This is a genomic window from Rhodohalobacter barkolensis, from assembly GCF_002834295.1.
In the GTDB taxonomy this organism is placed as follows: Bacteria; Bacteroidota; Rhodothermia; order Balneolales; family Balneolaceae; genus Rhodohalobacter; species Rhodohalobacter barkolensis.
Map to the genome: position 1 here is coordinate 1,557,129 of NZ_PISP01000001.1, position 115,343 is coordinate 1,672,471.

Genomic DNA, 115,343 nt, shown 5'->3' on the forward strand with positions numbered 1-115,343 from the left:
GTAAATGTAAAAGTTAGCCGTAGATTCATCTTGGAAAGCTAACAACTTATCATTTACCTGCAAATCACATATTCATGTGAATAGCTCTTAAAACAGAAAAAGCCCCGAATCCGGAGCTTTTCTGATCTAAATTTTCTTTTAAAAGAGAATTGATTATCCGAGATATGCCCTTAACGCAGCACTTCGGTTATGATGACGCAGTTTACGCAGCGCTTTCTCTTTAATTTGGCGCACACGTTCCCGCGTCAGGTCAAATCGCTCACCTATCTCTTCGAGAGTTAATGAGTGTTCACGACCAATACCGAAATAGAGACGAATAACTTCTGCCTCACGCTTCGTCAGTTTTGAAAGTGCCCGTTCAATTTCAACCTTCAGGGATTCACCCATCAGATCGTTATCGGGATTTGGAATTTCTTCGTTCTCAAGTACATCCAACAGACGGTTGTCTTCACCCTGAGCAAACGGTGCGTCCATTGAAAGATGGCGACCTGAAATTTTCAGGGTATCAGCCACTTCAGAAACAGTCATTTCCAGGCTTTCAGCAAGTTCTGCAGCAGAAGGTACTCGTTCGTACTCCTGTTCCAGCTTTGATAATTCTTTACCAATTTTGTTTAATGCACCAACACGGTTCAGTGGCAATCGAACGATACGACTCTGCTCGGCAAGTGCCTGAAGAATAGATTGTCGAATCCACCATACAGCATAGGAGATAAATTTAAAACCACGGGTTTCATCAAAACGCTTTGCAGCCTTAATCAAACCGAGGTTACCTTCGTTAATCAAATCTCCGAGTGATAATCCTTGATTCTGATACTGTTTTGCAACGGAAACAACAAAACGTAGGTTGGCTTTGGTAAGCTCTTCGAGTGCTCTCTGTGATCCTTTTTGAATCTCTTTGGCCAAACGAACTTCATCGTCGGGGGTAATGAGCTTCTCTTTTCCTATTTCGTGTAAGTATCGATCTAAAGATTCAGATTCGCGGGTAGAAATTCCTGAACTTTTTGCCACGTTATAAATAGATTTCTTTAAAGTTGTGCTTGCGCCTGTATGATCTGATAATGCAACGAGCAGCGATGAATAATGTTGTTAATCACCCTAAACTCGAACTGCTTAAGATACAAACAAAATGTATTCTTTTGAAATTCGATTTACAGGTTTAAGCAAATGAATTGACTATAAAACCCCATTCAGAAAAGAAGTTCCCGGCAGCGGATTTTCAATTTCAAAAAAATCCAGTACAGAAGCTGAAACATCCGAAAAAGTTTCTCTGATACCTAAATCCTTACCCGGCTTTTTTGATCCGGCTACAGCTATCAATGGGACAAATTCACGGGTATGATCAGTACTGTAATCGGTGGGGTCATTTCCATGATCTCCCAAAAATATCAGTACATCTCCTTCTTCAAGTTTTTGAATCATCGCCGGTACAGCACGATCTATCTCCTCAAGCGCCGACGCAAATCCATCCGGATCCTGTCGATGTCCATATTTTTGATCGGTATCGATTAAATTCACAAATACAAAACTGTTCTCAATTTTGGCACTCATCAGGCTGAGTGTTTGAGATATTCCTTCCGCATTACTCTTTGTGCGTCGGTATTGATCAAATCCCTCTTCAGCAAACAAATCAACAATTTTGCCAATAGAATAGGTTTTGACACCTTTTTCTTGCAATAACGAAAGTAAATTGGGTTTTGGCGGATTCAGAGAGTAATCGTGTCGGTCATCCGATAAGCGTTCAAAGTTTCCCACTTCACCATGAAATGGCCGCGCAATCACACGCCCTACCCCATGCTCTCCAACCATTACTTCCTGTCTGGCAAATTCACACCAACTGTAAAGTTTATCCAATGGAGTTACATCTACATGACAAGCTACTTGAAACACACTGTCTGCAGAAGTATATACGATAGGCTTCCCGGTTTTCATGTGCTCTTCACCGTAATCCCGGATTACATCTGTTCCCGAATATGGAAGATTAGCAAGAACTCCGTCGGTTCCTGTATTTTCACAGAATTTTTGAATCACTTCCTCCGGAAATCCTTCCGGGTATGTTGGAAAAGGCTGGTCTAAATGAATTCCGGCAATCTCCCAATGTCCTGTCGTAGAATCTTTCCCGGCAGATAACTCTCTCATTTTCCCATAACTTCCCAATGGCTCACTGTATTCATCGACAGAAGAGAGCGGTTCGATATTTCCCAACCCAAGGCGCTCCAAGTTTGGCAATTTTGCACCTGTATGTTTTAAAACATGAGCCAGAGTGTTGGTCCCTTCATCTCCATATTGAGCAGCATCTTCCTGAGCACCAATACCAAGGCCATCAATAACTACAGCGAAAAATCGTGGCATTCTTTATCGTCTATTTTTTTAAAAATTACTCGCTGAACGAGTTTCTCTTTCCTGCATTGTGTCCGACAACGCTTTTTTTGCCTTTCTGATCTGTTCAAAAACATCCCCACCGTCCGGTTCCACCTCAATCATTCCATAGGTTAATGAAAGATCGATCTTCTGACCGCCCAGTAGTTCCACGGGCTTTTCAAGTTTTGAATCAACGGCAGATATCCATTTTGCACATGTTTGTTCATCCTTGCCGGTAATAATTGCAGAAAAAATATAGTCTGAATTAAAACCAATAAATCCTGTAGACCCGCAACGCCCCGGATTTAAAATATTGACTATAGAACGCTGCAGACGTTTTAAATCTTCAAGTCTGAAACGGGATCGCAGCTCAGGCAGATTATCAATCGTAACAAATCCAAACCAGGTTTTCTCATCCGTTTTCCCCGCTCGTTTAATTTGAGTAGCCAATGTCTGCTCCCAAACCTCCGGGATAAAACTGCCGTACTCACTGGTTAAAATATCTTTGTCTACATCTACCTTGCCTTGATTAATCTGGATGGACAAAGACGCCGTCCGAACCAGGTTCTTCAACTTATGTTTTGTTGAATCTTTGAATGTAAGTGGGTTCTTATCGTATGCAATTACAACAGCATGACGACGGTCTTGAATCATAATTGGGATTGCGTACGTTACCCCATCGGTTCCGTTCTCTCTGCTTGAAATTCGTTTCGGATTTTGATTGAAGTGAATCGAAAAAACATCTCTGCCTTTTTGAAGTGCATCATAAGCAACACTTTTTTCTTCCATCAACAGACCAAGCGCAGGGAAATCTGGAGATTGAACGGATCTGAAGATACTGCACCAGCTGTCCATTCCCCGGGCAACGACAGTAACTCCTCCGGATCTGAGCAGTTTTTGCATCTCTGAAACCATCACTTCAAAAATCTCAGCTTTATGCATTTTTGGAGTGATTTTCTCTAATGCCTCATCGTATCTGGTCCACTCTTTTTCGTTTTCGTAAAGATCTGTAAGCTCCAGGTAGGTATTCAGCAAGTTAACCAGCGCATTTCTGTAAGAAGAAAGTACATCTTCATAGTCAGTCAGATTGATCTGGAACTCCGTCTCAATGACAGTTACGGCAACCGTTTCCCGGTTATTGATAAATGGGACGAGTGTTAAAAAACGAACCGGCACATGATCGTGGTAATGTGACAGATCGGGTACAGAAACTTCCTCTTCCACCTTGAGCTGAATAATCTGATCAATCTCTTTAAAATCATCGAGGAAATACTCATCAAAATCGACCCTGTCTTTAAACATCACATTGGGCAGAATGGTGGAGCTTGTTTCCAGTACAAACTGCTTGCGTGTCCGGTTCACCCAATACATATACACCGTATCAGCTTCAGTCGATTTACGCAGCAACTGCATGATGTCTTCAACGGCGTGCTTAAATTCGAAAAGTGCTTTTTCTTCTCGCTTATTATCCATTAAAATATGTTGTTTTATAGGGTATCTGCCAGTTCTTCTGCCTGCTCAACCATAGATTCAAACAGATCTAATCCGCGGTTCCAAAAATCGGCGCTTTTAATATCGATATCCATTTTACTCACAATATTGTGAGGCCAATCTGAACCTCCAGCTTCCAGGAGATCAATATATCGATCTGCAAATCCATTTTTTTGGTTTTTATAAGCGTCATATAACGCCAGCACCAATAACTCCCCAAATGCGTAAGCATAGACATAGCCCGGCGTATGTAAAAAGTGAGGAATATAACACCACCACAATTTGTATTCGTCTGTGATTGTTACCGAATCCCCATAAAGATCTTTCTGTGTTTCCAGCCAGTGGTTTGAAAATTCTTCTGTTGTAAGTTCACCCTTTTCACGACGTGTGGTGTGAATTTTGTCCTCAAATCTATTCATCGAAACCTGCCTGAAAACCGTTGCAATGGTATCATCGATTTTACTGATTAACAGTGCCAGCTTCTCTTTTGGATCATCAATACTCTCCATCAACTTATTGAAAACCAGCATTTCTCCAAAAACGGATGCCGTTTCTGCTGTAGTCAATGGTGTTGAGGACTGTAATTCTCCCTGTTTTCTTGAAAGATATTGATGCACTCCATGACCCAGCTCATGCGCAAGGGTTTGCACATCCCGTAACTGGCCATCAAAATTCATAAAAACATAAGGGTGTACGTTGGTAACCGTACTCGCCGAATATGCACCTCCTCTTTTACCGGGCCTGATCGCCGCATCAATCCATTTCTTATCAAAAAATTCTGATGCAATCGATTTCATTTGAGGATGGAAATCGCCATACGCTTCCAATACCATCGATTTAGCCTGATCCCATTTTACAGTCTCACGATTTTTTGCAATCGGAGCATATCGATCGTAGTCGAACATTTCATCAACTCCAAGCAGATTCCGCTTTAGCTTGTAATAGCGCTGAACCAGTTCATACCGGCCGGTAACCGCAGATATCAGCGCATCTACCGTTTCGTTATCTGTTTGATTGGAGAGGTTTCTGGATGAGATCCAGCTCTCATATCCACGAAGTTTATCATTGGTGTGCTTATCCGCCAGAAGTGTGTTAAAAATAAATGTAAGTGATCGGGATAGCTGTGTAAAGGTTTTTGTAAGAGACTCGTGTGCTCTTTTTCTCAGTTCCCGATCCGGATTATGAAGTTTACTTAAAACCTGCTGTTCCGTCATCTCCTCACCGTCAAGCTCAAAGCGTGCTGCTCCAAGAGTCTCATCAAAATATCGGTTCCAGGCAGAACGACCCGTTACAGATTTCGCACTCATCACCTGTTCTGCATCTTCAGATAGCGTGTGATCTTTGTACATCCTTGAAACGCAAAGATAATGTTTCCAGGAAGCCAGCTCTTTAGAGTTGATCAATTCCTGGGCTCTCTCATCCTCAACTTTCATCCACTCCACGTCAAAGAAAACCAACTTCTGACTCAGCTCAGACCCCAATTCATTGGCTTCCTGCAGTAATTTCCCAAGTTTGGCATCTTCTGTGTTGGTAGACCAGATCAAATGTGCGTAGGATCCAATTTTACCTGCGCGCTGAATCAATTTTTCGTACGCTCTCAGTGCATCGGCAAATTCTGCCGCCGAAAGCATCTCAATCTTGCTGTGGTATTTATCTGAAAAATCATCCGCTTCTTTGAGAAGCTGTTTTTTATCTTCCGCCAGCTTAGGGTCTTCCGGCGAGTTGTAAAGATCCGAAAGATCCCATGCTACATTCTCTGCCCCTGTTTCTGTTTTATTTTTACTGCTCATAGATCAAGCCAATTATTAAAAATTCGGTATTTATTTTTGCATGAATATAACGAATGAAATGCCTTTGATGAACTAGGATTTAAGATCTGGTTCTCGTCATAAAAGTAACCGATATTCATCGTATTTTAATAGTTAAATGGTTAATTTAGACACTTATGAGCTTTTTAAGCTTAAGGCGTCTTAAAATGATTACATCCGTTTTTGTAAGTCGATTTTATTTCTCGAATTTAAAGACGAGTAAGCGTTTAAATTATTACAACAAAGAAGAGATTGTGAGTTAACAATCTGCCATACATTTTAAAAACCCAATTAAAGACCAATTTGCTGTTTTGAAATCACTTGAATCTGTATTTGGACCCAACTCAGCTCTGGTAGAAGAGCTATACGAACAATATCAGTCTAACCCTGACTCTGTTCCCAATCACTGGCGTAAGTACTTCGACCAGATTGACGGCAATGAAATTCCAGCACCTGAGCAGACTACAAAGAAACCTGCACCATCAGAGAGAAAGAAAGAGACCGAAACTAAAAAAGAGCCATCCAAGCCTAAACCTTCCAAGCCTAAAAAAGAGACTCAGGAACCAACCATTCCGGAAGGCGCTGAATTGGAGAAGATCAAAGGGGTTGCCTCCAAGATTGTTGAAAACATGGATGAAAGTGTTGAGGTGCCCACAGCTACCTCATTGCGTGTTCTTCCGGTTAAGATGCTTACCGAAGATCGCTCTATTGTAAATACTCATCTGCTGAAACGAGGTGAACCGAAAGCCTCTTTTACGCATTTTATCGCTTGGGCTGTAATCCGTGCACTCAAGGATTTCCCGAGCATTAACGCCTACTACGCTCAAAAAGATGGAGCTCACTATCGAGTGAATCCGGGTCAGATTAATCTGGGAATTGCCGTTGACCTGGAAAGCAGAGACGGATCCAGAAATCTGGTTGTTCCGAATATTAAGGGCGTTGACAAGATGAACTTTAAAGAGTTCCTGTATGCCTACGCAGAAATAATTGATAAGGCCAGAAACGGCAACCTTGAAGTTTCAGATTTCCAAAACACTACAATCAGTGTTACCAACCCGGGTACCATCGGCACAGTATCTTCAGTTCCACGACTTATGAAAGGTCAAGGTGCCATTATTGCTACCGGTGCCATTAATTACCCCGCCGAATTCCAGTCGATGGCGCAAGATGTGCTCAATCAACTGGGTGTGAGTAAAGTAATGACGGTGACTTGCACGTATGATCACAGAATCATCCAGGGTGCGGAATCCGGTATGTTTTTGCAGAAAGTTCATCAGCTGCTAAACGGTGAAGAAGATTTTTATGATACCATTTTCCGTGACCTTGAAATACCGTATCAGCCTTTACCGTACGGAGAAGATAAATATGAAGGTCAGCTGAGCGGAAAGGCCAATACATTAGAACAAGACCGACGAGCTATTGCGGTATGGAGACTCATCAACATGTATCGCATGCGCGGCCATGTACTTGCCGATCTCGATCCGCTTGGTTCAGGACCGGGTCAAAGCCCGGAGCTCGATCTCGAGTATTACGGCCTCACTCTTTGGGACCTGGACCGGGAGTTTTTCTGTGATGGACTGGGAGGCAAGAAAACTGCCAAACTCAGAGACATTATTCAGCTTCTGAGAAGTACGTATTGTGGAAAAATTGGGGCAGAATACAAGCATCTCCTTGACCTTAATGAGAGGAAATGGCTGCGTGAGACCATGGAGTCTACCACAAACAAGCCAAACCTTTCTAAAGAACAGAAAGAGGATATTCTGCATAAGCTCAATCAGGCGATGGCATTTGAGCAATTTCTGCATAAAAAATATATAGGGCATAAAAGATTCTCCCTTGAGGGTGCTGAAACCCTAATCCCGATGATGCACTTTCTGATGGAGAAGGCGGGTGAAAAAGACATTGAGAAGTTTTTCCTCGGTATGGCTCATCGAGGTCGATTGAATATTCTTGTGAATATCATGAACAAGCCCTATCGCAAGGTATTTGCCGATTTTGAAGGGAATATCGATCCGGATACAATACAGGGTTCCGGTGACGTGAAATATCACCTGGGATCAAAAGGTTCTTACGAAACCAAGAGCGGCAAAGCCATTGAGCTTGAACTCCTGCCGAACCCAAGTCACCTTGAAGCTGTAAACCCGGTGGTTGAGGGTGCTACTCGTGCCAACCAGGATCACTACGAAGGTGAAGATGATGCCAGTAAGAAAATAGTTCCTGTATTGATGCACGGAGATGCTGCATTTGCAGGTCAGGGCGTTGTAGCCGAGACACTCAATATGTCGCAACTTCGCGGGTATGAAACGGGCGGCACAATACATGTTATCATCAATAATCAGATTGGATTTACCACTCTGCCAGAAGATGCCCGTTCTACTGAATACGCATCCGATCTGGCGAAAATGATTCTAGCACCGATATTCCATGTAAATGGTGATGATCCGGAAGCCGCTGTTCATGCGATGAATTTAGCTATCGAGTATCGTCAGAAATTTGGAAAGGATGTGGTTATCGACCTGATCTGCTACCGTAAGCATGGCCATAACGAGGGTGATGAACCTGCGTTCACACAACCGGGTATGTATAAAGAGATTGACAATCATGATCCGGTGCGCGACATCTATGTAAAAGAGCTGCTTAGAAAAGGAGAATTCAGCGAAGAGGAAATTCAGGCTATTTTTGATGAATTTGATGAATTACTGAATGAGGCATTTGAAGATGCAAAAAGCTCTCCTGCTCTCGAAGTTACAGACAAAATGCTCGACCGGACCGAAGAGCAACAGAAAGAGAGAGACACATTCCCGGATACGACGTACTCTATTGAGGAACTAAAAGAGATTGCAGTTAAACTCAATACTGTTCCTAAAAACTTCGATGCGAATCCTAAACTTCTTCGTCAGCTTGCCAAGCGGGCTGATGCAGCGAAGAAGAATGAGAAGAAAATTGATTGGGGTTTTGCTGAAGCACTCGCATTTGGGTCTCTGTTAAAAAGCGGCAGAACGATCCGCTTGACCGGTCAGGATGTTGAACGAGGCACATTTTCTCACAGACATGTTGTACTTCACGGAACGGAGACAGCTCAGCGTTTTATCCCGTTAAATAATCTCGAAGAAGATCAGGGGGCTTTTTTCCCTTTCAACAGTCTTTTGAGTGAATTTTCCGCTTTGGGATATGAGTTTGGGTACTCCGCTGCCAAACCGGATGCACTGGTCATCTGGGAAGCTCAGTTCGGTGACTTCGTGAATGGTGCTCAGGTCATCATCGATCAGTTCATTTCTGCTTCTGAAGCGAAATGGGGGCAAAAATCGGCGTTGGTCATGACACTTCCACACGGATATGAGGGTCAGGGACCGGAGCACTCTTCTGCCCGATTGGAAAGATTCCTACAGCTTTGTGCTGAAGATAATATGCAGATTGCCAATCTGACCACACCAACCCAATATTTCCACGCTCTTCGTAAGCAGACCTTGCAAGAGAATAAAAAGCCAATGATCATTATGTCTCCAAAAAGCTTATTGAGACATCCGTTGGCGGTTTGTAATGTAGAAGAGTTGGCAAATGGTAAATTCATGCCATTCATAAAAGATCAGGAAGTTGAAGATCCAAAATCTATAGACCGGATTGTTATCTGTTCCGGTAAAGTCTACTACGATCTTTATAAAGAGCGTGAAGAACGAGGTCTTGATAATGTAGCTTTGGCAAGACTGGAGCAATTTTATCCATTCCCGGATAAAGATATTTCAGGCTATCTGGAAGAGATGAAACATGTGAAAGATATTGTTTGGTGCCAGGAAGAACCTAAAAATATGGGAGCCTGGAACTTCGCTGCAACCCGTTTTATGGAAGTTCTGAAGAAAGGACAAAATCTAACCTATGCCGGGCGACAAGCATCTGCTTCACCTGCAGCCGGACAGAAGAAGATCCATGAAGTTGAACAGCGGAACCTGATAGAAAAAGCACTCAACGCGTAGTCAATCACATCTATCTCTGAAAAATTCAATAAAAAAGGCGACTGAGTAATTAGTCGCCTTTTTTGTATGGGGAATATCAGAGAAGCCGGTGGCAGATTATCTCAATCCGTTCGGCACACCTTTGCAAATTCTACTCACTGCATCGTGGCTGTGTAAGCTTTCGAGGTGAGCACATCGAACTACAAAGTCTCGGATTCGCTCGTCTGTATTTAGTTCGTCATAAAGAAGACGTGCTGCGTCTTCTACAAATTTCTGATAAGCTCCGTTTAACTCTGCGAAGGCCTGTTCATCTTCTCGCTTAACCATCACCTGAGTTTCAGTTTTTAGAGCTTCACGGCAAGCCATTACCAAATCGTCAATCATCATTTCGCTGTTCAGCTGAACGGTGATATTGGCAACACTGCGCTGGCTATGAGGAATCGTAGCAACATCACGGGTTTCCCGGGCATGCTCTGCCAGTTCAAATGAACAGGGACATGCGCTGCTGTATTCAAAATCAATATGAACAAAGCGTGTAAATTTGCCCTGTTCATCCAGCTTACCTTCAATGGCTACATTGTAGTACTGATATCCACTCATACCCGATCGGAGGCTTTCCTGAATCATCGGATAGCTAAATGATAGTTTCAGGAATGCGGAACGGGATTCCAGATCTTCCTGATACTGCTCTAAAATATCTCTCAGCTTGTCAGGATGAAAAATTTCATCCTTAAACTTATAAAACGTTCTCATGATCCGGCTCATGTTAATGCCTTTCTTTCCGGCATCAAGTCCTACATAACCATCCACGGATGTTTCAAGTGTAATAACATCACCCGAAGGAGTTGGATATTTTAACGGTAGCTTGAAGTTAGAAATACCAACTTGTTGAATAGGTACATTTGCACCTTCTATCAATGAAGCCGGTCCATTTTGTAAATCGGGCAAACTCTCTTTGTACTGATCGGTTACCACAAATGTTGGGTCGTAGAATCTCTTTAGGTTTGTTGAAATCATAATTCAATCTGTTTCAAAATTTTTAAACTGCCCGATAAGGACAATATTCTGCAATATTTCGTTCAGTCTCGAACAGCTTTACAGAATAAAGCTTCGATTTTCCATAGGCTGCGTCTGTCACGTCATGCTCCAGTTCATCAAAAAATGCTTTAACCAGATTTTCTGATGTTGGGATAATATTATCTAAGAAAGGAACCTCAATATTCAGATTTTTATGATCACATGGATCAAGAATTCGTTCTTGAATGATTGATTTTAGCTTTCCTAAATCTATGACGTAACCTGTTTCGGGGTCAGGTTCACCTGCCACAGTAACTTCCAGAACATAGTTATGTCCGTGCCAGTTGGGGTTATTACATTTCCCAAAAGTTTTCTGATTCCATTCGTCAGACTTACCGGGGTTATGTAATCTGTGAGAAGCGTTAAAATGCGCCTTTCTTGTTACAAAAATCAAAGCTATGGGGTTTGGTCATTTTTATTTTACACCTGTAGAACACCGCATGATTGATTACGGTTCCCGATCACAAATTTATAAAATGACTGAACAACGAACCCAATAAAAAAAGGCCCAATCGAAATCATTCGAGTGAGCCTTTCCGTAAGAATTCAGCTTGAAAAGAGAGTTGGCTTAGTTAATTCGGTAGGTAAAACTGAGCTTAAATGTTCTGCCCGGATTCAAAGCACTATTGGTGAAATAGGTTCCGGCATCCTCCTGATACTGAACCACACTGTAGTCTAATAAATTACTCACACTCAGTGAAGCAGACATTCTGTTCAAGAAGCTTTTTTGAACTCTGAAACTCATATCCGGCATCGGGCGTGAACTCGAGAGCCTGCCTTCTTCATTTAACTTGCCATTCACTTCATAGATATCAGGTGCTGCCCCGGAGCCATTTGCAGCAAGTCTTGCACCGGCAAAATTTGCATAGAGTGCCGCATCCCAACCGGTCTGACTATTTTCGTACATCAGCATCATATTAACCAGATAAGGCGACTGAAATGGAAATGGCCTGAATGACTTAATAGACGGGTCCAGATTGCGTCGTGTTTCCAACTCGCTCTCACCCAAATCTACTCTTGAATTGGTATATGTAAAGTTTGTTGAGAACTTGAAGTTGTTCAGAGCATCAGCAATAAAACCCAACTCTTTTCTGAACTCCATTTCAAACCCGAAAAGTCGGCCATTGTTTGTATTCACAAATTGATACTGTGGCTGATCGGATGCAACGTCTAACTCCCTTACAATTGGATTGGTAAAGTCTTTGTAAAATGCACTCACAGCAAGCATTTCTCCGGCATTTGGAAAAATTTCGTACCGCATATCCAGATTAATCACATTGGTTCGATCAATATCAGGATTACCAACTACCGGAAATCCACCCAGCAGGTCAAAAGAAGCAAACGGGGCAAGCTCTCTCATATTTGGCCTTGCAAGTGTCTGGCTTCCGCTAAACCTCAGGTTCGATTCTTCATTGAGAGCATAGATGACATTCATGGATGGTAAAATATCCACTTCATTAATACCACCTTCAGTTACAGACTCTCCCCTGGAACCCGGAGTGATTGAAAAGTCTGTATGTTCAATACGTGCTCCACCAAATACTTTTAGTTTATCTGTGATATCCCAAACGCCCATCAGGTAACCCGCTGTAACTTGTTCCGAACCTTCATAGCTATTTTCCGGGCGGGTTTGGTCGCGATAAGTTAATCCAAGAATGAGATCACCATTTTCGTCTCTACCCAATATACCGGTATTATTTCGAGAAAAATAGTTAACAAAATCTCCCGATGCTTCACGGTAACTTAAAAAGTTTGGGCTTGAGGGATCTGTTCCATTGTTCTCCAGCTGAAAGCGAAATTCGTTGAAATTGCGATCTTTCTTAGTGAAGAATCCCCCTGATTTTACACTAAACTTATTTGAAAATTTATATTCAAGGTCCAGTTTTCCATTGTACTGTGTGTCATTCAAATCTCTGAAAAAATGGAATGGCAGCTGAACTTCCCGAACAAAGAAGTACTGTCCCTGTTCGTCTACCGGAGAACCGATAAATCGCGTATTGGGCTCGTACTGACTCGATTTCACATAGTTACCTGACCATCGAACTTCCAGATTGTTAACGTTATGGCGACCCTTCAGTTGATTATTAAACAGTTCTCGCTGTACAAATGAAATTACCCGGTTGTTATACGTGCCGGATGACAACGCTCCCGGGTAGGCACCGTTCCGCATATCCAATACAGATTCCGTCGCATTATTGTTATAGATGGTGGTAAATGTGATCTCATTTTTTTCATTAAACTGCAGAGTGGTTGACCCTATCAAGCCATTATTTATCTCATCTATGCTTTCACTGCCGTTGTTGAGTTGAAAATCCTGCATACGGCTGCTATTTCCATCCGGTATTCGTGCCGTGTAATTGTTGATCTCACGTTCATCGTATTGAGAAAATGATTTACTGTAATTGATTCCAACATTATACCCAATTTGTGTTTCCCCGAAATAGTGACGATTACCAAAAGAAACATTCAGACTATGATCCAAACCCGGTGTCTCCTGCTGTACATTGAAAGGCCTGTCAGAAAAAGATTGCATTGTTGAATTGAAAGCCGATATATCCTGATCACTCATCTGATTATTCTGAATTTGTATCAAATACAGGTTCAGTCTATTTAAATATTCATTATCAGACCAATCAGATTTTTTCTTTCTTGAACCATCATCAAAGCCCAATCTGCTTAAACTATTATTGATCGGATCACCTAAAAAATTCTCGTTAAAGGTAGTTTGATCGTTAAAACTCACCGATGAGCTTAGTCTGAGGTAATATCGGTCCGGTAGCGACTTGGTCGTAATATCAACGGCACCGCCTGTAAAATTACCGGGAAGATCAGGTGAGAATGTTTTTTTCACAACGATGTTATCCACCATACTGGATGGTATGAGGTCTAAACTTGCGCTGTTTCTGTAGGGATTTGTAGTTGGCAGCACAATGCCATCCATGCTTGAAATACTATAGCGGTCTCCCAATCCGCGCATTACAATAAATTTTCCTCCTTCCACAGAGGCTCCGGTTACCTGTCGCATTGATTCAGCCGAATTACTAAATCCTATTCTGCTAATTTCTTCTGATGATATCCCATCCTGAACCGGAAGTGATCGTTTTTGTAACCGAAGCAGCGAAACTTCATTATTGTCTATTCTTCTGGCTGAAACTACTACTTCATCCAGTTCCTGATTTGATTGAGACATGGTAATATCGAGCTGCGTTACCTCACCCTCTCGTACTTCAACATCTTCCACAATTTTTTTCTGATGGGTGATGTATGAAAATTCAACAGTGTAGGTACCGGGGGTTAAACGAATATTGTACTTCCCATTTACATCTGTTACGCCCCCACCCGAGGTGCTGGGAATAAAAACATTCACTCCGATCATCTCTTCTCCGGTCTGCTCGTCAACAACAACCCCGGTTAATGTTCCTTCTTGAGCCAGTGCTGGTACGGCTAACAGCAGGCTGATTATTATTGAGAAAAAGTATTTCATTGAGTTATCAAATAATGGTTGGTTTTAATTGTAGGTAAAATTAACCGTCAAATGCTTCCTCAGCGTTACTTGTTTGTTAAGCTTGTGTAAACAAAAAAAGGGGAGCCTCATCAGCTCCCCTTTTTTATCTTTGATCTCTTGAAGATTAGTCAGCAAGATATCCGTATCGCGCAAGGGTAGTCCAGCCTGAAATCCAGGTAGTCTGGCCGGGCTCAAAAGCACCCACATAAGTTGTCTGATCTACATTTGAGTCTGCAACGTTAGCAGCAATCGAATTTACTGAAGTAGACGCAGGAAGTGGGTCCAACACACCGCATCCTTGAATTCGGCAAATACCACCCAGTTCAGGATCTTCAAAAACATTGTCCCGATCATTAAGCCATGCTGCAGTCAGTGAACCGTCGGCATCTCTGGAACTTTCACCGGTAACACTAATCATGGTTTCAATACTTGAAGCGTTGCCTGTATACCAGATATTACCTGCAATGGAAGCGTCATCGCCGTTTACATTATTGATTGTTTTGTCATAGGAATCTTCCGACTCATCTTTATCCTCAACCTGAATTCCTAGGCCGTTGAAATCTGTCACAATTGAGTTGTACAATGAGTAGGCTGAACCGTCCCGCATCATTACTGCAGGTGCGTCTTCACTTCGTTCTGTGCTGTTAAGCCCTTGTCCAATAAATGTAGCATTATATAGACGAGCAGTAGAGTAAGATGAATTATTGTCTGGTTTCGCACCATCCCATTCACCGCCGTGGTCGGCTCCGTTACCGCCCTGAATTGCAAACATATACTGCCCAGTTCCCGACCATCCGAGGTCGAAATCAAAGGAATCATCTTCTGCAAATGCAACCGAAATATTTCGGATATCTACAGTACCGCCGAATATCTCAATACCATCATCAGCCGAGACAAAGATGTCGATATATTCAATCGTTGTTCCTCTGCCTACACCGCCAAGAGTCAATCCCTGAATCTCATCACCCGGTCCGATCTCGGCACCTGAGAATCGAATAGACACATATTTCAAAATACCCGAGCTGTGTTCCGGATCGTCACCGCCATATAGTGCTCTGGCTTCCCCATCCGGGATACCTTCTATCTGAACTTCGTCAGCACCTTCAGAATCAATCGGTGCCTTGCCAAGTACAATCAAACCGGCCCAGAGTTTAGAATTGTTCTGGTTCAGTATAATTGACTCACCAAATGGCTCCTCATCCAACTCTGAGGTAAAGATAATTGGTTCCTCGGGAGTACCCTCAGCGTCGATTTGTGCATCCCGGGTAATAATTAGTGAGGATTCGTTTCCTTCAGCAACTTCAGAAGGTTCCTCAAACGCCATGATTACCGTTCCTGGCTCAATCTCCAATGTTCCACTTTCTACGAAAATATAACCGTCGATGTAGTAAACGGAATCAGCGCTAAGTGTACGGTCGCCTTCAATCGGCTCAGACAAAATTACGCCGTTTTCGACGATATCATCAGCATAAGGGTGTTGTTCTTCAGGTTCAGGTTCCGGCTCAGGTTCAGGACCTACCGGGTTATCATCATCACTGCATGAAACGAATAATCCCATTGCAAGAGATGCAATAAGAAGTGGTTTTAGTAAAAATTTGATATCCATAATATTTGGAAGAAGTTGTTTTTTTGTTTCTGTTTGTTTCAACAGTTACAACTTATCCCTGCTACATTATGAACTCGTTACTGATATGTTATCAAAATAATAAGAAGTGGAATCTGCTTAATAATAACTTAAAATAAAACAGGCTACTCGCAATGAATAGCCTGAAATTTCTATTGATAAGAAGTAAACGTTCTAAGACGCATCCTTATCTTTATCCGTATTGTCATCAGAAAGTTCCGGTTCTTCTGATGCACTGCCTTTCTTCTTTTCATCACTCTTGTCATCCAAACCTTCCTCTTGATCTTCATCATTCGAAGCAGAACCGTTTGTAGCAGCCCTTTTAGAATCTTCGTGATCAAATATTCCCTCAGGATAATTACCACTCGGTCGGTCACCCAGCATGTCTCTTAAATCGACATGATTTAAAACCTCTTTGTCGAGCAGGGTTTCTGCCATCTCTTCCAGTTTGTCTTTATGCTTGTTAAGCAGATCCACTGTTCTCTGGTAGTTCTTCTGAATGATGTTTCGGATGGCACCATCGATCTTCTGAGCTGTATTTTCAGAATATTTTTTATTGAAGCCATAGCTGTCATTCGGACTATTGGAATCCTTAAGAGAAATATATCCAAGCTCCTCACTCATACCGTACTCCGCAACCATAGCAAATGCCATGTTGGTAATGCGCTCAAGATCATTCTGAGCCCCGGTCGATATTTTACCAAATACTAATTCTTCGGCAACACGGCCTCCAAGAAGAGCACATATTTTATCTTCAAGTTCCTCAGTAGTCATTAAAAAACGATCCTCGAGAGGAGTTTGAAGTGTATAGCCGAGTGCAGCAAATCCGCGTGGAACGATGCTTACTTTAAGAACAGGATCGGTATGCTCAAGAAACCAACCTACAATGGCATGACCCGCTTCGTGATAGGCTACAATTTTACGCTCGTCCTTGCTAATCAGTTTATTCTTCTTTTCCAATCCGGCCACAACTCGCTCAATTGCGTCCTGGAAGTCGATCATTTCAACCTGTTTCTTGTCTCTTCTGGCAGCCATCAAAGCAGCTTCATTACATAGATTAGCAAGATCCGCTCCGGCAAAACCAGGTGTTTGAGATGCCAATACTTTCAGATCAATTTGATCGGAAAGCTTAAGTTTTTTAGAGTGAACGTCAAGTATTTGCATTCTTCCATTCAGATCCGGCTTATCGATCATGATTTGACGGTCAAATCGTCCCGGTCTCAACAGAGCCGAGTCCAGAATATCCGGCCGGTTTGTAGCCGCCATAATGATCACACCTTTATCACTATTAAAACCGTCCATTTCACTAAGCAGCTGGTTCAATGTATTTTCACGCTCATCATTTGAACTCATCTGCATTCCTCGACCCCGTGTTCGGCCGATGGAATCAATTTCATCAATAAAGACTATACATGGTGCTTTCTCTTTAGCCTGCTTAAAAAGGTCCCGAACCCTGGCAGCACCTACACCTACAAACATCTCTACAAAATCGGATCCACTTAGAGAAAAGAATGGCACATCAGCTTCACCTGCAGTTGCTTTAGCCAGTAATGTTTTACCGGTTCCGGGAGGGCCAACTAGCAGAACACCTTTGGGCAGTGTACCTCCAAGATTTGTAAATTTTTGCGGATTGCTCAAAAACTCAACGACTTCTTCCACTTCAGCTTTTGCTTCCTGCAGTCCGGCTACATCTTTAAACGATACTTTACTTTCAGTCTGTTTATCATAAAGGCTCGCTTTATTTTTCCCGATATTCAGCACCTGCTGTCCGGGATTCATTCTTTTGAAAATAAATACCCAGAATGCAATAATCAGAGCTATTGGAATCAACCAGATCAAAATACCGCTGAACCAACTCTCTTCAATTCTTACATCGTAAACAACTTCATATTCATCCAGTTCTGCACGGATATCATCCCCTTCCAGCATGGTTGTTGTAAACTTATCTCCGGCTGATTCAGAGCGATCCCAGCGGTTCTCTGATGGTTGTGGGCGTTCCGCAATCCCCTCTTCAAAAGCTTTTTCTGAATACTCACCCTGAATATTTCTACCATTTGTAATCAGAATTTCATCTACATAGCCATTCTGTACGTATTCAAGAAATTCACTGTATTTAATCCGCTCAGAACTTTCTCCCGGGATGAAATAGAAATTAAATGCGATTAAGACTAAAAAGAGAACGATATAGATCCAGTTTGGAAACTTAGGAGCTTTCTTCGAATCTTTTGAATCGGAGTCTGATGAACCTTTTTTAAAATTGTTTTTCTTTGCCATTAAATCAGATTTGGTAAAACTAAAAGAGCCCTAAATATAACTCTTTTTCTATAAAATTACGCAGTACACTTCACAATCAACCGTCTGTATACTGTACTTGGAGACAACGTTTGGCAGAGGCGTTTCATACTTATGACTCTATTTCAATTTGATAGTTGTGTTCCTCTCCGGTATTTACTGTTAACTGCTTCTCTGCCTCAGTAATTCTGCCTATTACAATAAAATCATCAAATTCTGCTTTAAATTTTTCAACCAAAGGCTCCGGTAACGTAAATAACATTTCAAAATCTTCACCTCCGTAGAAAGCGTACTTGTCTACATCCTCATTCATTTCGTCTGCAACATTTCTTGCTTCCAAACTGATTGGAACTGCCGGAGAGTAGATCTCAGCACCCACACCCGACTGTTTCAAAACATCGCTGAGGTCGGCTACCAGACCTTGTGTAAGGTCTATCAAACAGTGTGGTTTAACTTCAGAATCTTTAAGAGCATTAAAAAGATCAATTCTGGCTTTGGGTATTAACTGCCTTTGCACTACATGCTCATAAGGTTGCAGATCCGGCTTGAATTGTTGCTCAGGATTATCCTGCCACGCTCTTTTTTCTCTTAATAGTATTCTGAGTCCGGCTAATGCACTTCCCAGTTCACCTGTAACACAAATGATGTCTCCCTCTTTGGCTCCTTTTCGATAGATGATATCATCTTTCTCTGCAACACCTATACAAACAACAGAGGCTGCTAAAAATTGGTGTGATGCCGTAGTATCTCCTCCTGTCACTTGCACTTTATAGTCGTGTGCGGCAGCATCTATTCCCTTATAGAGCTGTTCAATCATTTGAACTGAATATTTATTGGGAATCGCTATATCAATCAGTATCTGTTCGGGTTCTGCATTCATAGCCAAAATATCGCTTACCGCAGCTGTTACAAGCTTATATCCCAAGTGCTGGAATGGAGTATAGGTAAGGTCAAAATGGACTCCTTCAACAAAAACCTCTGAACTGGTACAAGAAACTTTACCGTCACTTTGCATGGATACAGAGGCGTCATCTCCTATCCCCTTTAAAATATTATCTCTTTTGAATCCTGTATATTTTTTAAAGGACTCAATAAGTGATTTAAAACCGATATCTTGTATCTGTTGAAATTCTTTCTTTGCCATAGTTTACAAATAAAAAAAGGCAGTTATCCCTGATTAGGGACAAATGCCTTTTGTAATAATTAATTGTACAGTTTAATTAAATCTCTCGTCGTGTAGAGTAATTAATCCTCAACGTTCCTGCATGACGAAGCTCCTGCTGTACATCGGTGATAGTACCAAATTCTGAGTCTTCATCAACCCGAAGTGATACAATCAAGCGTGGTTCTTCCATCAATTTATCATACATGATATTTCTGATAGAACCCATGTCATCGATTAGTGAGTCATCAATCTGAACTTTAGTTTCACCCAATCTATTCCCTGATAATCTTTCAGGTCCGATATAGATGTAACTAACCAAACGTTTTTGCTCAATCTTTTCGATGTTTTCAGCATCCGCATAATTCACCTGTACCTGAAGTTCAACTTCCCTCAATACGGTTGTAACCATAAAGAAAATAAGAAGCATGAATACAACATCAGGCATCGCAGATGTCGGAATACTTTGCTTTGTACCGGCTTGTTTCTTTTTAAAATGTGCCATACTTCCTACCCCTCATCAGGTTCTGCGATTGATATTTTCTTAGGATACATATCCCTTATCTCATCATATTGCTCGCTGTTCTGCTCGAGTGAAGTAAAAGGCACTCCAAACCGATCCATCGAGGCCTGATGTCTGAGTTCTGCATACGCACCCATAACTTCATCAAGCATGTCGATGTAAATATTATAGGGTGTGCGCCTGTCAGTTTTAATCGATACGATTGCATCATCAGGAGATTCAGACAGATTAGGATCAGCTCCATTATTATCAACAAAAGTTTTGATACGATCTCTAACGTTGTTGAGTGAAGCCGGTTCATCGTCAATAAGAATCATTCCTTGAGCGTTCACCAGAATGTTGAGCAAGTTACGCTCCCTTACCGGCGGGGGTTCAATGTCGTCAGGTATGGGTGGTAATACCAAACCGATACCTGTATCAACATCAATAGTAGTTACAACAAGAAAGAAGATCAGCAAAAGAAAGGCAATATCCGCCAGGGACGACCCATCAATTTCTCCACTTTCCTTATCTCGCTTTTTCTTAAGCATACATTTAAAATTTAAATGTTCCGCGTGTTCCTGTTACGACAATGCCGAGTATCATTGCTACTATCATAAACATCATAGTGGCAACGCCCGCCTGGTTAGCTGAACCTAAGGTAGCATAAGAGATTACGAATACTACAACGGGAACTCCCATTGCACCTACGCGTTTGATATCTGATTTTCCGTTAACCACATTTTTGATTCCGGAAACAAGTATACCAAGAACTCCTATACCGATCAGGCCTAAGACTAACCCTATTGCTAAATTTTCAATCATAATAATTTCCTTAGATTGGATTTGGGTTTAAGTTAGTTCTTAGGCTTCGTCTGTGTCGGTGTTTTCAGGAACAATTTGTTTTCCTTCTTTCAACAGAACAATTGAATCGATCAATGTAATAGATCCTTCTTCCATATCTGAGATAATTCTGTCAATTTTGGATACACAGTAGTTGTAACCGATTTGAAGAATAATACCCGCAAGAAGACCACCAGCTGTTGTCAAAAGCGCAATTTTAATACCACGTGCTACAAGACTTGGTGAAATATCAGCTGCAGCTTCAATAGCATCGAACGCCTCAATCATACCAACAACCGTTCCAAGGAATCCGAGGAGTGGTGCAATTGAAATGAAGAGTGAAAGCCAAACAAGTCCTCTTTCAAGGAAGCTCATTTCAATAGAACCGTAAGTTGTAATGGCTTTTTCTGCTGCTTCGATACCTTCATCAGCACGCATTAATCCAGCCTGAAATACTGATGCAACAGGACCGCGTGTCTGGGCACAAAGTTCCTGAGCCGCAGGGATACCGCCTTCTTGTAATGCTTCCTGCACTTCAAGGATAAATTTTCTGGTGTTAATGTCAGCTAAGTTGAGTGTGATGATGCGCTCTAAAAAGATAGCCAATCCAAGAATCAGGGCTATCAGAACAGGCCACATGAATTCACCACCTTCATTAAATTTTTCGACGATTACGTTAAAAAAGCCAGCATCAGCTCCAGCTTGAAGAAAAATGAGAGCTAAAGATGAAGTCATACTATTACTCCGCGTTAAGTTTTGGTTAAGAGCTAAATTTGAAGGAAAATGATAGATCATTTGCACTTCAATGTCAAAGTCAGATTTTTAATTTAATAAACAGAAAATATTAAAAATCTGCCATTGACAATGTTTTAATGTTCGTATCGTGGAATATATTAGATCATATCCCTAACTACCAAACAGATTCCTTAATTATTTTTCAAAATGCTTAAATGAGCCGTTTTTTTTGTAAAAATTCGTTTATGAAGGGGAAATGGTCTTATTTCAAAAATTTATTTAACAAATTTTTTACAGATCAGGAGCGTAATTGTTGATACCGCTCAATTCCACGGCTCAAAAACTCTTCAAAATCCTGAGCTCGGGTAAATCCAATGAGCTGATCCAGCACTTTTCCGGAGTGAGGATCTACTATTGCATATGTAGGAAGAGCGAGTGTTCCGGTTAAATCAAATTGAAATTGCTGGTTTTCTTCTGCACTATTTCCCCCATCCGTATACAGTTTAACCTTCTCCATTTGTGAAAACTTTTCCTGAATGTTGTCTAGTGGAAATACAGTGGCTTCCATCGCCCTGCAATTTGTGCACGTGTAACCGGTAAAATCAACAAAGATTGGAACATTATCTGCGATTGCCGTTTCTACAGATGCGTCGTAGTTATCAGACCACTCCGATTCAACGGCACTGCTTCCACCTGCGGCGCTGATGGAGCGAACAACACTGACATCTGTAGACTTAGCTGCGGGCAACCATGCATCCCAGATTCCAAGCGAGGCCCCCATTAATCCCGGTATCAGGTAAAAACTGAAAAGTAGAAACGGCATAGCCAGCAGCAATCTGCCTGTTGTAATGGATTTGGGTTTCTCCTCTCCATGAAGAGCAAAAAATCCAAGAATGTATAACCCGGCCAGGAAAAAGAAAGTAATCCAGGCGGCAATTCCGAGCGGACGCGTTATAACACCCCATTCAAAAATAATATCGGCGTTTGCTAAAAACTTTATTGATGCTGCCAGAATTACAAAACCTAAAATCACTTTGACAACATTCATCCAGGAGCCACTTTTGGGCAGAGACTCCAGGTAACGGGGAAAGAGAGCCAGCAGTACGAATGGCGCCGCAAAGGCTGTCGAAAATGCAAGCATGCCTACAATGGGATAGAACCACTCCCCTCCTGCTGTAGCCGCAAGTATGGCGCCCACAAATGGAGCCGTACATGAAAATGAGACCGCACTAATCGTGAATCCCATAAAGAGGGTTCCGGTAATCCCCCCGGCTTCATTACTTTTACGATTCAGCCAGTTCGTAAGTTGATAAGGAAGTCGCAACTCAAATAAACCAAGCAGACTTACGCCAAAGAAAATAAAGAGCACACCTATGAACAGATTCACCCATGGGTTGGAGGCAAACTGACTCACCCCACTCACTCCTAAAATCACGGAAAGTATAGCACCCAAACCTGTAAAAATAAGGATAATGGAGAGCCCAAAAATTAGAGCCTGACCCCAATTTGTCTTTTTCTTTTCTCCTCCCTGATTGGAAAAATAGGAAACTGTAAGTGGTATTAATGGAAATACGCAAGGGGTTAACAAAGCTGCCAATCCTGCTGTGAGAGCCAACCAGATATATGTCCAAATATCATCGAGCGGTACACCCGCAGAACTGGTTAACTCAAATTCCACCTCTTCTTCAGTAACTTCTTCAAAATCCTCATAGGGCGTTTCAGAAACCCCATCCAGTATAATACTCGTTTCTATCTCTTTTGTTTTAGGAGGAAGGCAGGACACATCATCACAAACCTGATAAAGCACCTCCAGGCTGATAAGCTGTTCACCCTGTAACTCCGATCGAAAAGCGACCGGAATGGTAAACTCTGCCTGTTTTGAATGCCAGCCAAGTTCTGTATTAAAATTTGGATCAAAGGCGATTACCGCTTCACTCTCTTCAACATCACCCGCAACAGCCATTTGATTGCTGCCTGAGGAAAACTTTGTCGGATATGGACCTGCGTCCGGATCATTCAGTATAGAATAGAGGTGCCATTCACCTTCTATTGCTGCTTCTACTGTTACTGTGAATATCTCACCGGCAGCTACCGAATCAGGTGAATCAACAATCTTGTAGTCTACAGGATCTAATAACTGTCCATATACAAAAAATGGGGATAACGCCATTAAGACGATCCCCATCAAAAATCCAATTTTATTCATTATTGAATATTATTAAAGAGTTTAAACTCTTAGAAAGTGGTTTTTTAGTCTTCTTTTACAACCCAAACCTTAACTTGAGGTTTCAGGTCTCCAAGAACATTTACTGTGGCTGTGTATTCGCCAAGTGATTTAATATCCTGATCGAGCGTAATATTACGTCTGTCTACCAAAATACCTCTTTCCTCAAGGGCTTCTGCAACCTGAATATTAGTAACCGTTCCGTGAATTTTATCATCTTCACCAACAGTTACAGGAATAGTAACGGAGGTTGTTTCGAGTTGTTGCGACAATTCTTTGGCCGCTTCAACTGAAAGTTCAGCTCTTAATGCTGCTTCACGTTTCAAGTGCTCATACTGCCTGATTGCTCCCTGAGTTGCCAAAACAGCTTTGCCCTGTGGGATCAAATAATTTCGTCCAAAACCGGGCTTCACGTCAACAAGATCACCGGCAGAACCTAATTTTTCTACGTCTTCTTTTAAAATAAGCTTCATAATCAAATATCTGTGTCTTATCGCATGTTTTCGGTTACATATGGAATAAGAGCCAAAAATCTAGCTCTTTTAACTGCTCTTGAGAGCATTCTTTGGTGCTTGGCACTGGTTCCAGTTACTCGTCTGGGCAGAATTTTACCCTGATCGTTCATGAAGCGTTCCAATAAATCGGTCTGCTTATAGTCTATATACTCAACACCGGCTTTCGTAAACTTGCACTCTTTACTTTTCAGGTGTCCTTTTTTCGGATGCGAAGGATTGTTAATCATAATCTTAACCTATATTTCTTGATTTAATCGTCGTCGTTTTCATCATTTTCTTCATCTACTTCATCAAAAACAACGGGAAGGTCCCCTTTCTTTCTGAGTTCGTAGTAACGAGTCATTTTAGGGTCGTACTTCAATGTGAGGTATCTCAGAATATCATCATTGATTCTCATATTGCGTTCAACCACACCAATCGCATCAGCGGGAGCATTAAAGTACAAGTTCACATAGTAACCGGTACTTTTCTTGTCAATATCGTAGGCGAGTTTGCGAACTCCCCATTCGTCAACTTCAGCGACTTCGCCGCCATTGTCTTCAATCAGTTTGTTCACATAACTTACGAGTTCTGAAAACTTCTCATCATCGAGAACGGGATTCAGAATGTAAGTCATTTCATAAAAATCTTTTTTCATTCTATATATATGTTTTCTTTGGTTGTTTTCTGTTTGTGAAAACAGTCGTCGTACGTTACGCCGACAACAGAGCCTGTAAAGATAAGCATTGAAATTGAGATCTACAATCAAAGAAAACCGTATTAAACCGGTCTTTCTGTTTTCTCTGACAACTAAAAAAGGCGCTCAAAAAGCGCCTTTTAGATACTTAATGCTATTGAAAAATCTTTTTATACGTAGCTGAATGAGGAAAGCAATTCAAACAATCCTGAAGTTGGAAGCACAGGTTCTACACCATAATAGATAGTGAGAACGGCGAGTAAAATTAACACCAGCTTAAACAGCGTTCCCGGTGATTTTAAACTGTACTCCCTGTGTGCATCTTTGAAATACATGAATACCATCACCCTCAGGTAGTAATACACACTTGCGGCACTTGCCAACACACCAATTACTGCAAGAGCAATCAAGTCTGCCTGAACTGCTGCTGCAAATACATAATACTTACCAATAAAGCCTACAAATGGAGGAATACCGGCCAGTGAAAACAGGAAGATGGATAACATGACTCCCATTACAGGAACTTTAAAACCTAACCCTGCATAACTGTCAATTTCAGTGAAGTCGAGAGCTTTGTTTTTTTCGTAATATGCAATTACACCAAAGGCACCAATATTCATTAAGGTATAGGCAAACAGATAATAAAGAACACCGCTGTAACCCGCGGCTGTACCGGCAGCAAGACCTACCATCAAATAACCGGCGTGGGCAATACTTGAGTATGCAAGCATTCTTTTCACATTATCCTGTGCTAATGCAATCAGGTTACCCACGATCATGGTTAGTATTGCAATCACTTGAATAACGTGACTCCACTCTCCCGTTTCAGAACCTGAGAGCATTTGTGTCAGCACTAAAATAAATGCAACGAACGCCGCTGCTTTACCGGCAGTAGCCATGAAACCGGTAAGAGTGGTAGGAGTTCCCTGGTACACGTCCGGCGTCCACATATGGAAAGGCACTGCTGATATTTTGAAAAAGAGCCCAACAAAAAGTAATGCAACACCCGCCGTAAACATTACTGTTGCGTCAGCCGCAGCAGCAATTTCAATCAAGTTAGTATGACCTGTTGCTCCATAAATCAGTGCTATACCATAAAGTAAAAATCCGGTCGAAAATGCACCCAAAAGGAAATATTTCAGGGAAGCTTCGGCGCCTGTTTTTCTTGAATACCAAAGTCCGGCAAGTACATAAAGACTGATAGACATTGTTTCAAGACTTACAAACAGGCTGATCAGATCATTTGAAACAGCAAGCCCTGCCATACCGGTAGTTGCAAAAAGCATCATTCCATAAACTTCACCCGATTCAAGATGAATGTCGCGCAGATAGTCTCTGGATAAAATCAGCGATAAAAATGCACCAATAAGAACAACCACAGTACCAAACGCTGCCGGTCCGCCGTAAACAATCATTCCTGAAAATGCCGTACCTGCTTCACCAAATAGTGATTGAATAGCAAGTACCAAGGCAACTGCCAAACCAACTATTGATACGTAATAAACTGACCCGGTTCCTTTTCTAAATACGGTAATTAAAATAGCTGCCAATCCTGTTACGGCTACTACTATACCCGGCAAGAAGGATTGTATATCGTGCAAATAGTTCATTTCAGTTATTTTTGTAAATCTTATCTATCGCCTTAGCGAGTTGAATATCTTTCTTAGTTACCTTGTTGTCTGCATCGTGAGTATTCAGCTTGATTGATACAGAATTATAGACGTTACTCCAATTTGGATGGTGCCCCAGATCTTCAGCCTCAAAGCCTACCTTCACCATAAAAGCGAGGGCCTCTTTAAAATTATCAAAACTGAAATCTTTCTTGATCTGATTATCCTCAAAATTCCAATTATCTAACTCTTTTAATTGCGACTCGACTTCTTCTGTTGTGAGAGGCTTCATAATATTAGTCCGTTTTATTTACAAAAAATTGAGATTCCATCTGGTGCTCTTCTACACTATAAATTTTTGCTGTCCAATTTGGCAGCTCGTTCATATCAGCCTGATCCAGAACGGCAACACTTTTTTCTTCTGATGAGGTGATATAGGTTTCAACCCACCCTTCAGAGTATTGAGTAAAATCAATCGGACGGATTCCAATCCATACCATAAAAAGTACCAAGGGAATCAGCAATCCGATTTCCCGCATGTTCAAATCTGTGAGCTTTTCATTCTCTTCATTGGTAATAGGACCAAACAGCACACGCTGGAACATCCATAGCATGTATACAGCTGCCAAGATCACACCGGTGGCGCCAAGTATTGCAAAGGTTTTATTCGCGTAGAGTTCTGAACTGAATGATCCGTTCAAAATTAAAAACTCACCAATAAATCCATTTAAACCCGGAAGACCGATCGAAGCCAACGTTGCAATCATAAACATAACAGCAAATACAGGAACTACTTTGGCAATACCGCCATAGTCGGAAATCATTCTTGTGTGTCGACGATCATAAATCATTCCAACGATAAGGAATAGCGCTCCTGTAGCCAATCCGTGATTAATCATCTGAATAATCGCGCCCTGCATGGCTATATCGTTCAAGGCAAAAATACCCAGAACTACAAAACCCATGTGACTCACAGATGAGTACGCAACCAATTTCTTCACATCCTTTTGAACCATCGCAACCAGCGCACCATAGATAATTCCAATGACAGCTAGTATTGCCATGTAAGGTGCGAACTCCATAAACGCATTAGGAAAAGCCGGAAGGACAACACGAATCAAACCGTAAGTACCCATTTTCAACATAATCGCCGCCAACACAACTGAACCCGCTGTGGGTGCTTCTGTGTGAGCATAAGGTAACCAGGTATGAAATGGGAATAGCGGCACTTTAATACAGAAAGCAAGTGCAAAAGCCAGGAATAACCAGGTTTGCTCAACCAGTCCGATGGTATACTCCGGACTGGATATAAACCTCCAGTCGGCCGTAAAATCTACACCGCCCATCGCTGCCCCTGCATGATAACCGAGGTAGAGAAGTGCAACAAGCATGATCAAAGATCCTACCAGCGTATAAATGAAAAACTTAATAGTTGCCCGGATTTTATCACTTCCACCCCAGATACCAATTAAGAAGTACATTGGAATTAAGGAAAGCTCAAAAAAGACGTAAAATACGACCAGGTCAAGTGCTGCAAACACGCCCAATGATGCAGTCTGAAGCAGAAGCAACATCGAATAGTAACCTTTCAAACTCTTGGAAACCGAGTTCCATGACGAAAGAATAACGATCGGCCCCATTAACGTGGTCAGCATAAACAGCAACAAACTCAGTCCGTCCAGGCCAACCAGGTATTTAACATCCATACCTGCAAAAATAGCAGCGCCTTCTGTTAAATATTGAGGAGTAGCGGAGGCATCCACATTAAAATTAAACAGTAGCGGAAGTGAAAGAAAAAATGTAGCAGTTGTAACAATTAAACTGCTCCACTTCACCGCTGTATCATTTTTCATCAGCAGTATAGCCGCAATACCCAGGAGCGGCAGATAGATCGTAAAATTTAGTAGGATCTCCATATCTAACTATTCTTCAAAAACTTTTAAAAGAGTATCATTGAAAGAACCAAAATCACACCCAACATCAGGAAGAGTGCATAATTGGTTGTAATTCCTGTTTGTATATATCGGATCAAGCTCCCCGTAAGCCTCACAACTCCGGCTACTGCATTCACTACACCGTCTACAACCTTCATATCAAATACAGCCAATACCTTCTCTGAAAAGCGAACAGTAGGGTGAACAATCACGCCTTCGTAAGCTTCATCCAGATTGTATTTCTGTTTCCAGATTTGATAAAGTGAACCGAATCGATTTGCAATTTTTGCGTCCGATTCCTCTTGCTGATCGTTTCCATACATCTTAAATGCGAGGAACACAGAACCAACCGCAACTACGATGGCAAAGATCATTAATACCCATTCTGCAGCAATTGAAAGTGTTAACGGGATATCTGCAGCAATTGGCAGCATCCAGTCGTGCAGCCAGTTGATATGCCCATCACCGCCAAATGTTTTCGATATGAAATTCGGAATACCGATAAATCCACCTACGATTGAAAGTCCTGCAAGCGCCCAGAGCGGAATCGTCATTGTAGAAGGACTTTCATGCAGATACTCCTCAGCACCTTCAGCTCCCTGAACTTTTTGAGGGAGTTTAAATGAACCGTGAAATGTGGTTAGTGTTAAACGGAACATGTAAAAAGCAGTAAGGAAAGCCGTAATGGTTGCCACACCCCACAAAATGAAGTACATGGCGCCGGCAAATTCACCAAAACCCATGTTAAAAGCGTGCATTACAATTTCATCTTTAGAGAAAAACCCTGCCAGTGGAGGGATACCGGCTATGGCAACCGTAGCAATTAAAAATGTTTTATATGTAGAAGGCATAAACTTTCTGAGACCACCCATAAACCGAATATCCTGCGGATCAAAATCCACGTGTTTTCCGGCATCGTGCAATTTATGCTTCACATGATCCATTGTATGAATGACTGATCCTGAACCCAGGAAGAGACAGGCTTTAAAGAAGGCATGTGTAACGACATGAAAAAGAGCGGCCGTAAATGCACCTGAACCAAGAGCCAGGAACATAAAACCGAGTTGCGATACGGTTGAGTAAGCCAGAACCCCTTTAATGTCATTTTGTGTGATGGCAATTGTTGCCGCCACAATAGCTGTAAGTGCACCAGTCACTGCAATAATCATCATTACCTCCGGACTCATCACATACATTGGTGAAAGTCGTGTAATCAGATAGATCCCTGAAGTTACCATTGTAGCTGCGTGAATAAGTGCAGACACAGAGGTTGGACCTGCCATCGCATCCGGCAGCCACACGAAGAGTGGAATCTGAGCACTTTTACCGGTTGCCCCGATAAACATCAGGAACGGCACCCAGAATGTCCAGCTGGCTGAAAATGCATCCAGGTTGGCCAGGATAACGTCAAATTTTAAACTGCCAACAGCTTCAAAAATGGCAAAAATAGCAATCAGAAAAGCAAAATCACCAACTCTGTTATATAAGAAAGCTTTCTTAGCGGCATCAGATTTTGCCATATCTGTATACCAGAAACCAATCAGCAGATAAGAACAGAGTCCTACTCCCTCCCAGCCGAGGAAAAGAAGCAGCAGGTTATCGGCCATAACCAGATTCAGCATAGCAAAGATAAACAGGTTCAGGAAAGCAAAAAACTTCCAGAACCCAGGATCGTGCGCCATGTATCCTATAGAATAAAAGTGGATCAGAGAACCCACACCGGTTACAACCAACATCATAATCAGTGAGAGCTGATCGATCTGATAGGCAATATCCACGCTAAAACTTCCGGCTTCTATCCAGGTAAATAACTTAGCCTGGATAGCCCCTGCCTCAGGATTAAAGTTTATGAAAAAGTAGAGAGAGATTAGAAACGGAATAAAGACTGCAAAATTAGATAGAGCCCCTATGATGCTCTTCTTATTCCGGTATGAATCTGATGAAAGGCCCAGAATCCCGTTTATTAAAAAACCGAGAAGCGGTAAACCAACAATAAGACTTACAAGCGCTGTAGGTGATTCCATTCAAACAGGTTAATTATAATGTTGCGCATTTAATGAATGTGAAACTGCATTTTTTGCAGCCTTGTTTTAGGTGGCAAAGATACAAAAATCTGCCCCAAGTTAAACCTCCGGAAGAGGAAAACTAAAGATCCCCATTAAATAACTTTTTAATTTCAGGTTCTAAATTTAAGAAACATTTTAGTGAAGGCTATAATCAATCTTCACTTTTTTGAAATTTGTAAACAAATCCTAAACCGTCCGATTTTTATTGCGGTTAATATCACCTTTTTGATAGTTTATAGGCTTAAATCCAAGACGTCATCAAATTCATGCTAACTAATGAATAAGCTTTCGCTCTACAGTTTATCGCTCTCTTTTATCTCGCTCATGCTGTTTTGGGTTGTGATGAGTGGTTTTTTTGATGCCGTTCATTTAACCATGGGGGTTCTCTCGGTAGCCGGTGTAATGGCAATCAACCACAAACTTAAAGTGCACCGTTTTTTCAGTGACGACATGAACGACCTGAAAGAACTCCGATACTTCAGAGCTGTTTACTATTTTTTCTGGATGATTTACCAGATTGTAGTGGCCGGTTTTCATGTAGTTAAAGTGATTTTCAGCCCCAAGTTACCCACTAAATTGAGTATTGTGCGTTTTAAAGTTGACCTGCCGAGCTCACATGCCAAAATGATATTGGGTAACTCCATTACTCTCACTCCCGGAACACTAACTGTAGATATTGAGGGAGATTATTTTCTTGTTCATGCTCTTGATGATTCATCTTATAAGGGAATAATTTCGGATGAAATGCCCAGGGAAGTTCTTAAGCTTTTTCAAAAAGAGGAGCGTCCTGTAATCAGTGATGTTAAAATCACGACCAAAGAATATATACATACCTAAATGGATCAATTTTTTCTCTATAGCGCTGTGGTTCTTACCATCATTATCGCTGTTCCGCTTATCCGGGTAGTGAAAGGACCGACGCTTTTTGACCGATTGCTGGCCACCAATGCCATTGCCACAAAAACGATCGTTTTGATATGCCTGATCGGTTTTTTGTTTGGACGCATTGACATGTTTATAGATATCACCCTGGCCTATGCTATTCTCGGCTTCATCGGAGTACTGGCAATTGCAAAATACATTACATCTCCAAAAACACGGCGAAATGCTTGAAATACAATCAATCTTTAGCATTCTGTTTGTAACAACCGGCATTATTTTCATGTTGATGGGGAGCATCGGCATCTTGAGACTGCCGGATTTTTACTCCCGAACCCACGCTGTCAGTAAAAGTGATACTCTTGGTGTGTTTTTCGTGATCATTGGTTTGATCATCTACGAAGGATTTACGCTCAGCAGCGGCAAACTCTTTTTGATCGTTTTGTTTATTGCACTTTCCAACCCTATTGGAACTCATGCCCTGGCCCGTGCCGCCCTCAAGAAAGGGATCAGACCTCTCCTTCACGACGATAAAAAAGGAGGGCCCTCATCATGATTTGGGAATTAGAACTGGTTATCTACATTTTCCTTCTGCTGTCTGCTATTGTTGCACTGGAATCTAAAGATCTGCTGGTCGCTGTTGTCATGACCACCGTATTCAGTTTTTTGATGGCGCTACTGTTTGTAACCATGGGGGCCATTGATGTAGGATTCACAGAGGCTGTAATCGGCGCCGGTGTATCCGGTATTCTATATGTTGTAGTAATCCATCAAACCACAAGACATTCAAAAGATTGAAAGCACTAAAAATCATCATACTGATTTTATTTGCGTCTGTTATGATTTACGCAGCCAGTGACCTGCCTTACCGCGGAGATCCGGACAACCTGATGCATGCCGAGGAGAGTATTACCGGAACTAAAGTAGTGGGCAGCTATGTAATTCAGGAAGCCTATAACGATGCAAAAACTCCCAATATCGTAACTGTTATTCTTGGCGACTACAGAAGTGTGGATACGTTTGGTGAACAGGTTGTAGTCTTTACGGCCGGACTAATTACGATTTTGATTCTTCGAAACCGCAGGAGGCTGACATGAGACGACAAGAGGAAAGCCCGATCATTCTGCTCGGTTCCAGATTGCTGAGTCCATATATCATGTTATTTGGACTCTATGTGATCTTTTTCGGGCACTACAGTCCCGGCGGCGGATTCCAGGGAGGAACTCTTCTGGCCGCATCTATACTTTTAATACGGCTTTCAGGCGGAAGGCGCGTATCCCGACTTCAAATTCAGGAATTTGCCACTACTCCACTGGCGGTAACTGGAGTTATCATCTATTTCCTTACCGGTTTGGCTGCTATGGCAACAGGTGGATATTTTCTGGATTATGAACAACTCCCATTCCTGACTATGGAACCTGCTTACATGCGCTATTGGGGTATTCTTATCATCGAGGTGGGAATAGGGCTCGCAGTGATGGCTATCCTTGTGATGATTTATGATAATATGGTAAAAGGAGAAGATTATGCTTGATTTTTTTCTGGGTCACTATGCCTATTGGTTTGTTGTTATTCTGATGTGTGTTGGCCTTTACGGAATACTTTTTAAAAAGAACTTGGTTAAAAAAACAATCGGGCTGGCCATCTTTCAGGTCTCTGTTGTTCTCTATTTTGTTTCAATTGCATCAAAATGGGATGCCACAGTTCCGGTCAGAGATTCAAACATACCTGTTGAGCAGGTTGCCAACTATTTGAATCCGCTGCCGCACACTTTAATGCTGACCGCTATTGTGGTAGGAGTTGCTACACTCGGGGTCGCCTTTACTCTGCTGATGGCCATTTACAACCGATACGGGACCCTTGACGAACAGGAACTGTTAGAAGAAATTCAATGATTGAGTCGCATCTACCGGCACTAATTGCTCTTACATTTGTACTATTTGCCATTCTGATTCCGGCATTCGGGCTGTGGAAACCCTCCACTTCACAACCACTTGCGGTTGTAGGATCGGGTATCGCTTCCGTCCTGTCTCTCTACGGTTTTTTATCGTATCTGCAAACCGGGAGTATCCGCTACTTCTTTGGTGGCTGGGAACCACCCGTTGGTATTGAATTTGTCTACGATGGGTTATCCGGATTTTTCATCCTGGTTATCAATACCGTTGCATTTTTTGTTTTAATTCATTCGCGACATGTTGCCCGGACGGAGTATCCCGGTAAAGAGATGCCCTACTTTGCACTGGCCATGCTGGCTCTACTCGGGTTTAATGGAATGATCCTCACCGGCGACCTCTTCAACCTTTATGTATTTCTTGAGATTTCGTCACTGGCCAGTTACGGTTTAATCGCTATCGGATCACGCCCGGCACCCTTTGCCGCTTTTCGATATCTGATCATCGGAACAGCAGGAGGTACTTTATATCTGTTGGGAGTAGGTTTTCTCTACACGGTAACCGGTACATTAAATATTATTGATATGGCGGCCATGCTGCCAAGCTTTGCTACAGATACCTCTGTAGTTGCTGCTTTGGTATTTATGGTTGTCGGTATAGGCGTAAAAGCGGCACTTTTCCCACTTCACGGATGGCTGCCCGACTCCTATACCTTTGCTTCATCCAGTTCCACGGCACTCATTGCTCCAATCGGGACAAAAGTAGCCGCATATATTCTGTTTAGAATTGTTTTCTATCTATTTGGTGTAGAGTTAACCGACGCCGTTGCCCCTATCACTACTGTTATTGGTGTTCTGGCAGCTATTGGAATACTCTACGGTTCTATCATGGCTATTGCACAAACTGAAATGAAGCGCATGCTGGCTTACAGCAGTGTTTCCCAAATCGGATATATTATCATGGGGCTAAGTTTGGCCAATCCACTGGGTTTTGCAGGAGCGTTGCTTCACGTTTTAAACCATGCTGTGATGAAAGCTTGTCTTTTTCTGGTTGCAGGAAATTTGAGAATGAAAGAAGGCCATTCAGACATCAGCAAATTTGACGACAGCTACAGAAAAAAATATCCCTGGACGATGGCTTCATTTAGTGTTGCCGCCATCTCCATGGTTGGATTGCCGCCATTGGCCGGCTTCTTCAGCAAATGGTATCTAGCACTTGGAACTATTGACAATGAGAACTGGCTCTTTTTAACCGTAATTCTTGTGAGTTCACTGTTAAATGCGGTTTATTTCTTCCGAATTCTTGAGAAAGTTTACATGATGAATCCGAAGAAAGATCAGAAAGAAGCAACAGATGCTAAAAAAGATGAGGTTTCGGCAAGTATGCTGATTCCTACATCGGTTCTAGCCATTGCACTTTTTGTCATTGGATTTGCAAATGCGGCTATTGTCGCCGTTCTGTTTGATATTTTCCCGATGTAGAATTTGAGCAGAATCATATAACTATTGAATTTTAAATCACACATTTTCACAAAACTCTAAAACAGATTCACAGAGTTTTTAAAGAAATTAATTACAACAAAGATAGATGGATCTTACGCTTGTACCTTTATTAGCTATTTTAGCATCGCTTGCAGCGGTTCCGCTCATTCTGTTCAGTTCGTCGAGACCGAACCTGAGAGAGTTTTGGACAATTTTGGCCGCTGTGGTCAAGTTTGGACTGGTACTGACACTCCTTCCGTCAGCCCTAAGAGGGGAAAGCGTTGCACTTCATCTGTTTGATCTGGCTCCCGGCCTTCCATTTGCACTGAATGCAGATCCGTTAGGTGTATTCTTTGCTGTTATTGCTTCCGGACTATGGATTTTCACCTCGTTTTACTCCATTGGATATGTACGAGGACACAAGGAGCATAAGCAGACCCGATACTATGCAAGTTTTGCAATCTGTTTGTCGGCAACGATTGGAATTGCATTTTCCGGTAACCTGCTCACGTTCATTGTTTTCTACGAACTGTTAACACTGGCAACCTATCCGCTTGTGATTCATACGGAATCGGATGATGCCATTAAAGCCGGTCGCAAATATCTGGCATTTACATTGACAGCCGGACTCCTTCTGATTGCTGCAGCCGGAATGGTTTATTACTACACCGGAACATTAGATTTTACCCCGGGCGGAATTCTTGCTGATGCAGATATCCCTTATCACATGATTCTGGTGATGTTCATTCTCTTTCTGGGTGGCGTGGGTGTTAAAGCCGGTATTATGCCGCTTCACGGCTGGCTTCCTGCAGCAATGGCTGCCCCAACCCCTGTTAGTGCACTTCTTCACGCCGTTGCTGTTGTAAAATCCGGTGTATTTGCTGTACTAAGGGTTGTAGGCTACATTTTTGGAGTAGATGTAATGGCCGATTACGGTTTAAATGATATTATCATCGTACTTGCCGGTGCAACCATCATACTGGCATCCTTGATAGCTTTTGCACAAGATAATTTGAAACGACGTCTTGCATATTCTACGGTTGGTCACCTTTCCTACATTGTACTCGGTATCGCGCTGCTGACTCCTTTGGGAATTCAAGGTGGTATCATGCACATTGCCGCTCATGCAACGATGAAAATTACTCTCTTTTTCTGCGCCGGAGCCATCATTGTCAATCTGCACCGAACAGAAATCAGCAATTTAAATGGAATTGCAAAAGTGATGCCCTGGACGATGGGTGCTTTTGTAGTTGGATCGATGGGGCTTGCTGGCATCCCTCCCATCAACGGTTTTTTAAGTAAGTTCTACCTGATCTCCGGATCTCTTGAGGGAGATATGATGATTCCGGTCATCATCCTGATTGTGAGTGGACTATTAAATGCCGGGTACTTTTTTCCAATTATTCACCGGGCTTATTTCAAGAAAGGTGAAGGACTGGAAAAATATGGAGAGGCATCACCGTTTATGGTTGTTCCTATTGTAATTACTGCCACACTTTCTGTTCTCTTTGGATTGTTCCCAAATCTCTTTTTCAACTTTTTTGATCTCGCAGCACAAATCAGCGAATCACTCTTTAATTCACCATCACCATGAAAAACTGGCATTGGATCATATTAGGTATTCTATTTCTGGTAACTCTGGTTTTTGAGTTCACCTTTCTGGCCGATTACGACAGCCATTGGTGGAACTCAATTCCTGCTTTTTACGCCATTTTTGGCTTTGTAAGCTGTATCGTCATCATCTATTTTGCCAAATTTATTGCCAAAAACATTGTAAACCGCGACATCAACTATTATGATTGAGCTTTTAACCATACCGGGTGTCATTTTAATTATCGGAGCAGTACTGCTTGCACTACTGCCTGAAAAATTTCGGAGTTCAGCATTTTTACTTTTCCCAATTGCTGCACTCGCTTTTGTGATTACCCGGCCGGACGGATATTCCGTAACTGCTTCTCTGGGTAATTTCGAGCTCATTGTGATGGAAGTAGATGCACTGAGTCGGGTTTTCGGAATCATTTTTGCAATTACAGCTTTTGTAGCCGGCACTTACGCATGGCACATTAAAGATTTAGGACAACAGGTTAATGCGCTGGTCTATGCCGGAAGTGCACTGGGCGTTACGTTTGCCGGGGATCTGCTCACACTCATCATTTTCTGGGAGCTGATGGCCGTCAGTTCAACGTGGCTCATCTGGGCAAATCGGAATGAGGCTTCAGATAAAGCCGGTATGCGCTATCTGATCTATCACGTATTGGGAGGAGGACTGTTGCTTGGTGGTATTCTCTGGCACTATATGGATACCGGATCTCTTTTAGTTGAATCACTCGCTCAAGAGTATACAATCGGTAATGTGATGATGTTGATTGGTGTATCCATCAACGCGGCTGTAATTCCGCTTCACACCTGGCTGGCGGATGCCTACCCGAAGGCAACTGTTACAGGTGCGGTGTTTATGAGTGCTTTTACGACCAAATCTGCAGTTTATGTACTCATACGGGTCTTTCCGGGTTGGGAGCTACTCATCTGGTTTGGTGCGGCTATGGCTATTTATGGTGTTGTGTACGCGGTAATCTGTAAAGATATCAGGGAAATTCTCGCATATCACATTATCAGCCAGGTGGGATTTATGGTATGCGGTATCGGTATCGGTACAGACCTTGCTCTGAATGGAGCTACTGCCCACGCATACAGCCACATTCTTTACAAATCCCTCCTTTTTATGAGTACCGGGGCCGTACTTTATGCAACAGGCACATCCAAACTTGTACACCTTGGCGGTCTTGCTAAAAAAATGCCTTACGTATTGGGACTCTACCTTGTCGGGGGATTTTCGATCTCCGGATTGCCTCTGTTTAACGGATACATCAGTAAATCGATGACCATCAGCGCCGCCGGATATGCTCATAATGAAGCAGCTATGCTGATGCTTCTGTTCGCTTCCGTGGGTACATTCCTCAGTGTTGGGTTGAAACTCCCCTATTACACTTGGTTTGGAAAAGAGGACAACGACATTGAGGTAAAGCCACTTCCGAAAAATATGTATATCGGAATGGGGATGGCTGCTTTTGCCTGTATTTTTTACGGCCTCTATCCGCAGGCACTTTACATGTATCTGCCATTTGATGCAGACTACAATCCGTTTACCATCTATCACTTTGTAGAAGTCACTCAGATCAGTTTAATGACTTTTGCAGGATTCTGGTTACTCCGTAAGAAACTTGCAGGAGAGTTGATTATCGCGCTCGATGTGGACTGGTTCTATAGAAAAGCAACACCGGCAGCACGCAGAGTATTTGTTCACGGAGTTGATAATTTCTACGATCGGGTTGAAGAGAAGATCTGGGATATTGCCGGGTTTTTGACCAAAAAATTTAAAAATCCGATGTTATGGCTCAATCCATTTACAGATCGTAAAAATGTAGCTTCACGCTACAGCCCGTCGATGGAAGTCATTATGAGCTTCATTCTATTTACAATATTGGTGTTTTCGCTCGTCTACCTTACATGAGAAAAAGAAGTCCGGCAAACTGTTATGAGTCGGCCGGACTGACAACATAAAATAAATTGTTAAAACAGTGAGTTGAGAGTAAATATACTCCACTTATTGGCCGGATTGTGGATCCGGTGCAAGCAACATCATGTAACTATTTAATCTTACTGAAAGGGAATTTTCTATGAATATGAAATGGGAAGAAACGATTGCGCACTATGCAAAAAAATCTAATATCAGTGAACCACTAACGGGTAAACTAACCTCCCTGACGGCACTTCTTGAAGATTATCTTGTTCACAACGATAAAGAACCGCTTCGTGAACTGGCAGCCAACCTACCGGATCAGGCAGCATCCGCTCTCGATCAAAATGGAGGGAAAGCAAACCGGGAGCTGGTAGAAAAAATAAACAGTCTGTCATCAGACGAAATCAGAGGACTTTTACGGCTTACTACAATATTTTTCCATCTCGTAAACTCTCTTGAACAGCACGAGATTATCCGCATAAACAGAGAGCGTTCTAAAACCATTGATGTTGAAAATCCCAGAGCTGAAAGTATAGCCGACGCACTGCGATATTTCAAAGAAAAAGAGATGAGCTACGATGAAGCACTCGAATTATTTAAAAAGCTCGATATTCAGCCAACGGTTACAGCTCACCCAACAGAGGCGCGTCGCAGAAGTGTTCTTTACAAACAGGAAAGTATAACTTCCAAAATTAACCTGTTAGAAAATGAAAACCTTACTCCCAACGAAAAAGATGCTTATCTGCATCAGGTAGTCAATGAAATTGCTCTGTTGATCTCTACCGATGAGGTACGCCCGGAACGTCTCACGGTTGAAGATGAAGTTGAAAACGGTCTCTTCTTTTTTTCCAATACCATTTGGGAAACAGTTCCAAGACTTTATGATGACATCCGGTCTGCTTTTTCTCAGCAATACAATAAAACTCCGGATTTGCCAATCGTTTTGAGATATCGCTCTTGGATAGGAAGCGATCGTGATGGCAATCCAAATGTAACCCGCGACGTTACGTGGAAAACACTAATCTATCACAGACGTGTAGCGCTGAAACTCTATCTGAGAGACCTCAGAATGATTCGCCGATATTTATCAGTGTCCAAAAACTTTGTTGAAGTTCCGGAAAAACTGCAGAAATCGCTTAAAAAAGATGAACAGGATGTTCCTTTAAGTGAGCAATACAAGCGGCCATATAAGAATGAACCGTTTCGCAGAAAGATCACGCACATTATGCACAGGCTGCAAAACATGCTGGATGATTTGGATCAGCCTGAACAAGAGATATTGGCATCAGCAACATACAGAGCCTCAGATTTTGGAAAAGATTTAGAGTTAATCGCTGACTCTTTAAAAGAGTCGGGTCTGGAAGACGTAGCCCGTTTTGGAGACTTTAATGATCTCATAATTCGGGCTAAAACGTTCGGTTTTCACATGGCAGCACTTGATATCCGCCAGCACAGTGGCCGCCACGAAAGTGCCGTTAGTGAACTGTTATCTGCTGCTAATGTTCATACCGACTATGAATCGTTAAGCGAGCAAGAAAAAGTGGACCTTTTGATGTCTGAGCTTCGTAATCCACGACCGCTCGCGCCGGTAAATGCAAAACTGAGTGAACCTACCGAGGAAATTCTTAATGTATTCCGGCTTATTATCACTTTAAAAGAGCTGGACGAAAATTCTTTTGGCAGTTATATCATCAGTATGACACATGGTGTCAGTGATATGCTTGAGGTTGTTCTTCTTGCCAAAGAGACCGGTCTCTGGAGAATGGAAAATGGAAAAGTTGAAAGTGAAATCGATGTCGTTCCGCTGTTTGAAACCATTGAGGATTTGGACAAAAGTGCCGAACAGATGCAAAACATACTTTCAAACCCGGTGTATAAAGAGCAGGTTAAAGCAAGAAACGATTTTCAGGAAATTATGCTCGGTTATTCAGACAGTAATAAAGATGGCGGGTACTGGATGGCCAACTGGGCTCTTCAAAAAGCTCAGCTCGAACTGGGTGAGGTTCTTCGGGAAAACAAGATTGACTTCAGACTATTCCATGGTCGAGGTGGGTCTGTAGGTCGCGGCGGTGGCCGATCCAATCGTGCTATATTGGGGCTTCCCTCAATTAGTAATAATGGACGCATTCGATTTACCGAGCAAGGAGAAATTATTTCCTTTCGATACTCACTGCCGGAAATTACGCGTCGCCACCTCGAACAGATTGTGAATGCCGTTGCAAGGGTTACAGCCGGCGAAGGCCAGAAACCCATTGTTGAGGGCGACGAAACCGAATCGATCATGAACCGGATAGCCGAGGGTTCGATGAAGGCGTATAGAGACTTAATCGATGACGAAGAGTTTTGGCCATGGTTCAAAAAAATCACTCCTGTGGAGCATATCGGTAATTTACCCATTGCTTCCCGTCCGGTTTCGAGAGGTGGAAAAAAAGGCCTTCAGTTTGAAAATCTAAGAGCAATCCCTTGGGTTTTCGGTTGGACACAGGTGCGATATAATGTACCGGGTTGGTTCGGTCTGGGTGCGTCTCTCGAAAAACTTCTGGAGGAGAAACCGGAAACGATGGATCTCCTTAAAAAGTGGTATAAGGAGTGGAGCTTTTTCGGTACCATTGTCGATAATGCCCAGCGAGAAATAGCCCGAACACATCTGCTTACTTCGCAAATGTATAGCGAGAGATCTGATAAGCGACTCCACGAACGGATTATCAAAGATTTTGAGAAGTCCAGGGAGATTATATTGAAAATAACGGAGCAGGAAGATATTCTCGACAGCCGGAAAGTCATTCAAAACTCTATTGCTTTCAGAAATATCTTCACCTATCCGCTAAATCTTATTCAGGTTGAACTGTTGAACAGAAAAGACAGTGCAGAAAGTGAAGAGGAGCTGCAACAACTTAAACAACTGATATTCCTAAGTATCAACGGGGTTGCAGCGGCTATGCAGAGTACGGGATAATCAATATCTAAGGGAAGGTTTTCAACTGCCTTCCCTTATACAAAAAAAGATTTTCTCAGATAATAGACATTGGATAACAAAACCCTTATAATATAGAACACAATATAACAACACCCGGTAAGCCTTTCTTGAGACTGACGCGTTAATTCAACTCTACTCTTCTGAAATACCCTTTATTGGGTGACTAATAATACCAATACAATACAATGACACAACAAGGAACAGTTAAGTGGTTTGATGCTGAAAAAGGATTTGGATTCATTAAACCTAACGACGGAAGCAAAGACATTTTCGTCCACAGAAATAATGTAAATAACCTAGCTCCTAACCAAGGTTTGGAAGATGGAGAAGAGGTCGAGTTTGACGTAGAAGAGACTCCTAAAGGACTTAGTGCTGTTGATGTAAACAGCCTTACATACGAATAAGCGATAAATTTTCCGGGTAACCGGAAATAGTAAAGCCCGTTCTGATTTTTCAGAACGGGCTTTTTTCTTTTGTACCCGGAACCCCTAACCGGGCACCTATCTCTCTAATCACTTCATCTGTGCAAAAGCGGCTCTCTTCTTGTCTAAACCTCTATTTTTTGCATCTATACTGTACCTTGTATGCGGAGCAAACTCAAGGCGTCCTTTTTCAATTGGCTCACCGGTAGCACGGCAGATACCATAGGTTCCGTTATCGATACGTACCAACGCTCTGTTTAGCTCATTGATATATTTGCGATTTCTCTGGATTAGCCGGTATGTCAAATCCAAACTCTCTTCACGGCTGCCAAGATCTCCCATGTGGTGAGTCAAGGATGATGCATCATCATCATCAGATGAACGAATATCCTCTATTTGATTTTGTAAATACTCCAGCTCGTCCTGGGCTTCTTCTCTCTTTCTCAATATGATCGCTTCAAAATAAGCAAGTTCTTCCGGTGAGAGGTTCGTTTTAAGTTCTTCAGTTGTTTCGGGAAATTTATTGATTGCTTTCATTGTCTTGGGGTTTTGTCATTCAAGTTTTACTGTATTGTTCTATAAACAGAATACCTAAATAAGCTATATCCCAAAATCGGGGAAAACCCTATGCAGTGTTGAGGTGAAAGAGTATCGGATGCAAACTTTGTGGGGATCTGACCTACTTCAATCCCTGATGTATGTCATATACTACCCTTGCAATGAATGATCCCTTTTAAACAGAAATGAAAAATGAGCAGACCAACAGATACGGATCTGTTCAGATGAAAGCAGTACCATCAAACTCGGAAAAAATTCAATGCGAATTTTTGGCACGTTTATGCAATGCCATGCAGTCTCTTTTTATACTCCGCCTGTATGGCTCTTACAATCTTACCCGGTTTACCGCCACCGATGGCCCGGCCATCCACGTCAATAATGGGTTGAATATCTGTTGTTGTCCCTGTAAAAAAGATCTCGTCCAGTTCATATAAGTCATCCAGACGTACAGGTTCCGTTGTCAATGGAATATTGAGTCCCTCGGCAATGTCGATCACCACACGACGCGTAATTCCATTCAGGATATAGTTTGAAGCAGGAAATGTATATAACGTTTCATCTTTTACAGCAAAGATGTTGGCATTCGGACTCTCTGTGATCACTCCATCACGAATCATAATTGCACTGTTTACACCGGCATCCTTTGCCTGCTGTTTAGCAAGCGTATTTGGCAAAAGGTTCACCGTTTTCAGATTACAGCGGCTCCAGCGTACATCAGGCACCGTAATCACTTTAACACCATTTTCGTGAAGCTCATTATGCGGTTTAAAATGGCCTGATGACAGGAAAAGTGTTGCCGGTACTTCAGGATCCGGAAACGTATGAGTTCTTGGAAATGCAGCTCCTCTGGTCACCTGTAAATAAACTGTCGCCTCTCCTTCAGTGTGACCATTTCTTTGAAGAAGTTCTCTGCTGAGCTCCGGAATTCGATTACGAAGTTCCTGATCTAATTTAATTTTCAAACCTTTCAAACCTTCATCCAAACGATCCAAATGCTCTTTCTCCTGAAAGAATGATCCATTCACAACTCTGGTTACTTCATACACACCATCGCCAAATACAAAGCCACGGTCAGCAATGGAAATAGCCGCATTTTCTTGTTCAATAAAAGATCCGTTTAGATATACTTGCATAGTTGTATAAAACTGATTGAGATTTTAATAGGAAATACTGTAGATGAACACAAATTCGAAGTTTAGAAAATAGGCTTTTAAACATAAAAAGTGGAGCCGTTTTAAATATCATTACATACTCGACAATTGAACTGTAACAATGAGCTATAAAAATCGTAGTATTTTCTAATCGTTCTCACTTTTGAAAAATCTGCTCTCCTTTATGAAAGAGATCAATACTATCATTCATATCCATGCCCCTTCTGAAATTGTTTGGGAAACATTGATGAATTTCCGGGACTATCCGGATTGGAATCCATTTATCAAATCGATTGAGGGTAAACCTGTGAAAGGTGAATCAATCTCTGTAACTGTTCAACCACCAGATGGCCGACCCGTAACTTTCAAACCCAGCGTTCTGAAGTCTGATGATCAAAAAGAGTTTCGATGGAGAGGCAAAGTGATGGTAAAAGGTCTGTTCGACGGTGAGCACTATTTTATTCTAACCAAACTCCCCAACGGAAGCACTGCTGTAAATCATGGTGAATCCTTCAGCGGTCTTATTGTTCCATTGATGCGAGGTGTTCTGCAAAAAACCGAAAGAGGGTTCAAGCGTATGAATATTGCTCTAAAGGAACGGTGCGAACAAAAATATAAAGCGACAAAAAACAACTCTGCTTAAATTTCGGTGGTTGATTCAACCTTTCTCTGTTATCTTAACTCAGAATCTTAAAAAATGCCCTAATGAATCAACTGGAAAAAATTGCTGAATTTCAGGCCTCTGAGGAGTTCATATCCGATCTGAAAAGATATGGTCAGCTTAAGAAGTTAAAAGCAGGAGATGTGCTGTTTGAAGAGAATACGGCAATTCGTGCGATCCCAATTATTCTGAAAGGAAGTGTAAAGGTTTATCAGTCAGATGATGAATTCAAGGAGCTCCTCCTCTACTATCTCAAAGAGGGAGATACCTGCATCATGTCTGTTTTGAATGGTTTGTATAACGAAACCAATAAATTGAAGGCTGTGGCAAATGAAGATAGTGAAGTACTAATGCTTCCGGTTCAAAAATTGGGATTACTCACCAAAAAACATCCCGAGTGGATCGATTATATCTTCAGAATTTATCACCAGAGGTTCCAGGAGCTATTGGACGTGGTGAACGCCGTTGCTTTTAAAAAGATGGATGAGCGCCTCCTTCAGTATCTTCAAAAACAGGGTGAGGTGAGTGGCAGACGATCCATTAAAATTACCCACGAAGAACTTGCCAACGAACTGGGAACTGCACGCGTTGTGATCAGTCGACTTCTTAAACAGATGGAGAGCAACGGCCTGGTCAGGCTCAGCCGGAATAAAATCACCCTTTTGTAACATTTGTAACTGAGTTTCGCTTTTCTTCTCGGTATTTTAATTCTCGTTAACAGTTAAGTCCGAAGCTTATGTAAGAAATATCATCTAGGCCGGCTCTGTATACTGTTAACAATAGAGAATAACCACACAAAATCACTTTATGTTTTCAAATCTATCTGAACAGATATTTACAAACTGGCACCCCATGCGTTGGGTTGCACTCACTTTTGGATTGGTACTGGGCTACAACTGGCTTGTACACAATGCATCACTCTCCGGAGCACTCTCCATTTTCTTTTTGTTTCAAGCCGTAACCAATACAGGTTGCATGGCCGGACAGTGCGCTCCAAGAGCCGTTGCTTCTGACGATCAGATAGAAGACGTAGAATATGAAGAGATTAAATAAAACTGAGATATTGACATGAGTACAGAAACAAAACAGATGAGCTTTAACGACATTATTAAAGGTGAAACCCCCGTTCTGGTTGATTTTTACGCCGATTGGTGCGGACCCTGTAAAATGATGGGCCCCATCCTTCACGATCTGAAGAAGCGATTGGGTGATAGCATTAATATCATCAAGATCGATGCGGAAAAAAATCCTCAGGCGGCCATCAAATACCAGGTTCGCGGAGTTCCAACACTGATTCTTTTCAAAAACGGAGACATTCTCTGGCAGCAGTCAGGAGTTGTACGAACCCCTCAACTTGAGCAAATCATCAATCAAAAAACAGCTGAATATGAGCAGCGATGAAGAGCATAACTATGCGGTAAACATTGCATGGAAGGAAGGGCGGATTGGCACAATGAGTTCACCCGGTCTGGACGAAACCATTGAAGTTGCCACTCCGCCTGAATTTCCCGGCGGTATTAAAGGGATCTGGTCGCCCGAACACCTTTTTACGGCGTCGGTATCCAGCTGTTTTATGACGTCATTTACCGCTGTTGCAGAGTATTCAAAATTTGAGTTTGAGGATCTGAGGATCAACAGTTCAGGTAAAATGAGCAGGGATGAAAACGGCAAGTTTGTAATGAGTGAAATTACACTGAATCCGATTTTAACCATCAGTGATGAGTCGAAAGAGAAAAAGGCATTTCGCCTTCTCGAAAAGGCCGAGGAGATCTGCTTGATTACCCGATCCATTAAATCGAAAGTTCTGTTTGAACCTGTTGTAACCGTTAAAATACCTGCTTGAAATTTTTAAACACTATTCATCAAGAGGGTTGTGGTTATTGGATTGCAGGTTCTGAAAAGGACCTGCAATTTTTTTGTCTTTGGTTTACTATTTTAAGAGAAAATCTTTTGGGATTGCCACGGAAGTATGGAATGGAATTTAAATTTCCGTGCTTCCGTGGCATTTAAAAACCATCATTATTTCTGATATTGATTTAATCCATTACTAAATCATTTTTCATCCCCCTGTCCCCCTTCAAAGGGGGAATTCAATTTCATTTAAAAAACTGAACACTATGCGATTCGAAACAAAAGCCATACACGCCGGACTGGAAATTGAAAATCCTTCTAAGTCGATCATACCGCCAATCTCTCCCAGTACGATTTACGAAATTGATGCCGAGGGCCGCGATGATTCAGACCTTCACTACACCCGGCTTGGAAACCCGAATCGGAATCAGTTTGAACACTTAATTGCCACGCTGGAAGGTGGCGAAGTTGCTGCCGCTTTTTCATCGGGCATAGCGGCCGGAATGGCGGTTCTGCAATCATTGAAACCGGGTGATCACATTATCGTCCCGGAGGATATTTATGCCGGTAACCGCAAAATGATTCACAAAATCATGAGCCGATGGGGGCTTAAATCGAGCTTTATTGATATGACGGACCTTCAGAATATTGAAGATCATATCAATGAGAATACGCAGTTAATCTGGATTGAAACTCCATCCAATCCACTGATGCGAATTACCGATATTACCGCTGTGACACGCCTCGCAAAAAAACACGGAATACGAACCGTGGCCGATAATACCTGGCCCACTCCCGTCAACCAGCTTCCCCTTGAATTGGGTGTTGATCTCGTTCTACACTCAACTTCAAAGTACTTTGGCGGTCACAGCGACATTCTCGGTGGTGCCCTTATTGCAAAAAAGAAGGATGAATGGTTTGAACAGATCCGACTGATTCAGCGAATGGGCGGCGCGGTTCCTTCTGCTCAGGATTGCTGGATGCTGAGCAGAAGTACACGCACACTTGCTTACCGAATGAAAGGACATAATGAGCATGCTGAAAAAGTGGCCCAATTCCTGAATGATCACCCAAAAGTTTCGAAGGTAATATACCCGTGGCTTCCCTCCCATCCCGGACATGAGATTGCCAAAAAACAGATGAAGGGTTTTGGCGGAATGGTATCCTTCCTTGTTGATACTGATCAAAAAGAGGCCATTGCCATAGTGGGACGCTCCAAGCTCATTAAGCGAGCAACAAGCCTGGGTGGAGTTGAAAGTACATGGGAACATCGCCAGAGCAGTGAGGGTGAAGGATCTGTGACCCCCATAAACCTAATCCGCGTGAGTATCGGACTGGAACATCCCAATGATATCATCGAGGATATTGACCATGCTTTGGGAAAGTAGATGTTTCCTTTCTGAATTTATAAAGCATTGTTTATTTTGATCTGATCAATCAAATTAAAACATTTTAAAAACATACTTTTCCATGAATAAAGCGTTAACAGCTATCTGTATATTTCTTGTAATACTCAGCGGTTTTCTATGGGTAAAAGTGACCAATCTTGAAAATCAGGTCCGGGATCTTCAAGATCCATCACTCTATGAAACCATGACTCTCATGCAGTCGGTTGTCCATAAAATTTCATACGCCGTTGACAATGAGAATGTAGAACTGCTCAATTTCTACATCCATGAACTTGAGGAAGCTGCCGAAGAGCTTGTCGAAGCAGATCTCGTCTACCACGACCAACCTGTGGGACAATTGACAGAAACAATGCTGGAACCTACTATTAAAGATTTGGAAGATGCTGTAGAGTCAGGAGATTGGGATCGGGTTATGGATAGAAATATGGTCATGATTCAGGCATGCAATAACTGCCACTCTTCTACCGGTTACCCCGCTATACAAGTAACTGAAAAAGGTGAAGTCAACCCATTCAATCAGGACTTTTCAATACAGGAATAATCTGTGCTCTCAATTGTGGTTATTTTTTGAGAAATAAATAATCTATCTCAAATTTACTTAATTTAATATTAAGTATAAGTTTTTGTTATTATTAGTTTTTTAAAACAAATATATGCGATTAAAAAAGAAAAAAATAACTGTAAGGGTTCTCTCTTTTCTGTGTCTTATATGCAGAGAACCACGATACACAAAACAAGAGTAAATTTGAGAAGTGCTTGAGCACACTTCTCAATAATATTTCAGGGATTGGGGCTGAACACCTCAATCCCTTTTTTTGTGCCTGTATCTCAAAAAACAGTGAGTTTTGGTATTTCTGAGCCAGTCAAAAAATTTACTAATCTTGCGTAACTCATATATAAATAAATTCTTGTCTCCGAACGTGTATCGTCCCCAAAACAAATAACCATTCTGACTGCTACCGAGCCGAAACAAACTACCGTTTCAGTTCGGAGTACTCGCGCTTCAAGATATTTGCTGAGTTAACCAGTTTCTCCTGTTCCTCTTTCGTCAGCTCCGTTCCAATAATTGACGCCACTCCATTTTGTGAAATCAGGCAGGGTGTGGCCAGACAGATATCGCTGATTCCATACTCACCCTCAAGATGATATGAAACCGTGAGAACCCGCCTCTGATTTTTAAGAATCGCTCCCACAATCTGTACCAATGCGAGACCAACTCCGAAGTTTGTAGCGCCTTTGTAATCGATTATATGATATGCAGAATCCCTAACTTCCAGTTCAATCTCCTTCTTCTTTTCCGGCCAATTATCTATTCCCAGCTGCTTACTGTACTCATCGAGTTGAACGCCTGAAATATTAGCCATTGACCAAGCCGCAAACTCGCTGTCGCCATGCTCTCCCAAAATATATGCGTGAATACTCCCTACATAAACATTAAAAAATTCACTTAATAAATATTTAAAACGTGAACTGTCCAATACCGTCCCGGAGCCGATCACCCGGCTGCGATCCCACCCGGAACGTTCGAGCGCAATTTTTGTAAGGATATCTACCGGATTCGTTACCACCACTATGGTAGCTTTTGAATCCTGAGCAGTAATCTGATCCACTATTCCCTCAATTATGGCGCTGTTTTTCTTCAGCAGATCCAGGCGTGTCTCTCCTTTTTTCTGAGCTGCACCGGCCGTAATTACAATGACATCCGCATCTGCATAGTCCTTTTCCGAACCTGCATAAATATTGATTGTGGGATAAAAGGGCAGTCCGTGAGACAAATCCAGAACCTGCCCTTTACAGAGTTCATTATTGAGATCGATCAGGCAGATTTCATCTGCTGCTCCATTTTGTGCCATTGCATATGCGAATGTAGCGCCAACAGCCCCTGCCCCAACGATTGCAACTTTTCGGGACTTCCAGGCCGAACTCCCTTTCTGATGATTACGATCTTCTTGCTTTTTCATGATGTGAATTCAAGTGAGTGTTTCTAATATGTTAGTTAAATAGGAAAACTCTTTGCATATGACATCCGTTCAAACTATGTAATCATGGTAGAAGTAAGCAATGATATAGTGTAATCATTTTTTAATAAATTGAATGATGATGAAATGTAATATGTATATATAATAGAATGGTATAAATCCCAATAAATAGTGGTACGTCATGGAAGAGAAAAAAAATAAAGAGCCTGAAAAAAAGAAAGAGAAAACCAAGCTGGACAAAGAGCTCGATAAAACATTTCCGGCCAGTGACCCCCCCTCTCATACCAGGCCGGGCTATGGTCGGGATAAAGATGACGACAAATAATTTATAGCCTTGTCAGATTCAAACGGCTGAATTTTTAAGCACTAACTTCTTCTTGCAGGGATTCTTCAAGTTCTTTCACGGAGTTAAAGAGCTCTTCGAAGGATTCAATCTCATAATAGCGAGTCTGAATCTCAGAGGTTATAAAGTCGTTTTCGAGCACCTTATTCACTTTATAGGGCAGAACTTCGATGTCATCCTCAAAAATATGATCTGTTTCTCCGGCCGATGATATAATTCCGGCACCGTAGATTCGTGTACCTTTGTTTTGCTTTATCAAACCAAATTCTACTGTAAACCAATAGAGGCGCTGCAGCTGTTTCTCTACAATTTTATTGTGGCCGTATTCAACACCTAGCTTTCCAAACTCTTCTACAAAGCGGGCGTAATCTGAGTTCATCAGCAGCGGGATGTGGCCAAAAATATCGTGAAACATATCCGGTTCCTCGAGGTAGTCGAGCTGGTCCATTTTTCGCAGCCATATAGAGGAGCAAAACTTCTTTTCAGAAAGCAGTTTGAAAAAATCATCCACCGGTATCAGTCCCGGCACTACCACAACCGACCAACCATTTTGTGCCATCAGATATTCATTCAGTTTATCAAAATTGACAATTTCATCCGGATTTAAAACATCACTGAGCTGATCCAGGCAGTTCAGATATTCAGGATGCGCTTTCCCGGGCAGATTTGCCTGCTGGCGCTCAAAGAGTGTCTTCCAAACCTTACGATCTTCGTCGGTGTACTTACTGTAGTCCTGCGTCATTTTTTCCATCTGTAGATAAATATATAGTCTTAATAGATTCATAATTGATCAAACAGGAATAACAAATAGAAATGCACCTCATTCGTTCCGGTTTAATCTAAAATCTTAAGATCTTTTTTGAACCTCGTTTTAGATTGTCGCAACTCATTTGAAGTACACAGTAATCGAAGAACTCTGATTATCTCATTTTTTAACCCGATTTAAACAATATTTCAATCCCTCCTCTTGTTAAATATCCGGCTTAACATTTAGATAACATTTTCCTAACAGTGGTTTCCTAATATTTAAAGAGGCCAGTGGGAAATCATCACTGTCAAAAAATCTAAATTAACTCGATTGAAAAAGTCTCCAAAAAAAAGTGGTGAATACATTAACCCCGCTATCAAATGGGTTCAGGTACTGTTGCTCATTTATCTTCTTCTTGCTGCAGTATCCATCATTGGCGATGGATTTGAAATAGCCTCAGGTGGAGCCGCAGTTGAACTCTTTTCATTCGCTACAAATCCGGTCATTTCGTTGATGATTGGCATCGTAGCAACGGCCACTATTCAAAGTTCAAGCACGGTTACATCCATTATTGTTGGGCTGGTTGCCGGCGGACTCCCGTTATCGATGGCCATCCCAATGGTTATGGGTGCAAATATTGGCACATCTCTGACCAGTACAATTGTAAGCCTTGGTCATGTTAGGGACGGCGAAGAGTTTAAAAGAGCTTTTTCAGCTGCAACTGTTCACGACAGTTTCAATGTTCTCGCGGTTCTTTTGCTTTTGCCGCTGGAACTTATATTTCACCCCCTTGAAAACGCGTCACTTTGGATTGCAGGTTTTTTTGCAGCTGAGATCACGGCCACAGGTGCTGACCTAAGCAGCTTCAACTTTATTTCATTGGCGATATCTCCTACTGTAAATCTTTTGACAGCAGCATCATCGATCATTCAAGGTGTTTGGCAGGGAATTATACTTATCATAACCGGTATTGCGCTCATACTATTTGTTGTCCACACTGTCGGAAAAATCCTAAAAAAACTGCTGACCGGCAGAGCACTTGAAATTATGAATTCGGCTGTGGGACGCGGTCCTATTTCCGGGATAGGTGCAGGCAGTTTGATTACCATACTGGTTCAATCCTCATCTACAACAACAGCCCTCATCGTGCCAATGGCAGGCAGTGGATTAATGACCATGAAACAGGTATATCCATTTACGCTTGGCGGGAACCTTGGAACTACAGTAACTGCATTATTGGCGGCTACAGCTATCACCGGTACTACAGCTATTCTGGCATTTCAAATTGCCCTGGTACATATGCTGTTTAACCTTACTGCCATCTCGCTCATTTATTCCATACCCTTCTTGAGGAATATTCCACCTGCACTGGCAGAAAATATGGCGGCCGCAACTCAAAAAAATAAGTGGTTTGTTGGTGCTTATATCGTCACTCTGTTCTTCTTAGTACCTCTTCTTGTATTGGGTATTTCAAGAGTATTCTTTTAAAGAGGAATCTTTGTATTCATAACTGTCACTTTTCTTATTCAAGACAGATTAAACAATATATATTGAATCCAGATCTTTTTATTTGATCTTGTAAACCTCGAACATCCCTCAGATTATGAGAGACACATGAACAATTTCGTTTTACGTCTTTTAAGATCAACTTTTAGACCAAAAGATACCGCATCAACCCTACCCTTACTTTTATGGAATCGTTAATTTATTTTTTAAATCCTTTTCTAAAAATTAACATACAGTAACGAGTAGGTGGGAAAAGCTATCGGATTCCTGCTGCTTTTTATATGACAAAGTCTCATCATATATCGCACGGGTTTCATTGTTTGAAAAAAAAACAAAAATCAGCAGGTATAAAAAAAATACATACAACTGAATGATGAAACTCAAAAAATATCGCGTCTTACGAAATTGAGAAAGAGTCTATTGATATCTGTCAATTTTAATATGGTTAGGAAATCGACGGAGCCAAAGTCATGATCAAATGCAGGATAGCTGGCCACTTTTGATCCAATTTCCAAATATTTCTGAAAGAGAACAGGCGCCTCAATTGCATCCTGCATCAAGTGTCTAAAATCCGGAGGCTGTGGAATTTCATAATTTGCATGAACCGGAATCATGTAATCTGAACTGCAATAGCCATTTTTCTTTAACTGCCTGTAAAAATTCCAGCCTTCACTGTAATCATTCAGAAAGAGAGAAGAACAACCGAAAATTACACTCTTCTTCATACTCCTCATGTAAGCTGCAACCCCTTTCCATAGCAAAAAAAGAACTCTGCTGTTTCTATACTCTTTGCGAATACAAGCCTTTCCTGCTTCAACAGATCTTCTAAGTAATGGCAATGGTATCATATTCAGGTCAAATTCATTTTCAGAATAAAAACCCAGGCCTTTCTTAGCCATTTCGTAGGTCTGGAGTCTATATGTACCGGCAAGCAATCCATTATTTTTATCGAATACCAGCAAATGATGGAATTGAGTGTCATAAAAATCGGTATCCATCTTTTCGGGTGCTCTATCTACAAAATTCTTCTCACATTCCTCACAGAACACATCATAGCGCAGCCTGAGGGCCATTTCTATTTCGTTTGTTTTATTTGCTACAAAAACAATAAATGACCCATTTTTGAATAATATATTTTGGGCTTCCTTTCCGCTGTCCCAACTTTTCAGATTATTTATGTTGATTACCATCTCTGCAAATAGTTCGTTACTCTTTTTCAAATATCGAGATGGCAGGTAAAGAAAAAGTATCCTTATGAAAAGCTCATTGTAACATTTTTGTTATGCAGATGTAAAGGGCCTATCCAACCACTTTTAATCGATGATGCAATCGCTGATTATCCGCAAATATCATTTTTTTTAAGGCCGAGTTAGACGATTTATTTACTTAAAACTCTTGACAGAATTCTTGGCACTACAGTTACCGTATTGGCGGCGGTTACAACCTTAACAGGATCAACTGCAAACTTTATGTTTCAAATTGACTTGAGCATCTGCTATTAAAGCTAACATCAATAAAATTGATTTTTCTATTCCATTACTGCAAAATATCCCACTATATTTAGCAGAATACATCCCCCCCCCATAACCAATAAAATAAATGGCTTGCAGGTACTTTAGGTTGACAATCTTTACTAGGTAATTCCTCAGATTATAGTTCGTATTTCAAAAACGTTATTAAAAAACTCATCTATGTTACTAGCAAATGCATACATTTTTAAAACCGATTCATATAGATTTTTAAACCTGTTTTTGGTTATCTGATTTTTAAGGAATAAGAATAACTGGAACTTTTTCTATTAACCTTTACAAAGGGCTTTTCATAAGGTTCTATTGTCACTTATGTTCCTGCTATTTACATCTTTTGGTTTATAAGTTTCATCTTCTAATTAATTACCTCATCAACCCGAACGAATCTCACTCGAAGAAGCTTCTGCTGTCAACACCCGGCACTGAGTATGAACTCTGATTTCACTCATAGAAAAACAGGGATATATAAAAGCCTAATGTTTGTTTTAACCTTCTAATCGACAGACGCTTGACCACTACATTTCAATTCGGATTAATCCTGAACGCCCTGTTCTTTCTTTTCTACGGTTTTCAATCCCTGAATTCACAGTTAATGATTGATGAATTTAAGCGGTTCGGCATGACTGATTCACAGCGAAAGTTTACAGGGATCTTGCAAATTGCAGGATCAGCCGGGGTGCTTGCGGGCTTGATAATTCCTGTCATTGGACTCCTTGCTGCAGCCGGCTTTACTGCCATGATGCTGGTGGCCTTCCTGGTTCGAATTAAAATAAAAGACAGTATTCTTCAGGCTATGCCATCCATCATTTTTATTCTGATCAACGGGTGGCTGACAGTGGGATTTTTTAAGCTTTGGTAAATTGGATTGCATGCTAAATGAATTTTGTAGAAAATGCGATATAAGACCTGTCAGCGTTCAAAGGTCCTGACAGCGTCTTGGTTTCTCGCAGAGTTTCGCTGAGGGATGTTTGTTATTAGATGTGTAACGCATTAAATCAACTCCGGAGGAGTATCCTGTTTATAGCATTAAATAAGTTATATGGGATTTGCTCCTTAGGAGCTTCCTGCTACACAGGACGAGATAAATAGCACAAAACAGAAAGGACACTCCTATGGAGTGATGGCTTTAATCCACTCATCTTTCTAAAAACAGGCTATTCCTACGGAATAATATTTATCTCGGTAAGAGGCGTTCTATGCGAGCCTGCAAAATTCTCGCAGGGATAAATCCCGCGTTCGTGTGTACAATCCATAAATGGGTTTTTATAATAGAAGACCTGTCAGCGTTCAGAGATCCTGACAGCGTCTTGGTTTCTCGCAGAGTTTCGCAGATGAATTCGCGGATTTTCGCAGAGTAAACTCAATACATTTTGGAATTTCTGTGCTTCCGTGGCAGATAAATGTAAGTTGGTCACGAAGACACAAAGTCACCAAGGGTGTATATAAATAGGAAAAACCCCGAATTTTGGGGCTTAATATATTATAAAAGCCCTATCACCAGAGAGAGCACCAGGAATGTAAAGGCAGGCAGTGATTTTTTGAGCGGATCACTGATTTTTATGTGCATGGATACGGCTCCCAGCATCAGAAAAGCAATCCCGAATGCGGCAACGGCTTCAACCTGCGGATAGTAAATAGAGGCGATAAGAAGAATAGCCAAAACAACTTTAGCTGTGCCCACCGCATACATAAACCAAATTGGCAGACCATAGTTTTTGAACTCCTCTTTGATATCATTCGCATCACCGCCTCTCCAGGCCGTGGATTTTTTTGACCGGACAAGCCACACGTTGAGTATACTTAACCCAACAATCAGTTTTAGTGCTATCATTACAAATTCCATAATCAAATCCCTTTTATTTCAATATTACTGTTAAGTATCGGTTGAAAGGTCGCTCAAAAAAGTCTATAAACCACCATCCCCTTTGCAGTTCAACCGATTGAATAGATGAACCGTTCAAACTCGTCAAAGAAATAGCTAAGGCGCTATCCACCATTCTGTATCCTCATTATCACCCATAATCTTCTCCGACCTGATGTGCTTTACGCCATCCAGCTGCAGAAATTCCATGCGTTCTGCCTCTATTTTGATCAGGCAAAAGTTCGGTGAACCCTCGAGGTGCCAGTGATAAGCCTCTTTCGGGCTCTTTATCACTGTTCCCGGCGGAATGACGGACGTGTATGAGTGCGGACTTTTACTTCCGCGGGTGTCCCAGTTTCGTTTATACTCTTCCCCTGCCTTCACTACAGATGCGCTGCCTGAAACTCTGAGCTGCAGCTTTATTTCATCATCATAAAACAGAAGACTCACAGAATCATTATCCCTGATTTCAAAGACTTTATCGGACCGGCTGTCTGTATAAATCGTGAACATTCGATCTTTTGCAAAATCTCGCAGCACGACCGTTCTCTGCTGAGGTGTGTTATTTTTATCAACCGTGGCAAGCGTCACATACCGAAACGGATGCCCGCTTTCGGTCACGGCCTCATTAATCCGTGCTAATACACGTTCCCAGGCTTCAGCTAATGTCATCTCGGGAGTTACGACAAATTGTTTACTCAATGGATTCTATTTTTTGGTTCAATCGACTTGTTAGATATTGCAGCTAACAGATGATTTCATCTTACTACAATAGAATTGCGCACTGAGTTCAGATACGGCTCCGACCGATGGCTGCCAAACATAACCCCTCAAAAATTAAACAATGAATCTTAAACGTATCATCCGTTGGCTTCTGCTGATCTGCATCATACTGTTTCTTCTGATTCTTACGTGGTGGGCCATCGCCGGCGGGGTGCATCAGCTCTCTCACTCCAATACCCTTGGACAACACATTGAGACCGTTGTACAGCTCCTGTGCGGAGTTCTGAGCTTTTTAACCGTTTCCACCTACTTTGTGTTGAAAAAATGGGCCTCGTTCATTCGGGTGGCCTGGATTTTTTCATTGGTTTTAACAGCCGGACTTTCAGCATTAGTCTGGGGTCCGCCAATGCCGCTCATCGCACTGCTTTTCGCAGCAGTCGCTCTACTTGCTGCCTATATTATCTTGTGGGGATTGCAACGTCTTTCAGTTGAGTAAAATCAGACGATTAAACTCTGTAGAAATTTTCACTCGAACTATATGTGAAAATTAGAAACATAGATTTATAATCTGCTAATTTCTATTGTTACTGCTGGACGATGAAGAGTTATTCCTCGATGATCTTGTTCTGCTCTCTGATGATCTGTTTCTGTTTGAAGATCTCCTCACTGTAGCAGACCTTTCCGACGACCGGCTAACAGTTGACCTGTTTACTCGTTCGAAAGAACGCGTTAGGTTCGAAGGGTTGCTTTGGGAATTATATCTACTGGAACCGTTACTGCGATTAAAATTTCCATGCATTGAATGCAGTGATCTATTCCTGTTAAGACGCTCTCTGTAATCATCGTCTAATTTACTTCGATTGTACTCATTTCTGTCACGAGCGGTTACCCTTTCGACTGAAACTGGAGGAACAATCCTGTCTCGAGATGTTAAAACGAAAACATCGCTGCGTGAAAGTCCTGTAGTTCTGTGATTGTTTCCTTGCTGCGACATATTTTTGCTGCCATATGAATGAATACCGTCCCTATAGTTGGGAAAAGCCGTATCCCAATAGTACCACTTTGCCCAATTGTTGTAATAGAAGCTATACATATAGTGGTTTGAATAGTATGGCGGATAATACTGACTGTAGAAGTTATGAGCTTGGTTTTCCCTTATGCTTCTATAAAAAAAATTATTTGAATAACCGGGATAGTTGAAGAAATATGAAGATGTAAATGGGGAGTAAAAGTAACTGCTTGTCGGATGATGATAGCTGAAATGAAAGGATCTCAAAAAATTTCGATCAGTTGCCAAATCAATCCCGTGATAGCTAAACCAATGTTTGGTTGGATAATCTATGTAGTAATAAGCGCCGTAAATCTCAACCCGGTTATCCTCAGATAATGATACTTTGAGACTTTCATCATAAGACGTTGCGTTGAAGTTGGTATAGCAACCTGAAAGCATCAAGCCGGCAACAAATATTATTGATAACTGTACCAAATATTTTTTCATAATAGTACCCTGAAATATGTTTATACCCTGTCTCTATATAAAATAGATATGCATAATTGATAAACAATCACATATACATGTGATATTGAGAAAAGAGAATAAACGACTGTATTCACTTTTTTGTAGAGATGAATTGACTCTTGAGTATAATGCTTCCTTCAAAGACAATATGTGTTATGCTGATATTTTTGAGGCTTAAACCCTTAGTTAAGTATTGGTTTCTATAACAACGATTTATGTAAACAAAATTGAGAAAAAATTTTAAGAAAACACCAGCTTCTACAAACTATAAGTATGCCATGTGCCCAACTTTTTGAATAAATATCAAAAAAACGGCATTTCCAGCAACTCACTTGACATTATCCAATATCTTGGCTTAGTTGATTTTATATAAAATCAAGAAGATTTAATCTCCTGAAATCTAAGACAGCTCATCCGTTAATTAATAAAGTGGGAGCTAATTATGATTCTTTTAGCTAAAAATTTAAGCCGAGAGATACCATTAAATTTTATATTCGCCCTATTCTTTTTTACAGCCCTTACGGGACTTCAATCCGGTCATGCTCAGTCCCCTCAAAATGATCATTCCGGGCAGTGGGATGTTCATTCACCCGGCGGGGAAACCTCATGTGCCGATGGAACAGAGTTTAAGTATTACACACGGGAGGGTAACCCGGACAAATTATTAGTATACTTTACCGGTGGTGGGGCATGCTGGACAGGGGAACAGTGTGATACTGAAACAGATCCTACTCCATACGCTTATAATCTGGCAAACAATGACCCTCAAAATAAGAAGGGAATATTTAATCTATCCCATCCCGAAAATCCATTTAATGATTATACGATAGTATACGCACCGACCTGCACGGGAGATGTGGTTCTGGGCGACAGCGTGGCTACCTATCATTATCAAGTTGAAGATGAACCTGAAAAAACCGTTACCGTCCATCACAAAGGGTATCAAAATGGCAGATCAGTATTAAACTGGGTTTATGAAAATGTGGACAAACCTGAAACAGTCGTTGTGAGTGGAAGCAGCGCCGGAGGTCTGGCGACTCCATTCTATGCAAACATCATCGCAAATTACTATCCGGAAGCTCGTGTAATAGGTATCGGTGATGCCGCAGGGGCCTTCAGGAAATCGGCTACAGAAAAAGCGGATTTAACCTCCTGGAATATGGAGAAAACATATGAAAACCATGACGCCTTCAACAATCTCAGCTCCCAAAATATCGGTATTGAAAAACTTTATACCTCAGCAGCTAATCAGCAATTGGAGAACCTGGAATTGTACCAGGTAGACCAGGCCAATGACCATGTTCAACGCTTTTTCCTGAGACTGGCGGAAACTGAGGATCCCGATATTTCAGCTCTGATTCAAAAGAACAGACGTGATATTAGTGACAGTGATCCCGAATTTCAGTCCTTTATGGTTGGCGGCAGAGAACACACGGTTTTTAATCGCTCACTGTTTTATTCGTACCGGGCCAATGGAATGTTATTCAGGGACTGGGTGAAAGAAATTTTAGATGGACATTCCGTGGAGAGCGTCCATTGTCAAAATTGCGAACGTCCTGATTTCAGATATACAGCAGCAGATCAACGAATCATTGAAAAAGTGAAAAATCTATTATCCGGTGAAGAGCAATGGAATTCGGAGGATGATTTTGAAAATAATCGCGACTGCTCAGAATCCAGCGAATCCTACAGCTTGCGTTGCAGCCTGGTTGAAGCAACAATGGATGAAGAAGGTGGACCGGGTAGCTTTCCGGTAACCTACTTGTTTCTCTATGAGATCAGAGACAGAATTGGAGCATATGATTCCGATGATAGAATCATTGTGGAATTTAACAATCAAGATAAAAGAACCTTTCAGGATATAAAACAACTTATAGAGCAGGTTGAAAATGAAATTGATACACAGCTAAACATTTATAAATAATCAAAAGAGGCAATACAATGTATAGCACTATACCACTTCTACTTTCGATTTTATCGTTCATTTTAATACTAAATACAGGTTTTAAATAAAGGAGACTATTAATGCCAGCTATAGTCAATTTACACAGTTCATAAAAAATAAGCCTGCGGAATTAGCAGAAACCCTCTATAGAGAAGTATGCTAAATTCTATCCTCCAAACGGTGGAATGGTTGAAGGAACAGTAGGTGTAAAAAAGGTCATCGAAGGCTTAATTGGTGCCGGACTTATCATCAAACCGGAAGCCCAAGAGGTCGAAATCTTTGGGAATCATACATATTGCATATGAATATGGTATCGGAACGGTATTTAACAGGGAGGGTGAAGAAATCCGTAAGGAGCGAAATGTCTGTATATGGAAAAATATCGATGACAACTGGAAGATTTATCGCGATATAGTGCAGGGAGTACAGATGCAGTAGGTGCTTAACCCGAATTATTTACAAATGGATGCATTTTACCTGAAAAGATTTAAATCAGGAGTAAATATAGGTTTTGATTTTTTAATAGTCATATGAATTCTAACCCTAAATTTTGAGAGGTAACCATTATGGACTATCCGGTTCAGCAACAGTTTGAAGCCTTTAATAACAGAGATATAGACGCTTTCATGGAATCCTACGCGCCTAAAATAACGGTTGAAAATGGCAGCGGCGAGGAGATGATGAGTGGAAGTGAAGAAATTCGGACGTTCTACAGCAGCGTATTTAAAAACAGTCCTAATCTTCACTGTGAAATCGTCAACCGGACATCTGTCGGAGACTGGGTATTTGATGAAGAGAAAATTCAGGGACTTAATGCTGAAGGATTTCCCGAAGAGGCGCATGCAGTGGTCGCATACTTAGTAGATGACGGACAAATTACGTTCGTACGGATGTATACCTAAGTATCAGCTTAGGGACCTCATATGTTTGAAATAATAATTTTACATCTGATAGTTAATTATGGAATCATCAGATATAAAGGCGAAAAAAAGTAGATTATTCATTAAACCAGAGTCAGTAGGTAACGTTACAGGATACCTGCTGATTATTCTTCTCACAGCGTTTTGTTATTCCTCAGCCGCGGTTGCCCAGCCCACACTTGTGATCGAAAACGGACGCGTGATCATTGGTAACGGAACGGTTTTGGAACAAGCATCGGTAGTCGTTGCCGGCGATAGTATCTATTCGGTAACCCAGAAGCCGATTGAAGCTCCTGATGCACGCCGCATTGACGCTTCCGGGAAGACCGTGCTTCCAGGCCTCATCGACGCCCATGTTCACCTTACTATTCCCCCGGAAGGGCGAGATTCGGCTGCTGTTGCCCGGCACCTTAAGGAAAACGTCCCCGATATTCTTCGGAATTTTCTTGAGCATGGGATAACCACCGTCCGCTCGACAGGAAGCTACTGGCCATCGGGAGGCGAGCTTCGAGACCGGATCGCCGATGGTGAGCTCGAAGGGCCGCGTATAATGACCTCGGGGCCCGTGTTTACGGCCGATGGTGGTCATCCCGCTACGACCATCTGCGAGGGCAAGTTCTCCAGAGTTAATATAACCGGCCAAGATTCTTACTGCAGCGACCATCTCGCCGAAGTGGTAAGCGGGCCCAAAGAGGCACGGAAGAACGTGCGCCGATTGACTGAGGAGGGGGTCGATTTTATTAAACTCGTCTCCGATAGCATCAACCCCCCTGTTCAGATTGATGAGGAGATCGTTGAGGCTATCGTGGAGGAATCCCATCGGGAAGGAGTAAGGGTGGAGGGACACGTGTATGAAGCCGAACAGATGGAAAGCTACGCCAAAATGGGCATGGATGGGTTTGCTCATCTGGTACATCCGGCCACTATCCCCGAAGGGCAGATGGATCGCTTTGCCAATTTTTTAGCAAACGAACGTACACCGGTAACGACAACGCTGTCATCAATCCTCCTGTTCGCTGAGGGCGGTACAAATCCTAAGGATATTGAAGCCGTGCTCAAAGGCGAATCTTCTGCTCGCAAAGTAATCGAATCGGGAGCCTGGGAGGCGACTGCCTTCGCCGAGGCCGGGGTTCCGGTTGTGGTTGGGTCGGACTGGTGGAGCGGACTCAACGTGAGCCATCCCGCCGTTCAGCCCGGCGCGGTGACAATCACAGAAATGAAAATGCTCCGATGGGGCGGACTTTCCCGAGAAGCAATCATCAAAGCCGCCACCGTTAATGCAGCCAATGCATTGGAGATGGGTGATGAAATAGGAACTCTTGAAGAAGGTAAACTTGCCGATCTGATTGTGGTGGATGGGAATCCACTTGAGGATCTTTCAGTGTTGGAAAATATGGAGATGGTTATACAAGGAGGAGAAATAGTTATATCTAATCTTGAATATTAAAATCATGAGTATTCAACAGTATCAAGAGTCAGAGGTTTTTTATCAATCGACTGCGAATGCGCCCTCACAACAAAACAAATTCACAAGGTTACCCGGTTAGGGGCTTGGCTCCTGTTGATCAATATTATTTTATTTGTTCTGCCTTTAACGACAGTGACCAAGCTTCTTAAAGACAGTGTGCCTCTATAATTAATTGAAATCTATAATCATATCCATCACGAAATATCGACTCAAATCTCTGATCATTTAAAAAAAATGTTCTGTACTGGAAAATTTTATTCTTAATCAAAACTAAGATTACTATGAGTAACGCAAAGCAACAGACAGCGGATGAACTTTTAAAACAAATCACCGGCCACTGGGCCGGTCAAATCGCGCATGCGGGTGTTAAGCTGGGCGTCTTCGAGGCACTTGCTGATGCACCTCGTTCGGCTGATGCCGTGGCCGAAACGCTGGAGCTCGATCCCGAGAACACCTACCGCCTCCTACGCGCCCTCGGGACGCTGGACTTTCTTCAGGAACGCTCCGAAGGTACCTTCGAGATTACCGAGAAAGGCGCCCTGTTGAGCAGTGAGCATCCTCAAAGCTTTCGGAGCGCAGTTCTTCTAGAACATGGATACGAATTCCCCGCCTGGACCCATCTTCCTAAACTAGTGCGAACTGGACAAGCGGATGGCTTCAAAGAGGAGTATGGGCACTCCGGCTACGAGTACACGGAAATCGATCCGGAGTATGCTGAGGTATTCGACCAGGCCATGACCAGCAATTCCGAGATGGAGGCTGCAGCCGTACTCGACGTGCTCGACAACGGCGACACGCTCACAGGGGTCAGTCATCTCTGTGACGTAGGTGGCGGGCGCGGTTATCTGCTCAGTCGCCTGCTCCAAGAGCATGCTAACCTTACCGGCGAGGTGCTCGACCTGCTCTCTGCCGTGAAGGAGGCCGGTGCGGTGCCGGAAAAAATGGGCGTGGCTGATCGAATCACCTTCACGGGAGGCGACATGTTCGAGAGTGTACCCCAGGCGGACGGTTACATTATGAAGCACAACCTGCATGCATGGAGCGATGAAGAGTGTATTCAGATATTACAGAACATTCAGGCCGCAGCACCGAAAGGAGCCCCGGTACTGAGCGCTGAGTATGTGGTAACCGATTCATCGACAGACTTCACAAAGCTCTACGACATCAAGATTATGGTGGCGACCGGCGGACGGCAGCGCACCCTCGAAGAGTACGACGCGCTTTTTTCGCGTGCCGGAATGAAGCTGGCAGCTCATCACGAAGCAGATGATCAACTGATAAGCGTGGTGGAGGGGCGTACGGCCTGAGCCTCCCAAAACAATACGTATCCAGCTTCCCTCCTCTCATTCTACTGATCGATAGGACTGAGAAACTGAATTTTTATTTGAATTTATTTTCTAAAATTTTATTACAATGGTTTATGGAGAAAAATACGTTTTTTCAGAGTATATGGGGTTTTATCAAGGGAACCTTCATTCAGTCGTTGAAATGGATTCTGCCAAACCGTTCAAAAGAGGATAATCCTAATAATGAGGCTCCGGGTGTTTATACAGAAGAAGCAGCCGACCCTCCACAAGCTATTGAAGAGGTAGAAACAGCCATTCCGGTATTTATCGGCTACACAGAAACCAAGGTTAATACTCCGGTTAAGATCACTTCTTTCAATGGATACATTGAAAAATTTGGCGGAGGAACACATCACTTTGGAACGATTGAGATTGATCCGACCGGGAATATTCATCTGCCTGACCTTAAGCCCATACCTGATTACAGGCTGTTCTATTCAGTAAAGATGTTTTTTGCCAATGGCGGTGGAAAGTGCTGGATTATTTCGGCTGGAACGTACACCGGCACGGTAAATAACGAAGATCTTCTGAACGGATTAAAGCTTTTAAAGCCGGAGGATGAACCCACACTGCTTGTCTTTCCGGATGTGAACAGTCCGCTGAATTCCGGAAGGTATGAGGAGGTCTACAACGAAGCACTGGACCACTGTTCAGACAATCTTCGTTTTTTGATTTGCGATGTTGAGATGGTACAGGATGCAAATGACACAATTGGAAAGTCCGCATCAGAGTTCAGGAATAAAATTGGAAGCAATAATCTAAAGTTTGGGGCCGCCTATTTCCCGGATCTGAAAACAACGTTGTCCTACGATTTTTCAGAAGATGATATTGTGATAGTAAAAGACGGGAATCAATATGTATTGCGACATTCTGATGAAACAGTACAGGCTGAACCGGATAAGGAAAGCGAGTCGTTCTTTCATGTTGTTGATAGTCCGGGCAAAAACACCTATCAAACCATCAAAAAAAAGCTCAATTCGATACAGCTGGAACTGCCGCCCTCCGGAGCTGTGGCGGGTATTTATGTCAGGGTGGATTATAGCAGAGGCGTCTGGAAAGCACCGGCCAATGTTTCTCTTAATGGTGTTACATCTCCCACCGTTAGAATTGATGATCATAGTCAGAGCCTATTGAACGTGCACAGTTCGGGTAAATCGATCAATGCCATAAGGAGTTTTGAGGGACGGGGAATTATGGTATGGGGTGCCCGCACGCTTGCCGGTAACGACAATGAGTGGCGGTATGTTCCGGTACGCCGCTTTTTCAACATGGTGGAAGAGTCGGCCAAAAATGCGACGGAACGGTTTGTATCTGAACCCAACAATTCGACTACATGGTCAAAAATAAAAACCATGCTTGAGAACTACCTTTACACGCTCTGGAAATCAGGTGCGATGGCCGGTGCCAAACCCGACGAAGCTTATTTTGTGAAGCTGGGGCTGGGTGAAACCATGACAGCCAGACAAATCGAGGAAGGTCAAATGATTATAGTCATCGGAATTGCAGCGGTTCGTCCGGCCGAATTTACCATTCTGCAGTATTCCCACAAGATGCTGGAAGCCTGAGCCAAACAGTTCAAGGTGAATTTTTAGGCCTTATTTTTAACACAGCAGAGATAGAGATAATGTTCTGATCTCTTTTACCTAGTCAGAATTTTGTTCAGTATCAGTAAAAGACTATAGGAAGGTGGCCCCTAACATTAACCTTCGGGTCCTAAATTCGTTAGAAATGTTATAGTGAATATCTACGAATTAATATTGTCCTTAGTACTTTTGAACCGCCAAAAGTACTCATTTTCATGACCGGAGAACCATCCGGTCATGTGCTCCGCAGAATCAGGCCGATTCGATTCAAAAGAAAAAATGGTAAAGTCTACAAAGTGCAGGAGATCCGGATGATGCATCAGGAGAGACACGGCAAATCCCTGCAGTTTTACTATACCGTCAAAACCAACAAGAGTGAGTACCGTTGACTGATGCTCGACCGCCACACCCTCAGCTGGAGATTGGTTGAGATTGTAATTAAAACCTGAACAGCCAATCATGCCCAAAATACTTTCGGTTTTTAAAACGGAACGGCTCGAGGTCTCCGGATTGTTTTTGCTTATCCCACAACGAACAATCTATACAACTTCCAAACCCATGCCGGCGTGAAACTGCTGCTGATTTTTACTTTCTTACCCTTTTTTGCCATGACTCAGATAAGCTCCACCGACTTTCGACAAGATCAACCCTGTACGGGTAAAGAGATTTCCCTCGAATCTTTTCAGTGGGAGAACAGAATCCTCGTGATTTCTGCATCTCATTCAGATGACGAAACCTACCAAACTCAAATGGACAGATTCTCTTCCCTTGAAGACGAATTCCTGGACCGAGACCTAATCTTGATCTCCATTTTTAATGAAGAGTGCTCCACACTTAATGGCGAGGCCATATCGGACTCATCAAGCCAAAACATCCGTGAGAGGCTATCACCAAAAGAAAACGGCTACTCCATCTTCCTGATCGGAAAAGACAGCAGTGTAAAACTCAACCAGGATGAGTTGCTGGAACCCGATGAACTTTTTCGTGTTATTGACCGTATGCCGATGCGTCAGCGTGAGATGAGAGAAGGCGGGTAGAGTAGCAGTTAAAGTACTGTCTACTGTCAGTGAGGCTCAGGTCTTTTTAACAATTCACCGGATCCATTTTCGAAAAGAATAAATTGGCAAATCTTTTATTCTTTGAATTTCAATCAGTAAGGATATTTCGTATTTGAAAGTTAACGAATGAAAACATCGCACAAGTTTAACTATTCGGGATTTAAAGTCGATCTAAATTAAACTTTTGGGGTTTACTACATTCTGGTCAATACATAAGTTTAATACGTTAACTTCAAAAAAGTACTCTTTTCCAAAAACCGGTATATATTATTATATGCATTGTTGCCCAATGGTTTAATGGAACACTTTTGACTAGTTGTGCATTTATATAAATACATCCTAGAGCAAAATACTCATATACGAATACTTGTTTTTACAAAATTCAGTGTGTGAAGGCTATTATGGATACTTCAACAGACAGTCGTATTAAAAATGATCTTAATTTAGAAATTGATCATTCAGAAAAAATAAAAGAGCATTTAGAACCAATTTTAAAAATGGCAACTGAGATTTGCGATGTTCCATTCTCAGTTGTTAATCTTATTGATAATAATGAACAGAAAACGCTTGCCACTTACGGTAAGTGGGAGGATACTGAGATTGCCGGTATTCAAAGTATCTGCGAAAAGTTGGACACGGAACAGGACGTCCGGGTTATTAATAACATCCGTAAAAATACGGAACTCAAAATGTCTCTTACAGAAAGAGATTTGGAAACGATCGGCTTCTATGCCGGTGCCCCTCTGAAAAGCGACTCAGGTTCAAGAGTGGGTTCACTCTGTCTGTTCGACTCAAAACCGCGAGACCTCACCGATACACAAAAAGAGTGTTTGAGAGCCCTTGCTAACGAAACAGTTCTTAAGCTACACTACTACGAGCTAAATAATCACCTAAACGAGAAAGAAAGGGAGCTGAAAAGGCAATCTATTTTCCTGGAAAATTCGACTGACATCACGTTTATGGTTCAGCCTGAATCCGGAAAAATTATTGATGTAAATAATGATATTGAACAAGCATTGGGGTACTCTCCGGACAACCTGCTGAATACCCGTTTCATGGATTTGGTGGCAACTGAAGAAAAATCAGTCAAAGCCGTCAATGAATGGCTTACTCCGGAAAACAAGATTGATGGGCGATATTCCGTAGATCTCCAATTTATTAACAAAGAGAATATAAAACGGTGGTTTGAATGTAATTTCACCTGCGAAAATGGCGTATGGTATTGTTCTGCAAAAGATGTAAATGAACAAAAAGAAGCCGTGAGCGGTGTACACAAACTTAAGGAAAAATTCCAAAAAGTAGTGGATGTGGCTACAGATCTGGTTTATGAGCTGGATTGGGAGTCAAAGGATCTTGCATGGGGTGATGAGCTGACGGATATTCTCGGTTACCCACATGAAGAGCGGTTTGTGGATTACGACTGGTGGATTGACAAGATCCACCCGGATGACCTTGAAAGAGTTGTCCATGATGTTTCATCGACCTTGGAAGGTGAATGCGAGAAGTTGAAGCTGGTATACCGGATCAAGACGTATGATGGCTCGTATAAGTATGTAATGAATCACAATTATGTTGACCACAATGAGGATGGGACTCCGGTCAAAATTATCGGGGCTATTGTGGATATCAGTGATTTAAAAGAGGCGAAAGATCAGGTTGAACGACGTGAAAAGCTGTTGGAGGAGCTGGCAGAACAAACCTCCACGGCAATCTGGATTCGAGACCATGAAGGAAAGCATCTCTATATGAACCAAAATTATAGAGATCTTTTTGATCTTGGTGAACAGAATGTGATCGGTAAAACCGTTCACGACCTTTTTGATAAAGAGACCGCGCGTCAGTTTAACGAAAATGATCAGAAAGTGATGAGTTCAGGAGAGTCTCATCTGTTTGAAGAAAGCGTGGAGACAAAAACAGGAACACGGTTTTATAAGACCAATATCTTTCCGCTCAATGGTAGCAACGTAGGAGGAGTTTCGGTAGATATAACAGAAGAAATGGAGAGACGGAAAAAACTGCAAATTTCGGTGGAAGAGAAAGAGACGCTATTGAGAGAGATCCACCACAGAGTAAAAAATAACCTGGCTGTTGTTTCAGGGATATTGTATCTGCAGTATTTCAAAGAGGAGGATAAAAAGCTTCGGGAAAAACTGCTCGACAGTACCAATCGAATCAAAACGATGGCAACCATTCATGAGCTTCTCTACCAATCCTTAAGTTTCACCAATTTGAAGCTGGATAAAAACATCAGCAGGCTTATAAACGGAATTACCTCTTCATATGAGGTATCTGTAGATCTGGATACAACATACGACCTTGAACCGATCATTCTGAATATCAACCAAGCGGTTCCTCTATCCTTGATTATAAACGAAGTTGTAACCAATGTGTTAAAACATGCTTTTGAAGAGGGGGATTCCGGTACAATAGCTGTTTCTCTATTCGAAACAGATGGTGAAATCACCTTAATCATTAAAGATAACGGAAAAGGATTGCCTGATGATTTTAATCCGAAAGGCAGAGAAAAATCACTTGGGCTGGAGTTAATAGAGTCGCTGGCCGGCCAACTGCATGCAGAGTACTCTTATTCCTCGCTTGAGCAAGGAGCTCAATTTAAACTGACATTTAAAAAAGAGGATATTAAAGGTGTAGGTAGTTCTTTATGATAATAAGCCGATTTTGAGAAAGGTGTACCCACTAATGTACCAACTATTCACGTCACCGGTGAAGAAGTTAACTTGCCTGCTTTGTCTCAACCCTTGAATAATCGCTAAATATTAATACACGTAAAGTATTCCACTATAACAGTTTTAATATAGCCCCATCAATATGAATGTTTTGCCTTTATCATTATGTAGGTTGCATGTCTTTATCATTATGTAGGTTGCATGTCTTTATCATTATGTAGGTTGCATGTCTTTATCAGATTTCACATAATAATGTGAGATTTTGGGATTTACAGCATTTCGGCAATTATTTAATCAAACAGGATTCTTTAGGGAAGTATTTTCTGCTCTATATTAAATGATCATTGCCTACCTCTTTAAAAGCAGTAAGAACGCAGTTTATATCATACGTTTGGAAAACTGAAGGTATTTTAAAGCCTTCTAATCATAAAAATAATATCTCTATGAGTGCTCTGTTAGCCTTTATACCCATTCTTGCTGCTATTGTTTTGATGGCCGGAATGAACTGGCCCGCTACAAAAGCCCTGCCCTTATCTTTGCTGATAGCCATAGCGGTCGCCTTTTTCTACTGGCAGATGACGTTGCCATTTGTGTTTGGTTACACGTTTTTTGGTTTTTTAAAAGCATTGGACATACTCATCATCATTTTCGGGGCCATTCTTATTCTCAACACCCTGAAGATTTCAGGGGCTATGACAACGATAAACAATGGCTTTAGCGGAATTTCAACGGACAGACGAGTTCAAGTTATTATTATAGGATTCATGTTCGGTTCTTTTATTGAAGGTGCCGCCGGCTTTGGAACGCCTGCTGCCCTGGCCGGTCCGTTACTGGTAGGCTTAGGATTCCCACCTCTTGCTGCTGCCATTGTAGCCCTCATATTTAACACCGTTGCAGTTCCTTTCGGCGCTGTGGGAACTCCTATTTTCGGTGCCATGAGTACTCTCGACACCAATCTTGAGCAACTGGGAGTCGCGTCAGATACTTTTATGATGTCTCTGACCCAATGGATCGCCATCCCGAATTTATTTGCCGGAGTACTTCTTCCACTGCTCGGAATTATGATCATGACGCGCATATTTGGTAAAACCAAATCTATAAAACCGGCACTCGCGGCAGCACCTTTTGCAATCTTTGCCGGTGCCGCATTTACAGTTCCGTACGTGCTTATTGCCATTATATTCGGCCCGGAACTTCCTTCGCTTGTAGGTGCTTTCGTTGGTCTTGGAATTGTAGTTTATGCAGCCAAAAAAGATTTCCTCGTACCAAAAGATGAGTGGGATTTCCCCGAAAAAGAATCATGGCCTAAAATCTGGCGGTCTAATATTGACACCGGAAACACAGGAGAAGCAAAAATGTCTTTACTGAAAGCCTGGGCCCCATACCTGCTGATTGCCATTATTCTTGTAGTGACCAGAATTCCTGAATTCGGCCTGAAAAATTTCCTTGTAGACCAGGAGCTTATATTTAACAATGTCGCAAACATCTCCGGTCTGACGTATGAATTAAAATGGGCCTACTTACCGGGGACCATACCTTTTATACTGGTCGCAATTATCACTCACTTCATGTATAAAATGCCCTTCAAAGATTTAAAAGATGCATGGATACTCACGTTTAAACAGATAAAGAATGCGGCTATCGCCTTGTTTGCCGGCGTTGGCATGGTTCAACTTATGCTTAATTCTGATGTTAACACCACAGGCATGGACAGCATGCTTACGGAAATGGCGGTCGCGGCATCAAATTTATCCGGTTCAGCATATCCACTTTTTGCTACGGCCATAGGTGCCTTGGGCTCTTTTATGTCGGGTTCGGCAACCGTATCAAATATTCTGTTTATGTCGTTTCAGTTTGAAACCGCCGTCCTACTTGATTTTTCCCCCATACTCATTACGGCAATGCAGGGTGTTGGAGCAGGAATCGGAAATATGATTTGTGTTAATAATGTGGTTGCCGTCGCAGCCACGGTTGGATGTATTGGCGCTGAGGGACAAATCATTCGAACAAATGCAGTACCGGCCCTGCTCTACTATCTACTTATTACGTTTATTTTTGGTGTCCTTATCCTCGCCGGCTTTTCTCCTTTAACCACCTAATACCATGAAACATCTACCAAAAGAGTACAAAGATATTTACAACCAATTTTCCCAAAAAATTGATCCGTCGAGAATATATACCGAACCGCTGGAAACGTTTGCTTTTGGTACGGATGCCAGCTTTTACCGGTTGGTTCCAAAAATAGTAGTCAAGGCTGATAATGCCGAAGAAGTGTCTTACATCTTATCGGAGTGCAACAGAGCCTCTATCCCGGTAACCTTTCGAGCGGCCGGAACCAGTCTTTCAGGCCAAGCTATCACCGACTCTGTGTTGGTAGTTGCCGGTAATGCATGGAAAAAGCATAAAGTATTAGATAATGGGGATAAAATCCGACTGCAGCCCGGTGTTATCGGCGCTCATGCTAACAACATACTGAGACCGTACTTGCGCAAAATAGGACCGGACCCCGCTTCCATTAACTCAGCCATGATTGGCGGTATTGCAGCCAATAACGCCAGCGGTATGTGTTGCGGAACGGCTCAAAACTCCTATCAAACCGTCGATAGCATGAAGGTCATTTTAAAAGACGGTACGCTGTTGGATACAGGAGACGCAGATAGCCGAAAAGAGTTTGAAAAGTCGCACGGTAATTTGCTGGAAGAGCTGAAACAGCTCTCACAAGATGTTAAAAATAACAAAGCTCTTTCTGAGAGAATTACCCATAAATTCAAGATGAAAAATACCACAGGCTACAGCTTGAATGCCCTGGTAGATTTTGATGATCCATTCGACATACTTGAGCACATTATGATCGGCTCCGAAGGTACACTCGGATTTATCGCTGAGATCACGTATAGAACAGTGGAAGAGCATCAGCATAAAGCAAGCGCACTTATAACCTTCCCAAGCATTGAAGATGCCTGCCGTGCCGTTATTCGCCTGAAGTCGGAGCCGGTGCAGGCCGTGGAGCTGATGGACAGGGTTAGCCTGAGATCTATGGAAAATGCCGACGGTGTGCCGGTATACCTTAAGGATCTTTCCGAAAATGCTTCTTCTTTACTGGTTCAAACGGCATCCAACGATAAGGAAAAACTCGATCTGCAGATTGAACAAATTAAGAAGTCGATAAAAGATATCCCTATCGAGATCCCGATTGAATTTACCGATAAACCATCCGAGTACGCTAAACTCTGGAAAGTTCGTAAAGGATTATTCCCGACCGTTGGAGCCATGCGGGAAACGGGGACATCGGTTATTATTGAAGATGTATGTTTTCCGGTTCCGGAATTAGCTGAAGCAATACCTGCACTGCAAGCGCTTTTTTCTAATTATGGATATGATGAAGCCGTAATTTTTGGTCATGCACTGGAAGGAAATGTTCACTTTGTGTTCAGCCAGGATTTTGATGACAAAAAGGAATTGGAGCGATATAAAGCTTTTATGGATGATCTGGCCAAGCTGGTGGTAGACCGTTTTGATGGTGCGCTGAAAGCCGAGCACGGTACCGGCCGTAATATGGCTCCTTTTGTGGAAAAAGAGTGGGGTTCAGAAGCCTATGAAATGATGAAACGCTTAAAGGCAATCTTTGATCCTAATGATCTGCTCAATCCCGGTGTTATCCTCAATAATGATCCGGAGCTCCATCTCAAAAATCTGAAACCCATGCCCGCTGCACATGAAACCATTGATATGTGTACGGAATGTGGATTTTGTGAACCGGCCTGTGTTTCCCACGACCTTACACTGTCGCCACGGCAGCGCATCACTGTTTATCGGGAGATGATGCGCCTCAAAGAGACCGGTGAGAAGCCCGAGGTATTGGCTTCGATGGAGAAAGCTTATGATTATCAATCTCTTGATACGTGTGCTACAGATGGTTTATGTGGCATAGCTTGCCCTTTGGATATAAATACCGGGGAATTTGTCAAAGATCTGCGCAGCCAAAAAAATACACCAACACAGAAGAAAGTGGCATCAGCGATGGCTCCGCGTATGGCTACGATCACGAGTGCTACAAAATTTGCACTAAATACCTCGAATCTGTTTCACTCCATGCTTGGCTCCAAAACAATGGATTCCATTGCCGGCGGGTTGCGAAAAATTTCAGGGAACAGGGTACCCAAATGGAATAAATATTTACCTAAAGCAGCCCCTAAAGTAAAGCCGGAGAAGTACACTGTTAAAGACACTAAACCCGATAAGGTGGTTTATTTTCCCTCATGTATTAATCAGACCATGGGCTTGCCGAAAGGCCAGGAGGAAAACGTACCGCTTACCACGAAAGTGAAACAGCTTATTCATAAATCAGGTTATGAGATCATCTATCCGAAAAACCTGTCTAGTCATTGCTGCGGAATGCCTTTTTCCAGCAAAGGCTTTAAAGAACAGGGGAAAGAGATCTCTGATAGACTGGAGCAAGCACTTTATGAAGCCAGCGATGGTGGAAGGTATCCCATAGTTTGCGATATGAGCTCTTGCCAGTTAACTATGGTAGAAAATATGGAGCCTCGTCTAAAAGTGTACGGCCCGGTTGAGTTTACCCTTAAATATCTGGCACCCAAATTGGATTTCCAGCCGACGGATGAACCCATCAGTGTTTTTGCAGTATGTAGCGCAAAAAAATTGGGGATGGAAAGCAAGCTGGAAGAACTGGCTAAGCTATGTGCAAAATCGGTGGTCGTACCTGAAACAAATTGCTGCGGATTCGCCGGCGATCGGGGATTCAGCCATCCCGAGCTGGTAGAGCATGGCCTCAGGCATCTTAATGAACAAATCCCAAAAGAAGTAAAAAACGGTTATTGCACGAATCGAACCTGCGAAATAGGTCTCTCTACACACAGTGACATCACCTATTCATCCATCCTCTACTTGGTTGATCAGGTAACTACAGCAAAGAAAAAACCGGTAAAAGCCCAATGAGTTGAACAGAGGCAACCACTAATTAAACATATAGTTATGAAATATGTAATATTTTTAGTTCTACTCGCTCTTGTGCCCGGTTTGTTGATCGCCCAGGATGAAAGTAAATACGATCTGAATTTCAGCGGTTTTATCAGCTACGAAAGTATTTTTGATACGCGGCAAACGGTATCAGCCCGTGAAGGTGACGTATTGATCTTTCCATCTCGTGTCTTGGAAGATCTGAATGGTGATGATATAAACGCACAGCCTAATTTCAACATGTTTGCAATTCATAGTCGTTTGAAAGCTGATGTTTCAGGTCCCGATATATTTGGAGCACAGTCGAGTGCACTACTGGAACTTGATTTTCTCGGCAACTCCGATCCTGTAATTAGCCTGGTAAGATTGCGCCACTCTATCATAAAATTGGATTGGGATAAATCCTCTCTTTTATTTGGACAATACTGGCATCCAATGTTTGTTACAAGCAGCTTTCCGGAAGTCTCATCCTGGGGAGGTGGTGCTCCTTTTGCGGCTTTTTCCCGAAATCCTCAGATCAGGTTTACCTATGACCTATCAGATAATTTCACGGCAGCCTTCATAGCGTTGACGCAGCGAGATTTCTCTACAACAGGACCTAATGGAGGATCTCCCGACTACCTGCGCAATTCAGCAATACCTGAGATGAATCTACATTTGGTATATCAGAATAAAGGATGGAATCTTGGAACTGTGGTCGGTTATAAAGTCATAAAGCCAAGGCTTGCGAATCTCAACGGAGAAAAGCTGGACGAAACACTGGGTTCATGGCACACTAATGGATACATCCGTAAAGACTGGTCCGATTTAACTGTTAAAATTCAGGGACTGTATGGTCAGAACATGCATAATTTTTTAATGATGGGCGGATATGGTGAGTTTATTAATAACCAGAACAATGAAATCACCTATAAAAACTCGGAAATCATATCGTTTTGGACAGAATGGTTATACAGAAATGGAGATCTTACCTACTCTGTTTTTGGCGGCTATTCTGAAAACTTAGGATTTACGGATATACCGGGCAGTAATGATAGTGTTAACTTTTACGGACGAGGGTCGGATATTGATTATACTTATCGATTTTCACCACGGCTAACCTTGGAGGTTGAAAAATTCCAGATCATGGGCGAGATTATGTACAGTGTAGCAGCATATGGATCCACTCAACCCGATGGAACCGTTTCAGATACAGAAGACGCCAATAATGTGAGGTTTCAACTACATCTCAAATACAGTTTTTGATTTTTTTTTACGAAACTGATATACACAACTGAGTACTACAAAAAAGTTACAGTTTGACAAAAAGGTATCCTGAGCCAGTAGTGACCGAAAAAGACAGGTCTTTCATCCCTTACATACACCGAACCGTTTAAAGAGTCTCCGTTCAGGTCAGGTAGATTGGGAAAGCCTTGAAGATTTTGACCTAACGTTTGTGAAACGCCTGATAAATTGTTTAAAAGCCAATAACCCCATTTTAGATAGAGGTATGCCCACTAATGTACCAACTATTCACGTCACCGGTGACAGGGTTTCATTTAAAGGAAGGCAGATTCTAGAAGCCAAAAAAGCGCCAAAAGGCAAAAAGCCCTTGGCGCTTATGGTAATAGTTTAAATTTAACTTCCTACATGATTCTCTGGTCGAACAACGTTTCCAACTCCATTAACCACATAAGTGCTGTACTCCCAAGTTCCCCAGATTTCCCAATCAGGGTTTCCAGTGTAACGAGGATCGGTTTCATGTACCATAGTATAACTGTAACTTCCATTATCATCGTAACCCTTACAGTTAATATTATTCTTAACCCAACCTGAATCTAAGGATGGGTCGTTTCCAAAGTCACCTCTGTATTGATTTTTGTAGTCGCATGTAGTAAGCGTCTCCTGATCTAGCTCATCAACGGAATCCACATTACCTTGTACTCTACCGTCACCTAAATCAAAATAAACATTTCCGTTGTCATCATAGGCATATAGAGCCTTATAAGTACCGGTTACCACTTCACCTTCATCAGGTATACCGTTGTTATCAGCATCTTTATAGTTAGAGTTTGCTGTACTTGATTCAGTTTTAGTCACTTGATCTATTTCAGTTAGTTGATCTATTTCCGTCCCTGAATCACTCGTTATTGAGTTGCAACCAAGTGTTAAAAATACTCCTATACTAGCCATTAGAATATAATTTGCGAAATGCTTCATATTCACTCCTCTTGTTAATTTATGTTTTATATGAAATGCATTGATTATTAACTGCATAAAACTACCCTAATTAAAAAGAGATACTTAAGCAAGTTTGATAATTTTAATAAAATTTATTTCTAAATATTTGATGATTTCTGATCATAAGTCTTTGTGGTTTTGGTAAATATCACTTGTCTACTCACTTAGCCTCGAAACTTTCATTTGGAGCCCAACATTTACCAACCCACCTCGCAAACAAAAACCAATTATTCATCCCACAGACCGAAACGGACAGCCCGGATTCAGTATAGCATGCCGACTGCTGAGGTACTTCCAAAAGTAGAAAGCGGTGAGATTGTGATTGGAGGATGCTGTACCACCGGTTTCGAACCTACATGGAAGTACATCATGTGCCACGCCCAAATCTTTCAGTAACACTTCGAAGCAAATATGAGGAGTTCCAGGAACTATTCATTTCTTGATTATACAAAGCATTATGAGATATATGGATACCCATCTATAGATCTGCGTGTCTACTGTTATCATGTTTTTGTTTGCAAATCTTCTACCTCTAACCCCATGTATTACTTCACGATCTCGTTAGATTCTAATGGCATCTTTGATGGGAATGATTATTTTATACGGAGTCATGTACCGGGGTAGATTTATCATGTCTATGCAGTTGTGGAAAGGCGTGATACTGCAGCCACTTGCTAATGACAATTACCCAGTGAATTGGATTGTCGTATAAAAAGCGTTCGTTATGGACAACCTCAAATCCAGAATGTTATACGACACATAATCTGACTGGATATAAAGAAACGCAATTTCAGAATATTGCACGACAATCGAGACATCTTGAGATATGGCGTGTAATTAGATGTTATGCACCCAAAGTTTAAAAGAATTGATAAGCAATTGTAATAAAAAGAGTAAGAAATGGAACCCTTCGAACTAAAAGTTGATACCAATACAATTTACATAAAAATCATCCGCTTTTTTGGGGTGCTAATGCTTGGATTTTTTATTGGGGCTATATCCTTCATATATAAGTATGAAGGGACTATCGATTGGATGAACTCATTCACAAGTATAGTCCTTAGTCTTGCTTTTGCTTTTTTCCCAGGTGTAGCCGGAAAAAAGGCTCTTGTCTTAAATGAGGACGGTATTTTTCTTAAAAACTATGGCTGGATTTGGGGTGAAAAAGAATATAATTGGTCCACAGTTAAAGCTGTTGAAGTAAAAAAAGACCGAATTGAATTAACAAGAATTGTTGGATCGACTGACAAAATTAAATTTCCCATTCATACAAGGGAACAAATTGAAAACTTAAAGAAGTACCTCCAACAGCTATCCAGTTCAAAAGATATTGCTTTTAAACAATAATGTTGGGTGCATAACCCGCGCATTAAGTGGGACGTGCCTCGCCGTTGGCTGCTGGTTTCGATTTTATCAGTTTCCGTAGTATATGTTAAATCAAATTCGGCGCTATTTTGCACGCCCCTTATGCGCAATGTCGTTACCCAATGCACCCTTTCGCTCAAACAAAAACTAACTTCCCATCCCTCAACTTCTCCTCACCGTCAAATCGATACGCGACTAGTTTCTCTCCTTTGGCCACGCTGTAGTCCAGGCAGCAGATGTTCTCTCTGTAGAGACTTGGATTTCCCTGAAGCCAGTAGTGGCCGAAAAAGACCGGGCGATCATCCCTTCCATACACCAATCCGTTTAAAGATTCATCACTTCGGACAGGCAGATCGGGCAGACCATGGATGTTTCCGACCGCAAAAGAGTCATACGCATAATTTTAAGAACTCTCCCACCATTACACCCGATAGCAGTCCGTCTGTGAACATTTTTTGAATTAATGCCCCAAAGATGATAGCCCGGTGAGTCGCAGGGCAAAGGCAATGGTAAATTAACGGTACATATAGATCATGAAAGGGCTTATATGAAGAAACTAAATAAACCCACAATATAGATTTGACTACAGAATGTTTTTGTTTTTTATACTCGCTCAATGAAGATTAATGAGTAGATTTATTTAAACCAAAAGAGTAATGTCATGAAAACTTTTGCTCTGATATTCAAAAAAACAGGTCTATACTTAATTTTCGGTTTGTTATTTGCACATCTGATTCAATCCACAGCCTGGGCTCAGGTCAACAATATCAATGTCGGAGATAGAGTTAGAATTTCTGCTCCGGCCGCTCAGACTAAGACTTTATACCGAAAGACTTTATTCGGTACCGTAAATAATATCACTCCTGAAGAAATATACCTGCTCTCCAATAATGAGTACTTTATAATTCCTTTTAACTCAATCAGGCGAATACACGTAAGTACAGGAAAAAAAAGAAACACAGGTAAAGGAGCTCTGATAGGTTTATCTAGCGGTGCATTACTTGGAGGTATGATTAGCCTCGTAACCTATGAGGAGTGCGATGATTCTGAACCTTTTGGTTGTTGGCTTGACTTTAGCAAAGGTGAATCTTTTGTACTTGGTGCTGCCGCCCTTGGACTTTCAGGTCTTGTTCTCGGAACTGTGCTTGGAGCTATAATTAAAACAGACAGATGGCATCGCTTACCAATTGAAGTCTTAATGAATTCTCCACCTGTTACTTCACAAAAACTCTCGTTCTGTCCAGTTGTTAATGTTAAATTTTCAATTTCCAGGAATCGCTAACCACAGACCTTTTAACAAGTGGGTTCAGAAGTAATCGATATTCGTGAAAATGGGATCAATGTTATTCACACATACACCAACTTCCCATCTCTCAACCGCTCCTCTCCATCAAACCGATACTCAACCAGCTTCCCTCCTTTGGCCACGCTATAGTCCAGGCAGCAGATGCTCTCTCTGTAGAGACTTGGATTGCCTCTGAGCCAGTTGTGACCGAAAAATACAGGCCGTTCATCCCTTCCATATACCGAACCGTGGTACTTACCCAAGTAGTGTGTCTGGGGGCCAACCAGAACGGCAGCAGCAAGGTAATTGCCAACGAACAAAACGCTGGAGAGTGAGGGCGCTGATAAGGTTTTTGTGAAAATCTTCGGTTCATTTTCAACTATTATTCGGTACTCTAATGCTGACAAAAAGATTTCATTCAAAAGATCCATAGGAATTTCCCTGATGCCGGTATCCAACTATCTCTTATACAGGAAGCGCTTCCAATCCGTTATATTCATAGAATTAAAAACAGAAAAGAAAAATTAAATGAGGAATCCGGTATGGATAAAGCAAAGCTAATTATTGGAAATGATACCCATGAACTTGATCTCATCGAAGGAAGTGAAGGAGAAATAGCGATAGATATTACGAAACTGCGAAGTGAAACCGGCCTTATAACGTCCGATTTAGGGTATAAAAGTACGGGAGCCACTAAAAGCGCCATCACATTTCTGAACGGAGAAAAAGGGGTGCTGCGGTACAGAGGGTATCCCATTGAGCAGCTTGCTGAAAAATCCTCGTTTCTGGAAGTGGCCTACCTGCTGATTTACGGAGATCTGCCAGGTGCAGATGAATTATCAAAATTCAGAGATGGAATCACACGGCACACTCTTATTCATGAGGATATGAAAATGCTCTACGAGGGGTACCCGGCCAAGGCCCACCCCATGGGTGTACTGGCTTCCATGATCGGGGCTCTATCCACATTTTACCCGAACGCCCAGGGCTCCGAACTGGATCCGGAAGAGGTTGATCTGACGATCCGCCGGTTGATTGCAAAAATCACCACCATTGCGGCGTGGTCGTACCGGAAATCGCAGGGCTTCCCGATTATGTACCCGCAAAACAAGTTGGATTACTGCTCAAATTTTCTGCATATGATGTTTGCGCTGCCCACGGAGGAGTACGAGATCAACCCAACCATTGTAAAAGCTCTGAACACGCTATTGATTCTACACGCCGATCACGAACAGAACTGCTCGGCATCCACGGTCCGGATGGCCGGTTCATCCCACGCCAGCCTGTATGCGGCCATCACGGCCGGAGTTTGTGCTCTGTGGGGACCACTGCACGGAGGGGCCAATCAACAAGTGATTGAAATGCTGGAGCAGATTCATAGCGAAGGCAGCGACGTTGCCAGAATGGTAGAGAAAGCCAAAGATAAAAGCAGTGACTTTCGCCTGATGGGGTTCGGCCACCGCGTATACAAAAACTTCGATCCGCGGGCCAAGATTATTAAAAAAGTAGCTGATGAAGTATTGAATGAGCTCCATATTGAGGACCCGCTCCTTGAGATTGCCAAATCGCTGGAGGAAGTCGCCCTGAATGATTCCTACTTTGTAGAGCGGAAGCTTTACCCGAACGTCGATTTCTACTCCGGCATCCTCTATCGCGCCATCGGCATCCCAACCGAAATGTTCACTGTGATGTTTGCACTGGGTCGTCTGCCCGGCTGGATTGCCCAATGGAAAGAGATGAGAGATAATAACGAACCCATTTCGCGTCCGCGCCAGATCTATGTCGGCCCGAACAAAAGGGACTACGTGGATCTGGAGAACAGATAAACGGTAGGTTCCTTGAACATTGATATGAGATCACTCAAAATATGGGTGATCTCATTTACTTTTGATGAGTTTTTAAAAGAGCAATGCCGGCTGCTCTGATCAGACATGTATATTCTATTTGGCAAAGGGTATATGACAATCACGAATGACAAATGCGTGGATGGGAGTCAGAGAATACTAGAGGAGTAAGAAAACGGATAAGAGTACTATGCCTGTCAAGGTATACGGTGAGCAAATCTGACGGATCAATCAATAGACCATCCCTCCCCTGCATTTTTAAGTTGGCATCCGGAGTAGGTTTATAAAGGGTAAATTTTTGTCGACGCTACCTTTCCCTGATTGTGATTTTTGAACCGCTCGCGAAGATCAGTTGTAAACCCGACATAACGCCAATCTTTTGCCTCACTTTTTATGATGTAGACATAATACATTGGGTTTCTCTCTATTTCTTAAATAAAAGGACAAGTTATTAAACAAAGGACAAGATCTGCAAAATACTCGAAAAAGGAGTGCGCGCACTCCGAAGCCTTGGCGAAGGTGTGGGCCCAGCAGGACTTGAACCTGCGACCAATCGATTATGAGTCGACTGCTCTGACCAACTGAGCTATGGGCCCTTTTTGATATACAACCTTTTAAAGGGCGGTAAAATTACAAGCTTTGCCAACCATTTACAATAGGGTTTTTATTCCAAAAGTGTGTGTTCCAAAAACTATTATCAAATCTAACTGATATGCGATTGTAGATTGTCGATTTAGGATTTGCGATCCGGTTTTAATTTTTCAGTAATTACATCTCAAATCGAATTTCGTATACCGAATATCTCCAACCACCTGATATGCATTATCTTATCCCAATTCGATCAGATTTTCCTTCTAACCGCTATTCAGTTATATTAAATCGGGGTTAAGGATTCTGATTGAATTTCCTAATCGAGTTCTTCAGTTTCCTTACAGGGGCCGGTGGCATCGCCATCGGCCTTTTTTATTTTCTTGCGGATCCGCGGCGAGCTATACAATTATTCACAACCTTCGTGAAACGTTGTAACATTTTGTCTTCACGGACTGCTTGCATTAAACCGCCACCGAGACCATCAGGAGCACAAGTATTCTCTGCATCAATCTGCGTAGCTCTGTGAAAAAATCAGACGCTGTCAGATCCGGTTGGTGCTGACAGGTCTATTTACCATAGAAGCCATTCATGAGTTTAACATGCGAGCGCGGGATTTATCCCTGCGAGAATAAGGTAGGCCTGGCCATGAATGACCGGCCTGTCTTCCAAAGCTTCAGCGCAGGCAGGCTCGTATATAATGCCCCATGTCGGGGCATTTAATAATTTATCTCTTCGTGTTGCTTCGTGTCAATGTGCCTTCGTGGCAAACTCTTATAAATTCACCACATTCCGTAGGAATATTCTGTTTATAGGTAGACGGATGAAAGAAGTTTATTACTCCATGGGAGTGTTCTTTTCGTTCGGAGTTTATCATCTCGTTCACCGTAACAGAAAGCTCCTATGGAGCTTATACTTTTTTGCGTATTAAATGCTATAAACAGAATACTCCTCTGGAGTTGAAACTGAACTTTAACGTGTTACGGAAGCAATAATAGACATCACTCTGTGAGAATATTAGACGCTGTCAGATTCTTTGAACGCTGGCAGGTCTATTTACCAAAGAACCCATATGGGTTCAACATACGAGCGCGGAATTTATCCCGGCGATCAGACGCTGTAAGATCCGGTAGGTGCTGATAGGTCTTGAATACTTAGTCATTCTGAGCTTGTCGAAGAATCTCTTGCCATTTCTGCCTCCGCCGCAATATACCCAAACGCCGCCCATTCATCAGTGCTGAGGATTTGGTTCCAGATATCGATGGCTCGCTCCTCTCTTCCGTTCATGTAGTGCCAGTTCCCGATACCGTACCAGAGCGTAGCATTTTGAAGGCTATCATCCGATACTTCCATCATCCTTTCTGGATCAAAAAGACCTTTAAAAACCATAATCAGATTCAGATATACATCATTTTCAATCAGATCCATGTCAGCAGTAACATTCTCTATGGCATGTCCCGCTTGTTCGTCCTGGCCGCCCCGCTTTAAGGCCGAATAGTACCAGTAGAGCGTAGCAACCTGCATGTCATCTGTTAAATCCAGTTCGTTGAGGGATTTTTCATAAGTATTGATCGCCTGCTGATAGTCGCCGTTTAAATAGTGGGCCAGCCCCTTATGATACCACACATTGGATTTCAGAGTGCTCACCGGCTGGTTCAGTTCATTGGGTAGTCCATCCGGTTCGATCACATCCGGCATATTGCGCATCAGCTCCTCTGCACGTTCAAAATCGCGAACTGCCCGGTCAAAATATCTCAGAGTAATGTAGCGATGGCCCCTGTGACGAAACATCCGCGGATCTTCCGGTACTTTATATGTGCCCTCCGTAAAGATCTGAATCGCCTCGCGATACTCTCCCAAATATGCCGCCCTTCTTCCCAGCCAGATGATATTCTCGGCATCCTCAGGATCAACCCGGTAGTCCGCCAGTGCTTCAAGAAACTTTTCGTTTTGATCGTCAAACAGTTCCGGCGACACCTCCGGGGTGTAGAGAGTGTCTCCCATCAGGGATATTGACTGAACTCCGGACGGCATCGGCGGTAGATCCACTCGGTTTTCTCCACAGGAAACTGCACTGATTGTAGCGACAAAAACTAAAACTGTTATTACAAAATTTCTCATAATGCGTTTATTTAGAAGGTAAGTGATAATTCTACAATTTCTCCTGATCTGCGAACTTTAACAACAATTTCTTCACCGGTCGAAAACTCTCCGAGAGCTTCCATGTAGGCATAAATATCACTCACCGGTATCTCGCCCATCTGCACCACAATATCTCCGGTTTGCATACCGGCTCGATCTGCGGGTCCGCCCATCCGTACGCCATCCAGCCGGAACCCGTTACCCGAAAAGTTGTAGTCAGGAATTACGCCCATGGTTACACTATCTCCGCTCATTACAGACTGCTGTTGTGGCGCTGTTTCCGAGAATTCCATCGCAGTCGCCTCAAGCTCATCCAACTTTCTGATAAGTAACTCCGCATGCTCTGATATGGTTAAAATGCCCTGTTCATTAATTTTATCGGGAGTGTCGCCCGGAGTATGATAATCATCGTGTGTTCCCGTAAAAAAGTGCAATACCGGAATACCGATATCATGAAATGAAACGTGATCGCTGGCCCCTGTCCCCGAACCGCTCGGGATAATATTTAAATTATTTGATTCAATTTCTGAAAATATCTCATCCCATTTTGGGGAGGTTTCAGTACCAAAAATGGTCAATTCACTCTCTTCATTCAGCCGGCCGATCATATCAAAATTAATCATCGCGAGGATTGAATCCGAGGGCACATCCAGGCTCTCTGCAAAATACCTCGATCCCAGTAATCCGAGTTCCTCTCCCGAAAAGGCAATGAACATCACGGATTTCTCCGTAGGATTTTCTGAAAATTTTTCTGCAAGGTGAAGTAATCCCGCAACGCCGGAAGCATTGTCATCGGCTGAGTAGTGGGTGGAATCGGGTTGATCAAAATTCATGGAGATAATACTTCCATGCCCCTGTCCGTCATAGTGCGCACCCAAAACGATGAATTGTGAAGGCTGAGTGCTACCCTCTGAGATCGCCACCACATTTCGGGACAGATGATTTTCAACGCCCATCGGCTGTGTCATGGGGCCGTTTAAAGTAAACTGCTGGAAATAGGTATCCTGATCTCCCGCGGGTGTTAAACCAAGCTGCAAAAATCGATCTGCAATATAGTTAGCGGCGATAGCTTCCTGCTCAGTTCCGGACAGACGTCCATCCATCTCATCGGAAGAAAACCACTCCACATCCTCCCTGATCTGTTCTTCGGCAGTGTACTCATTTGATGACGAGCTGCAGGAGATAAGGGCTAGGCTAATTGTGAGTAGTATCAGGGAAAAGTTTTTCATCGTAGTTATTTCATTGAGTGATCCTAAGACCTGTCAGCATCCCGACAGCAGTCGGGCTCTGACAGCGTCGATGACAACAATATAAAAAAGAACCGGGTTCTCGCAGAGTTATGATTTTGAGGTTAAAGGGATCTGTCAGCATCGTATTCGTCTCCCCTTGAGGGGAGTGCCCGATTTATCGGGGAGGGGTGTAACAACATGACAGCATCGATGCAATAAAACCAATTAGTGTATCTCGCGAATTTACGCAGATAAGAACGCAGATTTTCGCTGAATAAACTTTATGTGACTTTTGTCACACTCTGCGTGACTCAGCGAATTCATCTGCCCCGAATGCTCGGGGCGAGAACCAGACGCTGTCAGATCCGGTAGGTGCTGACAGGTCTTCAAGCTGCGAAATCCAAAGATCCGTTAAATCCGCGTTCCATGTTGAGTATGAATCTAAACACCCGTATCATGTGATCCACATACTTAACCATTAAGGTTGGGGGTGTCCCGAGAGTAACGAATCGGGACTGAGATCATACCCTGTGAACCTGAACCGGGTTATACCGGCGTAGGGAAACCGATCTGCAGTGCAGGCCATCACAAACAAATTCAGCTGATGATTGCCGCGCACTGTCCCCCTCCTTCAATCGCATTTAAAATTGATGGAGGCATCATGTCTTTTTACCTGAAACTATTTTCCTTAATCATCCCGATTCTCTTCGGGACTTCCCTTCAATCCCTGTCTCAAACCATCGAGGGCCGAGTTACAGACGGCGACACCGGTGAACCACTCGCGGGAGCATCCATTCTTGAAGTGGGAACCGAAAACGGTACATCCACTGACGCCGACGGTGAATTCAGCCTAAGACTTCGAGAGTCCGGCTATGAACTGAGAATCAGCTTTATAGGATATCAAACACAAACCGTATCCTTTACTGAAACGGACTCCTATCTCGAGATTGAACTCACATCCCAGCCGGTTACTGCCGGAGAAGTGTTTGTAAATGCCTTGCGTGTAGATGATTCCACACCGGTGGCGTACAGTAATATCTCACGGGATGCGATCGAAATACGAAATACCGGCCAAGACATTCCCATGCTGGTTTCAACGTCACCGTCTGTTGTATCGGCCTCCGATGCCGGAGCAGGAATCGGATACACCAACATGCGAATACGCGGCGTGGATCAGGCACGAATTAACGTAACCGTTAACGGTATACCGATGAATGACTCCGAATCTCATGGCGTGTTCTGGGTCAATATGCCCGATTTTGCTTCTTCAACGCAGAACATACAGATTCAGAGGGGTGTGGGAACCTCCACACACGGAGCTTCTGCCTTCGGAGCAACCATGAATCTGCAGTCAGCCCTTATGCGGCCCGATTCCTACGGTGAGGTTGATCTGGGAGTCGGCGCTTACGGAACACAAAAAGCAACCGTCCAGCTTGGATCCGGCCTGATGGATAACGGCTGGCAAGTCGAGGGGCGACTTTCAAAAATTGATTCTGACGGCTACATCGACCGGGCAGAATCTGACCTTCGCTCCTTTTATCTGTCCGCAGCTCGTCACGGAGACCGCAGCCTGCTGAAGGCGGATGTATTCTCGGGCCAGGAGCGAACCTACCAGGCGTGGAACGGTGTACCGGAGCCTATTCTGGAAAACAACCCGAATCAGCTCGAAAATTATATCACGGATCTCTGGCTTGGACAAGAAGAAGCAGATCGCTGGAGAAACAGTCTTGGAAATCGCCAATTCAACGAGTATACCTACGAAGATCAGGTAGACAACTATCAGCAAGATCACTATCAACTGCACTACTCGTACAAATTAACGGATAACTGGACCACCAACACTTCCCTTCACTATACCTACGGAAGAGGATATTTTGAGCAATTCCGTGAGGATGATGGATTGGCCACCTACAATATTGATCCGATTGAGATTGGAGGTGAAACCATTGAGCAGAGCGATCTGGTTCGCCGTCGCTGGTTGGACAATGATTTCTATGGGGTGATAGCTTCCAATGAATATCGGTTAGAGGATGAGTGGAATCTGACCATTGGCGGAGCTTATAACGAGTACGACGGCGATCACTTTGGTGAAGTGATCTGGGCAGAGTTTGCCGGAGAGAGTCAGCCCGGCGATCGTTACTACAACAACAACGGTTTTAAAACAGATTTCAACATTTACGGAAAACTGAATTACTACTTCAGCTCATCCTTTAACACCTATCTGGACCTGCAGTACCGTGCGGTAACCTACCGTTTTCTTGGTCTTCGGATTGATGGAAACACCGGGGAGGTAAACGATGTAACTCAGCGAGACCGCATCAATTTCTTTAACCCGAAAGCGGGATTTGTCTACCGTTTTGCGGATGGACAACGAGCATTTGCCTCACTCAGCGTTGGTGGGAAAGAGCCTACACGACGCGACTATGTCGAGTCGACCGAAGAGAGCCGGCCCGATCCGGAGCGTCTCTTCGATTATGAACTGGGTTACCATGGCGATTTTGGCCGGTACAGTCTGGGAGTAAATCTCTACTACATGCTCTACAAAGATCAGCTGATTACAACCGGGGAAATGAACGATGTTGGAAACACGGTTCGCGAAAATGTACCGGATAGCTACCGGACGGGAGTTGAACTTCAGCTTGGAGCCCGGATCACAAATCAATTTCAGTGGAACGGTAATCTGACATTCAGCCAAAATAAAGTGAATGAGTATGAATATTTCCTGGATGATTTTGATCAGGGAACTCAGGAACGCTTTCTGTTTGAGGATGTGGATATTGCCTTGTCTCCCTCAACCATCGCGAACTCTATTCTTTCATATCAGTCCGGCGGATTCAGAACAGAGTGGATCTCAAAATTTGTATCTCGCCAGTATCTGGATAATACCCAGAACGAAAACCGGTCGATTGATCCCTACTGGGTGAATGATCTGGTTGTTCGCTATCACTGGGATGCATTGCCATTTGTTCGAAGTCTGACCGCTTCATTAACTGTCAATAACATCCTGAATGAGAAGTATGTAGCCAATGGTTATACATTTGGCTGGATTTCGGGTGGCGAGCAGCGTCACTTCAACTACTACTACCCTCAGGCTGAGCGTCATGTGATGTTCAACATGAAGGTTGGGTTTTAGTTAACAGATATAAAAAGACCTGACAAATTTAAAACATTTGTCAGGTCTTCCCATCTGCCGGCCATGAATTAGACGCTGTCACAACCGGTAGGTACTGACCTGCAAGCGTCCGGCAGGACCTGGCAGCGTCATGAATGGTTCACATCACTAAGCTTACTCTGCGAAAATCCGCGAATTCATCTGCCCCGAATGCTCGGGGCGAGAACCATTGTTCAATCGATAGATGTTCTCATATAGAATTCCCTCAGTAAATTATTCCGTAGGAATAGCCTGTTTTTAGAAAGATGAGTGAAAAATGAAATCACTCCATAGGAGTGTTCTTTCTATTTTGTGCTAATAATTTCGCCCTGTGTAGCAGGAAGCTCCTATGGAGCTAATACCATATAACTCAATAACTCATTTAATACTATAAACAGGATACTCCTCCGGAGTTGATTTAAAGCGTTGCACATCTAATAACAAACATCCCTCAGCGAAAATCTGCGTATCCATCTGCGATAATCAGCGAGAACCACCGTTTGAAACGCAGACGTGTAGAGATATCAAGTCAGAAACACCCCTCCCGGTTTCACCGTACTCCCCTCAAGGGGAGATTTATCTGAACCTGCAAAGAGTGACAGGTCTTAATTTAATTCGCTTCTTCTATTTGTACCGGGATTTTTGTCTCTTCCCAGTGAATGATCATATGGCCGGATTCTTCCGTAACCTCATCAAAATAGATCATCATCTGCTCCATAAATTCCCCTTCCTGCGGATCCACAGAAACACGGAGAACATCCATCGTTGGATCGTACTCTGTACCCCACGAGAGATTGCTGTTAAAAATGACGTTCCACTCCTCTAAACCCGGCAATGTGTAGAGTGAATAGGTTCCGGCATTTAATTCTCTACCCTCAACAAGCACATTGTCTGAAAACGTTATTACAGTGGATTCATTTGCACCCGTTCTCCATACTTCATCATAAGGAACCAGATCTCCGAAAATCTCCCGGTCCCTAACACCCGGTCGACCGTACGTTACAGTAACCACCGTCGTGCCAATGGTTTGCGAAACGGAGGCATTCGGGCTTACCCGCGGACTGTCATTTCCGCGTTCCTGTGCATTAGCGGAGGAAGCGAAGATCAGGCTGAATCCTAAAACTGCAGCAATAATGGTAGATTGAATATTCATGGATTAAGTGATTTAATTTAAGTTGAAATAAGTTGATGTAAACTATACAGATAAAATTGATGCGATTTTTTAAAATCGTTCAAATCGCTAGAAATATTTAAAGACGCTGTCGTAGTGGGCATCAAGTTTTAATCTGCCACGAAATCTCTAAGGCCCAAAGATGCACAAAGTTTTATTCTGCGAAACTCAGCGCATTCATCTGCGCAAATCTGCGAGAAATTAGACGCTGTCAGGTTCTCCGAACGCTTACAGGTCTTCAACCAATTACAGTGACTCCTGAAGCAGGTGCGGAAAATCCTTTTTGAACTTCGCCAATTTCGGTGCAATCACAACAGAACAGTAACCCGCGTTGGGATTGTTATTGAAATAGTTCTGATGATAATCCTCAGCGGTACTGTAATTACTTAACGGTGTGATTTCCGTGACAATCTTGCTGTCCCACAAGTCTGACTCATCCGTTCGCTTCAAAGACTCTTCAGCAATCTTTTTCTGCTCAAGTGAATTAAAAAATATCGCCGATCGATACTGAGTCCCTACATCAGCTCCCTGCCTGTTCAGGGTTGTAGGGTCGTGCGTATGCCAGAAAACCTCCAACAATTCATCAAAGCTGATTTCATTTGGATCAAATGTAACTTTAGCCACTTCGGCATGACCGGTATTTCCACTCACAACCTGATTGTATGTTGGATTTTCAACATGGCCGCCGGCATAACCTGATTCCACTGCCACAACGCCGTTTACCCGTTGGTAAATCGCCTCTACACACCAAAAACAGCCTGCACCTAATACAGCTGTTTCATAGTTCTCATTTTGCGCATCTGCCTGATCAGTCATAGTAAATAAGATCGAAATTAAAATTAGTAACAGTTTCATAAATAAATTTCCGGTTTGTTTCCTTCTGTTTGCTAAACATCACACTTTTGGAATTCGTGCCCTGTTTACCGCGATGACGCAGAGAACGCTGAAGATTATATTTAAACAGTAAGATCAATTATAGTATTAACCCAAAATACCCGGGCTTTAAAAATTAAAACTTAAAATTTGGAGCTTAGGATTTGGTACTTGGAGCCTGGTGCTTGAAATTTGGATCTTGGAGCTTGAAATTCACCCTCTATTTCAACACACCTTCAAGATATTCCCACAAATTTTCAGCAACGATCTTGTGCCCTTCTTCTGTAGGATGAATCCCGTCGGCCTGATTCAGTTCAGGATCTCCTCCTACATCTTCCAGAATAAAAGGCATAAATATCACATCATTCTCTTCAGACAGTTCTGTAAAAACCTCCCGGAATCTTGTGGTATAATGCTCTCCCATATTTGGCGGAGCTTCCATACCGGTCAGAATGATTTCCACTTCGGGATATTTCTCTTCCACTTTATTGATGATACCCTGCAGATTCTGTTTGGTGTTCTCCGGATCAATACCCCTCAAACCGTCATTGCCGCCCAGTTCAAGAACAAATACATCCACAGGTTGCTGCAGTACCCAGTCAATCCGACGCAAGCCACCGGCTGATGTCTCACCGCTTAATCCGGCATTCACAACGGTATGGTTCAATCCCAATGAATCCAGTTTCTGCTGAAGAATTGCGGGGAAGGCATCCTCCTCTTCAATCCCGTATCCCGCCGTGATACTGTCACCAAATATCAGTATCTGTTTCTCCTGCGCAAATAAGGCTGTTGAAAGAAAAAAGCTCATCACTACCAATACAACCTTTAATAAAACGTTTCGTTTACAATTCATAACTAAATAAGATACTTTATTCGGAATGTTTTCCGTCATACAACGTGTTTGTGTGTTTGTTTCTTAAGTGGAGATCCTTCACTTCGTTCAGGATGACAAGCGTCATTCTGAGTGCAACGAAGAATCTGCTTTGGATTAATTCCAAATTAGTAGATCCTTCACTTTGCTCAGGATGACAACACGTCATTCTGAGTGCAACGAAGAATCTGCATTTAATTAATTCCAAACTGGGAGATCCTTCACTTCGTTCAGGATGACGAGGTGTCATTCAGAAAGACAATATTTCCTCGAATATCTTTTTCACAACTAACTTAATATCAATGAATCACAGTTCCATCCTTTCCGTTCAAAAAGTAACGAAAACTTTTGTCAGCGGAGATCATAAATTAACCGTACTCGATACCATTTCCTTTAATGTGGAAAAGGGAACAACCTGTGCAATTGTCGGCCCATCCGGCAGTGGTAAAACCACACTTTTAGGACTCTGTGCCGGACTCGACCGTCCAACATCCGGGCGCGTTGTCTTAAACGGCCAGCCTATTTCAAACATGAAAGAGGATGAACTGAACAGTGTACGGAACGAACAGATTGGTTTTGTATTTCAGTCTTTTCAACTGATCTCTACCCTTACGGCTCTTGAAAATGTAATGGTACCCGTTGAACTGCGCGGTGTACCCTATCGCGAAGTGGAACAGAAAGCGAAAGAGCTGCTGGCACAGGTTGGTTTGAAGGAGCGTCTTCATCACTATCCAAATCAGCTTTCGGGCGGGGAACAGCAGCGGGTGGGTCTTGCACGTGCGTTTATCCACAAACCGGATATTCTGTTTGCTGATGAACCCACCGGAAATCTCGACAGTGAAACCGGCGAACAGATAGAAGATCTACTATTTGACCTGAACAGGGAGTCCGGCACTACTCTGATTATTGTAACACACGATCGTGAGTTGGCGGAAAAATGTGACCGGATCATTGAATTAAAGAGCGGCGAAATTTTCAGGGATACACAGCCCGGCGAATCAGAACCTGAGTTTGCATCCGAGGAAACCGTAAACGCAGAAATCAAACCGGCCGGATGAAACTAATTCGAGAACTACTTAATCCATTCAGCTGGAAGCTGGCATGGCGCGATGCGCGTCCACAATGGAAAAGCCTCTTTCTTTATACCTCAGCAGTCATTGCCGGTGTAGCTGCTTTGGTCGCAATCCTTTCATTCCGAAATGACGTTCTTCTCACGGTCGAGGATCAGTCACGTGAACTTCTGGGAGCTGACCTCGAAGTTCGGATGAATCAACCCTACCCGGACGAAATTCAATCATATATCGACTCAATCGGTGGCAGTCAAGCTGAGGGAATTGAGTTCAGCTCCATGGTAATTTATGGACCTGATGGATTGAGCCGGCTTTCTCAAATTCGTGCCATTGACGGCCCTTACCCCATGTACGGTGAATTTGAAACAATTCCGGCCGATGCCGCACAGCGCTATCAAAGTGAGAGCAGTGTTCTTGTGGAGCAATCTGCCATGAAGCAGTTCAACCTGCAGCCCGGTGACAGCATTCAGGTCGGAAACATTCGACTGCCAATAGCGGGTGAACTTATCTCTGTACCCGGAGAAGCCGCCGCTTTTTCACTGATTGGTCCGCGAGTTTATCTCTCAAAAAACCTGCTCGAAGGCTCCTCCCTGCTCGACCGCGGCAGCCGGGTCACATACAAGAGTTACTTACAGCTTGATGACCCTGAAGTGATTACCTCTGCCGTTGAGGGACTGCGGGAGTTCCGGGATGAACATCGTGTACGATATGACACCGTTGAAACCCGCAAGGAGGACTTTGATGAAATTGTATCCAACCTGAGTAAATTTTTAGGACTCATTGCTTTTGTAGCACTTCTTCTGGGTGGCCTGGGAGTTTCCAGCGCTGTGCACGTATATCTCAAACGCAAAACATCGATGGTGGCAACACTGCGATGTATGGGAATGCGAGCCGAACAGATCTTAGCTGCTGTGGCGATTCAGATATCCATCTTAGGGTTTATCGGTGCCGCTGCCGGTACACTCATTGGACTGGTTTTACAGTTCTATCTCCCCACTCTTTTTACCGATCTGCTTCCATTTGAAATTGTTCAGGCTATTTCAATGCAGGCTATTGGGTTGGGTCTTTTTACCGGAATTTTAATCAGCGTTGTCTTTTCACTGCTGCCGCTGGCGGGTATCAGTACGGTTTCGCCCATGATGACACTCCGAAAAACGGATTTCTCACCCATTCAGGCACTTTCTATCAGAGTAAAAACAGTGACCATAGCGTTTACGCTGGCAATTCTGATATTAATTATCGGATTTCTAACTGAAAGCATTACGGTTGCCGGAGTTTTCACCCTTAGTTTGATCGGTTTCGTCATTTTGCTACGGGCAACGGCATCTCTGCTTATGGCCGGTGTAAAGGGACTCCGTTTAAAGTCGTTCACCTATGTTTGGAGACAGGGAGCGGCCAACCTGTTTCGGCCAAATAACCAAACCTCCATGCTGATGACAACCCTCGGTATGGGCATGCTCTTAATAGGTACACTCTATCTGTCTCAGGATGCCATTTTACAGCGCATCGATCTGCAGTTTTCTGATGACATGCCAAATCTGGTTCTCTACGATATTCAAACCGATCAGAATGATGATATTCTGAATATTATTGAAGAAAATGAAGGACGAGTTCTGCAAAACGTCCCGATTATTTCAATGAGGCTTGCAAAATGGAACGGTTTAACTCCTTCCGAAGTCAGAGAAGATTCAACCATCAATGTGCGCGGATGGGCTCTTGGCCGGGAGTACAGGGTTACGTACAGAAGTGAACTTCGCGAATCAGAAACTTTGACAGATGGGGAATGGATTGGAGAAGCGGATGGAATAAACTCCGTTGTTCCTATTTCGATCGCAACAAATATTGAAGATGACCTCAACGTGTCGGTTGGTGACTCTCTCACATTTAATGTGCAGGGTGTTCCGGTTGAAACACGTATTGCCAGTATCCGCGATGTTGATTTCACCCGGCCCGAACCCAACTTTTTTGTTCTGTTTCCTTCCGGAGTTCTGGAAGCCGCACCTCAGTTTTTTGCAACCGTTATTCAAACGAGCGGAGATGATCAGACCAACGCCATTCAGCAAGCTGTAGTGCAGCAGCATCCCAATATTTCTGCAATTGATATCGGGATAGCTCTGCAAAGTGTTCAGGAGTTTCTGAACAAAATTGCTATGGCCGTACAGTTTATGGCGCTCTTCAGCATTTTAACCGGATTTATTGTACTGGGTGGATCCATTGCGATCAGCCGCCGACAGAGAACACGCGAGTCTGTACTGTTGCGTACCTTAGGCGCCAACAAAAAACAGATCTCCGGTATCCAAACCATCGAGTACGCACTGCTTGGGTTGCTGGCCGGACTCACCGGTCTGCTTCTTGCACTGGTTGCCAGCTGGGCATTGGCTTGGTTCTATTTTGATCTGGCTTTCAGGCCCGACCTGTTAAGCATGCTCACAATCACCGTACTTGTTGTACTCTCGGCAGTTGCCATTGGGTGGAGCGGCAGCCGCCACATCTTTAAGCACTCCCCGATTGAAGTACTCAGACTTGAAGGCGAAGCGACGTGAAATAACAATAGAGTATTTGATATGAGTCATATTTAAGGATCAGATACAAATTTCATTACACTTGATGTTGTCACTTATATCTCGCAGATTTGCGCTGAGTTAACCACTGATTTACGCAGAATATCTGCGAGAAGAAGTAAGTGTTATTTCCAATCAAATTCTATTTTCTAATCTCACGCTTAATTTTAGGTGAATTAACCAAATGACAATCAATCAAAAAGTCTGGCTCATTTCATTCATTATTGTTCTCGTCTGTATCCTGGCCGCACTGCTTATTTATATCTACACAGGCCAATTTGTTCTTGCCCTTTTTATTGCCCCTCCCATCATCCACTGGATTCTAAAGCGGAGACAAAATCGCGATACCGGTAACCGTTTCTGACAGCGCCCTCAACTGAAAACGGCTTTCTCTTAATAAAATCTATATTGAAACATTACTAAAGTAGCCTATCTTCATCATTCAATAATCCATTGTGGTGTCTCAAATATTAGCTATGTCTACCCGCTCAGAAGAAAATCACTCTTTAAAAAATAACCTATCCAACAGAGCTGAAGAAAAACGGCTTGAGGAGCTCTATAGCTATCATATCCTCGATACTGAACGGGATGATGATTTTGATGCATTGGCTACACTGGCAGCCAAAATTTGCGGTACTGCCGTTGCGCAGATCAATTTTATAGACGAGGATAGTCAGTGGTCGAAGTCGTGTATAGGCGCAGAAATGGACAGAATACCCCGGGAGCACTCCTTTTGTGATCATACGATCCGTCATGATGAAGATATGATTGTCCCCGACATGCTTGAAGATGAGCGTTTTAAAGGGAATTTGTTTGTTGAGAATGATCCCAACGTTCGATTCTATGCCGGAATAGCTATAAAAAGTGAGAACAGGCACAACATTGGCACGATCTGCGTCATTGATGTGGAACCAAAAGAGCTAAATGAACATCAGCTCGATTCACTCAAAATTTTAGCGAAAGAGATTGAAGTTCGCTTAAAATTAAGGAAGACCAATATTCAGCTTGAAGAAAGTAATCAGCAGCTCAATCAAACGGCCACCTTTTTAAAGAATAGTGCAGATCTGATGTTTCTCATCGACCCAAAACTTTTTAAAATCAGAGAGATCAACCGGGATGTTATCAAGCTGCTTGGATATCATCCGCACGAACTGCAAGATCAACCCCTATCCGTTTTGAAGCCGGGCCAGGTTTTTCTTGAAGAGTTAAATCATTGGGCTGGTAGTGATCTCGAAAAATTTGAATTCGAGTGCAGGCTCCAATCCAAAAACAGCGACAAAACCTGGTTTAACGTTCAAATCACCAAAGTGGATGAACTTTGGTACGCAACAGCCCGGCAGATCGAGAAAAGAAAACAGATTGAAGAAAAACACCGGGACACCCTTAAGATTTTAAAAAATGCACAGAGAATTGCCAAAGTGGGCAACTGGGCCTGGTACCCGCAAACCGGCGAGTTGATTTGGTCGGGTGAAATTCATCATCTGATGGGAACCGATCCTGATAACTATTCTCCCTCTATTAAAACTTTCATGCAGATGATACCTGAGGAGGATCGTCATATTTTAGAGAATACCATCCAGCGAATAATAGGTGGTGGCTCTATTGAGCATTTTGAGCATCGCGTTGTAAGAAAAGACGGTCAGCTAATTTATGTTACGCAAAGAGGTGAAATTGAGCGCAATGAACATGGCGAAGCTGTAAAAGTTATCGGAATTCTTCAGGATATCACCGAATCGAAACAAGCCGAAGAGAAAATCCTTGAGTCGCTGAAAGAGAAAGAGGTGATGCTTGCAGAGATTCATCACAGGGTGAAAAATAATTTATCGATCATCATTGGCATGCTTCAGCTCGAAGAATTTAACACCGACAATCTTCAAGCCTCTGAGATTATGAATTCAATTATATCCAGAATTCGCTCCATGGCGCTTGTTCATGAGAATCTCTATCAAACTGCAACATTTACCTATGTACCATTCGATAAGCTGATAGAAGATCTGATCAAGACCACGTTAAAATCCAATCACTACTCTAACAATCCAAATATAGTTATTGAAGCGGATGATGTTTGCCTGAACATAAATCAGGCCATTCCTTTTGCCCTGGCTGTCAATCAGCTTATCTACCTCTGCTTCAGTGAATATGAAAACCAAATCATCTTCAGCCTGAGCGATAAAGGCCAATCTGTAGAGTTACGTATTCAGGCTGAAGGAGAATCTTTTTTTAGTAAACTGACCGAAAATGAGAGCAATTCTGTAAATCTTTTCAAAACTCTGCTCACGCAGTTTAAGGGATCATACATGATCAATAACTCCAAAAGTGCCGGTCAGCTTCTGATCTCTTTTGATAAATCCGATAATAAAGGTTCATCAGCCGGAAACTTCTCCGGATAGATATTCATTGATTCCATTTTGCGAAGTTACCTCCGCACTTTATATTTGCGCACGAAATAAAACCTGATCTCGAACTCATCATCCCGAGCAATGAGGGATGATATTTTAATGTAAGTGTGTTTACATGAAAAAAATTATACTCGTTTTTTCTCTGACCGTTCTGTTCCCTCAACTGATTTTGGCACAGCTGACAGCCGAACTCGACTCTATCTCTGTCACGTCATCTCGAATTACGACATCCATCTCTGAAAGTGGCAAAAGTGTATCCGTCATTACGCAGAGGGAAATCGAAGCTATGCCGGTAACCTCGGTTGATGAGCTCATGCGCTCCATTCCCGGTATCAACATCAATGCAAGGCAGGGATTTGGGGTTCAGGCGGATGTTGGCATGCGTGGCAGCACGTTTTCACAAGTTCTTTTTATGCTTGATAATGTACCGCTGAACGATCCTCTAACGGCCCATTTCAATGCAAATATTCCGGTGTCGCTGGGGGAAATTGGACAGATTGAGATCATTCGGGGACCTTCCAGTGCGTCATTCGGTGCAGACGCAGTGGGTGGCGTGGTTCACATCAAAACCAAAATGTATATGCAGCGGGAAGTTTCCCGAAACGGAGAGCTTCTCTCCTATGCGGATGCAGATCTGGCCTACGGCGAAAATAATCTTCGAATCGGCGACCTCTCTTTTGAACTCCAGAACAACCGATGGAGAATGAGTACATCTTTGCGCGGAGTCTACTCTGATGGCGAACAGCTTCAAAACCCCGGATTTGATGCCGGTGTGTCGGATCAAGCTCAATACGACAACTATTTTGAGCTGGCGAACATCAGCACCTCACTATCTTATCGAATGAATAACAACTGGTCTGCATACATTCGCGGCGGACTGGATGAACGCGATTTCAGTGCACGATATTTTTATACCCGAAGTGAGTTTGATGAGTCGGTTGAACAAATCTCGAGTAGGTGGGCCCTGGCTGCCATTACACGTGATAGCGGACAGCACAGATCGGAAATGAATGTCTCCTACCGCAATGTAAACGACATTTTTGATTTTAACTCCCGTATCGGATCACCGGTAAATGAACACACAACGGATCAAATTTTTCTCAACCTTTCTCATCAAATTGATCTGGGGAATTTCGGCCGTTCCTCGATTTCGGATTCCCGGATAATGATCGGAACTCAACTGCTCAATAAACAGATTGAGAGTACAGACCGGGGAGATCATGATGATCGAATGGGCGGAATATATGCGATTGGATCGTTGGGCTGGGAAAATGGACTCAGCATAACGGCCAGCACGCGTCTTCAGTTTGATACACAGAATGATCCTGAACTGCTTCCTCAACTCAGCATGGCGTATAACAGAGACAAAATAACAATCAGAAGTTCAATGGGACGCGCCATACGGATTGGTGATTTTACTGAACGGTTCATCTCTTCTGAAATTGAAAATCTTGCCCCGCTGCGTAACATCGGGAATCCCGATTTGAAACCGGAACGCTCATGGACCTATGACCTTGGGATGGACTGGAGGCCCACGCATCAAACATTGATCTCTCCCACTCTTTTTTACAGAACTTCCTCAAATCTGATTGACTATTCACTTACAAATTCATCCAACATCAACAACGCGGATAATCTGCAGCCGGATGAAGATTACTTCTACACCATGAATATTGCATCCAGCAGTGCTGCCGGATTTGAACTACTGGCATCGCAGCGATATCGATTGAATTCAACATACTCCCTGCGAACAGAAGCCGGCTATACCTACATCCGAACAAGCGGAAATGAAGATGAAGTCTCCAAGTACATCGCAAATCATCCAAAGCACCAGCTCTCATTTACGGTGGATGCGGAAGCCGGAAGATTCCGCGTAACTTCAGAATCATCATACCGGGTCCGTTCCGGAGAAACGGCTGATCTAATTAGTGGCGAAGTGCCCGGAGACTATTTTGTTACCAATTTGAAGCTGCAATACTCACCTTCCAAAATACCGGTTTCAGCGTATGTTCAGGCTCTGAATTTGACTAATACTCAGTACCAGGAAATTCTCGGTCCGCCAATGCCCGGCCGATGGATGATGGGTGGATTGAAAGTGCGGATAAGGTAATAGGTAGTTCAAAACGTACTACTCAATCTTCCCCTTCTTTCGAAGGCGGTGATAAATGCGTTCCGTGTCCAGTTCTTTCGGTATGTCTGATCCGGCTGTCAGATGATCCGCCAGAATAGATGCCATGTACTCGGAGTAGATCAACCCTTTCGATCCCATAGCTGAATAGACCAGCAGTTGTGGGTTGTTTCTGTGCCGTCCAAGCACAGGCAAATGATTCGGTGCCGTAGCCCGAACGCCCGCGAGCTGTCCGGTCTTTTTCACATTCTTGCTGATCTCCGGCAGGATTTTCTCCAGTTTCCCAAACAGCCGGTTATATGCCTCCTCAGTGATATCCACATCCTCAAAATGGTGCTCGTAGGTTGAACCGACGATCAGTTCATTTGGCTTTCTTCGCAAAATATATCCCAAAGCAGAAAGCCCATGCACCCACGGCAGATCATGCTCGGTCTTAAAAATAGCCACCTGACCTTTTACCCGTTGAATACCCAGTTCAGCCCAGTCATCAAATCCGGGTGTATCGGCGCCTGCACATACAATCACGTGCTCGGCGGTTGAGGTTTTTCCCTCTTCATCGGTCAGAACAAAGTCTGATTCCATAAATTCATACTCCGTTTTTAAACCGGTAAACGTTAGGCCGTTATCCGTCAGAACATTTCGGAACGTATTCAGGTAGTTATCTACAAATACCGTGAGCCCCGGCTTGATGAAGTACCCGCCATAATTCTCAGCAATTCCGGGGTTGATCTCCTCAATCTCATCCGGCTCAAGCCAATCCACCCAGCCTTCCGGCCAGGGTTGTTCTTCAAGTGACTGTTTGAAATTCTCTGCCAACTCTTCGGTAATAGCCGGACGCAGCACACCGGTGGCGTTAAACAGATCATCCCTGCCCGATGCCTCAGCAAGTTTATCAATATTGGACCGGAATGCGTTCAAACACTTTTCGCTCTCCCAAACCAGGTTTCCTTTTCGTCCCGCGGATGGATTCACCATCGCGGCGGGCGGACCGGGAGCCTCAGGATCGGCCCGAAACGGATCGATCAACAGAACGCTCTTTCCTCGCTGTTGAAGTTGATTAGCCATGGATAAACCGGAGATTCCGGCTCCAAAAATTGCTGCGTAAAAATCAGACATACGTAAATTTCTTTTGTTTCTCGAAACTTACGGGCCAGACCGTTCAGAGACAAACGGGAAACAATTCATTAAAAATCGGGTAATTTTACATTGGTTCAGGGACAACCATTTCTACTGCTGATAACCAAAAAAATTAGACTCATACGGTTGTATTCCGGTTAAAACTTTCAGAGATTTGGCGCCATGGGATTTTTTATAAGAAAAGCATTTAAAGCCGGTCCGGTTCGAATCAATTTATCAAAGGGTGGCGTTGGAGTTTCCGGCGGAATAACCGGTGCCAGATTGGGTTTGAACCGAAATGGAGCCTATGTCTATGGTGGAAGACACGGACTTTATTACCGCGAGCGGATCGGTAAAAAAAGAAAATCAAAGCGTTCGCTTGATCAGGTAAAACCAAATGGGCGGCCGATAGAATTAAATCCTCATGGCCCCACTGATCTCTTTGTCGATACGGGAGCAAGCTTCTCTTCGCCCTACGATCTGATCGAACCGCACCCCTGGCCGGAGCTGATTGAACCGTTGCCACGTCATAAAAATCCATTTATCTGGATTGCAATTTTTCTCTTGGCAGGAATCTCTGTCATCATACCCGACCCGGTGGTCTGGTCAATTTCGGCTGCAGGTTTTTTGATTATTTTATGGAGCGTTTTTAACGACTACAGATGGCGTAAAAAAGGGCACCAGATGGTAGAATCGATTGCAAAAGCGTTTGAGGAAAATCCCAAAACAATTGATTTATCGCCGATGCATCGCTTCGAAGAAAAAGCCCCTAAACGATATAACGAGCGGTTTATGCCGGACCTCTTTTCCGTGATTATCCAAATAGCCATGGAAAAGCAGGAGGATGAATATATTTTCTCCTACAATAAACTCGAAAAACAGCTTCCCGTAAACGATGAATTTATTCTGAACACCAAACAGGCTATCCTGACCCGAAGAATGGAGGCCGTGCTGGAAGATCACCTGCTTTCCGAAAAAGAGGAGAATGAAATCCGGGATCTCATCAAAAAATTAGACCTATCCGAAAAATTCATCTTTGAAGAACTGCAGTATCTGGATTTAGCTTCGTCCGTCAGGAAAGAGGTGGAGAAACCAATTGAAGAAGTAGAGAGCTCTGTTCCGCTGGTCAGAGGTGAACACTGTTTTGCTGTTTTTGACGATGTCAGATTGCTTGAGGAGCGTGTACAGGAACGCTTCCAACACAAACGCGTAAAATACAGGAAGCTCGGCTACGAAATTCAGATGGAAGGCAAATTGGTGATAACTGACAGGAGATTGATCATCTACGGAAGCGGCTCCAGGGAATATCGGCTAAACAAGATTCAGAATGTCATTGCAGACCTCGAGGCCAATACGATAGAAGTAACGATCGCAGACAGAAAAAATCCGATCTACCTCTCCTCCAAACTTCCCATGTTGATCTCAGCCAGACTGGAGAAGATTATTGAGAGTGAAGTGAAGTAGTATATAATTAGTCGACCTGCAAGCGTCCGTAAGGACCTGGCAGCGTCTCAAAAAAGATTTTAAAAAATCATCAATAACACTAAACCCATTCATGGGTTTAACATACGAGCGCGGGATTTATCCCCGCGATCAAAAATCAGAGTAACTCTGCGAGAAATTCAGACGCTGTCAGATCCGGTGGGTGCTGACAGGTCGTTTAATCCTCAATATCCCATCTATACGTACGGTGGGTTTTGTGATGGACACAGCCGAGTGCCTCGAGGCTTCTCTGCATTAGCCAGTTTTTTTCACTGACCCATCCGCCTTCCAAGTACTCAAGTGTTGGAGCTGCTTCGTATGTCATCTGTATACCCCGGATAAACACCAGCGCCTCTAAACCGAGTTTGCGGTATTTGGGCAGAGTACCGAAGACCATCGTTCTAAGATGTTTTACCCTTCGCTTAAAGAGCATCAGTTTCGGGATATGCCACCAGTTTATTTTTCCGCCTGTTTCTGCTGAAATTTCATTTAAATCGGGAATAGAGACCGCAAAGGAAGCCGGTTCCCCATTCACAAACGCTATTTGAATACTTTCGGGAATCATGATTTTTTTTAAATCCTGAACCATCTTCTGCGTAGCTTCCCGGGTCAGTTCAGTGAACTCATCTTCCCTCTCCGAAATGTCCTGATGCCGCCAAGCCTGGTTATAAATTGTCCGAATTGACTCTGCATCCTCCTCCAGATTTTTCATGTCAATCGGGCGTGTGGTTACATCTGACCGGCTCTCAATACGATCTGTAATCCGAACCATGCGTTCCGGCAAAGGCTCCGAAAAATCGCGTTTATAGCTCCAATGATTATCCAGCTTTTCTGCGCCGGTATTTTCCAATAGCGTTTGATAGTAAGGCGGATGATAAAACATCCCATAGATTGGAGGTTCATCAAAATTTTCGACCAGTAGCCCCCAATAGTTCATGTTCTGGCCAAAATTCACGGGTCCGCGAAATGCACTATACCCATGCTCTTTATGCCATTCTCGCGCAAAATCAATCATCGCTTCTGCAACCGACTGATCTTCAATCATCTCCACAAAACCCAGTCCGCCCATTTTAGGAGTAAGTGCCGCATCTTTTACGGGATGATTCATCAGGGCAAACCGCGCTACCACTTCTTCACCGTTATAGATCAGGAAACGCTCACATTTACCGCCATCAAAAAAAGAGTTTTTTTCCGGGTTGAATACATTTTCCACTTCAAACCGGAGCGGAGGAATCCAGTTTGGGTATCCCTTATAGATGGAAAATGGAAATTGATGAAAAAGGTCGATCTCCTTTTTTGATTCAATCTTTTTAAAACGGTATGCCATCAGTGTAAATCTATTCTTACATTAGCAGTGTAATAACCTGATGAAAGTACAGGGCGTTGGGCTTTGTTCAAAATCAGTATTTTGGCATCCATTAAAAAATTTCTAAACGATACTTATGCAAACCGAGAGTCAGCGCAAATTCATTGTTTTACTGCTTGCTCTATCGTGTATAATTTCCATCTATCTGTTTATAAACACCAACCCTGTTTCACCCAAAAAGCTGACAGATGGTGCTCAAATCGACTCTTTGATTTCCATGTCTTTAGAAGAGTTCAATATCGAATCAAGTCAGGTTAGACGACGAAATATTCAGGTCGACTCCGTATTTACACGAAGCGTTTATAATATCAGGGTAGCACCAAATTTCTCAAAAACAACCCTGCATTACACCTTGCAACAGGAGCTCTGGCCTTACAACGTGAAGCCGGCAGCACAGATCCGGTTCCCTGAGAAAGATTTAAGAATGCATCTTCTCTACAATGATCAGATCTACCGAACCATCATTGTCAGTGAAGATCAGGAGTTGACCTTGCAACGTAATCAACCCGAAATTTTACCCGGACAGGACTCTCATGAAGTGGATTGAACCTCAGAAATATCTCAACAAACTGAAACTGCAGGAATTTCCCCAGCCGGAGATTATTCAGCTGAACTATCCGGTTCTTCTCTGCCACGGGTATGGAAGCATGTCGATGCTGATGAAACCCTCACCCATGCAGGATTCCTGTATGAGGCTGCGTGGTTTTGGTATTCATGCCTTTGCCCCAAATATTGTGCCTTATGCCACAATCGAAACCCGGGCACATCAATGGAAAGATCGAATAGAACAACTTCAACAAAAGTATGGATACACAAAGTTTAATGTGATAGCTCACAGTATGGGCGGTTTGGATATGCGATATGCTATTCAGAATGATGGAATAGCCGATTCAATCGCTTCCCTGACAACCATTGCAACACCTCACCACGGCACCAGTCTGGCCGAAATTGTATTAACCACCCCTGAACTATTGAAGGAGAAACTGAATGAGCTGATGAACTGGTTTGGTGAGAATGTTTTTCCCAACGAGAAAAGCAATGCTGTAGCAGCTGTTGAGCAACTAACCAGGAATTATATCGAGGAGACATTTAATCCGGCTACCCCCAATCATGAGAAGATTCAATATTACTCCATCAGTGCGGCAGTAGGTAAAGGAACAACACATCCGTTGAATCCCATTTTACGACTTCAAAATCAATTGATTTATCAAAAAGAGGGTATCAACGACTCGTTCGTTACCGCCGAAAGCGCAATTTGGGGTGAGCATATCGGGCAGTACTCCATCAGTCATCTCGAACAGATTTATCTTCAGGTCAGTAAGGAGAGAAAGCCATTAGTTGATAAAATGTGGCTGGATACTGCAAAAAATCTGCAAAAGAATAATCTATAGCTCGATCTCTCTCAGATCATTCAGTAAGGAGTAGGCGGTTAAGTCATATTGAATGGGTGTAAGTGAAGCGTACCCCTTTTCCAACATTGAAATATCATTCTTTTCATCTTCATCTAACAGCTGAAACTTACCCGTCATCCAGTAGTAGTTTCGGTTATGAGGATCTACCCTGCCCTCAAACTCCTCTACATATCGGCTGTTTGCCTGCCGTGCCCACTTAATTCCTTTTAACGGACCGGAAGGAGCATTTAAGTTCAACGTAACACCTCTGGGAAGTCCGTGATTTAATACATAGCCGATGACTTTTCGGGCCGCATCCTGGCAACCGGACAGATCTGCATCTTCATCAAAATCCGTGCACGAAACGGCAATGGAGGGATAGCCTAAAATGGTGCCTTCGGTTGCTGCACTCACGGTTCCCGAATAGAGAATATTAATACCTGCATTACTTCCGTGATTTATTCCACTGACAACCAGATCCGGTTTACGATCCAGCAGCTGATTATGAGCTAATTTCACAGAGTCGGCCGGAGTTCCTGAAACCGCCTGTCCGTCAAAACGGCCGTCGATACGAAAGGGTCGGGCACGCAGAGGCGTAGAAACGGTAATGGCATGACCCACTGCACTCTGCTGGCGATCGGGGGCAATGATAGCTACATCTCCAAATTCATCAGCGATTTCAGCAAGTGCTTTAATACCCTGTGAAAAAATACCGTCGTCGTTACAAACTAAAATCAGGGGTTTTCGGGGCTTCGTCATTAGATACTGCTTTCTTTTTTATTCTGAAACGAGTCTGGTAAGGCTTAAATCAACTTTATGTAAACCTACTCAGCTCTATTTATACTGTTCGTTTTCGTTGGGAAAGTCACCGGTTTTCACATCATCAATATAGTGCTTGATTGCGCTATCCATTGAGTTGTGCAAATCCTCATATCGTCTTAAAAACCGGGGAGAAAAATCTTTATTGAGCCCCAGCATATCATGAAGTACCAAAACCTGACCGTCGCAGTGGGGGCCGGCTCCAATACCAATGGTTGGTACAGATAGTGATTCGGTTACTCGCTTAGCGAGATCGGAAGGAATTTTTTCAAGAACGATTGAAAATACACCGGCCTCTTCCAGGATTTTAGCATCCTTGAGTAGCTGATCAGCTTCCTGTTCATCTTTGGCGCGAACTTTATACGTTCCAAATTTATAGATGCTTTGTGGAGTTAATCCCAAATGTCCCATTACCGGTATTCCGGCATCCACAATTCGTTTTACAGTATTGGAAATCGGTTCACCGCCTTCCAGCTTTACTGCGTGAGCGCCGGCCTCTTTCATCATACGTCCTGCACTCTTCAAGGCCTCCTTGGTCGTCACCTGGTAACTCATAAACGGCAAGTCTGCAATTACCAGAGCTCGCTCTACCCCTCTAACCACGCACTGAGTGTGATAGATCATTTGATTGAGGGTCATGGGTACGGTTGTCTCATGGCCTGCCATTACGTTACTTGCAGAGTCTCCTACAAGAATGACATCCACACCGGCACCATCAACTATGCCTGCCATCGTAAAATCATACGCGGTAAGCATGCTGATTTTTTCGCCATGGCGTTTCATATCCACCACAGTTTGAGTTGTTACTTTATCTCGTTTTTGGGATGGGAGTTCAGTACTCATGCGTTATCCTTTGATACAATTGCAGCGGATGCTTCCAGTTCACAAACCACTTTTCCGTCAACACTGGCTGTTCCAATCATCGTTATAAAATTCCGACGCTGGTTTTCCAATTTTACCTCAATTCGAAGTTGGTCGCCCGGAACTACACTTTTTCTAAACTTGGCATTTTTGATCCCTGTAAATACCATCAAAGTATTGTCGGGGTCGTCCACCTGATTTTTCATAATCATCAATGCACCCGATTGTGCCATCGCCTCAACCTGAAGCACGCCGGGCATAATGGGCGCACCGGGAAAGTGACCGTTGAAATAATCTTCATTTACCGTCACATTCTTAATGGTAACAATTCGCTTCTCCTCCAGTTCCAGAACTCTGTCTATCAACAAAAACGGATAGCGATGAGGAATGTAATTTTTAATCTCTTCGATTTTCATGTTCTTGGTTTGTAAAATTTAAAATGGTTAATCTATGCGGCGATATATTTCCTGTGCGGGTACTTAGATCGATTAAACACAATATCCTCAATCCAGTAATTACAACTCCATCAGCCGTTGATGACAGTGAATATACTAAATCTAAGCTACGGTACCCACATAGACGTAAGCAATTCCGCCTGTGAGCTTTATAGCCTTTCGAGATGAAAAAGATTCCGTCTTGTCCATCAGTTCCAAAAACTTCTCTCCGGCCGGAAATTTAGCACTTGTCTCTGGGAGGTAAGTATATGCTTCACGGTTTCCGCTGATCCATCCCCCAACCGTTGGCATCACGTGCTTGCTGTAAAATTGATATGGATACCGGATCAACCCTTCCGGCTGACCGAATTCCAGAACCACAACACGTCCGCCCGGCTTAATAACCCTGGCCATCTCTTTCAGTGCAACAACAGGATCGTCAACATTTCGTATTCCAAAGGCGATACTCGTGATATCAAACGAGTTGTCATCGTAGGGAAGATTCATGGCGTCTGCCACTTCAAACTCAACCACCAGATTTTTATCCTCCGCTTTTGCAGGGGCATGCTCGATCATCTCCTTACAAAAGTCTGTACCAAGAACGTATCCTTCGTGGCCTACTGTTTTTTTAAATTCAAGAGCTAAATCGCCCGTACCGGTTGCACAATCCAATACTCTGTCGCCCGGTTTTGCGCCACTTTCCAAAACTGTTTTCTTTCTCCAGGCATTGTGCACGCCAAATGATAAAATGCCATTAATCCGATCGTAATCATCGGCAATATCGGCAAACATATTTCTTACTTTTTCACTCATAATTCTATACCAGATCTTTTCAAATCAATAATTTAGTGAGAGTATCTATTTTAGATGATCTGTTTTATTTAAATAGACTGCTCTAAATTCCCCATCATAAACAAGATGATTTATTGCCCCGTTCTGATGCTCAATTTTATGCATATTTTTAAGTCCGTACCCCAGCCACTTCGACAGCAATATTCTTATTAAACGACCATGCAGAATAAAAACCAATGTATCTTCCCGGGTTGATTCGATGACTTGATGAAACACACTGTTGGCGCGCTCAAAAACTTCAACCGGGGATTCGCCACCGGGAATGGGAGTATTCACATCTCCTGATTGCCAAATCTCTTGCAGCTCTTTCAAATCTGCCGAAGCATCCAGATAAGGGATACCTTCATACTTTCCGAAATCCATTTCGTCCAACCCTTTTTCCTGCAGGGTTTCCAATTTCAATTTCTGGCTGTATGGTTTAGCTGTTTGCCATGTGCGCTGTAATGAACTGCTGTACAGATGATCAGCCGGATAGTTTGTCAGATAATCTGACAGCTTTCCTGCCTGTATCCAGCCCGTTTCATTTAGAGGTGCATCAATACTTCTGCCCTGCAACAGTCCTTTCTGATTGTAATCCGTTTCACCGTGACGCGCTATTAATAGCCGTTTCACACTCATTTCTTCTTTTTTTTATTAAATTCAATAACTGCCTGTCTGATCTGATCGTCCAGCTTCTTAATTTCCACCGGTGGTATATCCTCATACACTGCATACCGAACCAGTATCATTTTCAGAACCCTGTCATTCAACGGAAGCTTATCTCCTTCCTTAGCGGAATCAATTTTATCCCACAATCTTCTTAAAAGACTGACTTTAAACAGGAAGAAATAGATTATCCCAATGGTTACCGCCAAATACATCCCGCTGATACCCATGTAACTGAGTACAACGGCTGCAATCAACACCTGAAGCAGTTCTGAATTTAAAATTCGAATCGGTGTTTCAAATACAATATTGACAAAAGCACTTTTTTTGTGATACCACCAGTAGTGAAACAGGAATGCTATAACGGCCGCAAGCCAGGTTTCTGTTACAAACGCCAACCCAAAGTAGATCAACATTGCCAGGGAATCTGCACTGTCAATCCAAACAACAGCTTTTGTGATCAAACTTTCAAAAGAGTGCTTCTTTAGCAGACCGGGCACATACTGTTCAACGGTATCGCGGGTAGCATGGAACCAGTGTCCACCCGAAGTGACCGTAGAAAATGGAGTTTCTAAAATATTTATTGAATGAGACTTCTTTGAAAACATAATGGCTAAAGATAGCCTCTATTGATGAGAAAAAGAACTAAAAGGTATGCCCTTCACACCCGCCAAATCACGCTTTTGCAACCGTAACTATCACAGATGGTTTTGAGTATGGAATGAGAACTCCGGCCAGTTCAAACGTTGTGGCACCCGTAGTAAAAACATCATCAATGAGTACCGGAATTCGATCCTTAACAGCTGCCGAATTTTTCAGTTGGAAAGCATTTCTCAAATTTCCAGTTCTTTTTTCTGCAGATAGTCCGGTTTGAGTTTTAGTTTTTCTGACTCTTTGAACTCCATTCGGTTCAATTATTTCCCAATGGGTTACCTTTGCAAATCCTTCTCCTATTGCCCTGGCTTGATTATATCCCCGTTTACGTAATTTACTTCTGTGAAGCGGAACAGGAACAATAATGGGATCAAACTGTTCAAATAGTCTTTCTTGTTCAGAATCCATCTGATTCAGATAAGCGTCAGCCAATGTTCTACCCAACTCTTCGCCTACAGATCGAAGGAAATCATATTTCAGCTTATGCAGTAAATCCTGCAGGTATCCACCTTTATCAAACGACCACATGGCGAATTGCATTTGTACCGATTCAGGCAGTAGCTGTAGTTGTTCAGGATCAGGCTTATCAAATCGTTGCTCTCTGCACCAAGGGCAAAGATGACTGTTTTTTTGATGTACTGATGATCCACAGCAAGCGCAAACCGTTGGAAATAACAGATCAATGAATGGGCTCACTAATTTATTCATAAGAAGTTTTACTGCATCGAGTTGGAATCCATGATTACTACTAATATGAACCGTTATTTATCCAAACCTTACAAAAATTGGTTCTTTTTCTTTTGAGTCTTTTGGAAAGCACGATAATTAATTAGATTTGAACATCGAAAATAACCCAAAAATTGTACTATGCCTTCAATCGGGAAAGATTTAGCGACCATCAGAAAGCACCTTGGTTTATCCATTCACGATATCCAAAGTGCCACAAAAATACCCTTATCAACTCTTGAGTCTATTGAAGACAACTCAATTTTTGAAAAGTCTGATGAAATACAAACGTACATAAGAAGTTTTGTACGAACCTACGGACGAAAATTAAAACTGGATGACAACCTTGTGCTTGAGGCACTGGATTCGCATGAAGTTGGTGGGTACAATCACGAGTTACTGCAGCCTTTCCCGAATTTGGCTCCACCCGCTCCAAAGCAGGCTGAGCTACCTGAACCTGATAAAAAAACCGACTCTGAAAAGAAGGATGTACCAAAAGAGCCTGAGGAAGGTAAAAGACGATCAAAAATTCAGCCTGACTTCCCTGCTGAAGAAAATGAAAATATAAAAGAAAAAGATCAGGATAAGCCGGCTTCAACACCTGCACCCAAAACCGGCAAGTCAACATCCCCTCCCAATGTTCGAAGTGTTAACTGGGCAGATATGGGTAAACGTTTTTCAACAAATCGCAGCAATACCCCAATAAGACTGATTGGAATTGCTATTGTAGTGCTTTTTGTGATTGCCTTAACCTACTATTTATTTAGCAATGATTTCTTCATGTCGGATGATGTACAGCAAACGGATACAATACCGGTACCCGAAGAGACCGTAACTGAAGAGAACTCCGGTATACCGCTCGACATTGATGAAACACCTCAGGAAGCAGAGCCTGCTCCCCCGGCAGAGTTGGGAGAAACCCTCTACATCACAATCTACGCCGCAAATGACCGCCTTGATCCTGTTCGAGTCTGGAGCGATTTAAAACCACGAATTGATCCCTACTGGATGGAACAGGGAACTGCACTTAATTTTGAGTTTAGTGACACGATTCGGGTGCGTGGTCAATACAATCGGATGCTTCTCTTCATGAATGGTCACCGTATTGATGACGTCCGTCAGCAGTTCTACAATGATGAGGAAAATGCTGTTGAACTGACGCGGGATATTTTCGAAGACGATTCAAAATGGAGATCAACGATCCCGTTAGAACTCCCTCCGAACGTTGCAGAACCTGACTCTGTTGCCAACAGACCATCATTTTAACCATACGATAACCATCAAGAATGGATAGAAAAGAGGCCAAAGCCCGGGCTAAAGAACTGCGCAAACTAATTGATGATGCCAATCAAGCCTACTATCAGGAAGCTCAACCTTTTATAAGCGACAAGGAGTTCGACCAGGCTTTGGCAGAGCTGGAGAAAATTGAACAGGAGTTTGACCTTGAGGCGGATGGTTCACCCACCCGACGAGTTGGAGGAGAACCAAGCAGCGTATTTCCGAATGTTGAACATCCGCAACCGATGCTCAGTCTTGATAACACCTATAATGAAGAGGAGCTTAGAGACTTTGATCGAAGAGTAAGGAATATTCTGGGCGACACTGAGTTCAGTTACGCCGTTGAAATGAAATTTGATGGTGCATCTATTCGTCTTCGGTACGAAAACGGTGAGTTTGCATTGGGAGCTACGCGCGGCGACGGAACAATGGGTGATGAGATCACACGAAATCTTAAAACCATCACAGATATTCCTTTAAAGGTATCCACTAATATTGATGTTCTGGAAATACGCGGAGAAGCCTACATGGAGAAAGAGGCGTTTGTTCGCTTAAATGAATACCGGGATGAGCAAGGGCTTCAACCCTTTGCAAATCCCAGAAATTCAACGGCCGGTTCGCTTAAAATGCAGGATCCGCGAGAAGTAGCCCGACGCCCGATCCGGTTCTTTGCATTTGATTTACTACTGGAGGATCAGACAGATTATCCAACTCAACAATCAAAAATGGATCTGCTTCGTAAGCTTGGCTTTCCGATAAGCAAACACTTTAAAGTGTGTAAATCTATTGACCAAATCTTCTCGATCATTGATGAATGGGACGAAATACGACACGAGCTTCCCTACGAAATTGACGGTGTCGTGGTAAAAGTAAATGAAGATCGATACCGCGATGAGCTTGGTTCTACATCAAAATCCCCACGTTGGGCCATTGCATACAAATTTGAAGCAGAACAGGCATCTACTCTTCTTGAATCGATTACACTTCAGGTTGGCCGGTTGGGTAAAATCACTCCGGTTGCAGAACTAAAAGCGGTTCAGTTAGCCGGAACAACTGTGAAAAGAGCTTCACTGCATAATGAAGATGAAATTCTTCGTAAAGATATTCGCCCCGGCGATACCGTGGTTATCGAGAAAGCCGGCGAAATCATTCCACAGGTACTCAGTGTAGTCAATCCCGACCGCGAAGATCGAGCTCCAAAATTTTCAATGCCCGAAAATTGTCCGGCCTGCAATGAAAAGCTGGAAAAATTAGATGATGAGGTTGCCTGGCGATGTATCAACCCGCAATGTCCGCCGCAGGTGAGGGAGAGGATCAAACATTTTGCCTCGCGGGATGCTATGGATATTGATGGACTCGGGGAAGCCATTGTTGAACAGCTTATTGAAGCTGAGTTAATATCAACCTATGCAGACCTCTACAAGCTCAAAAAAGAGGATCTGATTCCCCTGGAGCGTATGGCTGAAAAGAGCGCCGGAAATCTTATCAGCGCCATTCAAAAAAGTAAAAAGCAACCTCTTGAAAGGCTTATTTATGCGATCGGTATTCGATTTGTGGGTAAAACCGTAGCGAAAGATCTGGCATCACACTTTAAGACCATGGATAATTTGATGCAGGCCGATCAGGAAACCATGACAAATATCGACTCCATCGGACCAAAAATTGCTGAGTCTGTGGCTCTTTTCTTTGGCCACGATAAAAATCTTCAGCTAATTGATGAACTGCGTGATGCCGGGCTCAATTTTGAAATGAGCGAATCAGATCAGGTTTCTGATATTTTAGATGGAAAAAAATTCGTACTTACAGGTACACTGCCTACGTTATCACGCAAGGATGCATCCGATTTAATAGAACAACACGGAGGTACAACAAGCTCATCAGTCAGTAAAAATACCGATTTCCTGTTGGCGGGTGAATCGGCCGGCAGTAAACTTACAAAAGCCGAAAAACTTGGAATCCCAATCATAAATGAAGAAGAATTCTATAATATGATTGGTAAGTAATTTATTATCAGTTTGATAGGCACGGATTTTTAGCATTTTTCACAAAAATCAATTTTTGATAAAACCTCACCTTCCCTATACTATGTTTTGGGTACTCGTTAAATGCAGAGATTACCTTTTCGACTAAATAATCATTATGAGCTTTCTTGAAAAAATAGGTCTGGGACAAAAATCCCAAGAAGGATCTCCAAACATTGGCAAAAAGAAAAAACAGAAGCAGAAAGAAGCAGAAAAAAAGAAGATTAAATACCTTCGGATCCTGATTTTTTCGGTTTTTGTGATCTCAATTCTCATCACACTACCGCAAACTACTTTTCAGCCCGTAGCCAGCTTTTCTGTCGGAGAACCCTGGAGATCAGATGATCTTACGGCACCGTTTACATTCTCCTTGAAGAAGTCTGCTGCCGAACTTGAAGAAGAGCAACAGCAGATTCGTCAATCCACACCTCCGGTTTTCCATGTTGACCAAAGTGTTGCCATTACTGTAGAAGCCCGAACGGACTCTGTGTATCGAAGTTTGCAGCCTGTTTTAGACAGCTACCTTCAGTGGCAACGCTCTAAAAGAAATGATGATGGCTCTGCACCAAACGACAGCACCCGCTATTTTCAGGAGCGAAGTTTTTCAAATCTGAATTTATCGGATGAAGCCTGGCTTACCATTCTGGATGATTATGAATCCATCCAGATGTCTTCTGCAGATGAAACGCTTCTGATTGATCGAATCCGTTCCGGTATGCTGGATGTTGCCAATGAAATCCTTAGCAGGGGTGTAATAGACAGAGAAAAAGAAGCTATTGAGCAGGATGAAATAATTATTAGAAACCTGTTTGAACGAACAGAACGGACCATCACTTTATCCAGGACATATGATCTGAACGAGGCCGAAAACTATGCCTCCCTTCAGTTATCACAGTCATTTAACAGCCGGGCTGCAGAAGTTGCCTCCCAGTTATTCTCAAATATTATCGAACCCAATTACATCTATAGTGAAGAGGATAGCGAAGCGATACTGAGTGAGCGGATGGATAATATTTCAACAACCAAAGGTGCTGTTGAACAGGGAGAAATCATCATTCGAAAGGGAGATCTCGTTACGGAAGAGAGAGCTCTCAAACTTGAAAGCCTGGCCGAAGCTCGTGCTGCTTCTGCAACAAACCGGGAGCGTCTGCTTCGATATCTTGGAGAATCTATTGTAATTATAGCAGCAGCTCTTGTATTCCTCTTCTATATCTATTTGTACCGTCGCAACATCTACAATAAACCATCTATGTTCCTTTTGGTATTTATTGTAATGGGAATTGTAATCTTAGCAAGTGCAGCCATTTACCAATTAGACAGTGTAAATAGCTTCATTGTTCCGATTGCTATAGCCCCGATAATACTCACTATTATATTCGACTCGAGAGTTGGTTTGATGTCTACCATTTCCCTGGCTATGATTACGGGAATTATTCATGATAACAGTTTTGAATATGTAATTGCCACTACAGTAGCCTGTAGTTTGGGTGTATTCTCTGTGAGGGATATCAAAAACCGGTCTCAATTTTTCTTCACAACTCCTGGAGTAGTTATGGGCAGTTATCTGGTTGTATTGGCCGGTTTTGCGCTCGCTCGCTATTCTGGCTGGGAGCAATACAGTGCGGATTTAGTATTCGTGATTATCAACTCGATCTTTATCCTCTTTACTTATCCGCTAATACTGCTAATCGAGAAGTTATTTAAGATCACCACAGATTTCACCCTCTTAGAACTGGGTGATACCAATCTGCCGTTGATGAAAAGTTTAATGAATGTGGCACCCGGTACATTCCATCACAGTTTACAAGTTGCAAATCTTGCAGAATCAGCTGCATCCGATATTGGTGCCAACGCCCTCCTCTGCCGCGTGGGAGCCATGTATCACGATATCGGCAAAATGGAAAAACCCGGGTATTTCATTGAAAATCAGAATAAAGCCAATGATCACGACAAGTTAAAGCCTAAAATGAGTGCTCTTGTTATTAAAGCGCATGTTAGCGACGGTGTGAAAAAAGCCCATGAGCACAACCTTCCAAATGTAATTATTGATTTTATTAAGACTCACCACGGGACTTCTCTGATCAAATATTTTTATGGCAAAGCTCAGAATCAGAAAGAGACCATCCCCGAGGAAGATTTTCGGTATGATGGTCCAATTCCGTTTACCCGTGAACAAGGTATTTTAATGCTGGCCGATGGTGTTGAGGCGGCATCCAGATCAATGAAAGATCCAAACTACAGTAAGCTGGAAAACCTGATTAACCGACTCGTTGACGACCATATCAACGACGGTCAGCTCAGCAACTGCCCCCTGACTTTCAAACAGATCCGGATAATAAAACAATCCTTTTTGAATATTTTAGTCGGAGTTTATCACAGCAGAATTGAGTATCCGGAGGAAAACGATAAAAATTCAAAAGGGAAAAACTCCAAAGAGAAAAAGAAAGAGACTGAAGCAGTAGAAAATATATCACAAAACGGCGGGGACGACCAAGACTCAAAGGTTGAGGATTAATCAATGTCGGCGTTCGAATCGGAACTGAAGCACTATCTCCAGTTCATCAAACTCGAAAAAGGTTTGACAGATAATTCGGCTGCTTCCTACGAGAATGATCTGCGTCGATATCTCACATTTGTTTCCCACACTTTGAAAATCAACGGGTTAGATGGTATAACTCTTCAACACATTGAGCAGTATCTTGAAGAGCTGACCGATCTTGAACTGGCCGTCAGTACCATAGCAAGAAACATCTCCAGCATTCGAAGTTTTCATGAATTTGTTGTTGTAGAAAAACTGGCTGAAGCAAACCCCGCAGAATTAATTGAGTTACCCAAAAAGGCCAAAAAGCTTCCTGAAGTATTAAATCCACAGGAAGTTGAAGCCATTATCGACCAGGCCGATCGGACCACAATGGCAGGAATCCGTGATGCTGCCATCATGGAAACCCTCTATGCAAGTGGAATGAGGGTTAGTGAGCTAACAGACCTTGAGATGGATCGCCTTTTCTTTGAAATTGGATTTATTCGTGTGGTTGGAAAAGGGAATAAGGAGCGGCTCGTACCCGTTGGTGAAATTGCTCAGCTCGCCATTGAACACTACATTGAAACGGCACGTAAAGAGTTCTTAAATCCCAAAAAACCGACGAAATCTGAAAATAAAATCTTTTTAAATCAACGCGGTGGACCTTTAACCCGAATGAGTATCTGGAATATTGTGAACAAATACGCTCAAAAGGCGGGAATAGAAAAGAATGTCTATCCCCATATTTTTCGCCACTCCTTTGCCACACATCTTCTTGAAGGAGGTGCCGACCTCAGGGCTGTCCAGGAAATGCTGGGGCATACTTCAATTATTACCACTGAAATTTATACCCATGTAGATCGTTCTCTTCTGCATCAGGTTCACAAAGAATTTCACCCGCGCGCATAACCT

General features: G+C 42.7%; 103 protein-coding genes, 1 tRNA gene and 1 riboswitch (1 of these 105 only partly in view). Of the genes, 54 read left to right on the top strand and 50 right to left on the bottom strand.

From position 1 onward, the window contains the following. The 5 genes from CWD77_RS06540 to CWD77_RS06560 form a co-directional block, all read right to left on the bottom strand. Positions 1 to 29, bottom strand: partial view of a ligand-binding sensor domain-containing protein gene (locus CWD77_RS06540; protein ID WP_101072560.1) — the beginning only. It extends 2,854 nt beyond the left edge of the window; 29 of the gene's 2,883 nt are visible here — the first part of the coding sequence; its start codon is at positions 27 to 29; its stop codon lies off the left edge, out of view. A 124-nt stretch (positions 30 to 153) separates the two neighbouring features. Continuing rightward, on the bottom strand, positions 154 to 1,008 hold the full coding sequence (locus CWD77_RS06545; protein WP_101072561.1) for a sigma-70 family RNA polymerase sigma factor: 855 nt from the start codon (positions 1,006 to 1,008) through the stop codon (positions 154 to 156). A 165-nt stretch (positions 1,009 to 1,173) separates the two neighbouring features. Continuing rightward, entirely contained in the window at positions 1,174 to 2,349 is a 1,176-nt protein-coding gene (locus tag CWD77_RS06550; RefSeq protein WP_101072563.1) for a phosphopentomutase, read from the bottom strand. An 18-nt stretch (positions 2,350 to 2,367) separates the two neighbouring features. Then, complete coding sequence (locus CWD77_RS06555) at positions 2,368 to 3,831, bottom strand: GAF domain-containing protein (RefSeq protein ID WP_101072565.1); 1,464 nt, start codon at positions 3,829 to 3,831, stop codon at positions 2,368 to 2,370. A gap of 14 nt (positions 3,832 to 3,845) precedes the next feature. Continuing rightward, positions 3,846 to 5,639 (bottom strand): M3 family oligoendopeptidase, encoded by a 1,794-nt coding sequence (locus tag CWD77_RS06560; protein WP_101072567.1) that lies wholly within the window; start codon positions 5,637 to 5,639, stop codon positions 3,846 to 3,848. A 329-nt stretch (positions 5,640 to 5,968) separates the two neighbouring features. On the opposite strand from CWD77_RS06560, the gene CWD77_RS06565 reads away from it, so the two are divergent. After that, the gene (locus tag CWD77_RS06565) at positions 5,969 to 9,628 is read left to right on the top strand and encodes a multifunctional oxoglutarate decarboxylase/oxoglutarate dehydrogenase thiamine pyrophosphate-binding subunit/dihydrolipoyllysine-residue succinyltransferase subunit (protein ID WP_101072569.1); all 3,660 of its coding nucleotides are present in this window, start codon (positions 5,969 to 5,971) and stop codon (positions 9,626 to 9,628) included. Positions 9,629 to 9,724: 96 nt separating this feature from the next. Here the strand turns inward: CWD77_RS06565 and folE2 are convergent, their stop codons facing one another. The 18 genes from folE2 to nuoL all read right to left on the bottom strand — a co-directional run bounded on the left by folE2 (position 9,725) and on the right by nuoL (position 30,330). Next, on the bottom strand, positions 9,725 to 10,624 hold the full coding sequence (folE2, locus tag CWD77_RS06570) for a GTP cyclohydrolase FolE2 (RefSeq protein ID WP_101072571.1): 900 nt from the start codon (positions 10,622 to 10,624) through the stop codon (positions 9,725 to 9,727). A gap of 22 nt (positions 10,625 to 10,646) precedes the next feature. Continuing rightward, the gene (locus CWD77_RS06575; RefSeq protein ID WP_206017958.1) at positions 10,647 to 11,078 is read right to left on the bottom strand and encodes a 6-pyruvoyl trahydropterin synthase family protein; all 432 of its coding nucleotides are present in this window, start codon (positions 11,076 to 11,078) and stop codon (positions 10,647 to 10,649) included. A 174-nt stretch (positions 11,079 to 11,252) separates the two neighbouring features. Further along, positions 11,253 to 14,168, bottom strand: coding sequence for a TonB-dependent receptor (locus tag CWD77_RS06580; RefSeq protein ID WP_101072575.1), 2,916 nt, complete (start codon positions 14,166 to 14,168; stop codon positions 11,253 to 11,255). A gap of 145 nt (positions 14,169 to 14,313) precedes the next feature. Further along, positions 14,314 to 15,795 carry a hypothetical protein gene (locus tag CWD77_RS06585; RefSeq protein ID WP_101072577.1) on the bottom strand — a complete coding sequence of 494 codons (1,482 nt, stop codon included), beginning with the start codon at positions 15,793 to 15,795 and terminating at the stop codon, positions 14,314 to 14,316. Positions 15,796 to 15,987: 192 nt separating this feature from the next. Next, on the bottom strand, positions 15,988 to 18,087 hold the full coding sequence (ftsH, locus tag CWD77_RS06590; protein ID WP_101072579.1) for an ATP-dependent zinc metalloprotease FtsH: 2,100 nt from the start codon (positions 18,085 to 18,087) through the stop codon (positions 15,988 to 15,990). A 130-nt stretch (positions 18,088 to 18,217) separates the two neighbouring features. Then, on the bottom strand, positions 18,218 to 19,249 hold the full coding sequence (gene thiL / locus CWD77_RS06595; RefSeq protein WP_101072581.1) for a thiamine-phosphate kinase: 1,032 nt from the start codon (positions 19,247 to 19,249) through the stop codon (positions 18,218 to 18,220). Between the two features lie 76 nt (positions 19,250 to 19,325). Continuing rightward, positions 19,326 to 19,772 (bottom strand): ExbD/TolR family protein, encoded by a 447-nt coding sequence (locus CWD77_RS06600; protein WP_101072583.1) that lies wholly within the window; start codon positions 19,770 to 19,772, stop codon positions 19,326 to 19,328. 5 nt (positions 19,773 to 19,777) lie between these two features. After that, positions 19,778 to 20,320 (bottom strand): ExbD/TolR family protein, encoded by a 543-nt coding sequence (locus CWD77_RS06605; RefSeq protein ID WP_101072585.1) that lies wholly within the window; start codon positions 20,318 to 20,320, stop codon positions 19,778 to 19,780. A gap of 4 nt (positions 20,321 to 20,324) precedes the next feature. After that, entirely contained in the window at positions 20,325 to 20,594 is a 270-nt protein-coding gene (locus tag CWD77_RS06610) for a hypothetical protein (RefSeq protein ID WP_101072587.1), read from the bottom strand. A 39-nt stretch (positions 20,595 to 20,633) separates the two neighbouring features. Further along, the gene (locus tag CWD77_RS06615; protein WP_101072589.1) at positions 20,634 to 21,347 is read right to left on the bottom strand and encodes a MotA/TolQ/ExbB proton channel family protein; all 714 of its coding nucleotides are present in this window, start codon (positions 21,345 to 21,347) and stop codon (positions 20,634 to 20,636) included. A gap of 298 nt (positions 21,348 to 21,645) precedes the next feature. Then, positions 21,646 to 23,553 carry a protein-disulfide reductase DsbD family protein gene (locus tag CWD77_RS06620; RefSeq protein ID WP_101072591.1) on the bottom strand — a complete coding sequence of 636 codons (1,908 nt, stop codon included), beginning with the start codon at positions 23,551 to 23,553 and terminating at the stop codon, positions 21,646 to 21,648. A gap of 44 nt (positions 23,554 to 23,597) precedes the next feature. Next, a complete protein-coding gene (gene rplI / locus CWD77_RS06625) occupies positions 23,598 to 24,044 on the bottom strand; it encodes a 50S ribosomal protein L9 (RefSeq protein WP_101072593.1) in 447 nt (148 codons plus the stop codon). 17 nt (positions 24,045 to 24,061) lie between these two features. Next, positions 24,062 to 24,313 (bottom strand): 30S ribosomal protein S18, encoded by a 252-nt coding sequence (gene rpsR / locus CWD77_RS06630; protein WP_101072595.1) that lies wholly within the window; start codon positions 24,311 to 24,313, stop codon positions 24,062 to 24,064. Positions 24,314 to 24,336: 23 nt separating this feature from the next. After that, on the bottom strand, positions 24,337 to 24,723 hold the full coding sequence (gene rpsF / locus CWD77_RS06635; protein WP_101072597.1) for a 30S ribosomal protein S6: 387 nt from the start codon (positions 24,721 to 24,723) through the stop codon (positions 24,337 to 24,339). A 209-nt stretch (positions 24,724 to 24,932) separates the two neighbouring features. Further along, positions 24,933 to 26,372, bottom strand: a complete 1,440-nt coding sequence (locus tag CWD77_RS06640; protein ID WP_101072599.1) for an NADH-quinone oxidoreductase subunit N — start codon at positions 26,370 to 26,372, stop codon at positions 24,933 to 24,935. A 1-nt stretch (position 26,373) separates the two neighbouring features. Next, a complete protein-coding gene (locus CWD77_RS06645; RefSeq protein ID WP_101072601.1) occupies positions 26,374 to 26,664 on the bottom strand; it encodes a 4a-hydroxytetrahydrobiopterin dehydratase in 291 nt (96 codons plus the stop codon). Between the two features lie 4 nt (positions 26,665 to 26,668). Then, entirely contained in the window at positions 26,669 to 28,288 is a 1,620-nt protein-coding gene (locus CWD77_RS06650; protein WP_101072603.1) for a complex I subunit 4 family protein, read from the bottom strand. 23 nt (positions 28,289 to 28,311) lie between these two features. Beyond that, entirely contained in the window at positions 28,312 to 30,330 is a 2,019-nt protein-coding gene (nuoL, locus tag CWD77_RS06655; RefSeq protein WP_101072605.1) for an NADH-quinone oxidoreductase subunit L, read from the bottom strand. A gap of 318 nt (positions 30,331 to 30,648) precedes the next feature. Here nuoL and CWD77_RS06660 point away from each other — a divergent pair, with 318 nt between their 5' ends. The 13 genes from CWD77_RS06660 (at position 30,649) to CWD77_RS06720 (ending at position 41,525) form a co-directional block, all read left to right on the top strand. After that, positions 30,649 to 31,209 carry a Na+/H+ antiporter subunit E gene (locus CWD77_RS06660; protein WP_101072607.1) on the top strand — a complete coding sequence of 187 codons (561 nt, stop codon included), beginning with the start codon at positions 30,649 to 30,651 and terminating at the stop codon, positions 31,207 to 31,209. Next, positions 31,210 to 31,485 (top strand): MrpF/PhaF family protein, encoded by a 276-nt coding sequence (locus tag CWD77_RS06665; RefSeq protein WP_101072609.1) that lies wholly within the window; start codon positions 31,210 to 31,212, stop codon positions 31,483 to 31,485. It begins immediately after the preceding gene. Then, complete coding sequence (mnhG, locus tag CWD77_RS06670; RefSeq protein WP_101072611.1) at positions 31,478 to 31,807, top strand: monovalent cation/H(+) antiporter subunit G; 330 nt, start codon at positions 31,478 to 31,480, stop codon at positions 31,805 to 31,807. The genes CWD77_RS06665 and mnhG overlap by 8 nt, the downstream gene beginning before the upstream one ends. Further along, positions 31,804 to 32,049: a Na(+)/H(+) antiporter subunit B gene (locus CWD77_RS06675; RefSeq protein WP_101072613.1), complete on the top strand. Its 246-nt coding sequence runs from the start codon at positions 31,804 to 31,806 to the stop codon at positions 32,047 to 32,049. The genes mnhG and CWD77_RS06675 overlap by 4 nt, the downstream gene beginning before the upstream one ends. After that, positions 32,046 to 32,348 (top strand): hydrogen gas-evolving membrane-bound hydrogenase subunit E, encoded by a 303-nt coding sequence (gene mbhE, locus CWD77_RS06680; protein WP_101072616.1) that lies wholly within the window; start codon positions 32,046 to 32,048, stop codon positions 32,346 to 32,348. Before CWD77_RS06675 ends, mbhE begins: the two co-directional genes overlap by 4 nt. Further along, positions 32,345 to 32,785: an MnhB domain-containing protein gene (locus CWD77_RS06685; protein WP_101072618.1), complete on the top strand. Its 441-nt coding sequence runs from the start codon at positions 32,345 to 32,347 to the stop codon at positions 32,783 to 32,785. The genes mbhE and CWD77_RS06685 overlap by 4 nt, the downstream gene beginning before the upstream one ends. After that, complete coding sequence (locus tag CWD77_RS06690; RefSeq protein WP_101072620.1) at positions 32,778 to 33,146, top strand: cation:proton antiporter subunit C; 369 nt, start codon at positions 32,778 to 32,780, stop codon at positions 33,144 to 33,146. The genes CWD77_RS06685 and CWD77_RS06690 overlap by 8 nt, the downstream gene beginning before the upstream one ends. Next, positions 33,143 to 34,624, top strand: coding sequence for a complex I subunit 5 family protein (locus tag CWD77_RS06695; RefSeq protein WP_101072622.1), 1,482 nt, complete (start codon positions 33,143 to 33,145; stop codon positions 34,622 to 34,624). The genes CWD77_RS06690 and CWD77_RS06695 overlap by 4 nt, the downstream gene beginning before the upstream one ends. Before the next feature lie 106 nt (positions 34,625 to 34,730). Next, a complete protein-coding gene (locus CWD77_RS06700; RefSeq protein ID WP_101072624.1) occupies positions 34,731 to 36,218 on the top strand; it encodes a monovalent cation/H+ antiporter subunit D family protein in 1,488 nt (495 codons plus the stop codon). Next, positions 36,215 to 36,427, top strand: a complete 213-nt coding sequence (locus CWD77_RS06705; protein WP_101072626.1) for a hypothetical protein — start codon at positions 36,215 to 36,217, stop codon at positions 36,425 to 36,427. Before CWD77_RS06700 ends, CWD77_RS06705 begins: the two co-directional genes overlap by 4 nt. Then, positions 36,420 to 38,135, top strand: coding sequence for a Na(+)/H(+) antiporter subunit D (locus tag CWD77_RS06710; protein ID WP_240596685.1), 1,716 nt, complete (start codon positions 36,420 to 36,422; stop codon positions 38,133 to 38,135). The genes CWD77_RS06705 and CWD77_RS06710 overlap by 8 nt, the downstream gene beginning before the upstream one ends. Positions 38,136 to 38,301: 166 nt before the next feature. After that, the gene (gene ppc, locus CWD77_RS06715; RefSeq protein ID WP_101072631.1) at positions 38,302 to 41,100 is read left to right on the top strand and encodes a phosphoenolpyruvate carboxylase; all 2,799 of its coding nucleotides are present in this window, start codon (positions 38,302 to 38,304) and stop codon (positions 41,098 to 41,100) included. Positions 41,101 to 41,306: 206 nt separating this feature from the next. Further along, on the top strand, positions 41,307 to 41,525 hold the full coding sequence (locus CWD77_RS06720) for a cold-shock protein (RefSeq protein ID WP_069130789.1): 219 nt from the start codon (positions 41,307 to 41,309) through the stop codon (positions 41,523 to 41,525). A 108-nt stretch (positions 41,526 to 41,633) separates the two neighbouring features. On the opposite strand, the gene CWD77_RS06725 is transcribed toward CWD77_RS06720, so the two are convergent. Together CWD77_RS06725 and dat are read right to left on the bottom strand one after the other, a co-directional pair. Further along, positions 41,634 to 42,080 carry a TraR/DksA family transcriptional regulator gene (locus tag CWD77_RS06725; RefSeq protein WP_101072633.1) on the bottom strand — a complete coding sequence of 149 codons (447 nt, stop codon included), beginning with the start codon at positions 42,078 to 42,080 and terminating at the stop codon, positions 41,634 to 41,636. Positions 42,081 to 42,379: 299 nt separating this feature from the next. Continuing rightward, on the bottom strand, positions 42,380 to 43,234 hold the full coding sequence (gene dat / locus CWD77_RS06730) for a D-amino-acid transaminase (RefSeq protein ID WP_101072636.1): 855 nt from the start codon (positions 43,232 to 43,234) through the stop codon (positions 42,380 to 42,382). Positions 43,235 to 43,436: 202 nt separating this feature from the next. Between dat and CWD77_RS06735 the strand changes: the two genes are divergently transcribed. The 7 genes from CWD77_RS06735 (at position 43,437) to CWD77_RS06765 (ending at position 47,714) form a co-directional block, all read left to right on the top strand. Then, on the top strand, positions 43,437 to 43,895 hold the full coding sequence (locus CWD77_RS06735; protein WP_101072638.1) for an SRPBCC domain-containing protein: 459 nt from the start codon (positions 43,437 to 43,439) through the stop codon (positions 43,893 to 43,895). A 62-nt stretch (positions 43,896 to 43,957) separates the two neighbouring features. Beyond that, positions 43,958 to 44,581, top strand: coding sequence for a Crp/Fnr family transcriptional regulator (locus tag CWD77_RS06740; RefSeq protein WP_101072641.1), 624 nt, complete (start codon positions 43,958 to 43,960; stop codon positions 44,579 to 44,581). 139 nt (positions 44,582 to 44,720) lie between these two features. Continuing rightward, positions 44,721 to 44,966: a hypothetical protein gene (locus CWD77_RS06745; protein ID WP_133120195.1), complete on the top strand. Its 246-nt coding sequence runs from the start codon at positions 44,721 to 44,723 to the stop codon at positions 44,964 to 44,966. A gap of 15 nt (positions 44,967 to 44,981) precedes the next feature. After that, entirely contained in the window at positions 44,982 to 45,314 is a 333-nt protein-coding gene (gene trxA / locus CWD77_RS06750; RefSeq protein ID WP_206017959.1) for a thioredoxin, read from the top strand. After that, positions 45,301 to 45,756, top strand: coding sequence for an OsmC family protein (locus CWD77_RS06755; RefSeq protein WP_101072646.1), 456 nt, complete (start codon positions 45,301 to 45,303; stop codon positions 45,754 to 45,756). The genes trxA and CWD77_RS06755 overlap by 14 nt, the downstream gene beginning before the upstream one ends. Positions 45,757 to 46,030: 274 nt before the next feature. Continuing rightward, positions 46,031 to 47,152, top strand: coding sequence for a trans-sulfuration enzyme family protein (locus CWD77_RS06760; RefSeq protein WP_101072648.1), 1,122 nt, complete (start codon positions 46,031 to 46,033; stop codon positions 47,150 to 47,152). Between the two features lie 82 nt (positions 47,153 to 47,234). After that, the gene (locus CWD77_RS06765) at positions 47,235 to 47,714 is read left to right on the top strand and encodes a hypothetical protein (protein ID WP_101072651.1); all 480 of its coding nucleotides are present in this window, start codon (positions 47,235 to 47,237) and stop codon (positions 47,712 to 47,714) included. A gap of 433 nt (positions 47,715 to 48,147) precedes the next feature. Here CWD77_RS06765 and CWD77_RS06770 read toward each other — a convergent pair whose 3' ends face one another. Continuing rightward, positions 48,148 to 49,134 (bottom strand): L-lactate dehydrogenase, encoded by a 987-nt coding sequence (locus CWD77_RS06770; RefSeq protein ID WP_101072653.1) that lies wholly within the window; start codon positions 49,132 to 49,134, stop codon positions 48,148 to 48,150. A 199-nt stretch (positions 49,135 to 49,333) separates the two neighbouring features. On the opposite strand from CWD77_RS06770, the gene CWD77_RS15535 reads away from it, so the two are divergent. Beyond that, positions 49,334 to 49,477 carry a hypothetical protein gene (locus CWD77_RS15535; RefSeq protein WP_165779090.1) on the top strand — a complete coding sequence of 48 codons (144 nt, stop codon included), beginning with the start codon at positions 49,334 to 49,336 and terminating at the stop codon, positions 49,475 to 49,477. A 34-nt stretch (positions 49,478 to 49,511) separates the two neighbouring features. Here the strand turns inward: CWD77_RS15535 and CWD77_RS06775 are convergent, their stop codons facing one another. Further along, positions 49,512 to 50,246: a phenylalanine 4-monooxygenase gene (locus tag CWD77_RS06775; RefSeq protein WP_240596687.1), complete on the bottom strand. Its 735-nt coding sequence runs from the start codon at positions 50,244 to 50,246 to the stop codon at positions 49,512 to 49,514. Between the two features lie 327 nt (positions 50,247 to 50,573). Here CWD77_RS06775 and CWD77_RS06780 point away from each other — a divergent pair, with 327 nt between their 5' ends. Beyond that, complete coding sequence (locus CWD77_RS06780; RefSeq protein WP_101072655.1) at positions 50,574 to 51,731, top strand: Na/Pi symporter; 1,158 nt, start codon at positions 50,574 to 50,576, stop codon at positions 51,729 to 51,731. A 398-nt stretch (positions 51,732 to 52,129) separates the two neighbouring features. On the opposite strand, the gene CWD77_RS06785 is transcribed toward CWD77_RS06780, so the two are convergent. Further along, the gene (locus tag CWD77_RS06785) at positions 52,130 to 52,939 is read right to left on the bottom strand and encodes a GNAT family N-acetyltransferase (protein ID WP_101072658.1); all 810 of its coding nucleotides are present in this window, start codon (positions 52,937 to 52,939) and stop codon (positions 52,130 to 52,132) included. An 847-nt stretch (positions 52,940 to 53,786) separates the two neighbouring features. On the opposite strand from CWD77_RS06785, the gene CWD77_RS06790 reads away from it, so the two are divergent. Next, positions 53,787 to 54,137: a DoxX family protein gene (locus CWD77_RS06790; RefSeq protein WP_165779091.1), complete on the top strand. Its 351-nt coding sequence runs from the start codon at positions 53,787 to 53,789 to the stop codon at positions 54,135 to 54,137. A 621-nt stretch (positions 54,138 to 54,758) separates the two neighbouring features. Here the strand turns inward: CWD77_RS06790 and CWD77_RS06795 are convergent. Then, on the bottom strand, positions 54,759 to 55,121 hold the full coding sequence (locus tag CWD77_RS06795; RefSeq protein WP_101072663.1) for a DoxX family protein: 363 nt from the start codon (positions 55,119 to 55,121) through the stop codon (positions 54,759 to 54,761). Between the two features lie 135 nt (positions 55,122 to 55,256). Further along, complete coding sequence (locus tag CWD77_RS06800) at positions 55,257 to 55,841, bottom strand: pyridoxamine 5'-phosphate oxidase family protein (protein WP_133120197.1); 585 nt, start codon at positions 55,839 to 55,841, stop codon at positions 55,257 to 55,259. A 142-nt stretch (positions 55,842 to 55,983) separates the two neighbouring features. On the opposite strand from CWD77_RS06800, the gene CWD77_RS06805 reads away from it, so the two are divergent. From CWD77_RS06805 to CWD77_RS06835, 8 genes are all read left to right on the top strand, one after another. Continuing rightward, positions 55,984 to 56,358 (top strand): hypothetical protein, encoded by a 375-nt coding sequence (locus tag CWD77_RS06805; RefSeq protein ID WP_101072669.1) that lies wholly within the window; start codon positions 55,984 to 55,986, stop codon positions 56,356 to 56,358. An 85-nt stretch (positions 56,359 to 56,443) separates the two neighbouring features. Then, a complete protein-coding gene (locus tag CWD77_RS06810) occupies positions 56,444 to 56,701 on the top strand; it encodes a hypothetical protein (protein ID WP_101072672.1) in 258 nt (85 codons plus the stop codon). Between the two features lie 1,122 nt (positions 56,702 to 57,823). Continuing rightward, positions 57,824 to 59,305 carry a pectin acetylesterase-family hydrolase gene (locus CWD77_RS06815; protein ID WP_101072675.1) on the top strand — a complete coding sequence of 494 codons (1,482 nt, stop codon included), beginning with the start codon at positions 57,824 to 57,826 and terminating at the stop codon, positions 59,303 to 59,305. 300 nt (positions 59,306 to 59,605) lie between these two features. Then, complete coding sequence (locus tag CWD77_RS15540) at positions 59,606 to 59,764, top strand: hypothetical protein (protein ID WP_165779092.1); 159 nt, start codon at positions 59,606 to 59,608, stop codon at positions 59,762 to 59,764. 128 nt (positions 59,765 to 59,892) lie between these two features. Further along, entirely contained in the window at positions 59,893 to 60,228 is a 336-nt protein-coding gene (locus CWD77_RS06820) for a nuclear transport factor 2 family protein (RefSeq protein WP_101072679.1), read from the top strand. 58 nt (positions 60,229 to 60,286) lie between these two features. Continuing rightward, positions 60,287 to 61,693, top strand: coding sequence for an amidohydrolase family protein (locus tag CWD77_RS06825; RefSeq protein ID WP_101072682.1), 1,407 nt, complete (start codon positions 60,287 to 60,289; stop codon positions 61,691 to 61,693). 302 nt (positions 61,694 to 61,995) lie between these two features. Further along, positions 61,996 to 63,021: a methyltransferase gene (locus CWD77_RS06830; RefSeq protein WP_101072685.1), complete on the top strand. Its 1,026-nt coding sequence runs from the start codon at positions 61,996 to 61,998 to the stop codon at positions 63,019 to 63,021. A 113-nt stretch (positions 63,022 to 63,134) separates the two neighbouring features. Beyond that, the gene (locus CWD77_RS06835) at positions 63,135 to 64,625 is read left to right on the top strand and encodes a phage tail sheath family protein (protein WP_101072688.1); all 1,491 of its coding nucleotides are present in this window, start codon (positions 63,135 to 63,137) and stop codon (positions 64,623 to 64,625) included. Positions 64,626 to 64,804: 179 nt separating this feature from the next. Here CWD77_RS06835 and CWD77_RS06840 read toward each other — a convergent pair whose 3' ends face one another. Next, positions 64,805 to 65,104: a hypothetical protein gene (locus CWD77_RS06840; RefSeq protein ID WP_101072690.1), complete on the bottom strand. Its 300-nt coding sequence runs from the start codon at positions 65,102 to 65,104 to the stop codon at positions 64,805 to 64,807. Positions 65,105 to 65,251: 147 nt separating this feature from the next. On the opposite strand from CWD77_RS06840, the gene CWD77_RS06845 reads away from it, so the two are divergent. The 5 genes from CWD77_RS06845 to CWD77_RS06865 all read left to right on the top strand — a co-directional run bounded on the left by CWD77_RS06845 (position 65,252) and on the right by CWD77_RS06865 (position 74,613). After that, positions 65,252 to 65,680: a DUF4174 domain-containing protein gene (locus tag CWD77_RS06845; RefSeq protein WP_133120198.1), complete on the top strand. Its 429-nt coding sequence runs from the start codon at positions 65,252 to 65,254 to the stop codon at positions 65,678 to 65,680. 518 nt (positions 65,681 to 66,198) lie between these two features. After that, positions 66,199 to 68,367 (top strand): PAS domain S-box protein, encoded by a 2,169-nt coding sequence (locus tag CWD77_RS06850; protein ID WP_165779093.1) that lies wholly within the window; start codon positions 66,199 to 66,201, stop codon positions 68,365 to 68,367. 464 nt (positions 68,368 to 68,831) lie between these two features. Next, a complete protein-coding gene (locus CWD77_RS06855) occupies positions 68,832 to 70,487 on the top strand; it encodes an L-lactate permease (RefSeq protein WP_101072698.1) in 1,656 nt (551 codons plus the stop codon). 4 nt (positions 70,488 to 70,491) lie between these two features. Next, the gene (locus CWD77_RS06860; RefSeq protein ID WP_101072701.1) at positions 70,492 to 73,347 is read left to right on the top strand and encodes an FAD-binding and (Fe-S)-binding domain-containing protein; all 2,856 of its coding nucleotides are present in this window, start codon (positions 70,492 to 70,494) and stop codon (positions 73,345 to 73,347) included. A gap of 36 nt (positions 73,348 to 73,383) precedes the next feature. Further along, positions 73,384 to 74,613 carry a hypothetical protein gene (locus CWD77_RS06865; RefSeq protein WP_101072704.1) on the top strand — a complete coding sequence of 410 codons (1,230 nt, stop codon included), beginning with the start codon at positions 73,384 to 73,386 and terminating at the stop codon, positions 74,611 to 74,613. A gap of 372 nt (positions 74,614 to 74,985) precedes the next feature. Here CWD77_RS06865 and CWD77_RS06870 read toward each other — a convergent pair whose 3' ends face one another. Next, a complete protein-coding gene (locus tag CWD77_RS06870) occupies positions 74,986 to 75,624 on the bottom strand; it encodes a hypothetical protein (protein ID WP_206017960.1) in 639 nt (212 codons plus the stop codon). A gap of 237 nt (positions 75,625 to 75,861) precedes the next feature. On the opposite strand from CWD77_RS06870, the gene CWD77_RS15710 reads away from it, so the two are divergent. Both CWD77_RS15710 and CWD77_RS06875 read left to right on the top strand, forming a co-directional pair. After that, positions 75,862 to 75,984, top strand: a complete 123-nt coding sequence (locus CWD77_RS15710; RefSeq protein WP_276307513.1) for a hypothetical protein — start codon at positions 75,862 to 75,864, stop codon at positions 75,982 to 75,984. Positions 75,985 to 76,488: 504 nt separating this feature from the next. Continuing rightward, positions 76,489 to 76,935 (top strand): EbsA family protein, encoded by a 447-nt coding sequence (locus tag CWD77_RS06875; RefSeq protein WP_101072706.1) that lies wholly within the window; start codon positions 76,489 to 76,491, stop codon positions 76,933 to 76,935. Between the two features lie 154 nt (positions 76,936 to 77,089). On the opposite strand, the gene CWD77_RS06880 is transcribed toward CWD77_RS06875, so the two are convergent. Further along, complete coding sequence (locus CWD77_RS06880; protein WP_206017961.1) at positions 77,090 to 77,269, bottom strand: hypothetical protein; 180 nt, start codon at positions 77,267 to 77,269, stop codon at positions 77,090 to 77,092. 345 nt (positions 77,270 to 77,614) lie between these two features. On the opposite strand from CWD77_RS06880, the gene CWD77_RS06885 reads away from it, so the two are divergent. Then, positions 77,615 to 78,235, top strand: a complete 621-nt coding sequence (locus CWD77_RS06885; protein WP_101072710.1) for a hypothetical protein — start codon at positions 77,615 to 77,617, stop codon at positions 78,233 to 78,235. Positions 78,236 to 78,300: 65 nt separating this feature from the next. On the opposite strand, the gene CWD77_RS15620 is transcribed toward CWD77_RS06885, so the two are convergent. After that, a complete protein-coding gene (locus CWD77_RS15620) occupies positions 78,301 to 78,669 on the bottom strand; it encodes a hypothetical protein (RefSeq protein ID WP_206017962.1) in 369 nt (122 codons plus the stop codon). A gap of 111 nt (positions 78,670 to 78,780) precedes the next feature. Between CWD77_RS15620 and CWD77_RS06895 the strand changes: the two genes are divergently transcribed. Continuing rightward, positions 78,781 to 80,064 (top strand): citrate synthase, encoded by a 1,284-nt coding sequence (locus tag CWD77_RS06895; protein ID WP_101072714.1) that lies wholly within the window; start codon positions 78,781 to 78,783, stop codon positions 80,062 to 80,064. Positions 80,065 to 80,363: 299 nt separating this feature from the next. Here CWD77_RS06895 and CWD77_RS15765 read toward each other — a convergent pair whose 3' ends face one another. From CWD77_RS15765 to CWD77_RS06915, 4 genes are all read right to left on the bottom strand, one after another. After that, positions 80,364 to 80,495: a GIY-YIG nuclease family protein gene (locus CWD77_RS15765; RefSeq protein WP_101072716.1), complete on the bottom strand. Its 132-nt coding sequence runs from the start codon at positions 80,493 to 80,495 to the stop codon at positions 80,364 to 80,366. Positions 80,496 to 80,604: 109 nt separating this feature from the next. Continuing rightward, a tRNA-Ile gene (locus CWD77_RS06905) sits at positions 80,605 to 80,678 on the bottom strand. A 1,150-nt stretch (positions 80,679 to 81,828) separates the two neighbouring features. Then, positions 81,829 to 82,791, bottom strand: coding sequence for a tetratricopeptide repeat protein (locus tag CWD77_RS06910; protein ID WP_240596689.1), 963 nt, complete (start codon positions 82,789 to 82,791; stop codon positions 81,829 to 81,831). A gap of 11 nt (positions 82,792 to 82,802) precedes the next feature. After that, positions 82,803 to 84,041: a M28 family peptidase gene (locus tag CWD77_RS06915; RefSeq protein WP_101072719.1), complete on the bottom strand. Its 1,239-nt coding sequence runs from the start codon at positions 84,039 to 84,041 to the stop codon at positions 82,803 to 82,805. A gap of 476 nt (positions 84,042 to 84,517) precedes the next feature. Further along, positions 84,518 to 84,621: riboswitch (TPP riboswitch) on the top strand. Positions 84,622 to 84,645: 24 nt separating this feature from the next. Here CWD77_RS06915 and CWD77_RS06920 point away from each other — a divergent pair. Beyond that, complete coding sequence (locus tag CWD77_RS06920; RefSeq protein ID WP_240596692.1) at positions 84,646 to 87,174, top strand: TonB-dependent receptor; 2,529 nt, start codon at positions 84,646 to 84,648, stop codon at positions 87,172 to 87,174. Between the two features lie 628 nt (positions 87,175 to 87,802). Here CWD77_RS06920 and CWD77_RS06925 read toward each other — a convergent pair. From CWD77_RS06925 to CWD77_RS06935, 3 genes are all read right to left on the bottom strand, one after another. Then, a complete protein-coding gene (locus CWD77_RS06925; RefSeq protein ID WP_101072725.1) occupies positions 87,803 to 88,345 on the bottom strand; it encodes a DUF2911 domain-containing protein in 543 nt (180 codons plus the stop codon). Between the two features lie 264 nt (positions 88,346 to 88,609). After that, positions 88,610 to 89,218 carry a peptide-methionine (S)-S-oxide reductase MsrA gene (gene msrA / locus CWD77_RS06930; RefSeq protein ID WP_101072727.1) on the bottom strand — a complete coding sequence of 203 codons (609 nt, stop codon included), beginning with the start codon at positions 89,216 to 89,218 and terminating at the stop codon, positions 88,610 to 88,612. Between the two features lie 238 nt (positions 89,219 to 89,456). Then, positions 89,457 to 90,089: an arylesterase gene (locus CWD77_RS06935; protein WP_101072972.1), complete on the bottom strand. Its 633-nt coding sequence runs from the start codon at positions 90,087 to 90,089 to the stop codon at positions 89,457 to 89,459. Between the two features lie 320 nt (positions 90,090 to 90,409). Here CWD77_RS06935 and CWD77_RS06940 point away from each other — a divergent pair, with 320 nt between their 5' ends. The 5 genes from CWD77_RS06940 (at position 90,410) to CWD77_RS06960 (ending at position 98,247) form a co-directional block, all read left to right on the top strand. Then, complete coding sequence (locus tag CWD77_RS06940; RefSeq protein ID WP_101072730.1) at positions 90,410 to 91,165, top strand: ABC transporter ATP-binding protein; 756 nt, start codon at positions 90,410 to 90,412, stop codon at positions 91,163 to 91,165. Then, complete coding sequence (locus tag CWD77_RS06945; protein ID WP_101072733.1) at positions 91,162 to 93,720, top strand: ABC transporter permease; 2,559 nt, start codon at positions 91,162 to 91,164, stop codon at positions 93,718 to 93,720. Before CWD77_RS06940 ends, CWD77_RS06945 begins: the two co-directional genes overlap by 4 nt. Positions 93,721 to 93,922: 202 nt before the next feature. Next, positions 93,923 to 94,102 carry a hypothetical protein gene (locus tag CWD77_RS06950; RefSeq protein WP_101072736.1) on the top strand — a complete coding sequence of 60 codons (180 nt, stop codon included), beginning with the start codon at positions 93,923 to 93,925 and terminating at the stop codon, positions 94,100 to 94,102. 112 nt (positions 94,103 to 94,214) lie between these two features. Continuing rightward, positions 94,215 to 96,128 (top strand): histidine kinase dimerization/phosphoacceptor domain -containing protein, encoded by a 1,914-nt coding sequence (locus tag CWD77_RS06955; RefSeq protein WP_101072738.1) that lies wholly within the window; start codon positions 94,215 to 94,217, stop codon positions 96,126 to 96,128. Between the two features lie 124 nt (positions 96,129 to 96,252). Further along, positions 96,253 to 98,247: a TonB-dependent receptor plug domain-containing protein gene (locus CWD77_RS06960; RefSeq protein ID WP_101072740.1), complete on the top strand. Its 1,995-nt coding sequence runs from the start codon at positions 96,253 to 96,255 to the stop codon at positions 98,245 to 98,247. Between the two features lie 18 nt (positions 98,248 to 98,265). Here CWD77_RS06960 and CWD77_RS06965 read toward each other — a convergent pair whose 3' ends face one another. Continuing rightward, complete coding sequence (locus CWD77_RS06965) at positions 98,266 to 99,381, bottom strand: NAD(P)/FAD-dependent oxidoreductase (protein ID WP_101072742.1); 1,116 nt, start codon at positions 99,379 to 99,381, stop codon at positions 98,266 to 98,268. Positions 99,382 to 99,564: 183 nt separating this feature from the next. Between CWD77_RS06965 and CWD77_RS06970 the strand changes: the two genes are divergently transcribed. After that, the gene (locus tag CWD77_RS06970; protein WP_101072744.1) at positions 99,565 to 100,845 is read left to right on the top strand and encodes a DUF4236 domain-containing protein; all 1,281 of its coding nucleotides are present in this window, start codon (positions 99,565 to 99,567) and stop codon (positions 100,843 to 100,845) included. 196 nt (positions 100,846 to 101,041) lie between these two features. On the opposite strand, the gene CWD77_RS06975 is transcribed toward CWD77_RS06970, so the two are convergent. Then, entirely contained in the window at positions 101,042 to 102,190 is a 1,149-nt protein-coding gene (locus CWD77_RS06975) for a hypothetical protein (protein ID WP_101072746.1), read from the bottom strand. 115 nt (positions 102,191 to 102,305) lie between these two features. Here CWD77_RS06975 and CWD77_RS06980 point away from each other — a divergent pair, with 115 nt between their 5' ends. Together CWD77_RS06980 and CWD77_RS06985 are read left to right on the top strand one after the other, a co-directional pair. Beyond that, complete coding sequence (locus CWD77_RS06980) at positions 102,306 to 102,776, top strand: hypothetical protein (protein ID WP_101072748.1); 471 nt, start codon at positions 102,306 to 102,308, stop codon at positions 102,774 to 102,776. Then, a complete protein-coding gene (locus CWD77_RS06985) occupies positions 102,763 to 103,620 on the top strand; it encodes an alpha/beta fold hydrolase (protein ID WP_101072750.1) in 858 nt (285 codons plus the stop codon). The genes CWD77_RS06980 and CWD77_RS06985 overlap by 14 nt, the downstream gene beginning before the upstream one ends. Here the strand turns inward: CWD77_RS06985 and surE are convergent. From surE to CWD77_RS15480, 7 genes are all read right to left on the bottom strand, one after another. Next, positions 103,615 to 104,379, bottom strand: a complete 765-nt coding sequence (gene surE / locus CWD77_RS06990) for a 5'/3'-nucleotidase SurE (RefSeq protein WP_101072752.1) — start codon at positions 104,377 to 104,379, stop codon at positions 103,615 to 103,617. The genes CWD77_RS06985 and surE overlap by 6 nt on opposite strands. 75 nt (positions 104,380 to 104,454) lie before the next feature. After that, positions 104,455 to 105,282, bottom strand: a complete 828-nt coding sequence (panB, locus tag CWD77_RS06995; protein ID WP_101072754.1) for a 3-methyl-2-oxobutanoate hydroxymethyltransferase — start codon at positions 105,280 to 105,282, stop codon at positions 104,455 to 104,457. Further along, a complete protein-coding gene (fabZ, locus tag CWD77_RS07000) occupies positions 105,279 to 105,716 on the bottom strand; it encodes a 3-hydroxyacyl-ACP dehydratase FabZ (RefSeq protein ID WP_101072756.1) in 438 nt (145 codons plus the stop codon). The genes panB and fabZ overlap by 4 nt, the downstream gene beginning before the upstream one ends. A gap of 141 nt (positions 105,717 to 105,857) precedes the next feature. Then, complete coding sequence (gene ubiE, locus CWD77_RS07005) at positions 105,858 to 106,547, bottom strand: bifunctional demethylmenaquinone methyltransferase/2-methoxy-6-polyprenyl-1,4-benzoquinol methylase UbiE (protein WP_101072758.1); 690 nt, start codon at positions 106,545 to 106,547, stop codon at positions 105,858 to 105,860. Between the two features lie 45 nt (positions 106,548 to 106,592). Continuing rightward, on the bottom strand, positions 106,593 to 107,198 hold the full coding sequence (locus CWD77_RS07010) for a histidine phosphatase family protein (RefSeq protein WP_165779094.1): 606 nt from the start codon (positions 107,196 to 107,198) through the stop codon (positions 106,593 to 106,595). Between the two features lie 2 nt (positions 107,199 to 107,200). Continuing rightward, the gene (locus CWD77_RS07015; protein ID WP_101072762.1) at positions 107,201 to 107,839 is read right to left on the bottom strand and encodes a hypothetical protein; all 639 of its coding nucleotides are present in this window, start codon (positions 107,837 to 107,839) and stop codon (positions 107,201 to 107,203) included. Positions 107,840 to 107,906: 67 nt separating this feature from the next. Continuing rightward, entirely contained in the window at positions 107,907 to 108,593 is a 687-nt protein-coding gene (locus CWD77_RS15480; RefSeq protein ID WP_133120199.1) for a ComF family protein, read from the bottom strand. 159 nt (positions 108,594 to 108,752) lie between these two features. Between CWD77_RS15480 and CWD77_RS07030 the strand changes: the two genes are divergently transcribed. From CWD77_RS07030 to xerD, 4 genes are all read left to right on the top strand, one after another. Then, positions 108,753 to 109,877, top strand: a complete 1,125-nt coding sequence (locus CWD77_RS07030; RefSeq protein WP_101072768.1) for a helix-turn-helix domain-containing protein — start codon at positions 108,753 to 108,755, stop codon at positions 109,875 to 109,877. A gap of 20 nt (positions 109,878 to 109,897) precedes the next feature. Continuing rightward, on the top strand, positions 109,898 to 111,892 hold the full coding sequence (gene ligA, locus CWD77_RS07035) for an NAD-dependent DNA ligase LigA (protein ID WP_101072770.1): 1,995 nt from the start codon (positions 109,898 to 109,900) through the stop codon (positions 111,890 to 111,892). 136 nt (positions 111,893 to 112,028) lie between these two features. Then, a complete protein-coding gene (locus CWD77_RS07040) occupies positions 112,029 to 114,425 on the top strand; it encodes an HD family phosphohydrolase (RefSeq protein ID WP_101072773.1) in 2,397 nt (798 codons plus the stop codon). Positions 114,426 to 114,428: 3 nt separating this feature from the next. Further along, positions 114,429 to 115,340, top strand: coding sequence for a site-specific tyrosine recombinase XerD (gene xerD, locus CWD77_RS07045; protein ID WP_101072774.1), 912 nt, complete (start codon positions 114,429 to 114,431; stop codon positions 115,338 to 115,340). Positions 115,341 to 115,343 lie beyond the last annotated feature (3 nt).

Bases quoted from the DNA above. Each gene is read 5' to 3' on its own strand.
- CWD77_RS06550 (WP_101072563.1), bottom strand. From the start codon at position 2,349: ATGCCACGATTTTTCGCTGTAGTTATTGATGGCCTTGGTATTGGTGCT.
- CWD77_RS06555 (WP_101072565.1), bottom strand. From the start codon at position 3,831: ATGGATAATAAGCGAGAAGAAAAAGCACTTTTCGAATTTAAGCACGCC.
- CWD77_RS06560 (WP_101072567.1), bottom strand. From the start codon at position 5,639: ATGAGCAGTAAAAATAAAACAGAAACAGGGGCAGAGAATGTAGCATGG.
- folE2 (WP_101072571.1), bottom strand. From the start codon at position 10,624: ATGATTTCAACAAACCTAAAGAGATTCTACGACCCAACATTTGTGGTA.
- CWD77_RS06580 (WP_101072575.1), bottom strand. From the start codon at position 14,168: ATGAAATACTTTTTCTCAATAATAATCAGCCTGCTGTTAGCCGTACCA.
- CWD77_RS06585 (WP_101072577.1), bottom strand. From the start codon at position 15,795: ATGGATATCAAATTTTTACTAAAACCACTTCTTATTGCATCTCTTGCA.
- ftsH (WP_101072579.1), bottom strand. From the start codon at position 18,087: ATGGCAAAGAAAAACAATTTTAAAAAAGGTTCATCAGACTCCGATTCA.
- thiL (WP_101072581.1), bottom strand. From the start codon at position 19,249: ATGGCAAAGAAAGAATTTCAACAGATACAAGATATCGGTTTTAAATCA.
- CWD77_RS06600 (WP_101072583.1), bottom strand. From the start codon at position 19,772: ATGGCACATTTTAAAAAGAAACAAGCCGGTACAAAGCAAAGTATTCCG.
- CWD77_RS06605 (WP_101072585.1), bottom strand. From the start codon at position 20,320: ATGCTTAAGAAAAAGCGAGATAAGGAAAGTGGAGAAATTGATGGGTCG.
- CWD77_RS06610 (WP_101072587.1), bottom strand. From the start codon at position 20,594: ATGATTGAAAATTTAGCAATAGGGTTAGTCTTAGGCCTGATCGGTATA.
- CWD77_RS06615 (WP_101072589.1), bottom strand. From the start codon at position 21,347: ATGACTTCATCTTTAGCTCTCATTTTTCTTCAAGCTGGAGCTGATGCT.
- CWD77_RS06620 (WP_101072591.1), bottom strand. From the start codon at position 23,553: ATGAATAAAATTGGATTTTTGATGGGGATCGTCTTAATGGCGTTATCC.
- rplI (WP_101072593.1), bottom strand. From the start codon at position 24,044: ATGAAGCTTATTTTAAAAGAAGACGTAGAAAAATTAGGTTCTGCCGGT.
- rpsR (WP_101072595.1), bottom strand. From the start codon at position 24,313: ATGATTAACAATCCTTCGCATCCGAAAAAAGGACACCTGAAAAGTAAA.
- rpsF (WP_101072597.1), bottom strand. From the start codon at position 24,723: ATGAAAAAAGATTTTTATGAAATGACTTACATTCTGAATCCCGTTCTC.
- CWD77_RS06640 (WP_101072599.1), bottom strand. From the start codon at position 26,372: ATGAACTATTTGCACGATATACAATCCTTCTTGCCGGGTATAGTAGTA.
- CWD77_RS06645 (WP_101072601.1), bottom strand. From the start codon at position 26,664: ATGAAGCCTCTCACAACAGAAGAAGTCGAGTCGCAATTAAAAGAGTTA.
- CWD77_RS06650 (WP_101072603.1), bottom strand. From the start codon at position 28,288: ATGGAGATCCTACTAAATTTTACGATCTATCTGCCGCTCCTGGGTATT.
- nuoL (WP_101072605.1), bottom strand. From the start codon at position 30,330: ATGGAATCACCTACAGCGCTTGTAAGTCTTATTGTTGGTTTACCGCTT.
- CWD77_RS06660 (WP_101072607.1), top strand. From the start codon at position 30,649: ATGAATAAGCTTTCGCTCTACAGTTTATCGCTCTCTTTTATCTCGCTC.
- CWD77_RS06665 (WP_101072609.1), top strand. From the start codon at position 31,210: ATGGATCAATTTTTTCTCTATAGCGCTGTGGTTCTTACCATCATTATC.
- mnhG (WP_101072611.1), top strand. From the start codon at position 31,478: ATGCTTGAAATACAATCAATCTTTAGCATTCTGTTTGTAACAACCGGC.
- CWD77_RS06675 (WP_101072613.1), top strand. From the start codon at position 31,804: ATGATTTGGGAATTAGAACTGGTTATCTACATTTTCCTTCTGCTGTCT.
- CWD77_RS06685 (WP_101072618.1), top strand. From the start codon at position 32,345: ATGAGACGACAAGAGGAAAGCCCGATCATTCTGCTCGGTTCCAGATTG.
- CWD77_RS06690 (WP_101072620.1), top strand. From the start codon at position 32,778: ATGCTTGATTTTTTTCTGGGTCACTATGCCTATTGGTTTGTTGTTATT.
- CWD77_RS06695 (WP_101072622.1), top strand. From the start codon at position 33,143: ATGATTGAGTCGCATCTACCGGCACTAATTGCTCTTACATTTGTACTA.
- CWD77_RS06700 (WP_101072624.1), top strand. From the start codon at position 34,731: ATGGATCTTACGCTTGTACCTTTATTAGCTATTTTAGCATCGCTTGCA.
- CWD77_RS06705 (WP_101072626.1), top strand. From the start codon at position 36,215: ATGAAAAACTGGCATTGGATCATATTAGGTATTCTATTTCTGGTAACT.
- CWD77_RS06710 (WP_240596685.1), top strand. From the start codon at position 36,420: ATGATTGAGCTTTTAACCATACCGGGTGTCATTTTAATTATCGGAGCA.
- ppc (WP_101072631.1), top strand. From the start codon at position 38,302: ATGAATATGAAATGGGAAGAAACGATTGCGCACTATGCAAAAAAATCT.
- CWD77_RS06720 (WP_069130789.1), top strand. From the start codon at position 41,307: ATGACACAACAAGGAACAGTTAAGTGGTTTGATGCTGAAAAAGGATTT.
- CWD77_RS06725 (WP_101072633.1), bottom strand. From the start codon at position 42,080: ATGAAAGCAATCAATAAATTTCCCGAAACAACTGAAGAACTTAAAACG.
- dat (WP_101072636.1), bottom strand. From the start codon at position 43,234: ATGCAAGTATATCTAAACGGATCTTTTATTGAACAAGAAAATGCGGCT.
- CWD77_RS06735 (WP_101072638.1), top strand. From the start codon at position 43,437: ATGAAAGAGATCAATACTATCATTCATATCCATGCCCCTTCTGAAATT.
- CWD77_RS06740 (WP_101072641.1), top strand. From the start codon at position 43,958: ATGAATCAACTGGAAAAAATTGCTGAATTTCAGGCCTCTGAGGAGTTC.
- CWD77_RS06745 (WP_133120195.1), top strand. From the start codon at position 44,721: ATGTTTTCAAATCTATCTGAACAGATATTTACAAACTGGCACCCCATG.
- trxA (WP_206017959.1), top strand. From the start codon at position 44,982: ATGAGTACAGAAACAAAACAGATGAGCTTTAACGACATTATTAAAGGT.
- CWD77_RS06755 (WP_101072646.1), top strand. From the start codon at position 45,301: ATGAGCAGCGATGAAGAGCATAACTATGCGGTAAACATTGCATGGAAG.
- CWD77_RS06760 (WP_101072648.1), top strand. From the start codon at position 46,031: ATGCGATTCGAAACAAAAGCCATACACGCCGGACTGGAAATTGAAAAT.
- CWD77_RS06765 (WP_101072651.1), top strand. From the start codon at position 47,235: ATGAATAAAGCGTTAACAGCTATCTGTATATTTCTTGTAATACTCAGC.
- CWD77_RS06770 (WP_101072653.1), bottom strand. From the start codon at position 49,134: ATGAAAAAGCAAGAAGATCGTAATCATCAGAAAGGGAGTTCGGCCTGG.
- CWD77_RS15535 (WP_165779090.1), top strand. From the start codon at position 49,334: ATGGAAGAGAAAAAAAATAAAGAGCCTGAAAAAAAGAAAGAGAAAACC.
- CWD77_RS06775 (WP_240596687.1), bottom strand. From the start codon at position 50,246: ATGGAAAAAATGACGCAGGACTACAGTAAGTACACCGACGAAGATCGT.
- CWD77_RS06785 (WP_101072658.1), bottom strand. From the start codon at position 52,939: ATGGTAATCAACATAAATAATCTGAAAAGTTGGGACAGCGGAAAGGAA.
- CWD77_RS06795 (WP_101072663.1), bottom strand. From the start codon at position 55,121: ATGGAATTTGTAATGATAGCACTAAAACTGATTGTTGGGTTAAGTATA.
- CWD77_RS06805 (WP_101072669.1), top strand. From the start codon at position 55,984: ATGAATCTTAAACGTATCATCCGTTGGCTTCTGCTGATCTGCATCATA.
- CWD77_RS06815 (WP_101072675.1), top strand. From the start codon at position 57,824: ATGATTCTTTTAGCTAAAAATTTAAGCCGAGAGATACCATTAAATTTT.
- CWD77_RS06820 (WP_101072679.1), top strand. From the start codon at position 59,893: ATGGACTATCCGGTTCAGCAACAGTTTGAAGCCTTTAATAACAGAGAT.
- CWD77_RS06825 (WP_101072682.1), top strand. From the start codon at position 60,287: ATGGAATCATCAGATATAAAGGCGAAAAAAAGTAGATTATTCATTAAA.
- CWD77_RS06830 (WP_101072685.1), top strand. From the start codon at position 61,996: ATGAGTAACGCAAAGCAACAGACAGCGGATGAACTTTTAAAACAAATC.
- CWD77_RS06835 (WP_101072688.1), top strand. From the start codon at position 63,135: ATGGAGAAAAATACGTTTTTTCAGAGTATATGGGGTTTTATCAAGGGA.
- CWD77_RS06840 (WP_101072690.1), bottom strand. From the start codon at position 65,104: ATGATTGGCTGTTCAGGTTTTAATTACAATCTCAACCAATCTCCAGCT.
- CWD77_RS06845 (WP_133120198.1), top strand. From the start codon at position 65,252: ATGACTCAGATAAGCTCCACCGACTTTCGACAAGATCAACCCTGTACG.
- CWD77_RS06850 (WP_165779093.1), top strand. From the start codon at position 66,199: ATGGCAACTGAGATTTGCGATGTTCCATTCTCAGTTGTTAATCTTATT.
- CWD77_RS06855 (WP_101072698.1), top strand. From the start codon at position 68,832: ATGAGTGCTCTGTTAGCCTTTATACCCATTCTTGCTGCTATTGTTTTG.
- CWD77_RS06860 (WP_101072701.1), top strand. From the start codon at position 70,492: ATGAAACATCTACCAAAAGAGTACAAAGATATTTACAACCAATTTTCC.
- CWD77_RS06865 (WP_101072704.1), top strand. From the start codon at position 73,384: ATGAAATATGTAATATTTTTAGTTCTACTCGCTCTTGTGCCCGGTTTG.
- CWD77_RS06870 (WP_206017960.1), bottom strand. From the start codon at position 75,624: ATGCAGTTAATAATCAATGCATTTCATATAAAACATAAATTAACAAGA.
- CWD77_RS15710 (WP_276307513.1), top strand. From the start codon at position 75,862: ATGCCGACTGCTGAGGTACTTCCAAAAGTAGAAAGCGGTGAGATTGTG.
- CWD77_RS06875 (WP_101072706.1), top strand. From the start codon at position 76,489: ATGGAACCCTTCGAACTAAAAGTTGATACCAATACAATTTACATAAAA.
- CWD77_RS06885 (WP_101072710.1), top strand. From the start codon at position 77,615: ATGAAAACTTTTGCTCTGATATTCAAAAAAACAGGTCTATACTTAATT.
- CWD77_RS15620 (WP_206017962.1), bottom strand. From the start codon at position 78,669: ATGGATCTTTTGAATGAAATCTTTTTGTCAGCATTAGAGTACCGAATA.
- CWD77_RS06895 (WP_101072714.1), top strand. From the start codon at position 78,781: ATGGATAAAGCAAAGCTAATTATTGGAAATGATACCCATGAACTTGAT.
- CWD77_RS15765 (WP_101072716.1), bottom strand. From the start codon at position 80,495: ATGTATTATGTCTACATCATAAAAAGTGAGGCAAAAGATTGGCGTTAT.
- CWD77_RS06910 (WP_240596689.1), bottom strand. From the start codon at position 82,791: ATGAGAAATTTTGTAATAACAGTTTTAGTTTTTGTCGCTACAATCAGT.
- CWD77_RS06915 (WP_101072719.1), bottom strand. From the start codon at position 84,041: ATGAAAAACTTTTCCCTGATACTACTCACAATTAGCCTAGCCCTTATC.
- CWD77_RS06920 (WP_240596692.1), top strand. From the start codon at position 84,646: ATGATTGCCGCGCACTGTCCCCCTCCTTCAATCGCATTTAAAATTGAT.
- CWD77_RS06925 (WP_101072725.1), bottom strand. From the start codon at position 88,345: ATGAATATTCAATCTACCATTATTGCTGCAGTTTTAGGATTCAGCCTG.
- msrA (WP_101072727.1), bottom strand. From the start codon at position 89,218: ATGAAACTGTTACTAATTTTAATTTCGATCTTATTTACTATGACTGAT.
- CWD77_RS06935 (WP_101072972.1), bottom strand. From the start codon at position 90,089: ATGAATTGTAAACGAAACGTTTTATTAAAGGTTGTATTGGTAGTGATG.
- CWD77_RS06940 (WP_101072730.1), top strand. From the start codon at position 90,410: ATGAATCACAGTTCCATCCTTTCCGTTCAAAAAGTAACGAAAACTTTT.
- CWD77_RS06945 (WP_101072733.1), top strand. From the start codon at position 91,162: ATGAAACTAATTCGAGAACTACTTAATCCATTCAGCTGGAAGCTGGCA.
- CWD77_RS06950 (WP_101072736.1), top strand. From the start codon at position 93,923: ATGACAATCAATCAAAAAGTCTGGCTCATTTCATTCATTATTGTTCTC.
- CWD77_RS06955 (WP_101072738.1), top strand. From the start codon at position 94,215: ATGTCTACCCGCTCAGAAGAAAATCACTCTTTAAAAAATAACCTATCC.
- CWD77_RS06960 (WP_101072740.1), top strand. From the start codon at position 96,253: ATGAAAAAAATTATACTCGTTTTTTCTCTGACCGTTCTGTTCCCTCAA.
- CWD77_RS06965 (WP_101072742.1), bottom strand. From the start codon at position 99,381: ATGTCTGATTTTTACGCAGCAATTTTTGGAGCCGGAATCTCCGGTTTA.
- CWD77_RS06970 (WP_101072744.1), top strand. From the start codon at position 99,565: ATGGGATTTTTTATAAGAAAAGCATTTAAAGCCGGTCCGGTTCGAATC.
- CWD77_RS06975 (WP_101072746.1), bottom strand. From the start codon at position 102,190: ATGGCATACCGTTTTAAAAAGATTGAATCAAAAAAGGAGATCGACCTT.
- CWD77_RS06980 (WP_101072748.1), top strand. From the start codon at position 102,306: ATGCAAACCGAGAGTCAGCGCAAATTCATTGTTTTACTGCTTGCTCTA.
- CWD77_RS06985 (WP_101072750.1), top strand. From the start codon at position 102,763: ATGAAGTGGATTGAACCTCAGAAATATCTCAACAAACTGAAACTGCAG.
- surE (WP_101072752.1), bottom strand. From the start codon at position 104,379: ATGACGAAGCCCCGAAAACCCCTGATTTTAGTTTGTAACGACGACGGT.
- panB (WP_101072754.1), bottom strand. From the start codon at position 105,282: ATGAGTACTGAACTCCCATCCCAAAAACGAGATAAAGTAACAACTCAA.
- fabZ (WP_101072756.1), bottom strand. From the start codon at position 105,716: ATGAAAATCGAAGAGATTAAAAATTACATTCCTCATCGCTATCCGTTT.
- ubiE (WP_101072758.1), bottom strand. From the start codon at position 106,547: ATGAGTGAAAAAGTAAGAAATATGTTTGCCGATATTGCCGATGATTAC.
- CWD77_RS07015 (WP_101072762.1), bottom strand. From the start codon at position 107,839: ATGTTTTCAAAGAAGTCTCATTCAATAAATATTTTAGAAACTCCATTT.
- CWD77_RS15480 (WP_133120199.1), bottom strand. From the start codon at position 108,593: ATGAATAAATTAGTGAGCCCATTCATTGATCTGTTATTTCCAACGGTT.
- CWD77_RS07030 (WP_101072768.1), top strand. From the start codon at position 108,753: ATGCCTTCAATCGGGAAAGATTTAGCGACCATCAGAAAGCACCTTGGT.
- ligA (WP_101072770.1), top strand. From the start codon at position 109,898: ATGGATAGAAAAGAGGCCAAAGCCCGGGCTAAAGAACTGCGCAAACTA.
- CWD77_RS07040 (WP_101072773.1), top strand. From the start codon at position 112,029: ATGAGCTTTCTTGAAAAAATAGGTCTGGGACAAAAATCCCAAGAAGGA.
- xerD (WP_101072774.1), top strand. From the start codon at position 114,429: ATGTCGGCGTTCGAATCGGAACTGAAGCACTATCTCCAGTTCATCAAA.